Origin of the sequence: Metapseudomonas boanensis, assembly GCF_042232855.1 — a bacterium.
Taxonomy (GTDB): domain Bacteria; phylum Pseudomonadota; class Gammaproteobacteria; order Pseudomonadales; family Pseudomonadaceae; genus Metapseudomonas; species Metapseudomonas boanensis.
Map to the genome: position 1 here is coordinate 4,602,453 of NZ_CP113889.1, position 113,823 is coordinate 4,716,275.

The following is a 113,823-nucleotide window of genomic DNA, read 5'->3' on the forward strand; positions in this document are numbered from 1 at the left end:
TGCAACAATGCTTGTACTTCCGGCGATTCTTGAGCGATGGCCAAAGGGACGGTAAGGGAGAATGCCAACGGCGCAACGACAAAACGACAAAGTGGTCGCATGGCGAACATCCTTGTGATTGGTTTGATGAGCCCTGCCTCGGTCAATAACCGCCTTGGCGCAGGGACCTGAGCTGTTCCAGACAATTGGTCATGTTCACGTTGCGGGTGTTGTCGCGCAGCGCCACATTCAGCTCGGCAAGATTGCGTACCGTATTCAATGAGCCACCGATGTTGGCGTGCTGCGCCACGCCTCCACCGCCGATCTGTTGGGTGCTGATGCCCTGGCCGTTCGCTGCCTGCAGGGCTATCTGCAGCCCTCCATTGGCAGTACTGACCTGCACCGCACCTGCGGAGTTGCTGAAACTTTCGGAGCCAGTAAATGCCTGCCCCACCGGGGTTGCCTGTAAAGCGCCTCCGGTACTGACGCTGACGTTGACGTCGTTCAGTCCGTTATTGAAATCCCCTGCAGTGCGTACGCTCTGGACGATGCCTTGCACTGTGTTCAGACCCGCACCGCCGATGACCTGGCCCGTCCCGGCGGTGACCACGCCACCTGCCCCGGCCTGGTTGATCATGTTGACCGTCAACGACGGCTGCGACTGGCCACTTGCGACATTGAGTGCCACCTGCGCACCCACGATCTGGCCAGAGCCGTTCTGCCACGACGAACTCATCACGACACCGAAGCTGATAATGCGGTCTGGCAAAACGTAGCGCCCGCGTAGCTGCGCCAGTTCGGCGTCGCTAAGCTCGACAGGATCGAACAGGCTTCCTGCTGTCACAGGAAGGCTCGCGAGCATCAAGGTGGCCATCCACCAGGATTTTCTGTTCATGATCATCTCCCGGAGTTGCAGCTCTCTGGCGAGCGCCTAGAAAAAGTCGCTCTGGATGAAGCCGAACTCCATCAGCTCCGCATCCTTGACAGGGCGAAAGCCATCGATTCGCTGTTTGGCGGTCAACTGCTCAGGTGGCGATAGCAGCTTATTGTTCCGGTTGTAGCCGGGCCCTATCAGGGCGAAAACGATGCCATTCCAGCCCTTGGCGAACTCATCGAGCGGCATCTTCTTGTGGCCCAACACGGGATCGCCCACATAGGCCGAGCCCTTGAACACCCGCTGCAGCACGACAAAGTGTTTGTAGCCGCGCACGTCCAGCAACACGATGCTCGGCACCTTGAGGCTTTCCAGCTTGTCTGCGGTGATGCGGTAACCCCGCGCGCGCAGCCCCAGCGTTTCGGCATAGCGCTTCATGTCGAGCATGGAAAAGCCCTGGGTTCGAACCGTCTCCGCGTTGGCATTGGCCAGCATGCCCTTGATCACATCCTCTTCCTGGAGGTTCCAACCGTAGGCAGCATTGAGCACCGTGCCCAGGGCAGCGGCTCCGCAGCTGAAGTCGGTTTGCTGTTCGAGCAGGTTAAGGAACCGACGCTCGCGCATGCTCACCACCTGCTTGTATGCAATGGCGCCATTGGGCAGCGCAGCGAAGCGGATCTCGGCGGCATGGCCCACCATCGGAAATGGGGCCAGAAAACAGGCCAGCAAAAGCATCAGGGATATCCGACGCATGGGGCCTCCGACTCGATAATGGATGGCGGCCGGGACGCACCCGGCCCCACCCTTCAGCAAGTTGCCGTTACCGTGCGATGCACGCGTTGCAGCCTGCGGCGATCGCCAGGCTGTTGCTCTGCTGGTTACCACCGCCAGCAGCAATGTTGACGCCAACGTTACCCGACACGTCGTTCAAGGACCCTTGCAGGGTGGCGTTGTTGACCACTGGCGTCTGCGGCTTGTCGTGGTGAGGCGGCCACCAGCCAAAACCACTGGCGACAGTGGTCATTTCCGGGCCGACCTCGTAGACATCACCCACTTTGTTGTCGGTGTAGTTGTTATTGGATTCCTGCGAGACATTGACGTCGGCGCTGGCGGTAAAGGCTTTTTCCGAAGAGGCGACGGCCATGTCGTTCTTCTGCTGGTTGAAGTTGCCGGCTGCGACGTTGATGCCTACGTTGCCCTGGGTACCGTTGGCCGAGTCGACGACGGTAGCGTTGTTCTGGGTGGCATCGTTGTACAAGTCGTTGTCATGCGCCTTCTGGGTAACCTCGATACTGGCGTTGGCTTCAAGGCCAGCACCGTGACCGAATACGAAGAAGGCATCAGCGGTAGCGATGGCCGCGGCGTTGGCCTGTTGGTTGTTGTCGCCTGCCACAACGTTGGCGCCGATGTTGCCAGTGGCGTTGTCCAACGAACCCTCGATGGTCGCCGTGTTCTTGGTGGCCTCGTTATCAACGTCGTTGTAGTAGTTTTCCTGGGTGTCCTTGACCGTTGCCGAGGCGCCATCGTGATGGCGATACCCCTCGGCCATGACGCCAGTGGAGAGCGCGACTGCCATGGCGATTGCCAGGGGTTTGAGGATCATTTCAACTTTCATGGTGAAATCTCCTTGCGGATTAGTGTTAAGCGCTTGTGGTGCTCCAGGGTCATTCCACGACCCTTATGCTCAGGTTGTTGGCAGTTCTATTGCCAACCCCGGCACTCTGGTTCAGCTGCACGACGCCACGACTGCCGGCAAATGCGTAGTCATCGATTTCAACGACGCGCTCGCCATGCTCAGACGCAGCTGCTCCTGAGACTGATGTCCGGGCGGCGGTCTGCGATAGAACGCTGTCGTCCAGACTTTCCGGTGCAGCGCCTACCGAGATGCTGAGAGCGTTGCTGTGCTGGTTTGCCGCACCGGCGCTTTGATTGATTCCCAGGACGCCACTTCCCTGGCTGAAGGACGGCCCTGTGATTCGTGCACTGGCGTCAACGCTGGTGGCAGGAGTGGTCGCCTGGCCGAGCGACTGCTGTACCCGCGTCGTCGCGTCCGTCCCATGGCCAACGCTGATTGCGCGACTGTTCGCTTGCTGGTGATTGAAACCAGTCGCCTGGTTGAGGCTGAAGTTGCCGTTGTATCCCTGCCCGCTGTTGCGTACATCCGCACCAGCTTGGGTGTGCTGCTGATCGGCCAGCAGCAAAGGGCTGGCGATCAACGCCAGGACTCCTATCAGCAGGCGCATGTCATCGCCCTCCCAGGGACTGCAACGGGCGCAGCCCCTGCTGGATGCTTTGATTGACCTGGCTTGAGATGGAACGACCAGCACCGCCACCTGTGTGGGTTGCGCCGACGCCGGGGAGAGACTGATGCCCCGGATTGCCGCTCATGGCAGGATTGTTGACGACCTGTGCCTGGATGGTCCGGTCCGGCAGCGCCATGCCAGTGGAAACATTGGCGAAATCGCCATCGGTCATCTCAACTGTGGTGGAACTGGTGATGGCTCCCGGATTCACCACCCGCGGATTGGGATCCGGCACCAGCGGCGCGCGAGTTGCCGTGCGGGATTGAACATCACGCTGGATGATGACATCGCCATCAGCAGCCAAAGAGGTCTGGAACGGAACAGCAAACACAAGCAGCAACGCAAAACGCACGGTGCCGGCAGTAAAGACTGAATAGTCCATGACGCATCGCTCCTGAAAGCTGCTGCTTCCAGCAGCGGCAATCAAGTGGGGCACAGCCCATGCCATTTCAGTACTTATCTATACAAAACAATCGCTTATGCAAAATATTTAAAGCTATCCCGACAGGCTCTGTAAGCGAGGCGAGACAACCCGCGTAGGTTATCCGCTGCCTGGCAGGCTGACAGTCCTTGCGCGCCAAGGGGCGCAAGGGCTACCGACAGATTGTTTCTGAGCCGAGACAGCCTGCCAGCATCCGTCGAAACTGTTTCATGGCCGCAACAGGTATCCCGTTCATCCATCAACCATTTTTAATGGTCCGTGCCCAGACCAATGCATCGACTCAGCACTGTTCGGATTCATCTCCACAGAGGAAGGTCTTGGCTTCGACGCCGACAAAACGGTTCTAGGAGTTGTGGCCGGCAATCCAATCACCCCGGGGAGAGCAGTTCGAACAGGCCCACTTTCAGCAAGTTCGGCACGGCTGCTTCCAGATCGCGTGCCACCTCACCGCGCTCACACTGGTCTTGGCGGGCACGTTCTGCAGCATGGCAGCTGCAATGCCGGTCTGGGCCTTGCTGCGATCTTTCAGGGCGACAGCCGGCAATGACTCGCCTGCTGCAGAGATCTTGCTGTTGATATGGAAGAGACCAGGGTGCTGGCCGGGGATCGTGATGGCGGGCTCGTTGCTGGATGAATACGCCACCTCGGCACCCCCTTCATGCGGGGGCGCCAGTTAGTCAAACAAGGGCTGGAGCTGCGCTGAGGGCTAGGCGGTCTTTGCCTGAAACAACTCACGCCCCTGATCCAGGCTCTGGTCCACCAGCCATTTACCATGGGCAATAGAAGCCCGCTGGGCGTTTTCCAGCTCAGACAGGAAGGCAAGCTTGAGCGGCAACGAGATACGCCGCGTGGTGCGGCCGTCCGGGCCGGTGATATGACAGCCGCCCGCCCAGGGTGTGGGAATGCCGGGATGCTCAACGATATCGGTGGTAATGGTGTAGTTGCGGTGGACGCACTGCAGGGTGCTCATGGGGTCTACCTCTTTGTTGAAAGGCCTGCCTCGGATGCTTCTACGCGTGAAACTTCCTGAGAGCCTGGCGCAGCTTTTCCAACTGAAGGTCGGCACACGCCTCCTCTTCCTTCCTCTCCGGATATAGCACAGGGGGTGCGGCGGCCGATGACAACCGACGAAAGGCCATTCCACATTTGAAAACTGCGTCCGGGTTCAGCAGTAGGTTGCGCCATGCACATCCAGTACGGATGCTTTCAAGAAGTGATTTCCATGCGGCGCCAACATCTGGTGGGCAGGGCGCACCCTGCGGACCAAGCCATGCTCCGGAATGAACGACACCCTGCGTTATCGGCAGGGTGTCGTTTGGGAAGCGCGTGCTGCGGGTTCAGTCTTTAGCTGCGATCACGCCAGATCGTCTTCACGTTGAGGAACTCGCGCAGGCCGAAGTGTGACAGCTCGCGACCGTAGCCGCTCTTTTTCACGCCACCGATTGGCACGCGCGGGTCGGAGGCAGTGAACCCGTTGATGAAGACCGCGCCGCTGACAATACGCCGCGCCAGGCGCTGGGCCTTCTCAGCGTCAGTGCTCCACAGTGCGCCGCCGAGGCCGAACTCACTGTCGTTAGCCAGCTCGATGGCGTGGTCCGCATCGCGGGCTACGATCAGGGAGGCCACCGGGCCGAAGATTTCCTGGCGGAACGAGGTCATCTCTGGGGTTACGTCCGTGAGAACGGTCGGTGCGTAGTAGTTGCCGGCTCCTTCGAGCTTCTCGCCGCCGATCAGCAGGCGAGCGCCCTGCTCCAGGGTCGCCTGAACCTGACCGTCCAGCTCGTCGCGCAGATCGAAGCGCGCCATGGGGCCAACGTAAGTTTCCGGGTCTTGTGGGTCGCCGATCTTCAGCGCCTTGACGGCCTCGACGAAGCGTGCGGTGAAGGCCTCGGCGATCGGTGCCTCGAGGATGATCCGCTTGGCGGCGATGCATATCTGTCCGGCGTTCTGGAAGCGGCTGGTGACAGCAGCTTTGACCGCCTCATCCAGGTTGGCGTCAGCCAGCACGATGAACGGATCGGAACCACCCAGTTCCAGCACGCACTTCTTCAGCGCGGCGCCCGCCTGTGCGGCAATGGCGGCACCAGCGCCCACGCTGCCGGTGACCGCAACCATGGCGATACGCGAATCCGCGATGGCCTTGGAGGCCAGGTCCGGAGTCACGTTGATCACTTCGAATGTGCCTTCCGGCAGGCCGCTCTGCGCCCAGGCGTCGGCCAGCAGATGAGCGCAGCCCATGACGTTCGGCGCGTGCTTGAGCACGTAGCCGTTACCGCCGAACAGGATCGGCACCGCACCGCGCATGACCTGCCACATCGGGAAGTTCCACGGCATCACAGCCAGCACCGGGCCGAGCGGCTCATAGATGACCCAAGCCTTGTCTTCCTCGACCAGGGTTGCTTCGTCGGCCAGCATTGCCGGGCCATGCTCGGCGTACCACTCGCACAGCCGAGCGCACTTCTCAATCTCGCCGCGGGACTGGCTGATGGGCATGCCCATCTCACTGGCGGTCATCCGTGCCATGGTTTCAGCATTGGCGCGCAGAGTCGCCGCCATGCGCAGCAGGACCTCTACACGAGCCGCTACCGGCGCCTTGCTCCATTGCTGAAAGCCACGCTGGGCGCTGGCCAGACTGGCCTCGAGAGCGGCGGCGTCCTGGAAGGGGTACCGGGCAAGCTCCTCGCCAGTGGCGGGGTTGATGGAGATAGCTGCAGGCTGGGTCATGGTGTCCTCGGTGCACGGTTCTTGTTCATTCGTGCAGCGACACTAAGGTAGACCTGGATTCACGTAAAACGAATAATCGAGAAAGAATTCTTCACAAAAACAGAACAGCTCTATTTTACCGCGCCACCTGCACAGGAGCGGGAGGATCAGGCACTCGCGTCAGTGGCCAGCTCCCGTATTCCAGCGTGCGAGCTGCCGGTGGCTCCGTGGTTACGACATAAACCCGTCGCTCATCGCCGTGATGCAAGAGCAGGCACTGCAACGCCTTGCCGTCTTCGACCACGAACCATCTGGCTTCGCCGTCACGGGTCAACTCCATGAAACGCACCACCGGCGACAGTACAGGGGTCGGCGCATAGGCGCTCCAGGCTTCCTCCATCTGGCTGCCCTCTACCACCCAGCCGGTGGCCGGCAATTGCCCTCTTTCCTCACTCCTGCGCCCCCAGGGAATCCAGACCACCCCGCGCGTCGGATCATGGATAGGAAGGGCAGCGTCCAGATCCGGGTAACTGACCCGTTGCCTGGAGCCTGCACTGGTGTAGAGCCCGCTGATCTCCACTGCGCGACACATGGCTGCCTCCGCCTGCTGAATCACGACCATTCCCCGCCGCGCGTGCGCGCGCCCAGCAGCCTGAGTGTCGTAAGGGACGCAGAAGAATCAAGCAGACCTCCCACCGTCCGGGACAGGAGGGCCAAGGGCGCGACGAAACGCCTGGTGAAAATTTGCTGCCGCGCTGTAACAGGCACAAGGCAACCGAGTCATTAATTCCGAGGGCGCCGGTCCCGGGCTCGACCAACGGCCGTGACTACACTGGGAACACCCATCACATTGCAGCCTCTGGAAACACGCCGGTTCTCTGATACCACCCACGCACCCCGAAACGGAGATGACCACAATGAAAACCACCAATACCGTTACCGCCGCTACCCTAGCCCTTGCACTGGGCACCGCTATCAGCCTCTCCATGGCCCCTTTGAGCGCCCAGGCCGCCGACAACGAAAAATGTTTCGGCGTGGCCATGAAAGGCAAGAACGACTGCGCCGCCGGCCCCGGCACCAGCTGCGCCGGTACCTCCAAGGTCGATTATCAGGGCAACTCGTGGAAGTACGTCCCGGCCGGGACCTGCGAGAAAACCGCATCGCCGAGCTCGCCCACCGGCTATGGCCAACTCAAGGCCTTCAAAGAGAAGACTGCCGGCTAATCGAACGGGCCAGGAGCGCTGACGAATGAGCGTCATTCACTCACGCGCTGGCCTCGCCAGCGCTCCCGCTCGCCACGCTGTGCTGCCGGCGCGAGCGGGCATCGGACTCAAGTCCCAGCACTATCGGGACATCGTCGAGGGTCAGCCAGACGTTGGCTTCTTCGAAATCCACGCCGAGAACTACATGGTCGACGGCGGCCCGTACCATCATTACCTGGGGTTGATTCGCGAGAACTATCCACTCTCTATCCATGGCGTTGGGCTGTCGATCGGCGCAGAACAAGCATTGGATGAGGCACACCTCGACCGACTCGCCGCACTGATCGAGCGTTACCAGCCGGAGTCCTTCTCCGAGCACCTCGCCTGGTCCAGCCACGGAGAGTGGTTCCTCAACGACCTGCTGCCACTGCCTTACGATCAGACAAGCCTGGTGCGAGTCTGCGAGCACATAGACCAGGTCCAGACGCGACTGAAACGCCCGATGCTGCTGGAGAATCCAGCGACCTATGTAGAGTTCGCCAGCTCCACCTTGAATGAGGCCCAGTTCATCCACGAGGTGGTCCGACGCACGGGCTGCGGCCTGTTGCTGGATCTCAACAATGCCTACATCAGCTGCACCAACCACAATCGTGACCTGGGCGCCTATCTCGCCGCCCTGCCCCTAGATGCGGTCGGTGAAGTGCACCTGGCAGGCTTCGCCGAAGATCGCGACAGCGCCGGTGACCGTTTGCTCATCGATACCCACGGTACCCCAGTGGACAACGCGGTCTGGGCACTCTACCGCGATACCCTGGACGCGCTCGGTCCCTTGCCGACCTTGCTTGAGCGCGACAACGACATCCCGCCCTTCGGAGCACTCCTCGCCGAAGCGGCGCAAGCCGAGCGGCTCATCCATCAGTGCTGTCGGATGCGCATGGAGGTGACCCCATGAGCAGCCAAGCGGTGTTCGTCGCTGCCCTCCTCGACCCCGACCTGCCCTGCCCTGATGACCTCAAGTGCTGGAATGGCTCGGCAGTGGAAGGCCGCTTCGCCGTCTACCGCAACAACGTCATGCACTCGCTGGTGGAGGCGTTGGCCGACACCTTTCCTGTGGTCCGGGAGCTGGTCGGCGATGACTTTTTCCGTGCCATTGCCCAGCACCATGTGCGTACCGCACCGCCACAGAGTCGCATTCTGATCCGCTACGGAGACACCTTCCCAGAATTCGTCGCCGGCTTTCCGCCAGTCTCCGGCCTGCCTTATCTGGCTGACGTGGCGCGCCTGGAGCTGTTGCGTGTGCGCGCCTACCACGCCGCAGACCTGCCGCCCCTGGATATGCAGGCACTGGTACCGGCATTGGCTGACCCGGCTCAGCTGCCCGGCATGACCTTCCGGCTCCACCCTTCGGTGTCAGTGCTGGAGTCGCCCTTCGCCATCGTCTCGCTCTGGGCCGCGCATCAGGGATTACTGGATATCGGCACGGTTGACCCGCTGCTGCCGGAGTCTGCGCTGGTGCTGCGCAATGGCCTGGACGTGGAGGTGAACCAGTTGTCTCCCAGCGCTTCGGCCTTCATCCGGCACCTGCAGTCCGGAGACAGTTTCGAAACGGCTGCCCAAGCCGCATTCGATCTTGATCCGACCTTCGACCTTGGCGCCCTGCTGGGGCAACTCTTGCAGGCCGGCGCCATCACCCACTTCGCGCAAACCTCAGGGAGGCACCCAGAATGATCGACACACTCCATGTCCGGCAAGCCGCTCTCCCGGTACGTCTGATCGCCCAGTTCATCGAACTGTGCAAGCGAGTGCCCTACAGCCTGGTGGCCTTCGTCGCACGCTTCTCCGTCGCCGCCGTGTTCTGGAAGTCTGGCCAGACCAAGATCGAGGGCCTGGCCATCGACCTGGTCTCCGGTACCTTGGAGCTGGGCGTGCCGCACTTATCGGCATCGGCCATCCCGCTGTTCACCGACGAATACAAAGTGCCTCTTCTGTCCCCGGAAGTGGCGGCCTATGCCGCTGCATTCGGCGAGCATTTCTTCCCTATCCTCATCCTGCTGGGCCTCGCCACCCGTTTCTCTGCCCTGGCGCTGCTGGGCATGACGCTGGTGATCCAGATATTCGTCTACCCCGACGCCTATCCCATCCACGGTGTGTGGGCCGCCAGCCTGCTCCTGCTGATCGCCCAGGGGCCGGGAGTCCTGTCCATCGACCACCTGATAGCCCGGCATAACCGGAGCTGAACCTGGCACAGAACCTACCACGGGGGACGTCAGCCGTTTCGTTGGCGCTGAGCCTGCGCAGGCCAACCTTGCTGGCCTGGCGACTTCAGGGCCCTTCCCGGACTGAAGTCCAGGCTAGTGCTGCAAGGGTCAACCCGTACGGATCGCACAAACGGCGCTTGTCGCCCCTCCGCCACCGGCAATCCGAGGCACCTAATGGAGGACATCGTCGTCTCTGGCAGGCTCCTGCGCATCGCCTAGGCTTGGACAGGCAGCCTGGATGAGTTCTACAGGTTGGGGAACGGAGCAGCACGACAAGGGACTGGGCGAAAAGAGGCGGCATTGTTTTCCATGACCCGGAATGATTCTGCCTCGTTCTTCATGCAGTTCTTATTGATCAAAGGAGTGCACTCATGGAGCAGCAGATCCCCGTTCACGCCAGCCCCAGCAAGAAATTGCGCGGGGTCAATCTGGGCGGCTGGCTGGTTTTGGAGAAGTGGATGACTCCCAGCCTGTTCGAAGGATTGCAGGCCGTCGATGAAACCACCTGGTGCGTCGAGATGGGCGCGCGGGCCACGGAACGGCTGCAGAAACACTGGAACAGTTTTATCAATCGCGACGACTTCGTCTGGCTGCACGAGCGTGGCATCAATGCCGTGCGCATTCCACTCGGCCATTGGATCTTCGGCCCGGATTATCCCTATCATCGTAGCTACGGGGAAAACCGGTACCCCTTTGTAGAGGGCGGGCTCGAGGTACTCGACCGGGCATTTGCCTGGGCGGAAGAGCTCCAGTTGAAGATCGTCCTGGATCTGCACGCCGCCCCCGGCTGCCAGAACGGATTCGATAATGGCGGAATCAAGGATGTCTGCGAATGGCACACCGATGCGCAATACCGCGAGCACTCGCTGAGCGTGCTGGAGCGCCTGGCCGAGCGGTACCACGGCGAGCCCAGCCTGCATGCCATCGAGGTGCTCAACGAGCCACGCTGGGATGTGCCGACCGAGTACCTGAAAAGCTACAACCTCGACGCCTACCAGCGCATTCGCCGGTACTGCAAGGCCGAGCAGGTCAGTGTTGTCTTCCATGACGGCTTCCGCCCCTTCGAGCATTACCTAGGTTTCATGCAGGCACCGGAATTCGCCAATGTGGTCTTCGACATCCATCGCTACCAGTGCTTCGAGCGCTGTGACATCGACAGCGATATCTACACCCACCTGCACAAGGCCAGCGGGCAATGGAAAACCGAAGCCGATGCAATCATCCAGCAAATGGGGATGCCGGCGTATTGCGGCGAGTGGAGCCTGGGGCTTGATCTGAAAGTGGTCTCGCTCTGGGCCGAAGGGCCGTTCAATCACGCTCTGGAGAGCATGGACAACTTCCAGAAGGACGTCGCCTATCGTGGTTATGCCGCGGCCCAGTTGCTGACGTTCGAAAAATACCTGGGCTGGTTCTTCTGGAGTTATAAAACCGAAACCACACCTGCCTGGTGTTTTCGCGAATGTGTCCAGCGCGGCTGGCTGCCCTCAGTTTTCTCCTAGCGCGCGGAGCGGAGTGCCGTAACTGCTGAACTGCTCCTGCGGCAGGTGATTGAGCAGGAGCTTGCGTTGGTAGTGCCGCTCGTGGCCGGCATGGAAACTGATGGCCAGCAGCGTCGAATCGGGCAGTTCTCGGTGCAGCATGTCCATCAGGTATTCCTCGCCCTTGGGCTCGAAGGCACTGGTCGCCTCCTCGATGAACACCCAGGACGGCCGCTGCAGGAAAAGCCGCGCAATGCCCAGCCGCTGCTGCGCGCGCAGCGGCAGTACGCTTTGCCAGTTATCGACCTCTTCCAGGCGTGCTGCCAGCCAACCAACCCCGGCGCATTCCAGGGCATGCTGCATGGCACTGGCCGGGAAGGTGCCTGCTGGCTGTGGATAGCTCAGCGCTGCCGTCAAGCTGCCAAGCGGCAGGAAGGGCCGCTGCGGCAGGAAGCAAATCCCAGGTCCGGCAGGTAGCCAGACCTCGCCATGCCCCCACGGCCACAAGCCAGCGACCACTTTGAACAGGCCGATGGTGACCGCCGGATCACCAGAAATCAGCACTCGCTCGCCACGCTGGATCGCCACGTTGAGGCCCTGGATCAGGATCTTCCCGTCAGGATTGGAGATGCACAAGTCGCGCAGTACCAGTTCCGACTGGTTCGATTGCGCCAGGCTGATGCGATGGTCTTGCGGCTCGGCAGCCTGCTCTTCAAGCCGCTGCAGGTCGCTGTAGAGGCTCATCACCCGGTCTGCCGACGCCCGGCAACGCGCGAGCTCGGCCAGGTTATCGATCGGCCACGAGAGCGCGGAGGTCAGTTGGTGGAATGCTTGCGCGGCCTGCATCAGCACCCCCAGCGTAATGCTGGCGGCAATGTACTGTGGTGCCATGACCAGGATCGGGAACACTGGCAGCAGCACACCATAGCCCGAAGAAAACGATACGATTCCCAGGTAAGCGCGAGTCTGGCGATACCAGCGACGGCCCAGTTCGGCGAAAGAGGTCGCCGAACTCTTCCGCTCGATCTCTTCGCCCTGCATCAACGCAATCGCCTCGGAGCTTTCCCGCGCATGGGCAAGCCCGAAGCGGAAATTCGCCTCCGCTGTTTGGAGTTTGTTGGTCGCCTTGACCAACGGACGCCCGAGCAACATGCCGAACAGCGTGCCGGCTCCAGCGTAGGCAAACGCCAGGATGACCATGTAACCCGGAACCATCAAGGCGGTGCCGGGCACGTTGACGCTGCCGGTAACCCTCAGCAGGATGTCGACAAAGCTGCCAAAAATCAGCAGCGAGTAGACCAGCGAGTGGGTCAAGGAAATCGTGCTTTCGGTAACGACGTGGATATCTTCGGCAATACGGCCATCCGGGTTGTCATGCTCGCCCTCGGTGAGCTGCAACTGATAGTGATGCCCGTGCGTCATCCATCGGTCCAGGACCTTTGCCGTCAGCCACTTGCGCCAATCCAGTTGCAACCAGCGCTTGACCTGCATATGCAGCGCCGTAACGCCCATGGTCAGCAGGAGTATCACCACGAAGGTGGCGATCTGCACCATCAAGCGGCTCAGTGACTTCGCTTCCAGGGCATCGAAGAGCGCACGGTTCCAGTAATTCATCCAGATCACCAGGCCGACTTGAGCCAGGGTGAGCAGCAGCAAAGCCAGGGTGAAACCGCGCGCCTTCCACTTCTGTGCAGAGTTCCAGTACGGCATGACCAGGCGCAGGAACTGCCACCGCGATCTCGACGGTTGCCGAGTGTCTGCCCGCCAAGCCATTTATTCGCAACCCCGCGCAGCCAACGGGTGTAGCCGCTCATTCATAAGCCCAAGCGGCGCGGCAGAACCATTCGGCAGACGTGCGGTGGCGGGGCACCCATGGCCTTCAGAAATTTGCAGGTCGACTCGGCGCCCGCCCTCAGCGCAGGGGTCTCCCCAAAACTGGCGGGCATGCGCACCCGCACAATCTACCGGCAGAAAAATCATCAAACCCCCTGCTGCTCAAGGCCGAAACCTCTGGTTGCTCAGCGTACTCCGGGGAGTGCGTTGCCTACCCTGCGAAACTCTTCGTGTTCGGCCAGGGAATTGTCGCAGGGTGCAGCCGCGGTGTATGTGCGAACGTTGGCCGGTAATAGTGTTTTCGGCTCGTTGAGCCCAGCGCAACGCTGCACCCGGTAAAATTCATTCAAGCACACAGAACCTGAACGGCACCGATTATCCGGACCGTCGAGCACGCTCGGCCGACAGAGGAACCTGCGGGCGGGCGATCGGTGAACCACACAAGGTTATTCAACTGGATCGCGAAGGTGAGCGCCTGCTTGTGGAAGCAGGCGAATTGCATGGGATCTTCAGGTCCCCAGGAGCATCCCGATTTTCGACGAGACGCAAGAGGGCTTCACCAACCCGCACAGAGGTGTCTTGCCTCCACATGCCTCTGCCAAGCTGCCGTGCACCGCACTTCAGCCAGCCTTGCCCAGCATCTGGCTGAGCACGGCGCGCAACTTGCCAGGCTTCACCGGCTTGTTCAGCAGCGGCACGCCGAGCTGTTGCAGCTCGCGTCGGCACTGGTCACTGCGATCGGCTGTGATGATCACCGCCGGCACGGGGCGATTGAAAATCTCGCGTATTTCCTGGATCACCTCGCAACCGGTCACGTCATGGTCCAGGTGGTAGTCGGCCACGATCAGATCGGGCGCCTGCCCTCCCAGCATCGCCAAGGCGTCACCCAGGTCGGGCGCAGCCACCACCTCGCAGCCCCACTGGCCAAGCAGTGCCGACATGCTGTTGAGGATGCTCGACTCGTTGTCCACTACCAGCAGCCGTTGTCCGGGCAGCGGATCGCCTGTCACCGGGCGCGGCTCGACGTTCTGGCATGCCACCGGCGCAGCATCTGCCAGGGGTACCTCGATACTGAACACCGAGCCACGGCCGAGCTGCGAGCGGACCTGCACCGGGTAATCGAGCATGCTGGCGATGCGGTCGACGATGGCCAACCCGAGGCCCACGCCCTTGCGCTCAGCGGCCCGGCCAACGTTGAGCTGGTTGAACTCAAGGAAAATCGCCTGCAGCTGATCCTCGGGGATACCGCGCCCGCTGTCCCAGACCTCCAGCCTTAAACGGTCGCCCACTCGACGGCAACCAAGCAGTACACGGCCGCGCTCGGTGTAGCGGCAGGCGTTGCTGAGGAGGTTGCGCAGGATGCGGGTCAGCAGCCGGAAGTCGGTAGTGATACTGAGGCGCGGCACGCGCACGCGCAGTTCCAGGCCGGCCGCCTCGGCCACACTCTGGAACTCCGAGGCCAGCGGACCCAGCACCTCGTCGAGGTGATAGACATCGAGGTCCGGCTTGATCGCGCTCTGGTCCAGCTTGGAGATGTCCAGCAGGTCGGTGAGCAGGTCCTCGGCGCCTTCCAACGCCTGGTGGGTGCGCTCGACCAGCAGCTGCTCCGAAGGTGGCAATTGCCGCTCGCGAAGGGTCGATACCAACAGGCGCGCTGCATTCAGCGGTTGCAGCAGGTCATGGCTAGCGGCAGCCAGGTATTTGTCCTTGCTCAGGTTGGCCGCTTCGGCGGCGTCCCGCGCCTCGCTCAGCTGCTCGTTCAAGGCCTGCAACTCGCGGGTGCGGTCCAGGACGCGCTGCTCCAGTTCGTCATTGAGCGTCTGTAGGCGCTGCTGGGCGAGGATGCGCTCGGTGATGTCGGCAACGAAGCCTTCCACCAGACCTTCTTCATCCGGCTTGAGCAGCAGGTTCATCAGCACGTCGACATGGCTGCCGTCCTTGCGCCGCAGGCGCGTCTCATAGCCGAACAGGCCGTTGCCTCGTTGCAGTTCGCGGCGAATGCGAGCCAGCTCCGCCGCACCGCCGACGAAAAGATCGGTGGCCAGGTCTGTCAGCGGCCACAGGCAATCCTGCGGAGAGTCGTAGCCGAGCATGCGCGCCAGGGCCGGGTTGGCGGCGCGCATGCCCTCCTGCAGGCTGGCCTGGAAGATGCCGTGCACGGCGTGCTCGAACAGCCATTTGTAGCGATTGCGCTCGGTTTCCAGCTCTTCCAGCCGCGCCAGCAACTCGGGATAGTGGCTTTTGCGTGCCGAGTGGGAGCCCAGTCCAAGGAGCCCGGCCAGCGCCTGACGCTGCTCGTCAGAGGGCCTCGGCATACACCACCTCGACATCCCGCAGGCTGGATTCGCGCGGGTTGGTGAGGATGCAGGGGTCATCCATCGCATGCCGCGACAGGAAGGGAATGTCGGAGGTGCCGACGCCATGCAAGCCGAGGGTTTCGTGGAAACCGACGGCATGCTTGAGGGTCACCAGGTGTTCCACCAGACGTTGGCGCACCTGGTTCTGGTTCAGTCCCCGGCAGTCGATGCCGAAGGTTTCGGCGATGACCTTGAACCGCTCCGGCGCAGCGCTGTAGTTGAACGCCACCACGTGCTCCACCAGCACGGCGTTGCACAGCCCATGAGGCAGATCGAGGAAGCCGCCGAGGCTGTGGGACATGGCATGCACCGCACCGAGGATGGCGTTGGAGAACGCCAGGCCGGCCTGCATGCTGCCGAGCATGATCTTCTCGCGCAGGGCAATGTCCTGGGGGTTGGCGATCATCGCCACCAGGTTGCCGTTGATCAGACGCATGGCTTCCAGCGCATGGGGATCGGTCAGCGGGCCATGGCCGGTGGAGACGAAGGCCTCGATCGCATGCACCAGGGCGTCGATGCCGGTGCACGCCGAGAGGAACGGATCCATGCTGAGGGTGGTTTCCGGGTCGATCAGCGAAACGTCGGGCACCACGGCCTTGCTGACGATGGAAAACTTCATCCGTTCCTGCTGGTTGGAGATGATGACGAACTGCGACACATCGGCCGAGGTGCCAGCAGTGGTGGGAATCAGGATCAGTGGCGGGCTGGGCACGGTCAGGGTATCCACGCCCTCGAACTCGAGAATGCTGCGGCCGTGGGCAACGACGATACCAATACCCTTGGCGCAGTCCATGGGGCTTCCGCCGCCCACGGCGACTATGACGTTGCAGCCCATGCTGCGGTAGAACTCGGCGCCCTGCATGACCTCCTCCACGCGGGGGTTGGGTGATACCTGGGTGTAGAGGCAGTAATCGATGCCTTGGGCCTGGAGGCTGGCCTCCACATCCGCAACCCAGCCGGCAGCCTGCACGCCAGGGTCAGACACCACCAGCACCTTGCGGGCGCCAAAGGTGCTGGCGTAGTTACCAACGTTATGCCGACAGCCGGCACCGAAAATGATCTCGGGAGAAACGAACTTGCGAAGCTGGCTGATATCGTGACGCATCAAACGGCTCTTTTTTGTAGTTATGGGGCGAGTAGGAACCAGCCTACTGCATTCGTGGGCCTTTTCAATCAGACGTTTGGCGGCGTCCCTGCATCACCTTGCCGGATTTGTTCGCGAGCAAGCTCGCTCCTACGGGCGACGGTGTTGCTTTGTAGAAGCCAGCTTGCTGGCGAAGGCGGGAAGTTTCGCGAGCAAGAACTCGGCGTCCCCCTTGCTCATACACGGCCTACTAGAGAAGCGCCTGGTAAAACCTCAGCTCCTCCTGCAGGGCATGAGCCAGGTTGACGGCCTGGCGGAATCCGTGACGCTCCTCTGGATAAAGATGGACCTCAACCTGGCGGCCCTCTGCCTTCAACGCCGCGACCATCGCGTCTGTCTGCTCCGGCACCACGATGGCATCCCGCCCTCCCTGGAAGAAAATCACCGGCGCGTTGATTTCCGTCGCTCGCGCCACCGGCGTGCGTTGCCGATAGCGCTCTGCATCGCACACAGGATCGCCGATCAACCAATCCAGATAATCCGCCTCGAACTTGTGGGTCTTCTCGCGTAACACCAGCGGATCGCTGACTCCGTAATAGCTGGCGCCGCCCCGGAACGGCGTGTTGCCCAGCAAGGCCATGAGCGTGGTGAAACCACCCGCGCTGGCACCCCGGATGAATGCCCGCTGCGGGTCCGCCCGCCCCTGCGCGGCCAGGTGCGTTACCAGCGCGCAGGCATCCTCCACATCCAGTACGCCCCAGGCACCTTTCAGTCGTTGCCGGTAAGCCCGGCCATACCCCGTGCTGCCCCGATAGTCGAGGTCGGCCACCGCGAAGCCGCGCTGGGTCCAGAACTGGATGCGCGGATCGAAAGCCGGCTGGCTAGCAGAGGTAGGCCCGCCGTGACAGAACACCAGCAGCGGCGGCCGTTGACCGATCGTTTCCGGGCAATCGGCATTGGTGGGCGGATAGAAGAAGCAGTGGGCAATCTCCCCTGTCCCGGTTTCGAACTGCATCGGTTCTGGCCAAGCGATGTCGGCGGCCGGCAGGCCCGCTCCACTGCCAGCCAAGACTCGCAATGCGCCGCTGGCGCGGTCGATGGCCAGCACGGCGCCGGCACGGTCGGGCGCAGCGGCAATGCAATAGACATAATGATGATCTGCTGCCAGTTGGCGAAAGAGGCTGTAGCCGGCCGCAAAACGTCGCCCGTTTGAAAGGCCGAGATGCCCCTCACCCTGCGCAATCCAGGTGGACAAGCAGCCCTCCTCCAACGGCAGGTAGCTGCAACTGCCCAACTGCCAGCGTACCGGGGCGTGGTCGGCAGCCAGCGCCGGCCTCGGTCGCAGCCGCTTGCGCTCCAGCCGCCAGGGTTGCCACCAGCCGTTGCGGTCACTCAGGCAATAGAGTCGGCTCTGAGCGTCGAATTGCGGTTGTTGCAGGGATTCCTCGCCCTGAGCTCCGGCGACGATCTGGCAGGGCCCCCAGCCATTACCCTGGTGTTCACGCAAGCAAAGCCGGGTAGCAGTCCAGGGCAGTTCGGGCCGACTCCATTCGATCCAGGCCAGGCACTGGCCATCGGGGCTGATGCAAGGCGCAGCATAGAAATCGGCGCCCTCCGCTGATACCTCGCGGGATCCATCCGTCAGGCCGATCACCACCAGGCGGTGCGTGCCACCCTCCTCCTCGACAGCCAGCAACGCCCTGGCCTGCGGCCAGTAGCGCAGGTCGCCATAGCGACGGCCCTCGCTCGCCGTCAGCCGTCTGGGCTGGCCGAGCAGGGGCTGGACATACAGCTGCTGGTCCGATTCGTTGACGAACACCGCACCATCGCCCGTCAGGCAGAAAGCACCTCCGCCGTATTCGTACACCCGGCTGCGCACGGAGTGGCCTGCAGGCGTCAAGCAACGCGCGCCACCCTCCTGCCAATACCAGAGCGTGGTACGGCCATCTGCCGGGTCGAAGCGGGTCCAGAACAGCCCCTGCTCGCCACAGCGCAGTTCGGCAAAGTCGGAACTGGCGGCCACCGCCCGCTCGGCGCTCCAGGCGCTTTCCCAGAAGCCGAAGGGACGGATTTCAGGCGCGGCAGATGATCTTCGAGGTACGCTCATTGCGGTAGGTCAGTTGGTCCAGCTCCAGCGGCGCCTGTTCGGCCTGCTCCCGCGCGGCGAGGATCTTGTGGTGATGGGGGGACTTGGCACACACCGGATCGGCATTGCTGGCATCCCCGGTAAGCATGAACGCCTGGCAACGGCAGCCACCGAAGTCACGCTCCTTCTCGTCGCAGGAACGGCACGGCTCGGGCATCCAGTCGTAGCCGCGGAAGCGGTTGAAGCCGAATGATTCGTTCCAGATATGCCCCAGGCTGTGCTCGCGCACATTGGGGAACTGCACTGGCAGCTGGCGCGCGCTGTGGCACGGCAGCGCGGTGCCGTCGGGGGTGATGTCGAGGAACAGGTTGCCCCAGCCATTCATACAGGCCTTGGGGCGCTCTTCGTAATAATCCGGGGTGACGAAGATCAGCTTGCAGGGGTGTTTCTCCGCCACCAGCCTGGCCCGGTATTCGTTGGTGATACGCTCGGCGCGTTGGAGCTGCTCGCGGGTCGGCAGCAGCCCGGCGCGGTTGAGCTCGGCCCAGCCATAGAACTGGCAGGTGGCGAGCTCGACGAAGTCGGCCTCCAGAGCCAGGCAGAGCTCGATGATGCGGTCGATCCGGTCGATGTTGTGCCGGTGGGTAACGAAGTTCAGCACCATCGGGTAGCCTGCGGCCTTGACGGCACGGGCCATGGCCAGCTTGTGCTGGAAGGCCTTGGTGGAGCCGGCCAGCAGGTTGTTCACTTCCTCGTCGGCGGCCTGGAAGCTGACCTGGATATGGTCCAGTCCTGCCTCGCTCAATGCGTCGATGCGCGCCTCGCTGAGGCCGATACCTGAGGTGATCAGGTTGGTGTAGTAACCCAGTTCGCGGGCGGCATGGACCAGCTCCTCAAGGTCGCGCCGAACCAGCGGCTCGCCACCGGAGAAACCCAGCTGCGCGGCACCGAGTTCGCGGGCCTGACGGAACACCTCGATCCACTGTGCGGTGCTGAGCTCATCTCCGTGCCGAGCGAAGTCGAGCGGGTTGGAACAGTACGGGCACTGCAAGGGGCAGCGGTAGGTCAGTTCCGCCAGCAGCCAGAGCGGCGGCCCTGGCTGTTCAGGCTTCGAGCTGCAACCAGAATTGCGCATGAGCCACCTCGATGAAAGCCAGAATGTCTTCGTTCAAGCCCGGTACATCCGGGAACTTGCGACTAAGGTCGGCGATAATCTGCGCCACCGAGCGCTCGCCATCCACCAGGCCAAGGATTTCCCCAGCGCTCTCGTTCAGCTTGACCATGCCCTCCGGGTACAGCAGCACATGGCAGCCCTGGACCGGCTCCCATTGCAGTCGAAAGCCCCGGCGCAGGATTGGAATCTGTTGTTGGTTGAAGTCGCTCACAGACGAATCCCCCGATGCCAGACCCGCTCGCGGGTCACGCTGTGGTAAGGCGGGCGCTCCAGCTCATAGGCCATGCTCATGGCGTCAAGCATGCTCCAGAGCACGTCCAGCTTGAATTGAAGGATGTCCAGCATGCGCTGCTGGGCTTCCTGGGTACGGTAATGCGCGAGGGTGATGCGCAAACCATGCTCGACATCACGACGGGCTTCCTTCAGGCGCTTGCGGAAGTACTGGTAGCCGGCCGGGTCGATCCAGGGATAGTGCTGGGGCCAGGCGTCCAGGCGCGACTGATGGATCTGCGGGGCGAACAGTTCGGTCAGCGAGCTGCTGGCGGCCTCCTGCCAGGTAGCGCGGCGGGCGAAGTTGACATAGGCATCGACGGCAAAGCGGACGCCGGGCAGCACCAGTTCCTGAGAAAGCACCTGTTCGCGGTCCAGGCCGACGGCCTCGGCCAGTCGCAACCAGGCTTCGATACCGCCCTCCTCACCCGGTGCTCCATCGTGGTCGAGGATGCGCTGTATCCACTCGCGGCGGGTGTCACGGTCCGGGCAATTGGCCAGGATCGCAGCGTCCTTCATCGGGATGCAGACCTGGTAATAGAAGCGGTTCGCCACCCAGCCCTGGATCTGCTCGCGGCTGGCGCGGCCTTCGTACATCGCCACATGGAATGGGTGGTGGATGTGGTAATAGGCGCCCTTGGCACGCAGCGCCTGCTCGAATTCGCTTGGGGTCATGGCGCGCTCAGTCATGCCGGAATCCCTCGTAGGGTGCGCAGCGCGCACCTTGATTGGTTCGTGGTGCGCACGGCGCACCCTACAAATCGATGCCCATGCCGTCCCAGGCGACTTCTATGTCGTGGCGGCCCAGTTCGGCGCGTTCGGCCGAGTCGACGTCGAGTATCGGGTTGGTGTTGTTGATGTGGATGAGTACCTTGCGCGGGCCCGGGATGGCATCCAGCACCTCGATCATGCCGCCGGGGCCACTCTGCGGCAGGTGGCCCATCTCGCTGCCGAGCTTGTCGCCGACCTCGCAGTGGCGCATCTCGTCATCGCGCCAGAGGGTGCCGTCCACCAGCAGGCAATCGGCCTTGTGCATCCAGACGCGCAGACTGTCGTCCACCTGACCGAGGCCGGGGGCGTAGAACAACGTGCCGCCGGTCTGCAGGTCCTCGACGTAAAGGCCGATGTTATCGCCCGGATGCGGATTGCCCCGGTGCGGCGAGTACGGCGGAGCACTGCTGCGCAGCGGGATGGCCGTGAAGCGCAGCCCCGCAGCAGCGGGAATGGCGAACGCCGGGCTGGCCAGGTCGATTCGCTGCCACTGGAGGCCTCCATTCCAATGTTCAAGCATGTTGAACACTGGAAAACCGGTGGTCAGGTCCTGATGGACCATGTCGGTGCACCAGACCTGGTGCGGGCAGCCTTCGCGCAGGCTGAGCAACCCGGTGACGTGGTCGATCTGACTGTCCATCAGGATGATCGCCGCGATACCGGTATCACGCGGGCGTCGCGCCGGCTGCATCGACGGGAACGCTTCCAGCTGCGCGCGGATGTCCGGCGAGGCATTGCACAGCACCCAATCCGTGCCGTTGGCGCTGATGGCAATGGAAGACTGCGTACGGGGTTGGGCGCGCACCTTGCCGCTGCGTACGCCACGGCAATTGCGGCAGTTACAATTCCACTGGGGAAAGCCCCCGCCGGCGGCCGAGCCGAGAATCTGGATGTGCATGGGAGTGGCCCTGGCGAAAGCCCCGGCTGGGCCGGGGCAAAAGGATCAGCGGTTGGCGAAGTACAGGGTGACTTCGAAACCAATACGCAGATCTGTGAAGGCGGGTTTAGTCCACATGGCGCATTCCTCTTTTTATGGCGCCGGAAGATTCCGGCAAGTTCAGTTAAGCACCTGCGAGCCGGGGGCCGAATGGTACTTTGGGATAAGGTTTGCTCGTGATTTGGTAGGGGCTGGAGCGTGGAATGAGACCGGTAGGATGTGGCGGGCGGCGTTCCGCTAGAGCGAAGCGAAACCCATCCTACGAGATGCCCACCTGATACAGCTGAAAGAAAAGAAAAACGCGGCCGAAGCCGCGTTGCGATAAGGCCCTGCCGGGCATTGGTTCTGGAGGCGCTCATTCCCGCTGACAGGACAGCATCGCGAAAGGAGTGTGGCGCCCTTACCAGCGCGCCACGGGGTCGACGATGAATCAGAAGAAGCCCAGCGGATTGATGTCGTAGCTCACCAGCAGGTTCTTGGTCTGCTGGTAGTGGTCGAGCATCATCTTGTGGGTTTCACGGCCGACGCCGGACTTCTTGTATCCGCCGAAGGCGGCGTGAGCCGGGTAGAGGTGATAGCAGTTGGTCCAGACGCGGCCGGCCTTGATGGCGCGACCCATGCGGTAGGCGCGATTGATGTCGCGCGTCCACAGACCGGCGCCCAGGCCGAACTCGGTGTCGTTGGCAATCGCCAGGGCTTCGGCTTCATCCTTGAAGGTGGTGACGCCCACTACCGGCCCGAAGATTTCCTCCTGGAACACACGCATCTTGTTGTGCCCCTTGAGCAGGGTCGGCTGGATGTAGTAGCCGGTGGCCAGGTCACCTTCCAGCTTCTCGGCTGCACCGCCGGCCAGCAGCTCGGCGCCTTCCTGCTGGGCAATTTCGAGGTAGGAGAGGATCTTCTCGAACTGCTGCTGCGAGGCTTGGGCGCCAACCATGGTCTCGGTGTCCAGCGGGTTGCCGCGTTTGATCGCTTTGACCTTCTTCATCACCTCGGCCATGAACGCCGGGTAGATGGATTCCTGCACCAGGGCGCGGGATGGGCAGGTGCACACCTCACCCTGGTTGAAGAAGGCCAGCACCAGGCCCTCGGCGGCTTTCTCGATGAAGGCCGGCTCGGCCTGCATGATGTCTTCGAAGTAGATGTTCGGGCTCTTGCCGCCCAGCTCCACGGTCGACGGGATGATGTTCTCGGCGGCGCACTTGAGGATGTGCGAGCCCACCGGAGTCGAGCCGGTGAAGGCGATCTTGGCGATACGCTTGCTGGTGGCCAGGGCCTGCCCAGCTTCTTTGCCGAAGCCCTGAACGATGTTCAGAACGCCGGGCGGCAGCAAGTCGCCGATGATTTCCGCCAGCACCATGATCGACAGCGGAGTCTGTTCTGCGGGTTTGAGCACCACACAGTTGCCGGCAGCCAGGGCCGGAGCCAGCTTCCAGGCGGCCATCAGCAGCGGGAAGTTCCACGGGATGATCTGTCCGACCACGCCCAGCGGCTCATGGAAGTGGTACGCAGCGGTGTGTTCGTTGATTTCGGCGGCACCGCCTTCCTGGGCACGGATGCAGCCAGCGAAATAGCGGAAATGGTCGGCGGCCAGCGGGATGTCGGCGTTGAGGGTTTCGCGCACGGCCTTGCCATTATCCCAGGTTTCAGTGACAGCCAGCACTTCGAGATTCTGCTCGATGCGATCGGCGATCTTCAGCAGGATGTTCGAGCGATCCTGGACCGAGGTGCGGCCCCAGGCATCGGCGGCGGCGTGGGCAGCGTCCAGCGCTTTTTCGACATCCTCGGCGCCGGATCGTGGGAACTCAGCGATCACCTCGCCGGTCACTGGCGAGGTATTGGTGAAGTACTGCCCCCCCAGCGGCGGCACGAACTCGCCACCGATGAAGTTGCCGTAACGCGGCTTGAAGGAAACGACGGCGCCCGGAGTGCCTGGTTGTGCATAGATCATGGCGTTGCTCTCTCTGGTCGGGTCCTGCCCGGGTGGGCAGGTGGTGAACCGATCTTAGTCAGCCGCCGCCGGGCACCGGTATGCGCCCATGGCACAGGAGCCCTCGTCATTTGGTAGTAGAAGCACGGCGGGCTCTGGCCCGCTGCGCTCAGGCCAGAACCTGCGCATCCTGGTGTACGCGGACCGGCGTCTTCTTCGCACTGGGCATGGAGCTGCCCTCTGGTCGATAGCCCAATCGCAGCCCGCCCCAATGCCGTCCATTGACGAAGATCGGCACCGAAAGATCATGCATCAGCTCGCCGGTGTCGCGCGTGTAGGTCTGCAGCAGCAGCGGTTGCTGATGGCTGCCGCAGCGCAGGCCGGTGCGGTCATTGAACAGACGCTTGCTACGGCTTCGTGCCATGTCCCGCTGAGGGTCGCCGGTTGGCGCCTGGCTGAAGGCCAGGTTATGGGTGGGCACGTAGCCTTCCGGGGTGCAGGTAATAGCAAACACCATGCCTTCATGGCCCTTGAGCAAAGGCTCCTGGATATCTGGCAGTACCTGGTCGGTGTAGCGGTCGAAACGCGTCCCGTACTTCTGCGGATAGGTGTTCGGGACCGGCTTGAACTGCCGGTCGAACAGGTCGTCGAGGCTGACCCGTCCGAGTCGGATGTCTTCCTCGAAGCGAGCCGAGATGCGTGCCGCACCCTCCCTCGCGAGGTCGTAGATCCGCTGGTGATAGTCGTCCAGCCCGACTTCAGCCAGCCGCTCGCTGATGGTCTCGGCCTGACCTTCCAGTTCGCTGGCGGCATTGGCCAGGCGGCGGGTCTGCTCGTCACTGACGCTGAGGTCACTGCGCATCTGGCCGACGGCTACGAAGAGGCTGGACAGCTGGTCCCGGTTGGTCAGAGCCGCGCTGGCAATCTCGGTGATCTGCCCTTCCGCAACCGCTGCGAGCCCGGCGATCTGTTCAAGTTGGAGGCCGGTGCGCTCCACCTGGCCGACACCGGCATCGAGGTCGCAGGAGAGTTGCTGGATCTGCTCCACCACCTCGGATGTCTGACGCTGAATGTCGGCAACCATCTGCCCGACTTCCTCGGTGGCGCCGGCCGTGCGCCCGGCCAGGCCGCGCACTTCATCGGCCACCACGGCAAAGCCGCGCCCGTGCTCACCCGCCCGGGCCGCTTCGATAGCCGCATTCAGGGCCAGCAAGTTGGTCTGGCTGGCGATGGACTGGATGACCTGCGCGACCCGCTGGATTTCTTCGCTGCGCTGGCTGAGGGCAGCGATCAATTCGCGGCTTGCTCGGGCCCGGGCGCTCAACTGGTGCATCAAGGCGATGGCCGCCTGCAAGACCTCACGGCCCTCTTCACTGCTGATACGGGCATCGTGGGCCGCTGCGCTGGCCTGCTGGCTGAGGTTGGAGGTGGCGGCTTCGGTAGTGATCATCACATCGGCGCTTTCAACGATGCGCTCGGCAGCGGACAGCTGCGATTGCAGGCGTTCGGCAAGACGTTCCACCGAATAGGCCACGCCAGCGGCAGACAGCGCGTTGTGGCTGGTACTGCGCGACAGGTCGCGGGTCAAGCGGGCGATATCCAGGACAGCCTCCTGGGGCTCGAGCGCCCTCCTCACCCCCTTGCCCGCGAACAGGAGCAGCCAGGGCAGCGGCAGGCACAGGGCCATGCCCAGCCAGGGCGGCAGTCCGGCCAGCGCTACCGCGCTTGCAAGCAGGAGGATCAGCAGGCTTTGGAACAGGCAGTCACGCATTGCATACCCCGTTTTTGTCATTGTTTTCGGGTATTAGGCGGCCTACGGCCATTACAGGCTATGGTTCCTTGGTCGTAGAAATCGCCACGGGCGTAGGATCGAATATCGCTTTAGCTATCCGCCATCATCGCGGCCAGGCATGGCAGCTGCGGTGGATCGATGAGGGGTGATCCTCCCTACGAAAAAGCCCGCCGCAACGCGAGGCCGCGGCGGGCTGGGTCAGCGGATCAACGCTTGGCGACGACTTCATCCTTCGGCAATTTGAAGGTCCAGAGCATGCCGCCCTGGTTCAGGTCCTTGATGCGTTTTGCCACTTCACCACCCCAGAGCGGCACCGCGCCACCCCAGCCGGAAAGGACGGAGACGTACTGTTCCCCATCCATTTCCCAGGTAATGGGCGAGCCGATCACACCGGAGCCGGTGTTGAACTCATAGAGTTTCTTGCCGGACTTGGCGTCGAAGGCCATCAGGTAACCCTCCGGGTTGCCGGTGAATACCAGGTTGCCCTTGGTAGCCAGCACCCCGCCCCACAGCGGTGCGTAGTTCTTGTACCGCCAGACTTCCTTGCCGCTCTTCGGGTCGATGGCGCGCAGCACGCCGATGTAGTCCTCGTTCAGCGGTTTGATGGTGAAGCCCGCACCAAGGTACGCCGCGCCTTTCTTGTAGGAGATGTTCTCGTTCCACATGTCCATGCCCCACTCGTTGGAGGGCACGTAGAAAAGGCCAGTGTCCTGGCTGTAAGCCATGGGCATCCAGTTCTTGCCACCGAGGAAGGACGGCGCGACAAACACCGCGCTGCCGTGCTTGCCATCAGCACCAGGCGCGCCGGGGCGCTTATCGGTGTTGTAGATCGGCCGGCCGTCCTTATCCAGGCCCTTGGCCCAGGTGACTTCATCGACGAAGGGGAAGCCACGGATGAACTTGCCGTTGGTGCGGTCCAGTACATAGAAGAAGCCGTTACGGTCGGCGGTGGCCGCCGCTTTCACCGTTTTGCCGCCATCCTTGTAGTCGAAGGACACCAGCTCGTTCACGCCGTCGAAATCCCAACCGTCATGCGGGGTGGTCTGGAAGTGCCACTTGATCGAGCCGTCGTCCGGATTCAGGGCCAAGCGCGAAGAGGAATAGAGGTTGTCGCCCAGGCGCAGGTGCGAGTTCCACGGCGAGGGGTTGCCGGTCCCGAACAGCAGCGAATCGGTATCCGGGTCATAGAAACCGCCCAGCCAAGGCGCCGCGCCGCCGGTCTTCCACAGATCGCCCGGCCAGGTCTTGCCAGCTTCGCCGCCGGAGATGCCGCTCTCGACCTTCTTGCCGTCCTTGTAGACGTAACCCATGTGCCCTTCCACGGTTGGGCGGGTCCAAAGCAGCTCGCCATTGGTGGGGTTGTAGGCCTCGATCTTGCCCACCACGCCAAACTCGCCACCCGCCACACCGGTGATCAGCTTGCCCTTGACCACCAGGGGGGCCGCAGAAATGGAATATCCGGCCTTGTAGTCAGCCACGGTCTTGCGCCAGACGACCTTGCCGGTGTCCTTGTTCAAGGCAACCAGCTTGGCGTCCAGGGTGCCGAAGATCACCAGGTCACCATAGAGGGCCACACCGCGGTTGATGACGTCGCAACAGGGCATGATGCCGTCAGGCAGGCGCGCGTCGTACTGCCAGAGTTTGCGCCCCGTACGTGCGTCTACCGCGAACACCCGCGAATAGGAGCCGGTCACGTACATCACACCGTCCTTGACCAGCGGCTGGGCCTGCTGGCCACGCTGTTTCTCACCGCCGAAGGACAAGGTCCAGACCGGGCGCAGTTCCTTGACGTTGTCGCTGTTCAGCGTGTCCAGGGTGCTGTAGCGCTGACCCTGCAGCCCCAGGCCATTGGTCACCACCTGGTCAGTGGACTTGGCATCGCCAAGGATGTCTTCGTCGGTGACACCGGCCAGAGCGGTCATGCTGGCCAGCGCCATGGCGACGCACAGCAGGGTCCTGGCGAAAGGCTGGTTAGGTGTGGCGTGCTTCATTGCGGCTACCTCTGCGGGCTTGTTGTTGTGACCCGGGAAAATTTCCCGGTCTGCCGCAAATTCTTGGTTCCCCTCCCTATTGCAACAATTGAACGCAGTGCTGATTTTTCTAGTCCGTTGGTAGCAATACCCTCATGTCCAGGGCCAGGTAGCAACCCGTTCCGCCCCCAGCAACATCATCAGGAACAACCAGACGCAGGCGCCCAGCAGAGGCCACCGAAGACGACGTCGAACCGTTCTCGTTCCGTTGCGAAGGTGACGGGAAGACGCTCCGCATGGGTCGCGGGCTCGAGCGGTTCTCATGTCCATCTCACCTGGAGTTGTCGTTCATGCCGTTGACCAGCTCAGGTACGTGAATGACATGCACCTGAGATGAGCGTAGCCCCACCTCCTGTCGCTTCACGTGGCACTCAGCCGCCATTTGCAGCCGGCTGGCAGCACCGTCAGCAGGAAGGTGCCGCCGCGGTCGGGCTAGAAGGAAAAATCGACCTTGGTCCACAGGGTGCGGCCGGGCTCATTGATGGCAATCGGGTCGGCCGGGAAGCCGAAGCCGGCGTCGCCCGCCCGGTTCAGGTGCTCCGCGTAATCCTTGTCGAAGAGGTTATCGAGGCCAGCGCTGAGTTTGAGGCTCCGACTGACCCGGTAGGCGCCGTTAAGCGAGAACACCCCGAAGCCTGCGCTGTTGCCGAAGTCCTGACCCACCACGTTGCCCTTGCCCTCGGCAACACGGTTCTGTGCTGCTACCACGCGCCACAGGGCGCCTGCACTCCAGTCGCTCTGCTCGTAAGTCAGACCGAAGCGGGCTTCCAGAGGCGGCATTTGTGGCAGCGCCTCGTCATCCGAACTGTTCTTGCCCCAGGCGTAGGCCAAGGTGGCATCGGCTTTCCAGTTGCGGTCGATCGAGTAGGCCAATCCCAACTCACCGCCCATGATGCGGGCATCGATGTTCTCCGCCCGCGAGGCTGCGCCCATCATGCTCGGCGTGTAGGTGAAAAGGATGTAATCCCGTACCTGTCCGACATAGCCGGAGGCCCAGGCCTCCAGCCCGGCATCTGCATACTGGATGCCGAAGTCGAGCTGGGTGGTCTTCTCCGGTTCGACGCCCTCGAAGGCATTCAGCGAGCCTGCCGGCCCCTGGCTTGGCGAGAAAAGCTCCCAGTAGTCGGGGAAGCGCTGCGTGTGTCCCATGCCGGCATAGAGAGTGGTCGGTCTATCCGCCAGGTCATGTTCGTAACGCATGAATCCGCTGGGCAGCGTCTCTGCGCGGGTGTCGTCGGCGGTCGGGTTGGGCATCCCCATCTTGCCCAGGGTCTGGCGAAAATCCCGAGCTGAAGACCGGTCCAGCCTCGCCCCTGTGATCGCCCGATTACGCTCGGCGATGTACCAAGTGGCTTCAGCGAAGGCTCCATAGTTGTGCGCAATGGAGTCCTTGCTCCAAGGGAACTGGTCAGCATCGGTAAAGGCTCTGCTCATCATGTCGACGCGCGAGCTGCGTTTGCGGTGCTCGCTGCGCAATGCGTCGACACCGGCCACCAGTTCCACGTCCGTCCATTTCAGCGTGGCGGAGACGCGCCCACCCACGGTGCGGCGATCGACGTTGGAGGCCATCGGCATGGACATCACGCTGCTCGGGTCTGGATCGCGCAGGCTGAAGTTGTCCATCACGTGGTCGGCGTAGTTGTAGTAAAGCTGCGCTTCTACCTTATCCAACACCTCGCCCAGGTTGTTTCGCTCGAAACGCAGGCCCAGGCTTTCACGCAGGAACTGCGAGCCATCCATGCTGCGCCCGGCATAGCGAGCCTCGCCATCACCTTTACCGGCGCTAAGTTCGACCAGGGTGTCGGCATCAGGTGTCCAGCCCAAGGCCACGTCGCCATTCCACTTGTTCCAGCGAGACGGCACGGTATCGCCATTGCCGTCCTCGTAGTCGTCCGACTGGGCGTGGTTACCAACCATGCGCAGATAGCCCTGCTCGCTGCCGACGGCACCATCCAGCACCTTGTCGAAACGACCGCTGGAGCCTGCCAACAGGCTGCCATTGAGGCGGCTGCCCAACTCACCGAAGCGCTCGGGCTCACGCTCGAACAGCACCGTACCCGCCGAGGCGCCCGGCCCCCAGAGCACAGTCTGCGGCCCCTTGATGACGGTAAGTTTGTCGTAGGTCTCCGGGGATATGTAGGAGCTGGGCGAATCCATTCGGCCAGGGCAGGCGCCAAGCATCAGCCCGCCGTTGGTGCGGATATTCAGCCGCGAGCCGAACATGCCCCGCAGCACCGGGTCGCCATTGGTGCCGCCATTGCGGATGACAGCGAAGCCGGGAATGGTCTTCAGGTAGTCGGCCGCATCACTGGCCGGTACGGGCTGGCGCGCATCCTTGGGGTCAGTAACCACGGTCAGCGGAGAACTCTGCTGCTCGGCTGTTATGACAATGGGCTCGATTTCAGCGGGCGGGGTTGCGCTGGCGAGGGCTTCGCCAGCCGAATCGGCGGCGAAAGCAGGCAGGCTGAGCGCGAGCAGCATGGCAGCGCCCCGCGTGTAGGTAGATTTTCGGTTCATCTTGCAGGTTCCTTGAGCATGATCCGTCGGCCCACTGAGCCGCCATCGGGCGCCTGGTCGTCAGACCGGACGCATCACGGCAATGGCGGTGTCCTGGGGCGAATTGAACGAGGTGCATCAGCCCGCGACAGGTGCGGGACGAGCCGGATCAAGCCTGGGGAGAAGCTCGAGGATTGGCGGAAGGCCAGTGATAGCGCGGCGGCGCCTTGCAGCGGGCCTCGCGGGCGGAGGGTCGTGACCGCTCGGGCCGAAGGAGCCAAGCCAGGCCGAAGAGTACAGCGATGCTGAGCGTGATGGACGCACAGAGTGGACAACTGAACGTGCCGGACCAACCGTTGCCAACTGCGCCGCCGCTGTCATCCATGGCAGGCCCGCTATCGGGGCCAGAGGCGCAGAACTCGCCACCGATGCCGCTCAGCTGCAGGCCCATCATCTGCCCGTGGTGGAGGCCACATGCGAACAGATTGAACAGGACGCAGGCATACTGCATCCAGGCAATCAGCGAGCGGTCTTGGCGGGCGAATTTCATGGGCGGCGACTCTAGCACCGGGCCTTCGGGGACGGGAGATGGCCAGACGTGGTCGATTGCCGCAGGCCAAGAAGGGAGCTAACCGGCCGATAACCGCACATTTGCCAGGGTTCAGCAGTGTTTTCCGATTGACTGTATTAACTGGTTCGTACATTTTAACATTACTGATCGTGCCCGTTCTGCGGGCCCTAATAAGAAACGGAGAACCTCTGGATGACCCGCACTGTCCTGGTGCTCAACGGCCCGAACCTGAATCTGCTCGGTACCCGCGAACCGGCTACCTACGGCCATGAAACCCTCGCCGATATCGCCGCCTTGTGCAGCCGCACCGGCGCCGAACTGGGCTTTGAGACGGACTTCCGCCAGACCAACCATGAAGGCGAACTGATCGACTGGATTCACCAGGCGCGCGGTCGCATCAATGGCATCGTGATCAACCCTGCTGCCTGGACCCACACCTCCGTCGCTATCCGCGACGCCCTGGTAGCCAGTGAGCTGCCAGTGATCGAAGTCCACCTCTCCAACGTGCACAAGCGCGAAGAGTTCCGCCACCACTCGTTCGTGTCCGCCATCGCGGTCGGCGTGATCTGCGGCCTTGGCAGCCATGGTTATCGCCTGGCGCTGCAGCATTTCAACCAACTGTTCAGCCAGGAGTGAAACCATGAGCCAATCCCGCTCCCCAAGCGTTCTCGCCGGCCTCATCGGTGCCGGCATCCAGGCATCGCGCACCCCTGCCCTGCATGAGCATGAAGGCGACGCCCAAGGCATGCGCTATCTCTATCGACTGATCGACCTGGATGCGCTGAAGCTCGACGCCAGCGCCCTCCCCGACCTGCTGACGGGCGCCGAACGCATGGGCTTCACCGGGCTCAACATCACCTTCCCCTGCAAGCAGGCGATCATCCCACTGCTTGATGAACTTTCGCCGGAGGCGCGAGGCATCGGCGCCGTGAACACCGTGCTGCTGAAGGACGGCAAGCGTATCGGCCACAACACCGACTGCCTGGGCTTTGCCGAGGGCTTGCGTCGCGGCCTGCCAGATGTCGCCCGTCGCCAGGTCGTGCAGATGGGTGCCGGTGGTGCGGGTTCCGCCGTGGCTCACGCGCTGCTGGCCGAGGGTGTCGAGCGCCTGACCCTGTTCGAAGTGGACGCCAGCCGCGGCCAAGCGCTGGTCGATAACCTGAACGAGCACTTCGGTGCCGGCCGCGCCATGCTCGGCAGCCACCTGGAAAGTGCAATGGCCGAGGCCGACGGACTGGTCAACACCACGCCAATCGGCATGGCCAAGCTTCCGGGCACCCCTGTACCGGCAGAGCTGCTGCGGCCTGAGTTGTGGGTGGCGGAGATTGTCTACTTCCCGCTGGAAACCCAACTCCTGCACGACGCCCGCGCGATCGGCTGCCGCACCCTGGATGGCAGCACAATGGCCGTATTCCAGGCGGTGAAAGCCTTCGAGCTGTTCAGCGGTACCAGTGCAGATGCGCCGCGCATGATGGCGCATTTCGCCAGCATGAATGGCTGAAGGCGTCCCGCCCGAGTAGGTTGGGCCGCGCGGCGATCCGCTGAGCTCCGCGAAGCCCAACCTTGTATCTACCGACTCAAGCCCTACCCGCTTCGCTTTTCCTGTGTAAGCGAATTCATTCGCGATGCAGGCCTGTCCCTTTCCCCCTCAATCCAGCACCGGCTTCAACAGCGCTTGAGCCTCGTACAGCGGAGTCAGGTAACGCTGGCGCATTTCTTCACCGCTCATCCGTGAAGCATGGGTAGTAATGGTGAGGGTCGCCTTGAGTTCACCCTTGCGGTTCTTCAGCGGCACACCGAGCACGCACATGCCCACTTCGTATTCCTGATCGACGACGGCGTAGCCCTGAGTGGTGACCTTGCGCAGTTCCTCCTCCAGCTCCGCGACGCCGGTGCGGGTGAAGGGCGTCAGCGGGCGCAACTCCACCCGAGCGAAGTAGGCGTCCAGCTGCGCCTCATCGAAATCCGCCAACCAGATGCGCCCGCTGGCGGTGCAGTACATGGGCATGCGCGAGCCGGGGCGGATGGAAAGCGAGGCGATATGGCTGTAGCGGCTACGGACGATATGCACGATGTCGTCACCATCGCGTAGCCCCACCGACACGTGTTCCTGCGTGGTCCGTGCCACCTGCTCGACTATCGGCCGCAGCATTCGCGGTAGCTGCGCCGAGTCCACATAGGCTTGGCCGATGCGCAAGGCCTTGGCTGTCAGCCAGTATTGACGCCCATCGGTTTCGGCGAAGCCCTCGTGCACCAGGGTCAGCAGGAAGCGTCGGACGGCACTCTGGGTCAGGCCGGACATCGTGGCTGCCTGGGGCACGCTGAGGCGCGGGTAGTCCTCGCTGAACAGTTGCATCAACGTCAGGCCTTTCTGCAACCCCGCGATCAAGTCTCGCTGGTGAATCACCGGCGTCTTCATTCCCCACTCCTCTGGATACTCGGCTTATTTCGCCGAAGAGTGCGATTATCGCAGTCAGACTGCGATTAACAAGCAAAACACCTTTCAGCTTCATTGTTGGTGCCTTGGGCCGCTGGCAATACTGCCGGCACAACAATACGCCTCAGGAGATCGACATGATCCGTGGTTCGACCGAACTGGTAGCCATCATCGGCAGCCCCATCGCTCAGGTGAAATCGCCGGCCAACTTCAATACCTGGTTCGAGCAGAACGGCCAGGAACTGGCGATGGTCGCCATCGATATGGCCGAGTCAGGGCTGGCTGCCTTCATCGACGCCCTGCGCGGCTGGCGTAACCTCCGCGGCTGCGTGGTGACTGTGCCCTATAAGCAGGTGCTGGCCGAACGCCTCGACGGCCTCAGCCCGCGCGCCGCAGCACTGCGTTCGGTGAACGTGATCCGCCGCGAGGCCGATGGTCGCCTTCTGGGCGACAACGTCGATGGTGAAGGTTTCCTCAAGGCCGCTCGCGCCCATGGTTTCCAGCCGGCCGAAAAGCGCGCCCTGGTGGTCGGTTCCGGCGGCGTTGGGGCGGCCATCGCCTATGCCCTCTGCGAATCCGGCGTGCGCCAGTTGGTGATCGCCGATCTCGACAAGCCCCGCGCCGAAGCCCTCGCCAAGCTGCTACGCGCCGCCTTCCCGCAACTGAATATCGGCAACCAGTATGCCAACCTGTCGGTTTTCGACCTGGTGGTGAACGCCACCCCGGTGGGCATGGGCGGCAGCGGTGAACTGCCCCTTGCCGGCCAGCTGCTGGAAACCCTGAACCCGTCCGCACTAGTAGCCGACGTGGTAACCAACCCGGTCATCACCCCCTTCCTCGAAATCGCCCGCGAACTCGGCTGCAGAATCCAGACCGGTCCGGAGATGGCCCGCGCGCAGATGGGCAATCTCGGTCACTTCATGGGCGTGATGCCACTGGACGTCTGAGGAGAGCTACCGTGAATACAACCGCCCAATTTCCCCGTGGTGTAGTCGTGGCGGAAGCCTACGACCTGATCGTCCTCGGCAGCGGCGCCGCCGGTTTCACCGCGGCCGCCACCGCCGCCTGCAAGGGTCTCAAGGTATTGATCGTGGAGAAGGCCGCCACGTTCGGTGGCACCTCGGCCATTTCCGGCGGCGCCGCCTGGATCTTCGATAGCGACCAGGCCCGCGCCGCTGGCATCCAGGACAGCCCGCAGGCCATCCGCACCTATCTGCGCAAGACCATAGGCTCCGCCTTCAACCCCGAGCTGGTCGAAGCCTTCATTCAGCGCGGCCGCGAAGCGCTGCACTTTCTCGAACAGAACACCGAGCTGGCCTATGCCCTGCGCCCCTTCTCACCGGACTACTACCCATTGGAAGAAGGCGCTACCGACCGTGGCCGCGCCCTGGAAGTGGTCGAGTACGACGGCCGTCTCCTGGGAGCCCGATTCAAGGACCTGCGCCGGCCGCCGGAGGGCATGCTGCTGTTCGGCGGGATGATGGTGAATCGCGTCGATATCCAGCATTTCCTCAGTTTCCGTCGATCTCCACGATCCCTCTGGCATTGCCTGAAGCTGCTGGCCCGCTATGGGCTGGACCGGCTCAGCCACGAACGCGGCACGCGCCTGACGGTGGGCAATGCACTGATCGCCAGGCTGGCCACCACCGCCTTCGCCAAGGGGGCCGAACTCTGGCTGAACAGCAGCGCCGAGTCGCTGGTCCTCGACCAAGGGCGCGTCCGTGGTGTGCGAGTGCGTTGCAACGGCCAACTGCTGGAACTGCATGCCCGCGGCGGCGTGGTCTGCGCCATGGGCGGCTTCGCTGCCGGTGCCCAGGCGGCTGACTATCGGCCGGACACCGGCAGCGAGCACTGGACGATGTCCCCCGAGACCAACGACGGCGTCGCTCTGGCCCTGGGTGAAACGGTGAATGCGGCAACCGGCAATGGCTTGGCGGCCAATTTCTTCTGGGCCCCGGTGTCCGTGCTTCCCCGCCTCGGCAACGAGCTGGAGCGTTTTCCGCACTTGGTCACCGACCGTGCCAAGCCGGGGATCATTGCCGTGAACCGGGCGGGACGGCGCTTCACCAACGAGGCAGACTCCTACCACAGTTTCGTCCAGGCCATGCAGCGACCCGGCAATGCGCCCTGCTGGCTGATCGGTGATGCCGAGGCGCTGGGGCGCTATGGCATGGGCCTGGCGCGACCGAGCCCGGTCGACAATCGCGCGCTGGAACGGGCCGGTTACCTGCACCGCGCCGACACTCCGGAGCAACTGGCCCGCGCCATAGGCGTGGACCCACAAGGCCTGGTCGCCACACTTGCACACCACAACGAGGACGCCCGCGCCGGTGTCGACAGTCAGTTCGGCAAGGGCGCCACCAGCTACAACCAGTCCCTGGGCGACCCGCACCACCAGCCCAACCCGTGCCTGGCACCCCTGACCAAGGCGCCCTGGTACGCCATCCGCTTGCACACCGGCGACCTCGGTTCAGCCCGCGGCCTGGTGACCGACGCCAATGCCAATGTCCTCGACCGGCAGGGTGCGCCCATCGCCGGCCTCTATGCCGCCGGCAATGACATGAACTCGATCATGGGCGGCACCTATCCCGGTCCCGGCATCACCATCGGCCCGGGCCTGACCTTCGGCTATCTCGCCGCCACCCATGTTGCCGAACGCCTGCAATCCAACCACTGAGGAAACACCATGTACTACGAGCTGCGTACCTACACCATCAAGCCCACCAAACTTGCCGATTGGCTGGCCCTCTACCGCAGTCATTGCCTGGAGTTGCAGACCGAGCGCCTGGGCAAGCTGGTGGGCTTCTTCACCACCGAGTTCGGCGAGGCCAACCAAGTAGTACACATCTGGGCCTATGAAAGCCTGGACGAGCGCATGGCGCGGCGCACCGCCATGGCCGCCGATCCGCGCTGGGCGGAATTCGGCCGGCTGAACAAGGAGCTGGATGCGGTGGTGCATTTGGAATCCCGGCTGATGCGCCCCACCGGCTTCTCCCCGCTGCAATGAGGGGCGCAACCGGACACCAGTGCGATGTGCTGGTAATTGGTTCCGGGGCCGCAGGCCTGGCGGCGGCAGTGACCGCCGCCCATCTGGGCTTGAAGGTTCTGGTTGCGGAGAAGGCCAGTCAGTTCGGCGGGACCAGCGCCTGGTCCGGCGGCTGGCTGTGGATTCCACGCAATCCACTGGCCATGGCAGAAGGCCTGGAGGATTCGGCCGAGGCGGTGGAACGCTACCTGTGCGCCGAACTGGGCACCAACCAGCTGGACGAACGCCTGTACGCCTTCCTCCGCCACGGGCCGGAAATGGTGGAGTTCTTCCAGCGCTACACCCACGTGCAGTTCTACTCCGGCAGCCGCATGCCGGACATGCACGACTCGCCCGGTGCTGCACGCGGCGGGCGCTCCCTCTGCGCCCAGCCGTTCGACGGTCGCCAGCTCGGCCCATGGTTACAAGCCCTGCGCCCGCCACTGGACCTGATCAGTCTCGGCGGCATGGGCATTGCCGGCGGCGCCGATCTGGCGCACTTCTTCAATGCCAGCCGCTCACCGCGCTCGGCCTGGTACGTCGCCGGGCGTTTGCTGCGTCACTGGCGCGACCTCCTCTTGCACGGCCGCGGTCTGCATCTGGTCAATGGCAACGCACTGGTGGCGCGGCTCCTTCGTAGCGCCCTGGACCTGGGCGTGAGCCTGGAGGCCAACGCGCCGGCCCTGGGCCTGCTACGCGAGGGCGACCGGGTGGTGGGTGCCGAGCTGCAACTGAATGGCCAGCGGGTGCAGGTCCGGGCGGACCGGGGCGTGGTCCTGGCCTGCGGCGGTTTTCCCCATGATCGTGGGCGGATCGACCAGATGTTCGAGCACCAGAACCATCTTTCCGCCGCGCCCTCGACCAACAGCGGTGAAGGCCTGCGCCTGGGCGAAAAGGTTGGCGCCCAGGTCGTCACCGAGATTTCCAGCCCTGCCGCCTGGGCCCCGGTATCTCGGGTGCCGCGCGCGGATGGCAGCCATAGCGGCTTCCCGCACCTGATGGATCGCGCAAAGCCCGGCTTTATTGCGGTCCTGCGCAACGGCAAGCGCTTCACCAATGAGGCCGATTCCTATCACGACTTCATGAACGCTCTGTTCCGTGCCACCTTGGCCGGCGAGGAGCCTGCCGCCTGGCTGATCTGCGACCACCCTGCGCAGCGCCGCTATGGCATCGGCTGGGCCAGGCCCTTCCCCTTCCCTACCGCCAACTATGTGCGCAAAGGTTATCTATTCAGATCGGCGACACTCGCAGGGTTGGCGGCACTATGCGGATTGGATGCGCAGCAACTGGAAGCCACGGTCGCCGAATTCAATCGGCATGCACGCAACGGCGAAGATCCGCACTTCCAGCGGGGTGCCTCGACCTACAACAAGGCCCAGGGCGAGCCGCTGCACGGCCCGAACCCATCCCTGGGTGCCTTGGCGAGAGGCCCGTTCTATGCGGTGAAGCTGGTGCCCGGAAGCCTCGGGACGTTCGCAGGGTTGCGTACCGATGCCTCGGCACGGGCGTTGGACGCGGACGGAGATGTCATCCACGGGCTGTACGCAGTGGGTAACGACATGGCCAGCGTGATGGCTGGCCACTACCCCAGCGGCGGTATCACCCTGGGGCCGGGCATGACCTTCGGCTACCTTGCCGGCCAGGCGCTGGCGGCGGAAGCCGTCGGGACCAGCGATGACGAAGCAACGACTCGCAGATCATCGCCTTGCGGCGCGGCCTGACCTGTTCGACAGCCAATTTGCAGAGAACCTCACCGTCGAAATCAGACCATGCCGACAGGCCTGCTCTGTCCGACGGGCTGATGTTGGAAGATCACGCCTCATCGATCCACCTCGTCCGCAAGGCTGGGTGATTGATCGCGACGTTGCAGCCAGGCGGCGGCCAACCCGCTGAGACAAATGATCGCGATCCCCACCACCGTCGTCTGCTCCGGCGTGTGGGAAAAGATCACGAACCCCAGCAAACCCGCAAAGACGATCTGGCAATAGCCGAAAGGCGCCAGCAAGGCTGGTGCCGCCTGGCGAAATGCCTGGGTGAGAAACAGATGCGCCGACATCCCCAAGCCGCCCAGCCCCACCAGCAACAAACCATGGCTGAAGCTCGGCACCTGCCAGAAGAACGGCACCAGGGCAGACATCACCAGCGTGTTGCACAACCCGGCGAAGAAGTTGCTGGTGGTCGGACTATCGTGCTCTGCGACCATCCGGGTGAGTAGCTGATAGAAGCAGAATCCGGTGGCCGAGCCCAAGGGCAGGAGCACCGCTGGAGTGAAAAGCTCACCGCCCGGTCGAACGATCACCATCACCCCGGCAAATCCCAACACCACCGCCACCCACTGCCCCAGCGTGACGCGCTCCTTGAGCAGGGGCAAGGACAGCGCGGTGACCAGCACCGGAGCGAGGAAATTCACCGCTGTCGCCTCGGCCAGAGGGATGAACATCAGTCCGGCGGTGAACAGTAGGCTCGTACTCAGCAGGCTCAATGCGCGGAGAACCTGGAACACCGGCCGACGGGTGCGCAGCACGCGCAGCCCTGATTGCGGCAGGAAGATCCCCGCCATCAGCAGGGTATGGACCAGATAGCGGGCCCAGACCACCAGGACCACCGGGTAGAAGCCGCAAAGGTACTTCGACAGGGCGTCGTGCCCGGCAAAGAGGAAGGTAGCCAGAACAACCAGCAGGATTCCCCGCAGTGGCTGATTGACTCCGGACAGGGGCGTGCTGGCAGTGCTCATTTATTTCTCATGGAAAGGGCGCCGCAGCCGCCTGCCGCGCCTGAGACGGAGAGGTCAACCCAGCGCCAGCAACGCGCGGGCCTTGGCGAGCGCCATGTCAGCGCGCTGCTGTGCACTGACGCCCTGCTCCAGCAACTGGCGGGTCGGTATTTCCAGGCTCAGCGGGATAGTCGCCGGCAAGACACTCAGCAGACCCTGCAGGTCGCAATCGCCATCACCCGGGAAGCGCCGCTCGTTACGCGCCTGACGGAGGATTTCCTCCATGCTGTCCGGCCGGGGACCCGCCACATCGCAGAGCTGGGCGTAGCGCATGCGTGCCGGCGGTACCTTGGCCAGGTCCTCCAGGCGCGAGGCAGAACGATTGAAATGGAAGGCATCCACCAGCACGCAACCATTGGCCCGGCCAGCGTTCTCGACGATCCGCCGGGCCTGGATCAGGTCGCGTGCATCGGTCCAGGGCATGAACTCCAGATGCGGATGCAGGCCATACTGGTCCGCCAGGTCACAGAGCGCGGCGAAGTTGTCGGTCATACGGGCCTCGTTGGCATCGTTGCCAGCCACCAGCAGTTCGCTGGCGCCGAACTCCGCGCCTACGGCCAGGATCGCTTCGAAGTCGTCGACTCGGGTCTCTGCTTTAAGGCGAAGAATTTCGACATCGAGCACCTTCAAACCGGTATCTCGAAGGCGCTCCAGGGTCTGACGGCACAGCGTGGCATCCGCGACCAGCGGGAAGTGGTGCTCCTCCGGCGTCGCGGGTACCAGGCGCAGTCCGACATGGCTGTAGCCGGCACGGGCGGCCACCTCCACCATCTGTGGGGGCGACAGTTCAAGTACGGTCAGGGCCGCCAGGGAAAAAATACGTTCGTTCATGTTCTTCACTGTGTCTGGGGGCAGGATCAGAGGGTTTCTGGCGTGCAGGCACGACCGGTTTCCGCGGCCTGGCGAATGGCCTCGACCAGCGCCAGGGTGCGCCCTGCGTCGGCGGCATCGACCAGCGGGCGAGCCTCACCACGGGCGATGCGGATGAAGTGTTCCAGCTGCCGATCGAGCGCCTCGGCCGGTACGTATGCGAGTTGCTCGCTGATCAGGGGCTGGTGCCAACCGGCAACTGCCTCAGCGTAGCGCCAGTGTTTGAGCTGGGGGATGCTCAAGGCACCGCGAGTGCCCGCCAGCAGGTAGCAAGGCTGGTCCGGCTGGCGCGGGTAGACCGGGTTTTCGCCAGACGTCAGCTCCCAGCTCCAGGGCGCGGCCACCGCATCGGAGCCGGTCAGGCTGCCGAGGGCACCGTTCTCGAACTCCAGCAACACCGCGGTGCTGTCTTCATTGGCAAACCCACGAACCCGATTCCGTGTGATGGCCTGGACCTGCGCCACCTCGCCGCACAGGTGACGCAGCAGGTCGAGGTCATGGATGAGGTTGGTGAGCAGCATTCCCGCGCCCGGCTCACGGCGCCAAAGAACGTCGAAATAGCTGTCCGGCTTCTGCAGCTGCCACATCCCCGTGACCGAGGTCAGCTGCCCAAGCACGCCGCTCGCCAGTAGCTCGTGAGCACTGGCGATCAGCGGGTTATGGCGGCGATGATGGCCCACCAACACCGGTACGCCGTACCCGGCGGATGCGGCGACCAGCTCGCGAACCTCGTCCAGATGTACACCCACCGGTTTCTCCATCAACACTGGCACTCCGGCCGCGATGCAGTCGAGCGCCGTGCTCACATGCAGGTTGTTGGGATTGGCGACTATCACCGCCTGCGGGCTCACCTGACCGAGCATTCGCCGGTGATTGTCGAAGTACGGCACTCCGCAGCCAGCAGCAAACGCTGCAGCCTGCGGGCTTGGATCGGCGACAGCGCAAAGCCGTGCATCCGGCAGTTTGCTCAAGCGCTGGAAATGCTGGCGGCCCATGACGCCAGCGCCTATGAGCGCGATCTGAAGCGGTGAGTTCACGGAGGTTTTCCTCTTGTGCTTGTCGAAGCATCCGAATCAGAGTGGAACTCTGTTCCGGTTTCTATTTTCGCACTATTTAGAACTCGGTTCCATTTTATCGCAAGTGGAAAACGTATCCTGCACGCCCAGCGGTCAATCCGCAGTGCAGTCAGTGAAAGGGGTATCGATCAGCCGGGCGCTGGAAAGCCCAATGGAGGGAGCGTGCTTCTGCAGGCGCGAGTGGAGTCGCGTCTGCAGCGCTATTGTGAACGGCGCCTATTGCGCCGTCAGGCGAAGATCTCCGAGGCCTGGGAGGCACCCGAGAGTTCGTTGGCAGCGTCGAGCAGTTGCGGTGCCAGGTCGTGGATACGCGACTCGGGTAGGCGGGCGCTGGGGCCGGCCACGCTCAGCACGCCGATCACATGGCCATCCAGCGGATGGCGCACCACCGCGGCCAGCGCGGAAGTCCCCACGGCCGAGCTTTCCATCACCCAGGCATAACCGTGTTCGCGCGCCAGGCGCAGCCGCTCCAGCAACTCGATATTGGAGCGCGGCGCATTGGGGCCGAACTGCGTCAGGTCGGCAATGCCCTGACGCTCGACCAGTGCCAGCGCCTCCGCGTCGCTCATGCTGGCCAGCCAGGCGTGCCCGGAGGCGGTGCAGAACAACGGAGCATCACGGCCCATATCTGGGTCGTAGCGCAGGCCGGAGCGCGCACCCTGGGACTTGGCGATCCAGGTCTGACGGTCGCCATCAATGACTCCCAGGCGCACCAGTTCACCGGTTTCCTGGGCCAGGCGATCGAGGATCGGCTGGACGATGTCCGCCCCGCTGCTGGCCAGGTACTGGAAGGCCATGGCCACCAGTTTGGTGGACAACTGATAGCGGCTGTTCTCCGGGTTCTGGCGCACATAACCCAGGCGAATCAGCTCGGCAAGCATGCGATGGGTCGCGCTTTTGGGAATGCTCAATTCATCCGAGAGGCTCTGCATCGGCAGGCCCCTGGGATCGCTGGTGAGGCTTTCCAGCAGGCTCAGCGCCCGCTCGATCTGACTTCCGGCCATGGTTGGGTCTCTGAAAGGTTTTGCCGATTCTAAAAGACAAGCACTCAAGGGCGAAACCTGGAACCGCCAGGATCGATGAACGCGACACGCTTACAGGATGCACTGCACTCACCAATACCGATGCCTTTGGTGATGATTTGCGCCAGCCGGCACCAACGCCTCGTGCGTGAAGCACTCCCAACGGTACGTGGGCCGAGGATCGAATTTCTTCCCGGCCAACAATGTACTAACCAGTTCGTTTGCGTTCGATCAGCGAACAAAACCGCGATTATCGAATTGAACCTTCACCCTCCAGCTTTCACTATCTGGTCACCCCGTAGCCCTGCCGCAACCAGCCTGCGACTTCATTTCCAGGGCTACGGGAACTACCCATAAGTACAAAAAAGGTCCAATCCCATGTCCCAGCCAATCGTCACTCCGCCTCGCATACGCCCCAGCGCCAGTCTTCAGTCCCTCATCGCGTTGCAATAGCACCCAGCCGGCACCGCTGATCGCCGGCCCCTTCGCCCTGATTCGTCGATTCGCCGCCTGCGCGAAGGGCCCGCCACGTCCCTGAGAACAACAAGCAAAGAGGCAAACCGTACATGTCATTCCCACGCCCCGACTGCCGTCCTTCGACTCTCGTTCGCGCCAGTCTTGCCCTGGCCATCGCCGCCAGTGCCCTGCACGTCCAGGCCGAAGAAGCGGGATTCATCGAGGACGCCACGGCAACCCTGAACCTGCGCAACTTCTACATGAACCGCAACTTCGTCAACGACGCTAACCAGAGCAAGGCCGAAGAATGGACGCAGAGTTTCATCCTCGACGCCCGTTCCGGCTTCACTCAGGGCACGGTCGGTTTCGGCGTCGACGTACTGGGAATGCTCGCGGTGAAGCTCGATGGTGGCAAAGGCACCAAGGGCACCCAACTGCTACCGGTGCATGACGATGGCCGCCCCGCGGACGACTTCGGCCGCCTCGGCCTAGCAGGCAAGATGCGCATCTCGCAAACCGAGTTGAAAGCTGGCGAGTGGATGCCAGTGCTGCCGATCCTGCGCTCGGACGACGGCCGCTCGCTGCCGCAAACCTTCGAGGGTGCGCAGGTCACCTCCAGGGAAATCGACGGTCTGACCCTCTACGGCGGCCAGTTCCGCGGCAACAGCCCGCGCAACGATGCCAGCATGGAAGACATGTCAATGAACGGCCGGGCCTCGTTCACCTCCGACCGTTTCAACTTCGTCGGTGGCGAATACGCCTTCAACGACAACCGCACCCTGGTCGGCCTTTGGAATGCCCAGCTGAAAGACATCTACGAGCAACAGTTCGTCCAACTGATTCACAGCCAGCCAGTCGGTGACTGGACCCTGGGCGCTACGCTCGGTTACTTCACCGGCAAGGAAGACGGTAGCGCCAAGGCGGGAGACTTGGACAACCAGACCTGGTCCGGTCTGTTCTCCGCCAAGTATGGCGCCAACACCTTCTATGTCGGCCTGCAGAAGGTCGACGGTGACGATGCGTGGATGCGCGTAAACGGCACCAGCGGTGGCACTCTGGCAAACGACAGCTATAACTCCAGCTACGACAACGCTGGCGAGCGCTCATGGCAACTGCGTCATGACTTCAACTTCGCTGGCGCCGGTATCCCCGGCCTGACTTTGATGAACCGCTATATCCATGGCGACAACGTGCACGTCGGTGCCGTGGACGATGGCAGGGAATGGGGACGAGAAAGCGAGTTGGCCTACGTGGTGCAGTCCGGCGCCTTCAAGAGCCTGGGGATCAAATGGCGCAACTCCAGCATGCGCCGCGACTGGGGCAACACCAACAGCTTCGACGAAAACCGCCTGATCATCTCCTATCCGCTCTCGCTGCTCTGATCCGTTGGTGATTGTTTAGCCTCTCTGGCCCGCCATCTGGCGGGCTTTTTTAACCATTTCCCTCATGTGAGGCCTCGGGCGGCATAGGCAACCAGAGCAGGTCGCGTCCGTCTGATCGTCCGCTGAGGCTAGCCGACGCAACCACATCGGTAGTCAGCTCGCGACTCAGCATCGACATTTTCGCTCCAACCCACTAGCGTCGTGCTATCGACCCCTCAAGCGGCGGTTGCCAATGCCGACAGATGCCGAAGCCCTTGCCTTGATCGACGCAGCGTTCGCCGACGCGCCACGCCCGGTGCATTTCACCAACTACCGGCACTGCTGCGAATGCGCCGAGCACGATGAATTGCTGCGCAGCCGTGACCGCTCCACTCTGCAGCACTCCGATGTCGGTAACGCCGGTTGGGACCCGATCTGCTTCTGCTCCCCGGAAGGCATCGCCTACTTCATGCCGACGCTGGTGCGTTTCGCCCTGGCGCAGCCCAACGACCAGTTGGACTGGTACGGCTGGCAATTGCTGTTTCATCTCTATCAGGGCGGCGCCTACAACACCTTCCTGAACGCATGTTCTGCGCCACAACGCCAGGCCATCGCCGCCCTCCTCGCCCACCTGATCGATACGCGGGCTGACCTGCTCGAACTGGAAGCCGACGATATCCTCCGGGCGTATCAACTCTGGTCCGTCGCTTAGCGCACGCATCCGTGGGCATGGCACACGTCGTTTCGGGCTCGGCCGAGAGGCGTCCTCTACTATGTAAATAGACAAGCCACCCTGGGTGCGATCTGCGCCGGAGCAACGCCATGGGGATATCCCCTGACAAGCATCGCTTCAACGGTCGTTTGCTCATGCTCGGTTTCGGCGGCATGGGCCAAGGCGTCTTGCCATTGCTGTTGCGCCATATCGATCTACGTCCCGACCAGATCCTGGTCATCACTCCGGATGCTTCGAACCAAGCTGCGGCAAAGGCACAGGGCCTTGAGCTGCTGGAGACAGCCCTGACCCCCGACAACTATCGCGCAGTGCTGGAGCCTGAACTGCATCCAGGCGACTTTCTGCTGAATCTGTCTGTCAACGTCTCGAGCCTGGCGCTCATCAGGCTGTGCCACGCGCGAGGGGTGCTTTACCTGGATACCTGCATCGAACCCTGGGGCGGTGGCTATGTCGACACCCGATTGAGTGTCGCCCAGCGCTCCAACTATGCCTTGCGAGAATCCATCCTGGCGCTGCGCCTGGAACTCGGCCCAGGTCCGACGGCGACTGTCACCCACGGCGCCAATCCCGGTCTGGTTTCGCATCTGCTCAAGCAGGCGCTGGTGAACCTGGCGAAAGATTCGGAGCTTGGGGCGGCAACCCCAGAATCCCGTGAAGGCTGGGCCAACCTGGCGCAACAGCTTAACGTTCGTTGTATCCACATTGCTGAACGAGACACGCAGATTGCTGCCACACCGAAGGTCTTGGGCGAGTTCGTCAATACTTGGTCCGTCCCCGGTCTGATCAGCGAGGCCTGCCAACCGGCGGAACTCGGCTGGGGCAGCCATGAGACTCACTTGCCTGAAGATGCTCGCCGCCATGGATTCGGCTGCCAGGCGGCTATCTACCTGGAGCGGCCAGGCGGTGCGACCCGCGTGCACAGCTGGACGCCACTGTGCGGACCTCAACAGGCTTTCCTGATTTCCCATGGTGAGTCGATATCCATCGCCGACTACTTGACTCTGGGCGATCCTCTCCGACCGAAGTACCGTCCGACCGTCCTGTATGCGTACCATCCCTGCGACCTCGCCGTGTTGTCGATGCACGAACTCGCCGGGCGCCATTGGCAACCGCAGGAGGTGCAACGCTTGCTGGTCGACGAGCTTGTCAGCGGTACAGATGCCTTGGGCGTATTGCTTCTGGGGCCTGTACGCGGTGCCTACTGGTACGGGTCGCAATTGTCCCTGGAGCAGACCCGTGCGCTGTGCATTCGCAATAACGCAACCAGCTTGCAGGTTGCGGCATCCGTGATGGCAGCCGTGATCTGGACCCTGCAGAACCCAGACTGCGGGATCCTCGAACCCGACGAAATCCCGTTTGCGCCAATCCTCCAGCTTTGCCGCCCCTATCTCGGTGAGCTGGGCGGCACCTACAGTGACTGGACGCCGCTCAAGGGGCGCGTGCCCCTCTTCAACGAAGCGCTGGAGCCCGGCGCCCCCTGGCAATTCAATAATTTTCGCGCTTTCTAGGAATCCTGCTGTCGATGCCAGAGACCAACGCCAGTCGAAGTCAGCTCACACTGATCTGCATCGTCCTTCTGGTCGTGTGGATCTGGGCCGCCATCGCACCGCTGAGCCGGGAAGATTGGCTCCTCGAAAACCTGCTGGTATTTGCTATCGCTGCCTTGCTGCTGGCAACCTTTCGATGGTTCATCTTCTCCATGGCTTCTTACTGGTTGCTTGCGGTGTTCCTGGCGATGCACCTCTATGGCTCCCACTACACCTACGCGGAAACGCCCTTTGGCTTCTGGTTGCAAGAGATTCTAGGAACAAGCCGAAATCACTACGACCGTATCGTCCACTTCTCATTCGGTCTCTTGCTGGTCTACCCGCTCCGCGAACTCATCGAGCGACTCGCAAGACCAGCGGGCAAATGGCTGGGGTTGTTGAGCCTCACGTTCGTCATGGCGTTGAGTAGCCTCTACGAGCAGATGGAGATGCTGGCAGCCATGGTCGTTGCGCCGGATCTGGGTACAGCTTTCCTAGGCACACAGGGCGACCAATGGGATGCCCAGAAAGACTCCGGGCTAGCCATGCTGGGAGCCGTTATCACACTCCTGGCGGCCAGGCTCGTAGGCGACAATCGGACATGAGCCCTCTCGAATCAACGCCCACCTGCGCGTCTGGCCAGCACCTGCGTCGCTCCCTGGGCCTTGCGAGTAAACCAGAGCACGCGGCTCACACCCCGCGTGATCGCCACGTAAGCCAGGCGCAGGCTCTCGTCCTGCATGGCCTGGTCGTAACTGTTGCGAAAGAAGCCTGAGTGGGCATAGAGCGCGTTGCGCAGCGGGTGTTTTTCCGGCGGGGCGCAATCGTCGACGATGATCGCCACCTCCGCTTGCAGGCCTTTGGCGCGGTGAATGGTGTAGGCCTTCACCGGTAGCTGCTTGTCCAACTGGGACTGGATAGCTTGCAGCGGCTCGTTGCGCCGACTCAACACCAGCACGGCGTTGCGGTCGGCCAGGTTGCGAGTGGCAACGTGCTCACACTGTGCCTTGATCTCCGCCACCAGCTCCGGCAACCGGGCTTTCACGTCGAAGTTCTGCTTCAAGACCACACCATGGTCGCCCGGCTGCATCGGCTTCGATGCCTTGCTGGCTTTCGGCTGCTTGAACTCGACACCGTCCAGCACCGCTTCGCCGTCGCGGATCACTGGCTCGATGGAGCGGTAGTTGGTTTGCAGCATCAATACCGCGCTTTTCTTCAGCCGGCCCTTGCCTGGGAAATACGTGTCGAACTCCATGAACAATTCCGGCGAACTGCCGCGCCAGCCATAGATCGACTGCCAGTCATCGCCGATCGCCATCAGGCTGATTGCCTGCCCTTGTTGGCCCAGGGCGCGATGCACGGCTTGGAGGAACTGCACGATCTGCGGGGAGATGTCCTGGAACTCGTCGATCAGCAGGTGGCTGAACGGCGCCAGTGCATCAGTCGGCACAGCCTTGCCGCCATCACTCAGTGACTGGGTGAGTCTCTGGAACGCCGCATTGAAGGTCATCAGTCCCTGCGCGTGCAACCCGGATTCAAAGTGCTTCCAGAACAGCAGCAGCGCCTCGATGAAATGTCGCTCCACGGCCGAACAAGACAGCGCACTGGCTTTTAGCTGGTCAAGCCGCAGGCCAATGCTCTCCATGAAACCCGCCTGGACGTGGAACGCCTCGAACAGCGGCATCGGCGTCAACTCCCCAGCCAGCTTGAAGCCGTCCAGCGGTGCCTTCGGAACCTTGGCGCGCTTGCCCTCGGTATCAACTGCCGGGAAGGGCGGCAGCCCCAGCAAAGCGTGTACATGCTCGCGGAAGTCCGCGTCCTGGGCATAGCAATTCTGATAGGCCTGCTTCAGTAGACGCTGCTGGGCCGGACGCAGGCGACCTGACGCCAGCGGGTTGTCCAGCTCACTTTTGCTGGTGGCCGGCTCGTCCAGCTGTTCGAACCATGACGGGTTGCCCAGTACCTGCTTGGCCAGGACGCCCATGGCCGAATGGAAGGTACGCACGCATTGTTTCGCCTGGTTGGCATCGAACGGGTACTGCCAGAACCCAAGCACCTTGAGCAGCTGCTCACGCAGCTGCGCGCAGGATGCATTGGTAAACGAGATGATCGTCAGACGGCCCGGGTCGATGCCCATATGGCACAGCATGAACACCACACGCAGCACCAGCGTCGTGGACTTGCCCGATCCGGCGCCGGCGAAGATCCGCGTGACCGGATGGCGCCCCAGGATCATCGCCCACTGCTCATCCGACGGCGCGCTGATCACGCCTGCGTCTACCGCCTGCGCAACCCGCTCGCGCATGGCGCTGACCTGCTGTGGGTCAACCGCCAGCAGGGAGGGACCGTAGAATCCCGAATCGGCCGCCGGGCCTGGCTTGGCCCGCGGCTTGCTCGCTTTCACGGAACCACTCGCCTTGGCCTTGCCAGTCCTGGCTGATCCCTTCTTTGCTCGCCCAGAAGGCTTCTTCACCGGCTGGGCCGCTTCGCGCTCGGCGCGCAAATAGGCCGTGGTCCGGGGAAAGTAACGCGCCAACGCCCCCGATAGGAGCAACTTGTAGCGTTTGACGGTCGACAGCATCCCGCGATTCCCGCTTAGGCCAATCCATAGGTCGTTGAATGATAAGTGCTTTCTGCCGCCTCCGGGTAACCGCTGGGCGCACGATGCACCTGGCGCTGTCTCCCGATCAAATGCTTCACACCATAGCGTTGAGTGCAAACTCTTCCGCAAGGTGGCCGATCAAGGTTCGCACCGAGGCCAACAAGCCGCGACGAGAACACGGCATGCACGATCCCGGTCCTTGGCACCCAGCCAGACAGTGCATTGATTATGAGGATTTCCACTCCGAAGCCTTCACGCGCAAGGGCAGCACCCTGGAAATGATTCAGCTCTGCGTGAAAACGAAGCGCTCAATTCACAACGCTGATTCCCAGCCATGCACTAAGCTCGACATGGCATTTATCCAAGCAAGGAGAAACACCATGGCTACCCCTTACAAACGCCTCGACAAGAACCAGGCCGCCGTTCTGCTGGTCGACCACCAGGCGGGCCTGCTGTCCCTGGTACGCGACATCGAACCAGACAGGTTCAAGAACAACGTGCTGGCCCTGGGCGACCTGGCCAAGTACTTCAACCTGCCGACCATCCTCACCACCAGCTTCGAGAACGGTCCCAACGGCCCGCTGGTACCCGAACTGAAAGAGCAGTTTCCCGAGGCGCCCTACATCGCCCGCCCAGGCCAGATCAACGCCTGGGATAACGAAGACTTCGTCAAGGCGGTGAAAGCCACCGGCAAGAAGCAGCTGATCATCGCCGGCGTCGTGACTGAGGTCTGCGTGGCCTTCCCGGCCCTCTCGGCCATCGAGGAAGGCTTCGACGTGTTCGTCGTCACCGACGCATCGGGCACCTTCAACGAAGTTACGCGTCACTCGGCCTGGGACCGCATGTCGGCTGCCGGCGCCCAGTTGATGACCTGGTTCGGTGTCGCCTGCGAGCTGCACCGTGACTGGCGCAACGACATCGAAGGCCTCGGCACGCTGTTCTCCAACCACATCCCGGACTACCGCAACCTGATCACCAGCTACACCACCCTCACCTCCGGCAAGTAAGCCAGGTAATGCCCCTGGGGGGGGAGCGAGCTTGCTCGCTTCAGAGGTAGATCGTTGGGATCAGCGGCGGTCCGATTCGCTTAGCTCAGCCCGACCTGCACGCATAAAAAAAACCGGAGCCAATGGCTCCGGTTTCTTTAACCACGCTCGATCAGTCGAGAACGTCATGCAGCACTTCATAGATGATCCCGGTCGCCACGGCGACCAGGATCAGGTCGGTACCCGCCTGCATCCAATCATAGCCTTCGTAGTGCGGCAGCCGACCCAGAAGCCGACCATCGAGTTTCTTGGCAATTCCAGGAGGCAGCGGCTTGCCGCGAGCGAGGTTCTTCTGGATGCCCGGAGGCAACGGACTGGCAGGACTCCAATAGTTGCGATTGTCGCCAAGAATGACACGGATGCCGCCGATATCGATCTGCGGGTCATGGTAGCGGTTCCCGCCGGAGTAACTTTGGCCAGACGAGCCAGCGTCAGCTTTTCCCTTACCGCCGCTATTGCCTTGCTGTGCCTGCTTTGCGTGTGGGTTGCCCTTGCCATTGCTGGGGTCTGCCAGCAGTGCTGGCGAACCTGCAAGCAGGGCAACGCTGGTCAGTACTGCAATCACTGAACGAGTCTTAGGCATATCTTCCAGTCCTGTTGATTGAGATATCCATAAAGCCTTGAAGCGCCTTTGGGAAAACGTTTCCGTCCGCCCTAATGTGGAGGAACGATAGAAATGATAGTTCCTGAACGAACCCATTTACCCTCTGCGCATCACACTTGACGGATGCTACCGGGATTTCGGTCAACCCAGCACTCTTGAAAGATGCACTTCCGTTGGGTCTTTCGCCGCCGCTATCTACACCGACATGGAGTCCCGCGCCACGGTACTCACCTATGGCAACGACCAGCCCGTCGCCATTGCCCGGCCGGCTGCCAGCGACAGCAGTACGGTAGCGATGGCAAGGCTAGCACTGAGTTTGCACCTGCCCTCCCACTATCGACAGCTCCTTGAACCCCTCGCCGTCACGCAGGACGAACAACGCATCCATCCCCCGCCGCTGCGCCAGCTTCGACCCGGCCTCCACTCCCAACACCATCAATGCCGTCGCCCAGGCGTCTGCGAGCATGCAACGGGACTCGACGACCGATACCGCGGCCAGTTCGCCAGACAGTGGCATCTGCCGGGCTGGGTCCATGGTGTGCGCGTAGTGTGTATTGGCCACCTCCACCCAGTGGCGGTAATCCCCCGAGGTGGCGATGGCGGCATTGGTCAGCTCCATCACACCCATCACCTCGCGAACTCCGCGGAGGGGCTTCTCGATGGCAACGGCCCAGGCCTGGCCATCGGGCTTCAGGCCTCGGGCCCGCATTTCACCATCGATGCCGACCAGATAGCGGGTGACACCGAAGCGTTCCAGACAACAAGCCAGCTCATCCACGCCAAAGCCTTTGGCAATACCTGAAAGGTCGAGAGCAACGGGCTCGACCTTGCGCACCCGCGCGGTCGACGGGTCGATTTCCAGCACCTCGCTTGCGGGCTTACGTTGCTGCATCCGCAGTGCGTTGGCACGTTGTTCATCAAGTTGCTTGGCAGGGCCGAAGCCCCAGGCGCTGACCAGGTCTCCAACCCCTATGTCGAATGCGCCGCCTGACTCGCGGCTGACCAGCAATGCCGTGTGCAAAACCTGAAAGAGTTCCCTGGGAACCGCTTGCCATTGCCCTACCGGCGAAGCATTCAGCCGACACAGATCAGAATCGGCCTTCCACGTGGACATTTGTTGGTCCACCCGGTCGACCGCGTTGAACAGCCCTGTATTGACCGCCTGTTCATCCAGCCCTGGCGGGGCGAAGAAGACCGCGCTGTATAGCGTCCCCATTGTGGCGCCATTGAGGCTGTAGCGCTGTAGTGCAGGAGGGAGCATCGGCATCTCAGTAGACATCTTCACGGTAGCGCCCCTCGGCCTTGAGCTTGAGTACGTTCAGGTTGAGCGGTGCCAGCACCTCGTCCAGGGCCTGCATGACGCTCTTTGCCATATCCCGGCTGCCGCAGACCAGCACCTGCGCACCCCGCTCTATCAGCCTGCGCATATCGTTAGCGTCTTCGATGATTCTGTCCTGCACGTAGCGGCGCTCGCTCACACGGGAGAAAGCCGCCTGCAGCCGGGTCAGTCGCTGGTCGGCCAGGTACCGACCCAGCTCCGATTCGTAGAGGAAGTCCGAGTCCGGATTGCGCCCGCCCCAGTAGAGGTGCATGGGCCGCCTGGCCGTGTTGTTGCGGATGAATCCAGCCAGCGGCCCGATGCCGGTCCCCGCGCCGATGAGGATGGTCGCTGGCCTGCCCGGTGCCGGACGGAAGTCCGGGTTGGGCTGAATGAATGCCTCTATGGTGCCGCCCAAGGGCAAGTCATGGAGGTAGTTCGAGCACAGGCCTGCCTGCTGCTTTCGGACACAGATTTCCAGCACGCCGTCCGCCGTACCGCTCGCCAGTGAATAGAAGCGAGGCACCGAACTTCCTGGCGGCAGGATCCCCACCAGATCGCCCGCATCGAACTCGGGCAACTTGCTGGCTGCAGCAGGCTTGAAGCGCAGGATGCAGGTCGGCGCCTGGACCTGCTCGCCATACACCTCGCGCTGCATCAGCTGCAGGCTGTGGGTCGGAGGGCAATGTGGTGCGTGCAGCAGCGTCAGCTCATGGCCCAGCTTGTCGCCCAAAGCCTTACCCCAACGCGCAAAATCCTGGATCGACTGCCGATCGACCGTGTCCATTGCCAGTAAAGGCCGCAAGCCGCGTGCAAGGAGCGCCTCGTCGACGTCCTTGGCAAATTGACAGAAGCGCGGGAAGCTCCGGTCGCCAAACCCCAGCACCGCGAACCCTTGGTGCGGGTTGAGGCGACTGGACGCCAGCTTCTCAAGGAAAAGTTTGGCGCAAGCGGGCGCAGCGCCGTCGCCGTAGGTCGAAGTCAGGATGAGCAGGCGCTCGGCGCGACGATATTCGTTAGCCAGGCTGTTCATCGGCGCAATGTGAACGCACCAGCCGGCTTGCACCAGCGCCTCATGCAGTGTTTTGGCAAAGCCCCAGGTGGTGTTGCTTTCGCTGCCGACCAGGATCACCGTGTCGGCGGTCTGGCCTGCACTGTTGCTGGCGATGCGGGGCATGGCACGGCGGCGTTTCCACCAGATCAGGCCGCCGGTGATGCTCATCACCGGGACGCCCAGCGCACTGGCGCCAAGCAACAGGCCCAGCCACCAGAGCCCTGCACCGGTATGCAGTTGGTAAACGACCTCATAAAGGCGACGGACCCTGTCGTGCTCGCGGAAAGACAGCAACTGCCCGGTGGCCTGGTCGATGTAGCCATCGCCGTTGGCAGTGTGTAGCGAATAGACGTCTGTCGGGTCTTCCGGGTCTGGATAGACCAGTTCACGCAGATCGCTCAGCTGAACGGCCTGCAAAGCGGGTAGCGAAGCAACCGGGGCAGCGGGTCCGCCCGTGACTTGTGTCGGAAACTCCGGCTCGTTCTGCATGCCATCGGGCAGTAGTCCGAAAGTCACAGCGGACAGGTAGAGTCCGGTCAGCGACGACAACAGCAGGCCGGGTATGGCTAGGCGACCGGCCTCCGCATGCCAGCGCTGGGTCCAAGGGCCACGCATTGGCCCCGCCAGGTAACGCCAGCCTCCTACGCGCTTCGCCAGCAGGAACATTCCAGAGATCGACAGCACCAGCATCACCCCTGCCATCAGCCCGACGATCACCCGGCCGGGCGTGCCCGCCAACAGGGAGCGGTGCAGATCCTTCGCCCCTTGCATGAGCGTCGACGGCTCCGCGTCACCTGTTACCTTTCCGCTCTGCGGATCGATACGCACAACTCCTGTCCGGCCATCCTGGCGGTAAGACACGATCACGGCGCCTGACGGGGTCCGTTCGAGCTGCTCGACGCCTGGGTAGAACTGGTCGACACGTGCCGCCAGTTCGGCAATGCTCAGGGATTGCTCGGTCTGTGGGCTGGTCTGGAGTCTGCCCACGACGGGTTCGACTGACAGCACAACCCCGGTCAGGGCCAGGACCATGACCAGTAGCGCTGCAACCAAGCCGGGAAGCGAATGGATCTGGCGAAGCATGATCCTTCTCCTGCAGATAGAACGATTACATGTCGTAAGTGAAGGATTCGACGTAACCCTGGCCCGCGGTGGGCTTGCCCGCACCGGTGGTGGTAAGCGGCACAGTGACGTCAGCGCGGTTGTCACGTTTGTCTTCGACCGCGCTATCGATGCGGATCTGGTAACCGGCATCGATCAGGGCGTCAGCGAGTTCAACCGATACTTTGAGTGTTTCTCCGCTGCCGACGCTGGCACCACTGATGCCGTCGAACTCTGCAGGCTTCATCCCGCTACCACGCGCCCAGTCACGCAGATGCTTGTAGTACTTGGCCTTCTTCCCGGAGACCCAGAGGGTGCGTTGGTATTGGCCCTGTGCATCGGTCAGGTAGATCGCTAGATATGCCTCGTTTCCAGCGTATTCCTTCAACTTGGTCGTCAAGGTGACTTCACGCGCTTGGGCAAATGCGGGGAGCACGATGGTGCCGGCCAGGCACAGGGATGCCACTAGTCTTTTCATCAGGAAGTCCTCGTCGGAATCGATATGAGTTCAAGCTACGCGACCAGGCTTAAAAGAAACTGAATGAACAAAACCAGCGACCTAATAATTCCTTAAGGTTTCTGTATTAGGAAAATCTAAAAAAGTCAGACGGCGCTTCATTTCTTTCACGCCCCGCAATATAAATAAGCAGAACCAATCCACAGCCGTAGTGTGCGCTCTGCGCACCTCGCACTTGCTATGCCAGGCTTCCAACCTTGGCGTGGGCTCAACACGGGTGCGCATGACACCCCTACCCTTCGGCACTAATCCGATATCCGAATGACTATCAGCAAGTTTCGGGACCGATCATCAAATAACCCCGGATCACCGCAGCCACTTACTCAAACATTAATTGGCACTTCGTTGGACGAAGGACTTTCGTCAGTTTGCGAGTCCCGATTTTCGGTATCGGCATCCACGCCTAAAATGGAATCAAAAGTGCAGATAAGAATTCGTGGTCTTTCATCGACAACGATTGGCATTGGCGACTAGGTGCCGCAACTGCTCGCAGCTTGAGTCGATTCAGCCCATCGGCGGAAGCCGACGCTTGACCGGAGTCTTCTTGACGATGGCGGTGTTGGTTTCCGCGAAACCGTTGATCCGGTCCAGCAGGTTATCCAACTGCTCCATGTCCCGAACACACAGGCGGGCGATGAAGCAGTCGTCGCCCGTCACCTTGTCGCACTCGGTAAATTCGGGAATCGCCTGGATCTGCCGCTCGACCTCCTGCAGTTGGCCAGGCAAGGGGCGGATGCGGACGATGGCCTGGAACTGATAGCCGAAGGCCTTGGGATCGACCTCGACCGTGTACCCCCTCAGCACACCCCGCTCTTCGAGCTTGCGCAGCCGTTCCGCGACGCTGGGCGACGAAAGGCCGCTGATTTGAGCGAGCGCCTTGAGCGACCGCCTGGAATCTTCCATCAGTGCAGAAATCAGCAACTGGTCGATCTCGTCAGTCATACGAGCCTCGTTAGGCAATATGAGAAAACTGTCTTGATCATAAAGGTAAAACGAGGTTTTCGCCTTCGTCAGACAATGGAGATGGTGCTGTTTGGCTTGTCATACTCTGGCCCAAGCAGAGGAGCCAAACCATGAACAATTCGATACATCGCGGGTCGCTGGAAATGGTCGCAGCCATGCTGATCAGCGGGACCATCGGCTGGCTGGTACTGGTGTCTGGCCAGTCGGTGCTGGATGTGGTGTTCTGGCGCTGCGTATTCGGCGCAGCCACTTTGCTGGTCGTCTGCGCGTTGCTGGGTTTTCTGCGACCCGGGATCCTGACCCGCGAAACCTTCATACTCGCGGTGCTCAGTGGCGTCGCAATCGTCGGTAACTGGGTGTTGCTGTTCGCTTCATACTCGCGAGCCTCGATCTCCATCGGCACCGCCGTCTACAACGTCCAGCCCTTCATGCTGGTTGGCCTGGCCGCCCTCTTCCTCGGTGAGAAGATCACCGCACAGAAGCTGTTCTGGCTCAGCGTGTCGTTCGGCGGGATGCTGGCGATCGTCAGCGCCCACGGCGAGCAGGGCCAAGGCGGCGACAACTATCTCGCCGGCATCGCCCTCGCGCTCGGCGCAGCCCTGCTCTATGCCTTTGCGGCCCTCATCGTCAAGCGCCTGAACGGCACACCACCGCATCTGATCGCATTGATCCAGGTGTGCACTGGCGTCCTGTTCCTGGCGCCGATGGCGAACCTGTCCAGCTTGCCGCAGCAGACGGAGGCCTGGGCCAGCCTCGTCACGCTGGGAGTCGTCCACACGGGCGTGATGTACGTGCTGCTGTACGGCGCCATTCAGAGACTGCCAACCGCACTGACCGGCGCCCTTTCGTTCATCTATCCGATAGCCGCGATCTTCGTCGACTGGCTGGCCTTCAATCACCAGCTCAGCTCGCTGCAATGGCTGGGTGTAGGCGCGATCCTGCTGGCCGCAGCGGGCATGCAACAAGGATGGGGGATCAGCAGCTTTCGCCGCGTTGCAGTCCGCTGAACGGCCAGGCGCTAGCGAGCGGATGCAGACTGTGACGCAGCACTTCGCATTGTGCTGGCCACGCGCCTCTGGATCTCGTAGGCCGGGGCCTCGACCTCGTTGTAGTCACGGGTATAGCGAACGGCAAAGTCGCGAACCCCCCACTGGAGGTATTGCTGCACGTGCTTCAGCTCGTGGGCCCAGAGGGCGACATTGTTCAGCGCATCGTCCTCATTTCGGAAAACGATGATGTCCACAAGCGTCACCGCATTCACATCGGGGTTCTGCAGCATGGTGTTGGCAGCGTTCATCTCCACATCATCACCCACCTTGTAGAAGGCGGAGTCCAACACCTGGATGTCGTAGTAGGGCTCGAGCTGGGCGCGGATATTCAGCGGAATCCGCTGAATATTGCCCAGGGCCGCTGTGTTGCGGGATCGCACAAGCCAGCCCTCCAGCCCGGATGCCGCCATCTGGCCCATGCTCTCGGCAAGAGGCCCGATTTCCTCCTGGGTGCCGGGTGCGCAAAAGCAGGCGACCACACACACCTTGTACTGCCCTGCCGGGCAGGCTGTAGCAGCGACGGACAGCGAACTCCATGAAGCCAGGAGCAGCGCGGAAAAGCTGAAGAAGCGGCGCAACGAAACGGCAGGCATTGGTACTCCCAGAGGCCATGGTAATCAGCGGGCGACAATGTGGGCATCGGCCGGCCCTTTGTCCAACCTCGCGTTGGACCGTTCCGACGGACGTTCGTTACCCCAAGGGCGGCAGCTTTTTTCGGTGGCGGCCACGCTGCAAGCGTGAACCAATAAAACGAAGCCCAGCTCAAAGCACAACCACCGGCCAAGCGTTTACACGAACGGAAGGCCCGGACAGCGGTCAAAATGCAGAAATAACACGAAAAATATTTTCTAAGCCATTGAATTGACAGCATACAGCCTGTCCGAATAGCCATATTTTCCCTGGCCGTAGTCGGTTCTTTTCTTTATCCTCCGCAACCTTTTCACCGGCCCTGGAGACGAACATGCTCGACACTACCCTTGAACAACTGGAACAACTTGTTAGCGAACTGCTGCAGCAAAACCAGTCGCTGACCGATGAAAATGCGCAGATCCGCGTGGAACTGAACAAAGCGCGTGAAGAGAACGACACTTTGCAACTCTCCCTGCTGGAACAGGAAGAGAAACAGAACGCTGCTGCTGACCGCCTGCAGGCCCTGGTTCGTCGCGTCAGTGAAACCCGCGCCAGCGCATGAGCAACGACAGCGTCCGCGTACTGCGCATACTGGGGCGCGAGTACAACATCAAGGCTCCAGCCGGCGAGGAGCAGGTGCTGCAGGACGCAGCGGCGGTGCTGCAGGCTGAGATTGCCGCCAACAAGAAAAAATTTCCCTACGTCACCGCCAATGAACTCGTCGTGCTCTCCGCGCTCAACCTCTGCGCGCGCCAGATCAGCCCACGAGACAAGCTCCATGCTCCTGCGGACGTAGCGCAGCGCATCGCCGTGCTCAACCAGCGCATTCGCGAGCGCCTGGATTCTCAGGGGTCCTGACCCCAACGCGAGACTTTACGCCAGTTCGTGGAAGGGCCACCCGCACCGAAGATCAGGCTGCACGCCGACAACGCCCTTTCCTGCAAGCAGGAAAGGGTCGGGAGCGCCAGGGGCTTCTTACCTATGTGGTTATTTCAAAGGGCCGTGTTACGCACAAATTGGCTAACGTAGCCGACCGGTGACCTCGCAGCCGTGCTGGCTATCGGCCAGACTGCAGCGTTGAGCGAGCACGACCTGCTCCCTTGCGTTCCCCTCAGAAGAAACGCTCCCCAAACACTTCTTAAGAACCCTCCGGTTTTCGGAGCGTTTGGCGCTGTTTCTTGGCCGGTAAAAACGCATGGAGCACGGCGCCGAGAGAAGGTGGCAGTTCCTTCGCCTTCAGGCATCAGGGGTAGGTGGCGACTCGGCCCTCTCAAATTAGTGCGGTGAACAAACAGCGCTTGCGCTGTGGGAGCGACTTTTGCGGTTGCATGAGCGATCAGAGGCACTTCTGTGATCATCACCGCCTGCTCGACTGGAGTATTGAACGTCGGGTAATGCGGACGAATATCGATGTCGGCTGTTGCGTGCATGGTTCAAGCACAAGCGCTTCCTGTGACTGACGGTCAGAGCGGCACGGGTTGAAAACAGATGCGCCCAACCAGCCGCAGAGACAGACGCCAGGAGTACGTGGCCCATGTCCGTCTGAAAACCGAATTCGCGCACGGTAGGACAACCATGCATACCATCCGCAACACCTTGGTGGTGGTAGATCCGCAGCAGCCTGAAGAGTTGCTGCTCAATAAAGCCAGAATGATCGCTACCGCCACCCGCTCACACCTTCACTTGCTGGCCTGCGATAAACGACTGGACCTCTCCGACCATCTGAACCATATGCAAGGCGCCCTGGCAAAGGAGGGTTTTAGCGTCAGCGTCCAGCAGGAGTGCAACCACAGTCCGTACAAGGCCATCATCAACGCCCAGCAGTCAGAAGGCTGTGGCCTGGTGATGAAGCAACACCGGCCGGACAATGCGCTGACGAAATCCCTCCTCACCCCGGAAGACTGGAAGCTGCTGCGTTACTGCCCCAGTCCGGTACTCATCGTGAAAACCCCCAGACCCTGGACCGGCAACAGCATTCTTACCGCTGTGGATGTGGGCAATGACGATATCGAGCACCGGGTCTTGCATGCCGGCATCGTCAGCCACGGTTACGACATCGCGGAAATGGCAGACGGCACCCTGCACATGATGAGCGCCCACCCCTATCCGATGCTCTCGGCCCATGACCCGATCTTCCAGCTCAAGGAAAGCATCCAGGATTTCTATCACGAGCAATGCAAAGCCTTGCAGCACGAATTCAATATCAACGACGAACATCTGCACATCGAGGAAGGCGCAGCCGACGTACTCATCCCGCAGATTGCGCACCGGCTCAACGCCGCGCTTACGGTAATAGGAAACGTTGCGCGAACCGGCCTTGCGGGCGCATTGATCGGCAATACTGCCGAGATGATCCTCGACACACTTGAGAGCGACGTCCTGGTGCTCAAACCAGACGACATCATCACCCACCTCGAAGAGCTCGCCGCCCCCTCACTCGACCCGCCGGAGCTCGAGGCATTGGCGTCGTGGCCGTACAACCACCATAACCATCGGTTGTAGGTATGTCGCTGCCGGGCTGTCGGAACGCGTCTGGCATGGACAATCTGGCACGGAAGCCTGGAGTTATCAGGACTGGGGAGCCGAACAACACGCATCCTCCAGGGCGGCGACTGCCCGGTTATACGCCCTGGACGTTTGAGCGAGGCAACCCGGCGAGTCGAATACAGCCTAGAACACGCCATAATTAAAAAGTGTCCTTGTATTTTTCTACCCAGCCCCTACCTGACTTATCAGGAGGTGGGGATTCATGAGCATCGTCCGTCCAGCAGCAGTAGCAGGTACGTTCTATCCGGCCGATCCCGAGCAACTTGCACGAGACGTCCGCCAACTGTTGTCCGCTGTCGCCCCAGCTCCAGCCGCACCGGGCCTAAAGGCCCTAATCGTGCCGCATGCTGGCTACATCTATTCCGGTGCAGTTGCCGCGCAGGCCTATGCCCGTCTGAAACCGCTGGCCTCTCGCGTCGAGCGCGTGGTGTTGTTGGGGCCGGTCCATCGGGTTCCCGTGCGTGGCCTGGCCCTCCCCCAGGCCAACGCATTCTCGACCCCGCTGGGCCAGGTTCAGTTGGATGCCGAAGCCATGGCGGTCCTGGCTGACCTGCCGAAAGTCGTCATCAGCGCCGAAGCCCATGCACTCGAGCATTCGCTCGAAGTGCAACTGCCGTTCCTGCAGTCGGTGCTGGGCGAATTCCGGTTGGTGCCGCTGGCCGTGGGCTCAGCCACCCCCGCAGAGGTTGCGCAAGTGCTAGCACGGGTGTGGGGTGGCGATGAAACACTGATCGTCATCAGCTCCGACCTATCGCATTTTCTGCCCTATACCGTTGCCCAGAAGATGGATAGCGAAACGATACGGGAGATCCTGGCCGAACGCCCGGCGCTCAACCATGAGCAGGCGTGCGGCGCGACGCCGATCAATGGTCTGCTGGCATTCGCGGCACGTCAGGGACTCCGCGCCGAACTACTCGGCCAGTGCAACTCCGGCGATACCGCTGGCGACAAATTCCGTGTGGTGGGCTACGCGTCCGTTGCCTTCTATCAAACCAGTAAAGCCGTCCAGGATGCAGATGACGCGGGCAAGACACTGCTCAATGTCGCGCGCGACGCCATCTCTCAGCACCTGGGCGGCCCGGGAAGAACGCCCCCTGATCAGCGATGGCTGCATGAACCTGGTGCCAGCTTCGTCACCCTTACCCACCAAGGCAGACTTCGCGGCTGCATCGGCACTATCGAGGCGCATCGACGCCTGATCGAGGATGTGCAGGAAAACGCCATCGCCGCCGCCACCCGCGACCCGCGGTTCGACGCCCTGACCCGCGACGAACTGGTCAAGACCCGCATCGAGGTATCGTTGCTGTCAGCCACTGAGGTTCTGGCATTCACCAGCGAACGGCAGGCCCTTGAACAGCTGCGCCCAGGCGTCGACGGCATCATCCTGGAGTACGGACGGGCCCGCGGTACCTTCCTGCCGCAGGTCTGGGACAGCCTGCCGCAGCCGAACGAATTCCTGGCAATGCTCAAACGCAAGGCAGGATTGCCTGCTGACTTCTGGCACACGGATATCCGGCTGGCGCGCTACACAGTCAACAAATGGCAGGAGGTGGGTGATGAGTGACCTGTCGGGGCATTACCCCGGTCGCTGGTGGCACAGCTTGCCCGATGGCCGTATTCAATGCGATTTGTGCCCCCGTGACTGCAAGCTGCGCGACGGGCAACGCGGGGCCTGCTTCGTGCGCATGCGCGAAGGCGAGCAGATGGTCCTGACCACCTACGGGCGCTCATCCGGCTTCTGCATCGACCCGATCGAGAAAAAGCCTCTCAACCATTTCTATCCCGGCTCATCGGTGCTGTCCTTCGGCACCGCAGGCTGCAACCTTGCCTGCAAGTTCTGCCAGAACTGGGATATCAGCAAATCCCGCGACATGGATCGCCTGATGGATCAGGCCAGCCCGGAGCAGATCGCCCTGGCAGCGGAACGTTCCGGCTGCGCCAGCGTGGCGTTCACCTACAACGATCCGGTGATATTCGCCGAATACGCCATCGATACGGCGCAGGCCTGCCATGAGCACGGCATTCGAACGGTAGCGGTGACCTCGGGCTACATACATGCCGAGCCCCGGCGCGAGTTCTACGCAGTCATGGATGCGGCGAACGTCGACCTCAAGGCCTTTACCGACGACTTCTACTTCAAACTCACCGGCGCGCACCTGCAGCCAGTGCTGGATACGCTGGTCTATCTGCATCATGAAACCGATGTCTGGACGGAAATCACTACCCTTCTGATTCCGGGCTACAACGATTCGAAAGCCGAAATCGAGGCGCTGTGCAATTGGGTACGCAACGAACTGGGACCGGATGTGCCCATCCACTTCACCGCCTTCCACCCCGATTTCAAGCTGCTTGACGCGCCACCGACCCCACCGGCGACTCTGACGCTTGCCCGACAGATCGCACGCGCGCACGGCTTGCGCTACGCATACACAGGCAATGTGCATGACGCCGAAGGCGGCACAACGTTCTGCCCAAACTGCGGCGAGGCTCTGATCAAGCGCGACTGGCACCGCATCCTGGACTATCAGGTGACGGACGACGGGCACTGTTCACATTGCAACACGCCGATTGCCGGGCGCTTTGGCCATTACAGCGGTGCGTTTGGCCAGCGCAGGATTCCGGTACGGCTCAATCCTGCCCATTGAGCCGGCCAGCACAGTCGATGGCTGGCCCTCCGGTCAGATCACCAACAGGTCCATGAAACGGTTGACCGGAGTAGCCACCAGCGCAGCCTGATCGCTGCATAGCGCGAATATCTGCGCGCAGCGCTGCGGAGGGAAACGCGTGGCGAGGTTACTCTTGAACTTCTCTTCCAGAAGAGGAAGGCCTTCCATGCGGCGGCGGCGGTGACCAATCGGGTATTCGACCGCGACCTGCGGGGTCGAACTGCCGTCCTTGAAGACCACCTGCACCGCGTTGGCGATGGAGCGTTTGTCGGGCTCCAGGTACTCGCGGGTGTAACGCTCGTCCTCGACGACCTCCATCTTCGCGCGTAGCTCATCGATGATCGGGTGAGCCTGGTGGAAGTCGTCTTCGTAGTGCTCGGCGACGAGGTTGCCGAAGGCCAGCGCCACAGCGGTCATGTACTGGATGCAGTGGTCGCGGTCGGCGGCGTTGGCCAGCAGGCCGACCTTGGAAATGATGCGGATCGCGGACTCTTGTGTGGTGATGATGATTTTGTCGATTTCCTGCAGACGGCCCCGGACCTGCGGATGCAGGGTGACTGCGGCTTCACAGGCCGTCTGGCCGTGGAACTCGGCCGGGAAGCTGATCTTGAACAGGATGTTTTCCATCACGTAAGTACCGAAGCCCTGTGGAAAGCTGAAACGGCGCTGATCCTCGGGCTTGGTGGCCAGGTCCTTGTTGGTGTGACTGAACAGCACATCATAGAAACCCCATTGCGCGGCGGTCAGTGCGGCAGGAATACCCATCTCGCCGCGAATCGCGATATCGGCGAGGCGCACCCCACGACTGGAGGCGTCGCCAGCCGCCCAGGACTTGCGCGAACCGGCATTCGGCGCATGGCGGTAGGTGCGCAGCGCCTGGCCATCGACGAAAGCGTGGGAGATGGCCGACCGCACCTGCTCGCGGGTGGCTCCCATCAACTTGGCGCATACCGCGGAGGAAGCCAGCTTGACCAGAAACACGTGGTCCAGGCCAACGCGGTTGAATGAGTTCTCCAGTGCGAAAATTCCCTGGATCTCATGGGCCATGATCATGGCTTCCAGCACTTGGCCCATGGTCAGAGGCGCATCGCCCCGGGTCAGTCGCTGCTGCGAGAGGTGATCGGTCACGGCGAGGATGCCGCCGAGGTTGTCGGATGGGTGGCCCCACTCGGCCGCCAACCAGGTGTCGTTGAAATCCAGCCAGCGGATCATGGCACCGATGTCCCAGGCCGCCTTGACCGGGTCCAGGCAAAAGCGGGTACCCGGTACGCGCGAGCCGTTCGGCACCAGGGTACCCTCGACCAGCGGGCCGAGAAGCTTGGTGCACTCTGGAAAACGCAGTGCCAACAGGCCGCAGCCAAGCGTATCCATCAGGCAATAGCGAGCCGTGCTCAGTGCATTTTCGGACTTGATCCTGTAGTCCAGGACATAGTCGGCGATGTCCTGGATCACCTTGTCATAATCGGGTCGGTCGTTCAGGTCGACATTGGCGCTCATGGCGGTTGCCTCGCCGGTGGGAGCCGACAGGCTGTCTGTCAGCAGCACTACTGAGCTCAGTGTATTCCCCGCGTATCGGCGTTCCGGGATATTCCGACGAGGAATTCTCATACCAGGTTCAGCGTTCGCAGTCCTGATGAGAGGACGGACTGCGCGCACGGACGTGCCATCTGCATTTTTTACGGATTTTTTACGACCTGCGCCCACGAAGATATGGATACTTTCCAGCGCACAGTTGACGTGGCCGGAACTTGGCGTACCCCTCCTGTGCACCTGCAAGTTCGTGCCACCGGCTGCACTGACAACCCGCACCAGAAACTCTCCGATCCGTCGAAAGCCCCTCATGGAACGCACCGGGCACGGAGCCTTGCGCCGAAACTCGCAGCATGGCTGCGATAGCCGGCGGGCGACTTCCGATGACGGATGCCCAAGAGGTCTTGATTGATGAGTGATAACCCAGCTGCACTGGAGCGGACCTCCCACGCTCCGGCCTCTTCATTTGGGCTGCTGGTGGCAGCGGCAGGTGTCGTTTACGGGGACATCGGCACCAGCCCGCTTTACACACTCAAAGAAGTTTTCTCCGGCCACTATGGCGTACAGGTCAACCACGCCGGGGTGCTGGGCATCCTGTCGCTAATCCTGTGGTCGCTGTTGTGGGTCGTCTCGCTGAAGTATGTCCTGTTCATGCTGCGGGCTGACAACGGTGGCGAGGGTGGGGTCATGGCACTGACCGCCCTGGCGCGCCGCGCCACCGCTGCCTATCCGCGGCTTAGCACTGCCCTGGTGTTTCTCGGGCTGTTCGGCACTGCGTTGTTCTATGGCGACAGCATGATCACCCCGGCCATCTCCGTCCTTTCCGCCGTGGAAGGCCTGGACGTCGCCCTGCCCGGTCTGGGTCATTGGGTGGTGCCAGTGACCGTGGTCCTGCTGATCGGTCTGTTCCTGATCCAGAAGCACGGCACCGCGCGGATCGGGATTTTGTTCGGCCCCGTCATGGTGCTCTGGTTCGTGGTGCTTGGCGCACTCGGAGTCCACGGGATCGCGCAACGCCCTGAGGTACTCCAGGCCATCAACCCTTGGTGGGCGGCCAATTTCTTCATCGAGCACCCTGGGATCGGCATCACCATTCTCGGGGCCGTGGTGTTGGCCCTGACAGGCGCCGAAGCACTTTACGCCGACATGGGGCACTTTGGTCGCAAGCCCATTGCGCACGCCTGGTTCGCGCTGGTCCTGCCCGGCCTGGTGCTGAACTATTTCGGCCAGGGTGCCCTCTTGTTGGCCGCCCCTGACGCGGCCCGCAACCCTTTCTATCTGCTCGCGCCGTCCTGGGCCTTGCTGCCGATGATCATGCTAGCCACCCTGGCGACCATCATTGCCTCTCAGGCGGTCATTTCGGGAGCGTTTTCGCTCAGTCAGCAGGCAATCCAGCTCGGCTACATACCGCGCATGCTGGTCCAGCACACCTCTAGCGCATCGCAGGGACAAATCTACATCGGCGTGGTGAACTGGGCGCTGATGACCTGCGTCGTCTTGCTGGTGATTGGCTTCGGTTCGTCAGGGGCCCTGGCGGCCGCTTATGGCGTTGCAGTCACCACGACCATGCTGATCGACACACTGCTGGTGTCAGCGGTGATGCTGCTGCTATGGAATGCACCCCGCTGGCTGGCGGTCCCTGTGCTGATTGGATTCTTCGTGGTCGATGGACTCTTCGTCAGCGCCAACCTGCCGAAGATCTTCCAAGGCGGTGCTTTCCCCGTGATCGCCGGCTCCGTGCTCTTCGTCCTGATGACCACCTGGAAGCGCGGTAAACAGGCCCTGTTTGAACGCCTGGATGAAACCGCTCTCCCCCTCGATATTTTCCTGGGAAGCATCCGTATCCAGCCGCCTCATCGGGTTTCTGGAACCGCAGTGTTCCTGAGCGCGCGCCCCGATGCGGTGCCCCATGCACTGCTGCACAACTTGCTGCACAACCAGGTGTTGCATGAGCAGGTTGTCATGCTGACCGTGCTGACCGAAGACACCCCCCGAGTCGATCCAAAGCACCGCTCCGAAGTGACCGGCTATGGCGATGGGTTCTATAGGGTATTGCTGCACTTCGGCTTCATGGATGAGCCTGACGTCCCGGCAGCGCTCAAGCTGTGCCAGGGTGGTGGGCTCGACTTCGCCCCCATGCGTACCACCTATTTCCTGAGCAGAGAGACCGTCATTCCAATCAAACGCTTTGGCATGGCACGCTGGCGCGAAGGGCTGTTCGCCTTCCTCCAGAAGAACGCGAACAGCAGCATGAGCTACTTCCAGTTGCCTGTGAATCGCGTGATCGAGTTGGGCACCCAAGTCGAGATCTGACCAGAGCGCCAACGGCCATTTCGGCAGACGGGAACTCGTCGACAGCCCTCCGGCACCTGGTGCGTCATCCGCGACATGGTCAACCCATCACTTGGCCTGCCATGCCATGCCAGGGTACCGCCTTGCCTTGCTGGAGGCCCAAAGGCCACCCACAATCAGATGGCCTCTCTCGAGAACTGGCCTCCATGTACCAGAACCTTGCTGTACTCGCCGCCTTTCTCCTGACCTACAGCATCTTCGCGGGGCGCTTCGAGTCGCGGCTGCTCAACGGCCCGTTGATGTTCATGCTCGCCGGCCTGGTGCTGAGCGCTACGGGTCTACTGCAATCGAACATCAATCGTGAAGGCCTGAAGGCCCTGGCCGAACTGACTCTGGCAATCGTGCTGTTCAGTGACGCAACCAATGCCAATCTCAAGGTACTGAAGGCCCACGAAGGGATTCCCCTGCGCTTGCTGCTGATCGGCCTGCCATTGACCATCGTAGGTGGATGGCTCGTGGGGTTGTGGTTGTTTCCGCAGATACCCCTGCTGGAACTGGCGGTTCTCGCTGTCATCCTGGCCCCCACGGATGCGGCCCTTGGCAAGGCGGTGGTCAGTAATCCGGCAGTGGCAGAGCCCGTCCGTGAAAGCCTTAACGTGGAGAGTGGCCTGAACGATGGCATCTGCGTACCGGTACTGCTGATGTTCCTCGCTTTGTTGATCGAGGCCCACGACCAGGCGCCCTGGGTGCTTGCAGTCGAACTGGTTGTCGAAGAGCTGGGCATTGGCGCCCTGGTCGGCATCGCATTCACCTACGCCACCTGGCAGTTGCACAGGGTCTCAAGCGCACACCAATGGCAGATGCCCATGTGGTCGCAGTTGACCTTGCCCGGTCTTGCCGTGCTGTGCTTCGCCACCGCGCAGACCATCGGTGGCAGCGGTTTCATAGCCGCGTTCGTAGGAGGTCTGCTCGCCGGCCACCTCTATGGTGAACAGAAGCATCTGCTGCTCCAGGCGAGCGAAGAATTCGCCAACCTGCTGTCAGTGCTCACCTGGGTCGCATTCGGAGCATTGGTGATACCCAAGGCCTGGAGCAGCTTCACCCTCGAGATCTGGCTTTACGCATTGCTCAGCCTCACGGTCATCCGCATCCTTCCGGTGCTGATCAGTCTGCTGGGAACACGCTTCGACACCGAAACCCGAATGTTCATAGGCTGGTTCGGTCCACGGGGCCTGGCCACCATCGTCTTCACGGTGATGATCATGGACGTGCCGATGGAGGCCACCAATACACTGGTGGCCACTGCCATCTGCACGGTGTTCTTGAGCGTGCTGCTGCATGGATTGACAGCCAACCCCTGGGTAGCCCGACTGGGTAACAAAATGCAGCAGACCTAAACCTGACCGCATTCGATATAACGACTCGAGCATCGCTTGGAACCAAATTGAAGGGACCGGGCGATGGGCTGCCTTGTTCCCCTTCCAACCGCAGCCATACTGCATCTTCTAATAGGCAGAAGCATGCAGCGCCTTGCCTTGCAGGGCCGTAGCCAAACGCCCTGCGCACGCCTGTATCAAAGGAGTACCCGAGTTGAACCGCCCCAGCGGGCATGACCTGCAGTCCGTTCTGCTGAAGTCAACGAGGTAAAAAAAGGCCAGCCCGCCCCTATGCTCGATGCAACAAGGAGATGGCCATGCGTTCGATAAAGAGGATTCTTCTAGCCGTGCCGTCAGTTCCAGAAAGCCCCGCCCTCCTACGCGGCGAACAACTGGCGGCAAAGTTGGGCGCCACGCTCAATCTGCTGGTCTGCGACGCGCGAGACGACCAGGGTGAGTTTCTCGACCAGCAACTTGCCCGCCTGCGTCTACTGGGTATTCCCGCGTTGGGAGAACGAGCCAATGTCGATCCCGAGCACGCCTCCAGCGCTATCCTCGCTGCCTGTCAGGTGCAGGAGTACGACCTGATCATCAAGCAGCATCAACCGGCATCAGGCTTGAAACAGCTGCTCGTGCCGCCGGATGACTGGCAATTGGTCCGCCTGTCGCCTGCTCCCTTGCTGTTGGTCAGGAGCAGAAGTTCCTGGGAAGGCAGCTCGGTCCTGGCCGCCATGGATGTCGAACATCATGATCCTGCGCACCTGGCGCTGCAGGGTAACGTCATGGGCCACGCCAGCGACCTGTGCGAACTCTTCGGCGCATCCCTGCATGTCGTCAGCGCCTACTCGCCCACCCTACTCCCTGCGGCCGACCCAAGCGTCGCTCCCGACCAATCCGTCGCCAGGCACTGCCACGACCAGTGCCAATGGTTCCAGAACGAGTACGAGGTGCCGGAGCACCGCCTGCATATCGGCGAAGGACCGGCCAAAGCCCTGATTCCGCAAATCGCCAGACAACTGGATGCCACACTGGTCGTGTTGGGCACTGTCGCCCGTCATGGGATTTCGGGCGCGCTGCTCGGCAATACGGCCGAAGCCGTTCTAGACCATCTGGACGGCGACGTGCTGGTCCTCAAACCGAACATGGCTCACACACAACACGCTGAACCAACGGGCCACCGGGCCGCCTGAAACATCTGCCCCGTAACAGTCCACGCTCAGGCAGCGTGGACTTTACGCGGGCTCGCAAAGCGAACTGAAAGCCAACCGACGATTAAATCAGAACAACTCCTCGACACCCGTCCTATCATTTTGGGAGCTGTCTCAGTTGGCTGCCATCACCGTGCGCCCGGCTATTCGATCCGCGTTCTCTTTCCCGAGGAGAAGCGAAATGTGCGTGATCCATCGCTACAGCATGATCTTGCTTGCCTTGTTGGCCCTCCCCGCTCACTCGGAGGACCAGGCGCCCACTAATCAGCAGGCCGCTGGCGTGGCAGCAGTACCCGCAACGGCCGCACCGGCTCAAGCGGTGTTTCGCGCAGAAGAACTGGATCAGATGCTCGCACCCTTGGCTCTTTACCCGGACTCGTTGCTGGCTCAGGTATTGATGGCATCAACCTACCCGGGGAACGTCGCGGATGCCGTGGACTGGTCCAAGGCGCATCCGAATGTCAGCGGCGACGACGCTGTGCGCCAGGTCGCGAACCAGCCGTGGGACCCGAGCGTGCAGTCGCTGGTGGCCTTCCCGGCGGTGCTGGCAACCATGGGCCAGGACCCCGCCTGGGTTCAGCGAGTAGGCGACGCCTTTCTCGCGCAACCCAACGACGTGATGGACTCAGTGCAGCGCCTGCGTCGACAAGCGCAAGCAGCCGGGAACCTGGAATCCAACGAGCAGCAGAAGGTCATCGTTCAACCGGCAGCGCCAAGTTCCTCGACCACCGTCGTCCAGCAGGCTGCTCCACCTCAGACCATCATCATCGAACCGGCCGACCCGCAGGTCGTCTACGTGCCCAGCTACAACCCGAATGTGGTCTACGGCAGTTGGCCGAGCCCGTCCTACCCGCCTGCCTATTACCCGCCACCACCTGGCTACTACCTGGGCAGCGCGCTTGCCGCCGGCCTGGCCTTCGGTGCTGGTGTGGCGATCATCGATTCGCTGTGGGGCGACTGTGACTGGGGGGGCGGCGACATCGACATCGACGTCAACCGCTATAACAACATCAACTCAAACCGCAAGATCAACGCCAACCAGAACACCTGGCGCCACAACGCAGTCAACCGCGACGGCGTGCCGTATCGCGATAATGCCAGCCGCCAGAAATATGGCCGCCAACTGGATGGTGCCCAACAGCGCGATGCCCTCCGCGGGCGTGACCCGGCACGTACCGCTGATCGCGAGCGTGCGCGCCAGAGCCTGACCCAGCGCGGCTTCGAGGCACCAGCCGCCAGCAATCGCCAGGCCCGCGAGCGCGCCCAGACCGCGAGCCGAGACCTGCGTCAGGAGCAGCGGGCACAACCCCGCGCCCAGGCTGGAGACCGCGACCTGCGTAAGGACCAGCAGGCGCGTCCACGCGCCACTAGCAATACGCAGGCTCGCCAGAAGGCCCGCAATCAGCACGCAAGTACACAAGGCCCGCGTAATAACGCCTTCTCCGGTACGCGGTCGCCGTCACAGTCGCGTGCGCAAGCCAGCCGCGGAAAAACAAGCTACTCCGCCGCCAGCAGGCCAAAAGCCAGCCAGGGCCGGACGGTACAGCGGCCCTCACATGCACCGTCCCGCGGTGGCGCCCGTCGGCGCTGAAAGGAGACTAGCCATGAGTGCTGTTATTCGCGTTTTCCTGGCTTCTATCCTGGCGGCTCTCGCCTACAGTGCCAGTGCACAGCAAGCGTATCCGACCCCGGGCGCCGCCGCTGCTGCCCTGGTCACCGCGCTCGGCACCAAGGAGGGGGATGCCAAACGCTTGGCAACCCTGCTCGGCGACGACTGGAATACCTACATCCCGGTCGGAAGCGTCGACCGTCAGGATGTCGATGCCTTCCTTGCCCTGTACCGCGAAAAACGGACGATCCAGACCGATGCATCAGGCCGTGCACATCTCGTGGTCGGCAATACGCCCTGGACCTTTCCACTGCCGATCATCCAGGACAAGGACGGTTGGAGATTCGATGCCAAGGCGGGCAGTGAAGAGATCCGAGTGCGCCGCATCGGTCGCAACGAAATCGGCTCGATGCAGGCGCTACTGGCCTACCACGATGCACAGATGGACTACGCCGATATCGACCGCGATGGCGATGGTGTGCTCGAGTACGCACAAAAGATCATCAGCACCGACGGCCAATATGATGGACTCTATTGGGACGAGAAGCCGGGCATCGAAGAGAGTCCGCTCGGCCCGCTCTTCGGTGACACCGAACGAGGTGACGACTGGCAGGGCTATCACTACCGCATCCTCACCGCTCAGGGCCCCTCGGCACCAGGCGGCGCCTATGACTACAAGATTGGGGAGAACATGACTCGCGGCTTTGCCATGATTGCATGGCCGGCCAAGTATGGTGATAGCGGTGTGATGAGTTTCATGATCAGCCATGACGGTCAGGTGTTCGAGAAGGACCTGGGGCCTGACGGAGAGAAACTGGCCAAGGCCCTCCCCCGCTTCGACCCTGACAGCAGTTGGGACGAAACGAAGGTACCGGGAGCGCCCTGAACTCGCGCCTTGCCTGTGCCACCGGAACCAGGCTGTCTGGCCAAGCTTCAGTCGCAGCCAGCGGCGCCTCGGGGGTTCAGGCCCGCTTGCAGGTAGAAATGCCCAGTAACGAGTAGGCAGGGCACGAGCGGAAAATACCGGTAGCCAGGGAAACCAGACCGATCCAGCCCCAGAGACCGATCACACCGCTCAGGCTAAGAGCGATCAGGATAAGGCCGCCGCCGATGCGCAGGCTGCGGTCTATGGTACCTACGTTCACTGTCATGATGACCTCCAGGTCAATTGCTGCGCTGACGCTCCAGCGCGGTGAACAGCAACATGCCGGCCAGCATCGCCAGGACAAATAGCAGCGCTTGCCAATGTCCGGTAAACAGGATGGTCAGCGCTGGCCCTGGACAGACACCGGCGATCCCCCACCCCACACCGAACAGAAGGCTGCCTCCGACAAGGCGCCGATCTACCTCGCGCTTAGTCGGCAGTTGCATCGGCTCATCCAGCCAAGAGCGTGGCATGCGCTTAGCCAGAGTAAACCCTGGCAGTGCGACAGCGATCGCTCCGCCCATCACCAAGGCCAGGGACGGGTCCCAGGCACCCGCGAGGTCCAGGAAAGCCAATACCTTTGCCGGATTGGCCATGCCCGCGAGCAGCAAGCCCACGCCAAAAATCAAACCGGCAACGAATGCAGTCAGTTTGCCCATGCTCAACCTCCGAACACATGACGCAGAACAAAAACCGTAGCGAAGCCGGCAGCCATGAAGCTCAGGGTTGCTGCCAATGATCGGGGTGACAGGCGTGCCAGGCCGCAGACACCATGCCCGCTGGTGCAACCAGAGCCATAACGGGTGCCCACGCCCACCAGCAGGCCGGCAATGATCACGCCGAACCAGCCGGTATCGAAGCGCACCTCAGGCAACTGGCCAAAAGCCAGCCACAGCAGCGGTGCCACCAACAGGCCAAGCAGAAACAGGGCCTTTTCCGCATAGCCGTCACTGCCACGCTGCAGCAAGCCGCCGAGCAAGCCGCTGATGCCTGCGATGCGGCCGTTGGCAAGGATGAACAGGCTGGCCGAAAGCCCGATCAGCACGCCGCCACCCAAGGCGCTCCAAGGCGTGAACGCGTTCCAGTCGATGGTCATGGATGTCTCCGGTGCAGGCTGTGCGCAGACTCGTGCAATGCATCGCACGTTATCTGCGTCTTGAGTCGTGGAATCCAGGCCAATCATATACCCCCAGGAGTATAGTTTCATCATCAATTTCGACGACTGGACATCAACGATGCCATGCGGGGCCGCCCAGCTTCGGCAGGCAGCCCGCGACGAACGAGTCAGGGGAAGGAGATGGCGCGAGATCCGGCGTTGCGCCGGGCTGCTGATAGAAGAAGTTACCTGTGGCGTTGCTCAGGTGTACTTGGTGAAGATCGCCCGAACCCGCTCGAGGGTTTCGGTGGCGTCCTGCTCCGGGTCCAGCACGGCCTCTTCGAGCAGGCAGACGAGCATCTGTTGGTAGGCACGGTCGAGCGCCTTGCGCGATGCGCTGAATTGCTGAGCGACCGCCTCGCAGTCATCGCCCCGGCGAATCATCGCCTGCAGGCCGCGAATCTGCCCTTCCACGCGGGCCAGGCGCTTGAGCATGGCGTCCTGGTGCGCCGCTACGACTTCGTTGGTCATTCGGTACCTCTGGCATCCGGACTGGCTACTGGGGGGAGTATCATCCTACTCCGGCGCCGAGCCGCCTGCACCTCGCGCACAGACGCGAACCGGCGGCCCGGACTCAAGAGCGTTGGGGCTGGCTCAGCCGCAGGTGAACTGCTTGATGGTGCCGGTATCGTCTACGTCGATGTTCAGGCGGCGGGAGTTGTAATCCATGGTCATCGGGTCATGCGGGCGTAGCACCCGTGCCATCTCGGCGCCGGACTGGCGCTTGGCCTGCTCGACCATAGCGACACTGGCCTGCTTGCCTACCAGCGCAGCAAGCACCGTCGAGTCACAGGTGCCACCGGGCACATGCGCGGTCGAGTCGGAGGCCTCGCTGGCAGGAGCCTCGGCCTTGGGTTCGGCAGCCTTTTCAGTCGAGCTGCAGCCGGCCAGGAGCAGGCCGATCAGGGCGAAACTGAGGGAAATTTGCTTGGAAAACATACAGCGATCCTCTGATGAACGAATGTCCTTGCATGTGCCTGCAACGGGGCTCCCGCTGCCGCAGGGCTCCTCCCTGTCAGCGCATGGTCGTCGGTGCATTCTATCCTCTGCTTTTGACTGCGGTCAGGTCACTGCGGCCTAATGCACGCCCTGCAAGCCACCAACATTCGTCATGTCGAACTCAACCAACGTCCGCGCCAGCACCCTGCACCTGCCCAAGGGCAACTGGTCGACCGTGCTCGACTGCCTGTGCGCGCACTTCTCCGCCATCCCGCGCGAGACCTGGCTGGAGCGCATGGCCCGTGGGCGCGTAACGGACGGCGATGGCAACGCCCTGGGACCCCACCATGCCTACCGCGTCGGGCTGCGGGTGCACTACTTCCGCGAAGTGAAGGATGAAAGGCCGATCCCCTTCCAGGAGCAGATCCTGCATGCCGATGAACACCTGGTGGTAGCAGACAAGCCGCATTTCCTGCCAGTGATGCCAGCCGGCGAATATGTCGAGCAGACCCTCCAGGCCCGGCTCTGCAAGCGCCTGGGCAATCCGAACCTGGTGCCGTTGCACCGCATCGACCGGCACACCGCCGGGCTGGTGCTTTTCTCGGCTGATCCATCGAGTCGGGGCCAATACCAGGCACTGTTCCGCGAACGGCAGATGCACAAGCGCTACGAGGCCATCGCCCCCGCCCTGCCCGACCTCGAATTTCCGCTGCTACGCGAAACTCGCATGGACGCCGGCGAGCCCTTCTTTCGCATGCAGGAAGTGACGGGCGCGCCCAATAGCTGCACACGCATGGAGGTCATCGAACACAATGGTGACCTCTGGCGCTATGCCCTCTACCCCATCACCGGCAAGAAGCACCAATTGCGCGTGCACCTGGCGGCCCTCGGCGCCCCCATCTGCAATGACGGCTTCTACCCGACGCTAACCGATGAAGGCGAGGTGGACGATTATGACCGCCCCCTCAAGCTGCTTGCCCATAGTCTCGCCTTCGACGATCCGATCAGCGGAAAGCCCCGCATTTTCGAAAGTGGCCTGAAGCTGGACTGGTAAGGCCAACCCTCTTCGGGTCGTAATGCATTTGACGGTTTTGATTTCGGTCGTAATATTACGATCATAATTAATGCCTCCAACGATCCTTCTGGAAGCCGCGCGACAGTCCACTAGGCTTTCCCATTCCACTCAAGTCTTCTGACCGAGGTACCAGACCATGAGCACATATGACGTAGCGGTGATAGGCGGCGGGCCTGGCGGTTACAACGCGGCGATCAAGGCGGGCCAGTTGGGGCTCAAGGTGGCCTGCGTTGAAGGCCGGGAAACCCTGGGTGGCACCTGCCTCAATGTGGGCTGCATGCCGTCCAAGGCGCTGCTGCATGCCTCCGAGCTATTCGAGGCGGCTGCGGGCAAGGAGTTCGCGACCCTCGGAATCCAGGTCCAACCCAAGCTCGACCTGGTGCAGATGATGGCGCAGAAGGCTGAAAGCGTTGCCGCCCTGACCAAGGGCATCGAGTTTCTCTTCCGCAAGAACAAGGTTGAATGGATCAAGGGCTGGGGCCGCATCGAAGGCCCAGGCCGGGTGGTTGTGACTGATCGCGACGGCCAGCAGCAGCACCTGAGCGCCAAGGACATTGTCATCGCCACCGGCTCGGAGCCTGCGCCGCTACCCGGCGTCCAGATCGACAACCAGCGCATCCTCGACTCCACGGGCGCCCTGTCGCTTCCAGTGGTACCCAAGCATTTGGTGGTCATTGGTGCCGGGGTGATCGGCCTGGAGTTGGGCTCGGTCTGGCGGCGCCTGGGAGCCCAGGTCACGGTCGTGGAGTATCTGGGCCGCATCTGCCCAGGGCTAGACGACGAAGTCGCCAAGACCCTGCAGCGCTCCCTCACCAAGCAAGGCATGAATTTCAAGCTCAGCTCCAAGGTCACCCAGGCGCTCGCCAGCCCGGTAGGTGTTGAACTCAGCATCGAGCCTGCTGCCGGTGGACTGGCCGAGACCCTCAAGGCCGACTATGTGCTGGTCGCCATCGGCCGGCGCCCCTTCACTGAAGGCCTGGGCCTGGAAAACGTCGGGTTGATCCCCGATGCGCGCGGCATGCTGGCCAACGAGCGCCACCAGACCAGCACGCCCAGCGTCTGGGTGATCGGCGACGTCACCTCCGGCCCCATGCTGGCGCACAAGGCGGAGGACGAAGGCGTCGTCTGCATCGAGCGGATTGCCGGGCACGCTGCTGAAGTGAACTACAACACCATCCCGAATGTGATCTACACCCGTCCGGAGGTGGCCACTGTCGGCAAGACCGAGGAGCAGTTAAAGGCCGAAGGTCGCGCCTACCGCGTGGGCAAATTCCCCTTCATGGCCAATAGCCGGGCCAAGATCAACCATGAGACGGAAGGGTTCGTGAAGGTCCTGGCGGACGAGCGCACCGACGAGATCCTGGGTGTGCACATGGTCGGTCCGAACGTCAGCGAAATGATCGGCGAATATTGCGTGGCCATGGAATTCTCGGCCTCGGCCGAGGACATCACGCTGGTCTGCCATCCCCACCCCACCCGCTCCGAGGCACTGCGCCAAGCTGCCATGGATGTCCATGGCGCAGCGATGCAAGCCTGAAGCGTCGAGCAGAAGGGGGCAACGCAGCCCCCTTTCCTTTCAGAATGCCAGGGCGCGTTCCAGAAGTTCCCCACGCGGGTCTCCATCTCGGCTGACCAGCGCATAGTTGTAACCGTCTCGTGACCAGTAACGCGCCTCCAGACCGCCCTCGCTGCGCTGGCCGCTTGCCATCCGAGCATAGAGTGCGCCCGGCGCACGCAGGTAGAGACTGACCCGTTGCCCTTGCTGGTCCTCGAACAGCAGCAAAGCGGCCGCGCCTTGCTCGGTCACCAGCCAACGCCCGCCAACCGGCGTGAAGCCGTAGGGTTGCAGGTCAGGAATCCGCGCGGCATGGCTGAAACGCTGATCCAGCCACGCCTGCAACTCCCCGGGCTGACGCGCTTGCACATCCACCGAATCACCCTGAGCGAACAATCGGTGTGCCTGCAAGGCGTCCTGCATCGGCGGGTTGGCTGCCAGCAGTATCTGTTCTCGGGCCTGCCAGCCCCCCACCCCGCCCAGCCCAAGAGCCAATAGGAACGACGCAGCCAGCGCCAGACGCCGCCGCTGGCGCGCACGCAGCGACGCGCGCACCACCGTCGGATCCAGACGCGCGGGAGGCGGCAACCCATTCAGGTTGGCCAGCGCTGCCCGCAGTTGCTGGGCATCGCGGCGCCACCCTTCGACCTGCGCGGCGACCTCGGGATTGGTTGTGAGGTACGCCTCCACTAACGCGTGCTGATCAGCGCTGAGTTGACCGTCAAGATAGGCGTGCAGATCGTCTTCGCTGGGATGGAATGCGTTCATTTGAGTACCCGTAGCTGAAGCGTGGTGGTTTCGCCTTCGGCCAGTTCACGCAGCGCCTTGCGCGCGCGGGATAGCCGGGACATCACCGTACCGATCGGAATGTCGAGCGCCTCGGCGGCCTCCTTGTAGCTCAGGCCCTCCACGCTGACCAACAGCAGGAGCGCGCGTTGGTCGGTCGGAAGATGGGCGAAGGCCTCCAGCGTGGCGTGGGTGACCACCAGATCCTCGGTGGAGATTGTCTCCTCCGCTACCGGCGCGGCACCAAAGAACTCCAGCAGCCGTGCATAGCGCAGGGCACGACGCTGACCGTCGATGAACTGCCGATAAAGGATGGAGAACAGCCAGGCACGCAGGTCACCCTCGCGCTTGCTGCCCCACTTCGACAGCGCCCGCTCGACCGTTGCCTGGACCAGGTCGTCCGCAGTGGCGGAGTTACGCGTCAGCCAGAGGGCAAAACGCCTCAGGCGCTGTAACAACTCTCGCAGTTGTGCGTCATCAATCATGTTCATAGTCGATCGTGTCGACCGCTTTGGCGGCCACTCTTACCTGGGAAGCAACAGGGAGACGCACGGCTGGGGATTTTATTCCACGACAGCGGGAATAAATCTCCTAGAGCCTCGTCTCACCAGCTCATGGACAGGGGAACATATCCCAGGAGTTTGGCATGAACACCGCAAAACCTTCGCGGATCAACCAGGCAGCAGCACTCGCGCTGATTAGCCTCGCCGTCGGCGGGCTGGCAGCCGGATTTGCCTATGCAGCTGGGTGGATCGGACCTGCGCGCCTCACGCCGCAGAACATCATCGACGCCTTCGAAGCGAACGCCGGCAGCTACCCTGGCTATCGGAAGAACCATGCCAAGGGCATCTGCATCGTTGGCCATTTCGAGAGCAACGGCGAGGCCTCCCGCCTTTCCCGCGCCAGCGTGTTTGCCAAGGGACAGGTTCCAGTCACCGGACGTTTTTCCATCGGTGGTAGCAACCCCTATGCCCCGGATGCTGCAGTGACGACCCGCAGCATGGCATTACTGTTCCAGTTGCCCGGAGGCGAACAGTGGCGCACTGCGATGAACACCCCACCGCTGCTCCCCGTAGCCACGCCGGAGGCCTTTTTTGAACAGGTACTCGCCTCTCGGCCGGACCCGGCCACCGGCAAGCCCGACCCCGCCAAGCTGCAGGCATTCTTCGCCGCTCACCCGGAATCCGCCGCCTTCAGGAAGTGGGCCGAATCGAGCAAACCGAGCAACAGCTTTGCCAACATCCCTTACCACGGCGTCAATGCATTCCGCCTGGTGGAGCCCGATGGCACGGGCCACTTCGTACGCTGGTCGGTGCAGCCGCAGGCGCCGTTCGAGCCCCTGGGTGAAGCTGGCAAGGATCCAGACTTCCTCGCCCACGACCTGCAACAACGCCTGCAACAAGGACCGTTGCGCTGGAAACTGCTGCTGACCCTGGCCGAACCAGGCGACCCGACTGCCGACCCAACCCAGCAGTGGCCGGCTTCGCGTCGCCAGGTCGACGCCGGCACCTTGGTGATCGAGCAGGCCGAACTCCAGGCTGACGGCGCTTGCCGCGATATCAACTTCGACCCACTGGTGCTGCCTGCCGGAATCGAGGCATCGGACGATCCGATACTCAGCGCCCGTTCGGCCGCCTACGCCGTGTCCTTCAATCGCCGCACCCGGGAAGGTGCACCCGTCAACCATCAGGGAGAACAGCCATGAAAAGCCCCGTCACTCACTTCAGCCGTACGCTGCGTGTGTTGCACTGGCTGATGGCTATCTTGCTGCTGGCCATGCTGTTCATCGGCGTCAGCATGGTGGTTACCCTGTCCGAGCGCCACAGCTGGTTGGTGGCCATCCACAAACCTCTGGGCATTTTCCTGCTGCTGTTGGTATTGATTCGCTTGGCGGTTCGCCTGGTTCAGGCCACACCGTCTTTGCCCCTTGAGATGCCCGCCTGGCAGAAACGGGCCGCACAGCTGTCCCACCTGCTGCTCTACATCCTGATGACCACGCTGCCGCTGGTGGGCTGGGCCATGCAATCGGCCGGCGGCTACCCCATCGTGCTTCACGATACCCTGCTGCTGCCGCCTATCGCCTCACAGGACGTCCAGCTCTATGCCTTGCTGCGCCTGGCCCACACTGTACTGGCGTACCTGTTGTTCGTTGGCATCCTGCTGCACCTGACGGCGGCCTTGGTCCACGCACTCATCCGCAAGGATGGTGTGCTTTCCAGCATGACCACCGGCAGGGGCATCCGCTCGGTGCCCGATGGCCAGTAGGCGCGGGTTAGCCCGCAACACCACCTCTCCTCAAGGAGAAACCTTCATGAAAAGCTTGATAATCGCCCTGACACTGAGCCTCGCCGCCAACGGTGCCCTGGCAGGCTCAATGAATCAGGAAGCACAGCCGCCCGTCACGCAGTACACCTACGGCATGCACCTGGACATCGCCCGCGTCGTGGAAATGACCGACCTGTCCACCTTCTGCGGCATCATGCCGGCACGGATGACCTACGAAGACAGCCAGATGCAGCGCAACACCATCGAGTATCTGGTCTGGGGCACCGGCTGCAAGAACGACTATTAAGTGCAGGTTGAGTAGCCCGGACTTCAATCCCGGGATGGCACGGAAACTCCCGGACTGAAGTCCGGGCTACATAGTTGCGGCAAAAAGCGAAGCTCAAGGTTGTTGCAAGGGACCGTTGGGCTTCGCGTCGCTCTGCCCAAACTCCGGCAGTGCCTGCAGTTGGGCTCAGAGCCAGCCTTTCCACTTGAACCAGGCGTACGGCAGGATCGCCGAGACCACCATCAGGCCAACAGCCACCGGATAACCGAACGCCCAGTCCAGCTCCGGCATGATCCGGAAGTTCATGCCATAGACCGTGCCCACCAAGGTCGGCGGCAGGAACAGGACCGCGGCAATGGAAAACACCTTGATGATGCTGTTCTGCTCGATATCGATCAGTCCCAGGGTCGCACTGAGCAGGAAAGCGATTTCATCGAACATCTTCGCCACGTAGTCCACCAGCGAGCGAATGTCGCGCTCAATGGAACGTGAGCGCTCGAGGCCTGGGTCACTGAGCCAAAGGCTCGCCCACTGGTTGGAGTAGTCCAGCACCCGCCCCATGCTCATCAGGCTTTCGCGCAACTTGGAAAGCGCCGAGTTGTGCCGACCCAGTCGTTTGACCACCGTCTGCAAGTCAGTGCGGCCCGGCTTGCGTGCGGACGCTGCGCTGCGATCGTCGCTGAACACCGCCTCGGACATTTCATCCAGATCGCGCTGCATCAATTCGAGCATGTCGGCCATGTGATCGACCACGCTGCCGCACAGCGAAATGAAGATCTGCTCGCTGGAGCCATGGCTTTCCGGCTCGCGAAGGAACTTGTCTTCCAGGTACTCGAAGAACGGCAGGTTGGCATAACGCACCGTCACCAGATGATCGGCCGCTACCACGAACATCACATCACTGGATATCGGTCGCTGCTGGCGAATGCCACTGACCAGCGTGGCGGTCAGGTAGAGCGCACCTCCGTGCTGATAGAGCCGCGAGGTTTCCTCGATCTCGACGATGGCTTCACGGCCTGGAATCTCAACACCGAGTGCCTGACCGATGAAGGCCGCCTCCTCGGGCTCTGGGTCCATCAGGTCGATCCACAAGGTTCCGGGCGGAATCGCCGTGCCCGTCTGGCCAGAGGTTGCGTGCAGAGCGCCGTCGGTCTGCGCGTAGTAGTGGATCATCCGAAAAGGCCCCCAGAGCGATGGAGAAACAGTAAAGCATGCGAGCATGTCGGAGACGCCACGTCAGGATGCCGGGGCACGTCGGCGGCAATTGGACTAGTTTGATTCCAAGCCACTGCAAACGCACCTGACCATGCGCAAGTACCCCGTAGCACCGGGTGAGGCCGTGCCCTGGTTCACCAGTAGCACACCCAGCCGTGAGCATTTCACCTTCGACACCATCGCCGGGCGCTATATCGTCCTGTGCTTTCTTGGTTCGGCCGCAGATCCAACCGCAACACACGTGCTTGCGGATCTCCTTACCCACCGGGAAATTTTTGATGATTCCAACGTCTGCTTCTTCGGCGTAACCGCCGACCCGCAGGATCGTGAACAGAACCGCGTGCGCAACTTGCTGCCAGGCATCCGCTTCTTCTGGGATTTCGACCGTTCGATCTGCAGCCTCTATGGCGCTCTTCAAGAGAGTGGCGCGATCCGCCAGATGACCTACCTGCTGGACCCGAGATTACGCGTGATTGCCGTACTGCCGATCGTGGGAAGTGGTGAAGGCCATGTCGATGCCTTGCTGGCCCTGCTGCAGGCGCAGCCGCCGATAGCACCTGCCACGGCGGTGAGCGGACATGCTCCGGTGCTGGTGGTGCCGCGAATCTTCGAGCCGGACCTGTGTCAGGCATTGATCGACTACTACGAGGAACACGGAGGAACGGATTCCGGCTTCATGGTCGAACGCCAGGGCAAGACCGTGGAACTGCTGCAACACGATCACAAGCGCCGGCGTGATCGCACGGTCGAGGACGAAGCCTTGCGCAAGCGCTGCATCGCGCACATCACTCGGCGCCTGCTGCCCGAAGTGCAAAAAGCCTTCCAGTTCCAGGCAACCCGCATGGAACGATACCTGGTGTCCTGCTACGACGCTGAGGAAGGCGGCCACTTTCGTCCCCATCGGGACAACACCACCAAAGGCACCGCGCACCGGCGTTTTGCCGTGTCGTTGTTTCTCAACAGCGGTGACTACGACGGCGGCAGTCTGCGTTTCCCGGAATTCGGGCAAGGCACCTACAGTGCACCTCGCGGTGGTGCCGTGGTGTTCTCTTGCTCGCTGCTGCACGAGGCGACGCCGGTCACCGCCGGTCGCCGCTATATGTTCCTGCCGTTCCTCTACGACGAAGCCGGACGTCGAATCCGAGAGCAGAATCTGCCTTACCTGGCAGAGGACGGCGAGGTAGCCGAGCGCTGAACGCGCGACTGATTTATCATGCCGCGCCCCTGCTTACGGATGATTGGAAACATGCACCACGACACCTTGTTCGCCGCCTTGCAAACTGCCGACATGCTGGAAATCGACGGGTTGCACGCCTGGGAGTTCACGCTTGAACCGACCCAACTGGCGGCACTGGAAGCCGGCCAACCGGGTGATGGCGGAGCACCTTTCCTACGCGTGGAATGCATGGATGGTCGCACCCGCCGCGAATGGCGCTTCAGCCTCGCAGCCGTCCAGGCCGCAAGCTTCGACGCGGCCAACGTTTGCTGGACCCTTGACGACCCCCAGGGCAGCCATACCCTGCGTTGCCTGGATGCGTTCATCGGCAGCGACGACGATGGGGCAGAAGAGTAAACGCCAGAACGGGCTGCTCGCGGTGGGCGGACTCAATCGCACCCACAGCCCAACCGGACACCTGACGGGCGACAATGTCACTCAGGTCAGGACATTGCGGATAAAACGTACCAGGCTATCGGTCTGGTTGGCGTAGGTATATGGCTGGTCGCTGGCGAACACCAGGAAATCACCCGCGGGTATCTGGTTCTCGAGGTCGCCGCGACGAACGCTCAGGATGCCCTCGATGACGTAGACCATTTCCTGCCACCCTTGCGCATCGGGCTCGGCGACATGCGCCTCGCCCGGCTCAAGGGACCAGCTCCAGAGCTCCACCTCGTGTCGCGCGGTGGCGCTGGCCAGCAACGTAGCGCGGCTGCCTGGCTTCTGTCCGACCCAGGCCACCGCATTGATCCGTGAGCGATCCGGCCGGTCCGGCCGCTGGACCAGGTCAGGGAAAAACACACCCAAGGCCGCAGCGATGCGATCCAGGGTCGCCAGGCTGACGTTCACGTCACCGCCTTCGATGCCCACCAGCATCCTTCGGCTGACGCCTGCGGCGCTGGCAAGCGCCTCCTGGCTCAGGCCAGCGGCGCGACGCAGGCGGCGCACGTTCTCGGAAACGTGTTCGAGCACATTGGGGCGATCATCAGATTTGGGCAACATATTGCTCACACCCTGTTTTTTGCGCACTATGTTGCACATAATCAGGTGGAATGCGCCACCCCTTTCACTGCCTCGCCGGATCCGTCCAATGACCTCGCTGTCGCGTCGCCTTGCATCAAGTCTGCTTCCCGTTTCCGTCCTGATGGTCGCCATGGCGTCCGTCCAGAGTGGCGCGTCCCTGGCCAAGAGCCTGTTCCCGATAATCGGTGCCCAAGGCACCACTACCCTGCGCCTGGTCTTTGCCGCGCTGATCCTGCTGGTGGTGCTGCAGCCCTGGCGCGCCCGCCTCAATGCCGGCTCGCTGCGCACGATCATCATCTACGGTATGGCGCTGGGTGGCATGAACCTGATGTTCTACATGTCGCTGCGCACCATTCCGCTGGGCATTGCCGTGGCCCTAGAATTCACCGGTCCGCTCGCGGTGGCACTGTTCGCCTCCCGTCGGCCGATCGACTTCGTCTGGATCGCCCTGGCGGTGCTCGGCTTGTGGCTTCTCCTGCCGCTCGGCCAGACCAGCGACCACCTCGATCACACTGGCATTGCCTATGCGCTGGGGGCCGGGGTCTGCTGGGCGCTCTACATCCTCTTCGGCCAGCGCGCAGGCGCCGACCACGGGATGCAAGGCGCCGCTCTGGGCGTCATGGTCGCTGCCCTATTCATCGCACCCATTGGCATTGTGCATGCCGGCAGTGCGCTGCTTGCTCCAGAACTGCTGCCAGTGGCCCTGGGCGTTGCACTCCTTTCAACGGCCATTCCATACAGCCTGGAAATGATCGCCCTGACCCGCTTGCCAGCGCAGACTTTCGGTACCCTGATGAGCATCGAGCCCGCCTTCGGTGCCCTGTCCGGATTGCTGTTCCTTGGCGAAACGCTGGCGGCCAGCCAGTGGTTCGCCATCTGCTGCATCATCCTCGCCTCGATCGGCTGTACCGCGACGGCCACCCCGCGCCAGCAAGTTCAGCCTCTGGTACCGGCGGACTGAAGGTCCGTCAGGCGTTTCCTGCGAATCACCGCTTGCAGAACAGGGGTGATTCTCAGCAGGCTATAGCGATCCGGCCAATGCTTAACAGGTAACCCACATGAACAGACTCCCCTATGTCGCGACCGGCTGCCGCCCAGTCAACTGGCAACTCGACCAGATCGTCACCGAACTGCGTGAGGCTCGTGCCCAGTGGCGTAGCAAGAACGGCCGGTTGCAGGATCGCGGCGGCCGCGAACTGCCTTCGCGCACCACCGTTGGGCAGATCATCGAGGCCTTGGGGGGCGCCCTCTTCCCCATGCGACTCGGCCCGGCTGACCTGCGTGAGGAAAGCGAAGATTTCTACGTCGGCCACACACTGGACATGGCGCTAAACGCCCTTGCCGGTGAAGTGCGCCGTGAGTTGAGCTACGCAGCGCGGCAGAACGGGGCTAGCGGTGAAGACATCGCCAGCCAGGCCATCGAGATCGTCAAGGGCTTCGCTGCCACCCTTCCCAAGCTGCGGGTCCTGCTGGATACCGACGTGCTGGCCGCCTTCCAGGGCGACCCCGCCGCACGTAGCGTGGACGAAGTACTGATCTGCTACCCCGGCGTGCACGCGGTCATCCACCACCGCCTGGCGCATTACTTCTACAAGGCCGGTCTGCCGCTGCTGGCGCGGATGATCGCCGAGATCGCCCACTCCGCTACCGGCATCGACATCCACCCCGGTGCCCAGATCGGCAAGAGCTTCTTCATCGACCATGGCACCGGCGTTGTCATCGGTGAGACAGCCATCATTGGCGAGCGCGTACGCATTTATCAGGCCGTCACCCTCGGCGCCAAGCGCTTCCCGGCGGATGAGGAAGGCAATCTGCAGAAAGGCCAGCCGCGTCACCCGATCGTTGAGGATGACGTGGTGATCTACGCTGGCGCCACCATCCTGGGTCGCATCACCATCGGCAAGGGCTCCACTATCGGCGGCAACGTCTGGCTGACCCGCAGCGTGCCACCGGGCAGCAACATCACCCAAGCCAACCTGCAGAATGAGCAAGGGGTTTGAGGGCCGCGCTATAACAAAAAAAAAGGGAGGCCACTGGCCTCCCTTCTTCATTCACGTCACCGCTGCTCAGAGCGCAGCGATCGCTGCCGCGTAATCGGGCTCGTCAGCGATTTCTGCCACCAACTCGCTGTACAGCACTTTGTCGTTCTCATCCAGCACCACCACGGCACGGGCCGCAATGCCTGCCAGCGGGCCGTTGGCGATGGCCACGCCGTAATCCTTGAGGAAGTTCTGGCCGCGCATGGTCGACAGGTTCACCACATTTTCCAGGCCTTCAGCACCACAGAAACGCTTCTGCGCGAACGGCAGGTCAGCGGAAATGCACAGCACGAGGGTATTGGGCAGCTTGCTGGCTTCGGCGTTGAACTTGCGCACTGAGGTGGCGCAAGTCGGGGTGTCGACGCTCGGGAAGATGTTCAGCACCTTGCGTTTGCCGCTCAGGCTGGCCAGGGTCACGTCAGACAGGTCGCCGCCGACCAGGCTGAACGCCGGGGCTTGCTGGCCCTTCTGCGGCAGTTGGCCTTCGACGTTGATCGGATTGCCCTTCAGGGTTACTTGAGCCATTGCATGAGTCCTTGTTTCAGGTGGGGTTGTACGAAAACGCAAAGTTAAGCATGGGCCACGGAAAATGTCCTGACTTTTGAGTCAGGGGTTTCGGTATTCTTGTAAAGCATGATCAGTTTCAGTCCGAGGCCCGTCAGCGAAGCCCGGCATGCGGCTGGAATCAAAAATCCCGCTTGTAGAACAAGTCCAACGAGCTGGCCAGGCCACTGGCCGCCTCCAGGTAAAGGCGCTTGGTGAGCTCGTAACGCACCGCGACCACGCTGGTGGGCTCCAGCACGCCAAGGCCATAGCGAAAGCTCAGGCGGTCGGTAATCTGCCCGATGGCACCGTCGTCATCAACCATCAGATCCTTGAGGCCAAGTCGCTCGGCAAGTTCGCTGGTCAGCGGCGCGCTGCCCGACAGGCCCAGGGCCAGAGCCGCCTGGCCAACGGCATTTCCATCGCCACCAGCATTCAGCGGTCGTCCGAGAATCAGGTAGGACAGTGCCTGCTCCTGGCTCATGGCCGGGTTGGAGAAAACCTCCGTGCTGGGCTCGTCAGCACGACCGTTGAGGCGCAGCCCTGCCGTTACGTCGCCCACCGTGCGCACCGCTTCCACATCCAGGTAAGGCTGGTCGAGTGGTCCGGCAAACAGCAGACGCGCGCGGCGCAGTTCGAGGCGCTGACCGTAGGCACGATAGCGACCGTTCTTCAGTACCAGCTCGCCACGCCCCACCAGATTGTCGCCTACCTCCAGATGCCCCTGGAGGTCTGCGGTGAGGCCGAAGCCGGAAAAGCGCAAGCGCTCCTGGCCGACTTCGACGTCCACATCCATCGCCAGTTTCAATCCGCTCGGTTCGGGCTGGTCTTCCCCGACGATGCGGGCATCCGGTGAAACCTTCACCGCCTGAGGCGACAGCTCACGGATGCTGATCTTGCCCTTGGGCACCAACACTTTGCCGCTCACGGCCAAGCGCTCGCCCGCCAGGCCAACGCGCAGGTCCGGCTCCACTTCCAGATTGGCGTAGGGCTCGACGACCAGCGGCAAGCGCGAGCCGCGCAGAGTGAGATCAACATCCAGCCCTTGGGCCCACGCCAAGCTGCCGGAAAGACTGCCCTGCCCTTGCTCGCCGCTGCGCCATTGACCAGTGAGCTCAAGGCTTTCGCCAGCGATACCTGCGTCCAGTTCCAGATTGTCGAAACTCAGCGGCAGGTCACCGCCGCCAATCCGGCCATTGCGCAAATTGAGATTGCCCAGCACATAGGGTGACAGCAAGGTACCGCCGAGGCTACCTGCACCCTGCAGGCGCCCTTCCAGCTGTTCCACCTTGGGTACGAACGGACGTATTACCGCCAGATCCAGCCCTTCAAGACGGAACTGGCCAGACAACGACTTGTTCGCCGGGCGCGGATCGACGCGGGTATCCAATTGCAGTTGGCCGAGCCCATCGCCCAGGAAGCTCAGCTGGCTGTCGATCCGCTGCGGCCGTAGTGTGCTATCGAGCAACAGGCGCTGGTACGGAAAATCCACCCAGCGATCTTCCTCCTTCAGGCGCAGCACACCGCTACCAGCATCCAGGCGGATATGCCCGTTGGGGCCGCTGGCCGGCAGGTCGAGTTTCACATCTGCGTCGAGCTCACCCTGCCAGGAAAAATCCTCCGGCAGCCAACGTGCCAGGCTGGCCAGCGGGAATTCCCGGAGGCGGTAATCCAGTTTGGGCTCCGGCATCAGTCGTTGCTCGCCACCGCACAAACTCGCAGCACCGAAGCGCCAACAGTGGGCAGCGAAGTTGAGGCGGCCATCGGCCTGGCGCTGGATCCTGGCAGGAGCCTCAAGACGCCAATCCTGGCCCCCGGCCTGGACCTCGCCACGCGCCAATCGGCCCGACCAGACTTGCCCATCCAGCTTGCCGTCGAGCGCCAGCAGCAGATCCAGCAAAGGCCCCTTGAGCTGGAGCTCCAGTCGCTGGCGCTGGCGATCACCGGAGCCCTTGGCCGTCAGCGCGCCAAACTCATTGGCGCCGGACGCCAGGCCATCCGCCTGGAGCATCAGGTCGCCCCGCTGGGCACGGTCCAGTTTCGCGTCCACCTTCAGCGTATCCAGGCGGTTGCCTGCCTGACCCAGGCGTGCACCAGTGAGCGTCAGCTGTCCTTCCGGGGCCTGCAGCGTGCCGGCCAAGTCGAGCCGGCCCTGCAAACGACCAAAAAGCTTGGGCCAGAGTTGGCCGAGTCGGTTGAGCGCAAGATCGATCCGGCCAGTCAGCTTCTGGTCCAGCTGGGCCTGGCCTTCAACCTTGTTATCGCCTAGACGCACCTGCAGCCCGCTGAGTGCCCAACGCTCGCCGGCCCCGTTGGCCTTGGCCTGAAACAATGCAGGTTGGCCACGTAGCTGGCCGTTCAGGTCAAGGTCGGCGTTGAGCTCCAGGCGGCCGTCGCGCCAAACGCCTTTGGACTGGAGCTTGCCAGCCAAGCGACCGGGCAACGCCCCAATCCAGTAAGCCGGGTCCAGATCGCTGAGCGCCAGCTGGCTGTCCCAGCCGATGCCCTGGGCAAATTCGATCCGTGTCTTACCTTGCGCCCGGCCCTTGCCGGCCTGAAGCAGCAGGTCATCCAGGGAGACGCTGGCCAGGTCGCCGGCCACCGGACTGCTCAGGCTGAAGTCACCCGCGGGTCCCGTGAGCTGGCCATCGAACCGGCCTTGATAGCGGCGCTCGGCATAGTGCATCTCGGCATCCAGCTGATGGAGCTCCACCGGTGGTGGCTGTTCCTGCGGGAACAGTCGTTGCCACGGGAAGTCTCGCCATTGCAATCGGCTATCGATGGCCAGGGCTTGTTGCCAGTCGACTCGCCCGATCAACTCCAGGCGCTGCTCCGGCGCGGTCGCCAGACGCAATTGGCGGATATCGGCCCCTTTGGCATTCACGCGCGCGCCGAGGTCCAACGCCACGTCGCCTCCCTCCCCCGGCAGATTGGCTTTGCCCAGAACCTCGTACCCCTGATTCAGATCGCCATGGGCCGTCAGCTCCAAATGGTTCAGGGTGAGTGTGGCGGGCAGCTCGGCGCCGGCTTTGAATCCGTCTGCCATCAGGCGCGCGCTGGCCGGGAGCCCGTCAACCAGTGGCTGCAGTTCACCCTCCAGCTTTCCTGCCAGATAGCCGCTGCTGTCGGCGCGCAGCATCAGACGTTCCTGCAGTTTGCCTTCGATATCCAGCGCAAGGCGCCAAGGCTGATCATCCGGAGCGGGCAGCTCAAGCGTGCCCTGCAACTTCAGCGGCCAGCCAACCTCCGGTTGCAGGGAGCCTTGCAGCTCGAGCGCCACGTCATCGCGATGCAGGCTGAGACGCTCGACCAGCAAGCCTTCGGCCCGCCAACGGGCAACCAGCTGGAGATCCTGGAATTGATCGCTGCCATCCATGACGAAGCGGCCAATCCGCACCTGATCCACCTGGATGGCCAACGGCAGGCGCAACGCCGGGAGACTGACCGGGCCCGTGTCGTCGGACTGAGTTGCCGGCAGCCTCAAGTCGATGCGCTCGCTCGCCAGCTCCCTCACACACAGCGTGCCGCGCAGCAGGCAGGCGGGCGACCAGTCCAAGGCTGGCGACTGCAGCGACAGCACGGTATCGCCCTGCGCCCAGACGGCTCGCTCGGCGCTCCAGCGCCCTGCCAGCCGCCCCTCGAAGCCCTGCACGTCGAGGCCGGGTACCTGGCCAAGCAACCAACGCCCTCCTGCAGCGCTGAAAAGGAGAACTGCCAGCAGACCCAGAAGCCCAACCAACAAGGCAGCGAGGCCCAGCAGCCCGCGCTTCAGCCCCCGCGTCATAGTTCAGGCCCCATGGAGAAGTGGATGCGATAGCCGCCGGGATCATCCAGGGCCTTGGCCAGGTCGAGGCGGATCGGACCGACCGGCGACACCCAGCGCACGCCAACGCCGGCTCCGGTTTTCATGGCGGCGTTGAGCGAGTCCATCGCATTGCCACGATCGACGAAGGCCGCAAGACGCCAGCGCTCGGCAATCGGGTACTGATATTCGGCACTGCCGACCAGCAAGTAGCGTCCGCCGACCTTGTTGCCCTCGTGATCCTCAGGCGACAGTGTCTGGTAGTCATAGCCACGCACACTCTGGTCACCACCGGCGAAGAAGCGCAGCGACGGCGGGATGGCGTCGAAGTCGGTCGTCGCGATGCCGCCGGCCTGCGCCCGGCCGAGCAAGCGGTGGCCACCGGGCAAGGTGTAAAGGCCCTTGGCCATGGCGCTGGCATAGGTGAAATCGGCGTCAGAGAGGATGCCCTCTTTCGCCCCGCGCACATCAAATTGCAACGAGTAGCCCCGACTGGGGTCGAGCTTGGCATCACTGCGCGTGACCCCAAAACTGATCCCCGGCATCAAGAAGCTGCTGCGTCCATCGTCGCTGCCGTCACCAAAGTCGAAGTTTTCCTGTTCCCAGCGCAACGAGACGATCCGCTGCCAATCATTTGGCAACTTCGACTGCCATTGAGTGCCCAGCGTAAAGCGACGACTCCTCACATCAACCAGGTCCTCCCGCTGCAAGCCGGTGGTGAAGCGCAAACTGTCGGTCAACGGCGGGTCCAGCGGAATCTGGTACCAGGCGCCGACGCTTTGCCGCACGCCGGAAGCTTCTGTCTCCGCGCCCAGGCTGTGGCCTTGGGGGTTGACCCAGTGGCGTGTCCAATTGGCACGCGCACGGGGTCCGACGTCGGTCGAAACGCCAACGCCCAAACCAACCGTGCGCGGCATGACCGCCTTGAGGCGCACGCTCACGGGAATCAGGCGGCCGCCGCCCTGCGTCGGGCTGGCATCCACGCGCACTTCTTCGAAATAGCCGCTGGCCTGGAGATTCTGGCTGAGCTTGGCGACCTGGTCCGAGTCGTAGGGGGTATTCGCCGGAAAGGGAACCAACCGCGCGAGCAGGTCCGGATCGAAGGGCGTATCACCCTGGAAGCTGACGGCACCGAGGCTGTAGCGCGGACCGCTGTCGTAGATCAGTTCGATATCGGCATAGCCGGCACGCGGGTCGATATCAAGACGCTGGGAACGGAAACGACCCGCGAAAAAACCAAAGCGCAGGGCCTGGTTCTGAATGAGCTTCTTGGCATCCTCGTAGGCGTCATGTTCGAGCCGCGCGTCCGGCTTCAGGCGTTTGCTTTTGGGCACACGGAACGCCTTCAGCGTTGAAGCCTCGCCCTCCACACGCACGACGACATTACGCAACCGCACGGGCTCACCAGGCACCACGGTCAAGCGCAGCGTAGGCGCCTTGCCCTCGGCCACCCGGCTGTCGATCTCGGCCTGGTAATAACCCAGCGCCTGGGCGGCCATACGCGCCTGCTCCTCGGCAGCACGGCGGAACCGTCGCAAGGCATTCTCGTCACGATCACCAAGGTCGCCGATAAAGGCCTCGATATTGGCCTTCAGCGCCGCATTGGCAGGGTCGACTTTCACTTCGAGTGTGGCTTTCGCCAACACCAGCGTGCTCGTGCACAGCAGGCTGAGCAATACCAGCCCGCGCAATCCATGGCAGAAATTCATTCGCGAAATGCTATCACGGGACGCCGAAGCGTCCCTAGTTGTAGCAATCAGCCATTGGCCTCCATCAGAGGACGCGGGTTGGGATGGAAGAACACGTGCTCGACCACCGAGCCCAGGGCCACCTCCCCCACCTCCTCATATCCCTGGCGTTTGTAGAACTCCAGGTAACGCGGGTTGCCGGTGTCCAGCACTACCCCCTGCGAGCCAGAATCTTCGGCGCACCAGTTGTGTAACGCCTCCAGCAGTTTTTCCCCCAGGTGGCGCCCCTGGAACTCCGGATGGATGCCAATCAGCGGCAGCACGTGGTAAGGCCCCGGAGGCAGGCAGGCAAGCACTGCTTCGTGATAGTCGAGGTAGCGGCGGGTGCAGCGAAAGCCCGTACTCAACAACATTCGCAAGCGCCAACCCCAGCTCTCGGTGATATCCAAGCGACGTTGTGGCGGTGCAATCAGCGCGATGCCTACCAGGCGCTCCTCGATCAACAGGCCAATGGCCGGCAGCTCTTCGCTGAAGTGCTGTTGAACAAGCTCCCGGACGGTCGCCCGCACGCGCTGGTCATACCCGGGGCGCTCAGCCTCGAGCAGGTAGGCGAAGGTCGGCTCATGGCGGTAAGCGTGATACAGCAGGGAGCGCGCTTCGCGGCTGTAGCCGCCATCCAACATGCGCAGTTCGACTGGTGCGGTAGGAATGTATCCAGGCATTAGTGGCACCTCTTTAGTCGTTCTTTATTTATCGGGCCAAGGGCCAAATTAGCACCGCCCTGGAAGACTGGCCAGAAACTGGCCGCACTGACGCCTATCGGCTAGCATCCGCCTTTTCACAGGATGCGCTGAGATGAAAATCGTTTCTTTCAATATCAATGGCCTGCGTGCGCGGCCGCACCAGTTGGAGGCGTTGATTGCCAAGCACCAGCCGGACGTGATCGGCCTGCAGGAAACCAAGGTCGCCGACGAACAGTTTCCGGAAGCGGAGATCCGCCAGCTCGGTTATCACGTGCATTACCACGGACAGAAAGGCCATTACGGCGTTGCCCTGCTTTCCCGCCAGGAGCCCCTGGAACTGCACAAAGGCTTCCCGGATGACCCGGAAGATGCGCAGCGACGCTTCATCTATGGCACCTTCGCCGACGCTCAGGGCAATCCAATCACGGTCATGAACGGTTACTTCCCGCAGGGCGAAAACCGTGAGCATCCGGTGAAGTTCCCGGCCAAGCAGCGGTTCTATGCCGACCTGCAGACACTTCTGGAAAACGGCTTCCAGCCCGGCCAACCACTGGTGGTGATGGGGGATATCAATATCTCGCCCGAGGATAGCGACATCGGCATCGGTGAAGAGAACCGCAAGCGCTGGCTGAAAACCGGCAAGTGTTCCTTTCTTCCGGAGGAGCGCGAATGGCTTGCGCGCCTCAAAGGCTGGGGTCTGATCGACAGTTACCGCCACCTCAACCCCGACGTGAATGATCGCTTCAGCTGGTTCGATTACCGCAGCCGAGGTTTCGAGGATAATCCCAAACGCGGCCTGCGAATCGATGTAATCCTGGCCAGCAGCCCGCTGCAGTCGCGGATCAAGGATGCCGGTATCGATTACGATCTGCGCGGCATGGAAAAACCATCCGATCACGCGCCAATCTGGTTGGAGCTGGCCTGACCGCAGGCCAGATTGCTGAGTTTGCCACCAGCAAACTCAGCAGCGACTCAGTCCGGACTGAAGCCCCGGATATCATCGCTCAACATTTGAGTTGAAGCGCAACGCACCCCCTCTGCGAAATGGCCAAGGCCCCTGGCGACCCGGTCACTCTTCCTCGAACAGCGCCTTGATTCGTCCAGACTTCTCAGCGGCCACCAGGGCTGCATAGTCTTTCGCATTCTGGTCCGCGTAAGCCATGGCAAACTCTCCAAGGGCCTTGTCGAAAGCATCCGACTTGCCCAGATAACCGCTGATCAGCGCTGAATCACCGGATTTGGCATGGGCGCGAGCCAAGGTGCGGCCGCACAACTCGGCATAAAGCATCGTTTGTTCAGCCGATGCACCTTCAACAGGGACGGACATCTTCATGTCCCGTAACTGACGGACAAAGAAACATCGGCCTTCCCGGCCGTGGGTCCACCCCAGAAAGATGTCGCTGGAAGACTGCATCAGCCGCTGCCCTGTGACGACACGTTGGCCGTGGTTTTCATAGATGCTCTTGCCGGCATATGGCTCCAGCACCGAGGGACAAGCCTCTTTGATCTGCAGGAGCAGCGGGTGATTCTCTGCCGAGAAGAACAGACCAACGAAACAACGAGTACCAACACTGCCTATCCCGACGGCCTTGACGGCAATGTCTTCGAGACGGTAACGATCAATCAGCGTGCGGCGTTCGTCTGGCAAGGAGAGTCGATAGGCCTCCAGCGCCTCGTGTACGACTTGATCGAAGCCCTTTTCAGCGAGATGAAAAAATACTGGCGGCTGATTGATCAAGCGTCGTCTCCCACCAACCTCGCCACTGATTGTGGGGTACAGGTAATCGCCGACGCGCTGCCTGGCTTTGGCCATCATTTGCTCCCGAAACTTCCTGATCTTGGCACTGGGGGCCATATCGAGAATGGTTTCGGAATCCAGCCGGTCGTACCAGACTTCCAGCGGGCTCATCTTCGAACACGCGCGCAGGCGCTCGCGGTAGGCGCGAACACATTCAGTTGCCGCAGCCTGGGCAACTTTCTCGGCGAGCTCGTTGTCCCGTGCAGCTACAGCAAAACTGACGGCAAGGCGTTTTATGTCCCACTCCCAGGGAGCCGGAAGCGTTTCGTCAAAATCGTTGATGTCGAAGATCAGGTTGCGCTCAGGAGTCGCGAACAGTCCGAAGTTCAACAGATGACAATCGCCGCAGGCCTGCACGACTATTCCTGTGTTCGGCGTAGTGGCCAGGTCATAAGCCATCAGGCCCGCCGAGCCGCGCAAGAAAGTGAATGGGCTGCGCAACATGCGTCCGTAACGAACCGGTACCAATTCGGGCAATCGATACCGGTTGGACTCCTCCAGGACGGCCACCGGATCACGGTGCTTGCGCGGAAGCTTCCACAGCGCATGGCTCGAGCGTGGCACGATCTCGCGCAAGCGTTCGCCCTTACTGATGCGTTCTTCGCGCGAGTAAAAGACCGGCTCGAACCGCTCCGATTCGGCTTGTTTCTTTGAATGCTTTGCAGACTTTTTCGTAGTGGAAGACATGCCCTCTCCTTCACCTGAGTCAATCGGATTCTCGACCCGCCGACACTATCGAGTTGCAACTTGATCAGGCATCAAAGCAAGAGTAGCAGCCGTTATCTGCAGCACTGGGGCCCCAGCATGGGCGATGGTAGAGACCGTCTGAGGAGCAGAGATAAAAAGCCCATCCGAAGATGGGCCCTTTCTTTCTGCGCTGGTCTCGTTGCCTCAGGCCTCTTTCACCAACTGCGTCGCACCTACCCGCATGATGGTCTCGATCGCCAGCTCCAGGGTCGGCTCCGAGTCATAGAGATGACTGACGCTAATCGTTTCCTTGTTGGCCGCGCGCAGATGGAAGTACGACTTGCCGCCCGAATCCATTCGGCGCTGATAGCGCTCCTGGTGAACGCAGTTATCCCTGAACAGGGCAATCGCCTCTTCCGCAGCCGTGCGGTCCGGATACAGCCCGCTATCCAGCAGGGTCTGCGCGTCGGCCGCCTTGAGCCGAACCCGCCACGTGCCGCCGCTGTTCTTTCTCAGTTCGAACCAACCACTCATCACAACACTCCTTACACCTTTCAGGAAATGCGCATCAGCGCCAGCTGAAAGCCGTGAAAAATGCGGGCTTTCAGCAGCGGGCTACCCTAGCCGCTCCAGAAATTTCCACATGCAGGACAAGGCTTATACGGCTGTAGGAAACGCCTAAACGCCCCCAAAAGAACACTTCAAGGGTAATTCCCGCTTCAGGCAACGGCCTGTCACATCTCCGTCACCGCTCTGACTTAATCTCGCGGCTCTTTCCATTCCCTCCTAGAAGGTGCTCTCCAATGCCCCGCTCCCTGACCGTCAGCGAAAAGGATTTGTGGAGTCGTACGCTCAGTCTCCTGCTGCTCGGTTTCTTCTGCTGCGCCTTTCCCTGGTCGGTATTTGCCGCCCTTCCGTTGCACAACGAATCAACGCCGGTATTGCGCATTCAGGGCTCCAACACCATCGGTGCCAAGTTGGCGCCAGCTTTGGTCAGGGGACTGATGGAACAGCAGGGGCTGCCGGCAATCCAGCAACTTCCGGGAGACCGCGAAAATGAAGTCATCGTCGTGGGCAAGAGCGCCGATGGCCGCCAAGCGCGGATTGCACTGGCTGCTCACGGCTCGTCCACGGGCTTTATCGCGCTGAAGGACGGCAGCGCCGACCTGGCCGCCTCATCGCGGCCGATCAAGGACGCCGAAGTCACCGAACTGGCCGGTTTTGGCGACCTGCGCAGTCACTCGGCCGAACAGGTGATCGCCATTGATGGCTTGGCGATCATCCTGCATCCGGAAAATCCGCTGCGCTCGCTGAGCACCGATCAGCTGGCGGCTATCTTTGCCGGTGAAGTGAAGACTTGGGAGGAGCTGGGTGGTCACGGCGGATCCATTCGCCTCTACGCCCGGGATGACCAGTCCGGCACCTACGACACCTTCAAGGAGCTGGTGCTCGCGCGCTATGGCAAGAGCCTGGCCAGCGCCGCCTCGCGGTTCGAGTCCAATGACAAGCTCGCTGCCGCCGTCAGCGATGATCCGCAAGGCATCGGCTTCGTCGGCCTGGCGTCCATCGGCCGGGCTCGGACGGTAGCCATTGCCGACGGCGAGTCCCAGGCCATGTTCCCAAGCACCAGCTTGATCGCCACCGAAGACTATCCGCTGTCGCGTCGGCTCTTCTTCTACATCAAACCCGGCCAGAGCAACCCCTGGGCCGAGGCCCTGGTGCAGTTCGCGCAAAGCCCCCGCGGCCAGGCAATCGTGGCGCAGACCGGGTTCGTCGACCAACAGGTTCAGGCGATAAAGGTCGAGGCACGCGACAGCATGCCCGCCGCTTATCGCGACCTTGCCGACGGCGCCCAGAGGCTTTCGGTGAACTTCCGCTTCCAGGAAGGCAGCGCAGCGCTCGACACCAAGGCCATGCGCGATGTGGAGCGGGTGCTGGGCTATCTGCAACAGGCAGGCAAGATGGATCGCCGAGTCGTGCTGGTGGGGTTCGGTGATCCCAAGGCCGATCCGCATCGGGCCGACCTGCTGTCGAAGCTGCGCGCGATGGCATTGCGCCGTGAGTTGGCCAAGGGTGGCGTCAGGTTCCGCGAGGTCATCGGCCTTGGCGACGAGCTGCCCGTAGCCGCCAACAGCGCAGACGAAGGGCGGATCAAGAACCGCCGCGTGGAAGTCTGGGTGTACTGAATCCACGTCGCTTGGCCACTCACCCTCTCTCCCAGTGGGAGCGAGGGTGGAGCCACTTTCAGAACAAAGGTCGAAACGGCTGGTCAGGCGGCTCGTCCTTCTTCTTGCAAGGCTCCAGGACCCTGCAGACAGCAGGGATCTGATGGCGGCGGCAGGATAATTCTGACTAGCATTAAATATCACCTGAGAATAAGTCGCACACCTGAAGTGACTCACAAAGGCAAAGCCTTGTTACAAGCCGCCTGTTTTCCCGATCACGGGCCATGTTTAGGCTTTGCACATGTGACACCGGGCCCCTCTGACGGCTGCCAGCCGCCATGTCGGAGTCACTGTTGACCAGTCAACTACGACAGTAAGGAGGGGCTCATGGCAGCTCTATATGCTTTTCTCACCGCCGATTTCCTCGGCACCGCCACTTGGCTGTGGCTGGCTTTCCTCGGTATCGTCCTTGCCCTGCTGATCTTCGATCTCGGTGTGCTGCATCGTGACCAGCACGAAATCGAGATGCGCGAGAGCCTGCTGCTGTACGGTGGCTACTTCAGCGTGGGTGTGCTTTTCGGTGTCTGGGTCTGGTTCGAACTCGGCGCGCAAAGTGCCCTGGAGTTCTACACCGGCTTCCTGGTCGAACAGTCGCTGTCGATGGACAACGTGTTCGTCATGGCGATGATCTTCGGCTTCTTCGCCATCCCCCGCCGTTATCAGCACCGTGTGCTGTTCTGGGGGATCATCGGCGTGGTGGTGCTGCGCGCCATCATGATCGGCCTGGGCAGCGCCCTGGTGAAGGAGTTCGACTGGATCCTCTACGTCTTCGGTGCCTTCCTGCTGCTCACCGGCGTGAAGATGCTCTTTGCCCGCCAGGAGACTCACCCGGACCTGGCCAATAACCCCGTGCTGAAGTTCATCCGCCGCCATATCCGGGTCACCGATGACCTGCACGGCGCGCACTTCTTCGTGCGCCAGAAGCCTGCCGGGCAGAACAAGGCGCTGCTCTATGCCACCCCGCTGTTCCTGGCACTGGTGTTGATCGAACTGGCCGACCTGGTGTTCGCGGTGGACAGCGTCCCGGCCATTTTCGCCATCACCCAGGACCCATTCATCGTCTACACCTCGAACATCTTCGCCATCCTCGGCCTGCGTGCCCTGTATTTCGCCCTGGCGGCATTGATGCACCGATTCGTGTATTTGAAGTACGCCCTGGCCTTGGTACTGATCTTCATCGGCGGCAAGATTTTCCTGCACGGTTTCATTGGCAAGATTCCCCCGCTGCTATCGCTTGGCGTAACCTTCGGCCTCCTGGCGGGCGGTGTGTTGTTGTCCCTGTTCAAGACACGGGACCACCAGCCCGAGGCGACGAGAGAGTGAGGAACGATGAAAGAGGTGCGGATTGACGCCATCGAGAAGAATGGCCAGGTATTCTGGCAAGTGCGTCTGGGGCAGCGCGGCCTGACCTTTCGGGAAGAACTGGCCGCGCGCGCCTTTGCCGCGCAACTGCACTTGCGAATGGGGTGGTTGCGCAACCAGTTGGCAGAGCCTCCGATGTGAGCTGGATGACGGGCCGTTTGCAGGATGGTTGAGCAACGGGCCGCGAACGATGGATGTCGCTGCGTGTTCAATCCATCCTACGGTCTGGATGAGCCGCCGAATCCAACGTAGGGGCGGATTCATTCGCCAAGCTGGCCAAAGGGCCTGGGCGATATCGAGCGTCCCCGCCCTGCCCCTTCCCCCATGGCAGACAGTTAAAAAACAAGGCCCGCATCAGCAGGCCTTGTTCCCTTCGTCGCGGTCGATCAGTGACCGCTGGTACGCAGCATCTCCTTCGACACGTACTTGCCAACCTCGTACTTGCCGATTGCTGCGCGGTGCACTTCGTCCGGGCCATCGGCCAGGCGCAAGGTGCGTTGCATGGCATACATGTACGCGAGCGGGAAGTCGTTGGATACACCCGCACCACCGTGGATCTGGATGGCCCTGTCGATTACCCGCAAGGCGACGTTGGGGGCCACCACCTTGATCTGGGCGATCTCGCTCTTCGCCACCTTGTTGCCTGCGGTATCCATCATGTACGCCGCCTTCAGGGTCAGCAGGCGAGCCATGTCGATCTCCATCCGCGAGTCGGCGATCTTGTCGATGTTGCCCCCCAGCCGTGCCAACGGCTTGCCGAAGGCAGTGCGGCTCACGGCGCGTTTGCACATCAACTCCAGTGCACGCTCGGCCATGCCGATCGAGCGCATGCAGTGGTGGATACGGCCTGGGCCGAGGCGACCCTGGGCGATCTCGAAGCCACGACCTTCGCCAAGCAACACATTCTCGAAGGGCACACGCACGTTCTCGAACTCCACCTCGGCGTGGCCGTGGGGCGCGTCGTCATAACCGAACACCGGCAGCGGGCGCAGCACCTTCACCCCGGGGGTGTCGATCGGCACGAGAATCATCGAATGCTGCTGGTGGCGCGGCGCATCCGGGTTGGACAGGCCCATGAAGATGAGGATCTTGCAGCGCGGGTCACAGGCGCCCGAGGTCCACCACTTGCGGCCGTTGATGACCCACTCGTCGCCCTGGCGCACAGCGCGGGCTTCCATGTTGGTCGCGTCCGACGAGGCTACGCCCGGCTCGGTCATGGCGAAGGCCGAGCGGATCTCGCCGCGCAGTAGCGGTTCCAGCCATTGTTTCTTGTGAGCCTCGCTGCCGTAGCGCACCAGCACTTCCATGTTGCCGGTATCCGGCGCGGAGCAGTTGAATGGCTCCGGGCCCAGCAAGGAGCGGCCCATGATCTCGGCCAGCGGCGCGTATTCCATGTTGGTGAGACCCGCGCCGTATTCCGACTCCGGCAGGAAGAGGTTCCACAAACCTTCAGCCTTGGCCTTGGCCTTGAGCTCTTCCATGATCGCGGTGGGCTGCCAGCGGTCGCCCTCGGCGACTTGCTGTTCAAATACCGGCTCGGCCGGGTAGACATAGGCATCCATGAATGCGGTGACGCGTTCACGCAGTTCCTGGACCTTCGGGGAATAGGCGAAATCCATGCGAGCTTACCTTCTGAAAAATGATGTGGAACGACGGGTGAGGTCTGGAAATAATGCTAGAACAGGGCGTAAGATTTACCTAGCCTATTATCCGCATGTATGAACATTCATCACCGATATATGTCCCGTCGATAAGAACAAGGTAAGGAGTACGCTCGGCATGAATCTGAACAAGGTAGACCTCAATCTCTTCATCGTCTTCGACGCCATTTACACCGAGGCCAACCTGACCCGCGCCGGGCAGATCGTCGGCATCACCCAGCCCGCTGTCTCCAACGCCCTTGCCCGCCTGCGGGAAACCTTCAACGATCCACTCTTCGTCCGCACCGCCCAGGGCATGGTGCCCACGCCTATGGCCCAGAACATCATCGGCCCGGTGCGCAATGCGCTCCAATTGCTGCGTGTTTCAGTACAGGAAAGCCGCACCTTCAATCCGGCGCAGGCGAACAAGACCTACCGCATCAGCATGACCGACCTGACCGAAACGGTGATTCTCCCACCCCTGTTCCAGCGCCTGCGGCGCCTCGCACCGACCGTGCAGATCGAAAGTTTTCTGGCCAAACGTCGGGAAACCACCAAGGAACTGGCCGCCGGCCGCCTGGATTTCGCCGTCGATGCACCGCTCAACACCGACCCCCAGGTGCGCCACGTGAAGCTGATGGAAGACCGCTACGTCTGTGCGATGCGTCGTGGCCACCCGTTGGCCAAGGAGAAGATCACGCTGGATGAGTACCTGTCGCTGTCGCACATTCACATTTCCAGCCGGCGCAGTGGTCTGGGCTACATCGACCTGTCACTGGGCAAGATGGGCATCCAGCGTAAGGTGACCCTGCGCTCGCAGCACTACCTCATGGCCTCCACCGTGCTGCACGGCACTGATATGGCGATCACCGTGCCCGAGCGCTTCGCCCGACGCCATGACCTGCACTACGTGGACCTGCCGGTGCACGACGTGCCCTCCCTGGAAACCCACCTCTACTGGCACGAAAGCACCGACCAGGACCCGGCCAACCGCTGGATGCGCGAACAGATCATCGAGATTTGCCAGCAGGTGACGGCGCAGGAGCAGAAAACCGAGCGAGGCTGAAGCCCCTCGGGGCTGCTTTTCCTGTGGGTGCGAATTCATTCGCAAAGGGCTGCGCCAGCAGCCCCTAGGAACTTGATCTGGCAGCCCAGCGGGCTACTTTGCGAATCAATGCGCCCCCACAATGACTGCGCGGGCTTGCGCGTTACTGCTTCCCAAACACCGGTTTGCGTTTCTCGATGAAAGCGCCCATGCCTTCCTTCTGGTCCGGTGTGGCGAACACCGCTTGGAATAGCCGGCGTTCGAAGCGCAAACCCTCGCCGAGGGAGCCTTCGTCGACGCGGTTTACGCATTCCTTGAGCAGCAGCACCGCCGTGCGCGACTGGGCAGCGATCTGACGGGCGCTCTGCATCGCTGCATCAAGCAGCTCCGGCAGCGGTACCACCCGCGCCACTACACCACACCGCTCGGCTTCAGCGGCATCCATGCTGCGCCCGGTCAGGATCATCTCCATGGCCTTGGCGCGCCCGGCAAGCCGGGTCAGGCGCTGGGTGCCACCGGAACCGGGAATCACCCCCAGTTTCACCTCCGGCAAGCCGAAGCGCGCGTTGTCGGCAGCGATGATGAAGTCGCACATCAACGCCAGCTCGAAGCCACCGCCGAGAGCATGCCCGGCAACCGCGGCGATGATCGGCTTGCGTCGCTCGGCTACGCGGTCCCAGCGGCCGAGAAAGTCGTCGAGGTACGTGCCGGGGAAGCACAGCTCGGCCATTTCCTTAACATCGGCGCCCGCCGCAAAAGCCTTGGCCGATCCGGTGATGAGCACGCAGCCGATGTGGGCATCGCGCTCGAAAGCGTCGAGTACCTGGTTGAGTTCATCGATCAACGCGGTGTTGATGGCATTCAGCGCTTCGGGACGGTTCAGGGTGACCAGGCCGACGCCGTCGGCCTGGTCCACCAGCAGAGTTTCGTAAGGCATGGGGAACTCCTGGATGAAATTGGAGGCCGGACCTCTGGCCCGGTTGGCGAGTTTATTGGCGCTGTCGGCGTTAGCTGTTGCTAGCGATCAACCATGGAACTGAGAGCCCGTAGGAGCGAGCTTGCTCGCGAAAAAGGTCCGGTTCGCGAGCAAGGACTCGGCGTCTCCCTCGCTCCTACAAGGGATGCATCCAGTTGCAGCACATAACCGCCATAGAGCCAATTCATTCGCCAAGGGCTGCAGCGCAGCCCCCACAAGGTCAAAGGTTGCGTGCAATCACCAGGCGCTGCACATCGCTGGTGCCTTCATAGATCTGGCACACGCGCACGTCGCGGTAGATCCGCTCCACTGGGAAGTCCTTCAAGTAGCCGTAACCGCCCAGGGTCTGGATGGCTGCCGAGCACACTTTCTCGGCCATCTCCGAGGCGAACAACTTGGCCATGGATGCCTCCGTCAGGCACGGCATGCCGGCTTCGCGCAGGGCGGCCGCGTGATGGACCATCTGCCGTGCCACGGCAATCTGGGTGGCCATGTCGGCGAGGCGGAAGGCTACCGCCTGGTGCTCGATGATCGGCTTGCCGAAGGTCTGCCGCTCATGGGCATAGTCACGTGCCGCTTCGAACGCCGCACGGGCCATGCCCACCGACTGCGCGGCGATGCCGATGCGACCGCCCTCCAGGTTGGACAGTGCAATGCGATAGCCCTCACCTTCTGCACCCAGGCGCAGGGAGGCCGGGATGCGCACCTCGTCCAGCTGGATCTGACAGGTATCCGAAGCATGCTGGCCGAGCTTGTCCTCCACCCGAACCACCTGGTAACCGGGAGTATCGGTAGGCACGATGAAGGCGCTGATGCCCTTCTTGCCAGCCTGCGGATCGGTGACGGCGAAGACGATTACCATGCCGGCGTGGCTACCGGAAGTGATGAACTGCTTGCTGCCATTCAGGACGTAGAAATCACCATCTCGACGCGCGCGGGTGCGCAGGTCGCTGGCGTCCGAGCCGGCCTGGGGCTCGGTGAGGGCAAAAGCGCCGAGCATCGCGCCTTCGGCCAGCGGGCGCAGGAAGCGCCGCTTCTGCTCGTCGCTGCCGAACTTGAGGATGGGCATGCAACCCACCGAGTTGTGCACGCTCATGATGGTGGAGCAGGCACCGTCACCGGCGGCGATCTCTTCCAGCGCCATGGCGTAAGCCAGGTGACCGGTTGCAGCGCCGCCCCACTCTTCCGGAACCAGCATGCCGAGAAAGCCCAGTTGGGCCATTTCGCGCAGGGCCTCGGCGGGGAAACGGTGTTCACGGTCCCAATCAGCAGCGAAAGGTCTCAGTCGTTCCTGGGCGAATTGCCGGGCGACGTCGCGGATCTGGATATCCTCTTCAGACGGAATCATCACACCCTCCTTCAGCTCATGCGCTCGATGGCCACGGCCGTAGCCTCGCCACCGCCAATACAGACCGCGGCCATACCGCGTTTCAGGTCATGCTGCTGCAGCGCATTGAGCAGCGTCACCAGAATGCGTGCGCCCGAGGCGCCGATCGGATGGCCCAGTGCGCAGGCGCCACCGTAGACGTTGAGGCGATCGTGGGAGATGTCCAGATCGCGCATGGCCACCATGGGCACCACGGCGAAGGCTTCGTTGATCTCGAACAGATCGACGTCATCCAGCGACCAGCCGGTGCGTGCCAGCAGGCGCTGGATCGAGCCCACCGGAGCAGTCGTAAAGAGGTTCGGCGCCTGGGCGTAGGACGCATGCCCGGCGATGCGCGCCAGCGGAGTCAGACCGCGCCTTTCCGCTTCCGACAGGCGCATCAGCAGCAGCGAGGCGGCGCCATCGGAAATCGAACTGGCGTTGGCGGCTGTCACGGTGCCGCCGTCGCGGAAGGCCGGCTTCAGCGTCGGGATCTTTTCCAGGCGCGCCTTGGGCGGCTGCTCATCGCTGGCAATCGTGCGCACATCGCGCCCGACCTTCGCCTCCACGGCAACGATCTCGGCATTGAAGTGCCCGTCGGCCATGGCCTTTTGCGCACGGGTCAGCGAGGCGATGGCGAAGGCGTCCTGTTGCTCACGGGTAAAGCCGTAGGCCTGGGCGCAATCCTCGGCAAAGGTGCCCATCAGGCGGCCTTTGTCGTAGGCGTCCTCCAGTCCGTCAAGGAACATGTGGTCGATCACCTTGCCGTGCCCCATGCGATAGCCCGAGCGGGCGCGCTCCAGCAGGTAAGGCGCGTTGGACATGCTCTCCATGCCGCCCGCCAGCACCACGTCGGCGCTACCGGTATGGAGCAGGTCATGGGCGAGCATCACGGCCTTCATGCCGGAGCCGCACATCTTGTTCACCGTGGAGCAGACCACGCCTTGATCCAGCCCAGCCCCGAGCGCGGCCTGGCGAGCCGGCGCCTGGCCCTGGCCGGCTTGCAGCACGCACCCCATGATCACTTCGTCCACGGCATCAGCTGCCAGCTTGGCGCGCTCCAGCGCGGCACGGTTGGCCGCAGCGCCCAACTGGGCCGCCGTGACATCCTTGAAGTCACCGAGGAAGCCGCCCATGGGCGTACGCACGGCGCTGACGATTACGATCGGATCGGGTTTCATGTTCATTTCTCGGTTCCTCGTTTGGTAGCCCGGACGAAATCCGGGTCGCCCTTGCGCTGCGATCCCCGGAATGAAGTCCGGGCTACGTTCAACTGCAGCTCGTGCTTACTTGGCGGCCATGCGCAGCGCGCCATCCAGGCGGATGACCTCGCCGTTGAGCATGGCATTCTCGATGATGTGACGGGCCAGCGCCGCGTACTCGCCCGGGCGCCCCAGACGCGGCGGGAATGGCACATTGGCAGCCAGGGAGTCCTGAACCTCCTGCGGCATGCCAGCCATCATCGGCGTCTCGAAGATGCCGGGGGCAATGCACATCACGCGGATGCCCGAGCGCGCCAGGTCGCGGGCCACCGGCAGGGTCATCGCAGCGACGCCACCCTTGGATGCCGAATAGGCGGCCTGCCCCATCTGTCCATCGAACGCAGCGACTGAAGCGGTGTTGATGATCACCCCGCGCTCACCGCCTTCGTTCGGCTGGCCCTGGGCCATGGCCTCGGCAGCCAGGCGCAGCATGTTGAAACTGCCGATCAGGTTGACTTCGATCACCCGGCGGAAGCTTTCCAGGCCATGGGCGCCATTGCGACCGAGCACTTTCTCGGCCGGCGCGATACCAGCACAGTTCACCAGCCCGTGGAGGCCGCCGAAGGCTTCCAGTGCTGCGGCCACAGCATTACGGGCGTCGTCTTCACGGGTGATGTCGGCCTTGACGAAACGGGCGTTGGTGCCCAGTTCCTCGGCACGGGCGGCGCCGGCTTCGTCGTTGATGTCCACCATCACCACCTTGCCGCCCTGCCCAATCAACTCGCGGGCCGTGGCCAAGCCAAGTCCGGAGCTGCCGCCGGTCACCAGGAATACGGAATTTTCGATACGCACGTTGTTCTCTCCTCGAATCAGTGAGCGGCGGCCGCCTGGGCCTTCGCGACTTCCTGGTTACGCAGCAGGAATCGCTGGATCTTGCCGCTCGGGGTCTTGGGTAGTTCCGCGACGAATTCGATTTCACGCGGATATGAATGGGCGGACAGGCGCTTGCGCACGTATTGCTGCAGTTCGTCGGCCAGGGCAGCGTCGCCGGTATATCCGGCATGCAGCACGACGAAGGCCTTGACCAGTTCGGTGCGCTCCGGGTCGGGCTTGCCGATCACTGCGGCCTCGATCACCGCAGGATGCTCGATCAGTGCGCTCTCCACATCGAAGGGGCCGACGCGGTAACCGGAGGTGGTGATCACATCATCGGAACGGCCAACGAAACTGATGCTGCCGTCTTCGTTCAACTCAACGGTATCGCCGCTCAGGTAGTAGTCGCCGACAAAGGATTTGGTAGGCATGCCCAGGTAGCCAGGGAACCAGAACAGCGGTGAGCGCGGGCGGTCCAGTGCGAGGATGCCGGGCTGGCCTGGTGGCAGTTCGTGGTTCTGCTCATCGAGTACCACCACACGGTGGCCGGGCATCGCGAAGCCGGCGGCACCCAGGCGCACCGGATGAGCCAATGCGTGGTGATTGCACAGCACCATGCCCAGCTCGGTCTGCCCGTAATGATCATGGATGGTGCAGCCCAGGCCGTCGGCGAACCAGCGGATCACTTCCGGCGTCAGTGGCTCGCCGGCACTGCTGACAACACGCAGGCAGCCCTTGATCTGGCGTTCCACTTCATCACGTGCGGCCAGGAGCAGACGGTAAGCAGTGGGCGAGCCGGCCAGGTTGGTGATGCCGTACTGGCGGATGATGCGGCAGGTGCTTTCCACCGTGAATCCGCCTTCGTAGAAGGTCGTGGCATGCCCCAGGGCCAGCGGGCCGGTGACGGCATAGTACAAGCCATAAGCCCAGCCCGGATCGGCCAGGTTCCAGAAATTGTCGTCGGGGCGCAGGTCCACAGCATCACGCATGTAGGTGACGAAGGCGACGATCGCCTTGAGCGGCACAGTGAGCGGTTTGGCCAGGCCCGTGGTGCCAGAGGTGAACATCATCAGGAAGGGGTCTTCGGCCGTGCGAAGCACCGGCTCGAACTCGGCCGACTGCTGCTCCAGAACATGCCAGAAGCCCGCTTCGCCGTCCCCTACGGTCAACACCGGCGGCGCACCTTCCACTTCATCGAGCTTGGGCCGGTTGGTCTGGTCGGTAACCACCAGTTTGGCGCCGGAACCCTGGACCCGGTGCTCGATGGCCTTGGGCCCGAAAGCGGTGAACAATGGCTGGTAGATCGCGCCCAAACGCCAGGTGCCAAGGATGGTGATCAGCAGCTCCGGGGTACGCGGCAACAGGCCCGCCACGCAATCGCCAGGGCGGACTCCCTGAGCGTGGAGGAGGTTGGCAAAACGGGCAGACGCCTCCTTGAGCTGGGCGAAGGTCCAGGTCGCCTGCTGGCCCTCGCGGCCTTCCCAGTAGAGGGCAACGCGCCCCGATTCGGCATGGCGGTCACAGCATTCGACGCAGGCATTCAAAGCGTCGAGGGAACCGGCCAGTGTGCTGGCGGCGGCGCTTGCGTAATCGAACTCGCGGGCAGCGGTAAGGTAATCGCGCATGGGGTGGCTCCCGGTTTGTTTTTGTTGGAGTACCGGGATGTTCGCGCTGCTTCGAGGTGGCGGCAATGTCGAAAGACGTCGAACTGGCTGAGCGGTTTTGACAAGTTGCTCTCGCGGACCGCCCTCTCCCCAACCCTCTCCCAGAGCGAGAGGGGGCTATCCGCGCAGGTTGTATTGGGCAGAGCAACGCGAAGCCCAACGGGCGCCGGATGGCTCCTGAATGACCGCTGGTTGGTGATCACGCCGAGTCGGGATGAATCAACGAGCGGTACTGGCCCGGCGTGGAGCCCGTCCACTTCTTGAACGCCTTGTAGAAGGCACTCGTATCGGCAAAGCCCAGTTCGAAGGCCAGGTCGCTGAAGTTGACCTCGCCCGCGTCAAGGCGAGCGATAGCCAAGTCGCGCCGGACCTGGTCCTTGAGTCCCTGGTAGGACTGTCCTTCCAGCGAAAGCTTGCGCCGCAGCGTAGAGGGCGCCATGTAGAAATGGCTCGACAGCGCCTCCACATCGGGCCAGCGTTCCGGCTTCACGCTACGCAGGTAGGCCTTGATGCGCGCAGCCAGGCTTTGCGGGTCGCGGTAGCGCACTAGGATATTGGCCGGGGCGCCGGCGAGGAAGCGTTTGAGGTCGCGCTCGCTGCGTCGCACCGGAATCTCCAGGCAGTCGGCATTGAACAGCAGCCGGCTCTGCAGGCGGGAAAAGCGCAGGTTCGTGCTGAACATGACCCGGTAATCCTCGATGTAACCGGGCGCCTCGCAGCGTAGGTCAACACCCAGGATGGGAATCCGCCTGCCGGCCAGCCAACACAATAGACCGTGAACCATCAGCCAGAAGGTGAAGTAGGCGAAGGCCCGGCCCTGATTGCCGGATGGTTCGTCCAGGGCAATTTCCGCCAGCCCGCCCCGATGCACCAGGTGCGGATGCAGGTCGTCGAAGACCAGATCAAAGAACTCCAGGATGCGTTTCAACGCCTCGCCAACGGTGGGTTCTTTCAGAGCGACGCGAGTCATGTAGGCAAAGCTGCCGGATTTCATCCGACGCGCGTTCATGCCGAAGAACTCATCGTCCATCGCGTGGGCGATCAACCGCCAAAGCTGCGCATAGAGCTGGGAAGACACTCGCGCATAGGGTTTGCCCAACAACTCGGCGCCAATGCCGGCTTGGTCGAGCAGCCCTGATGCGTCCAAGCCCCGCAGGCGCAGTACCAGCAGGGCTTCGTTGACCAGGTGCACGGAGATGGTGCCTTTCTCGGCAGAAGAGCCTGTCATGGTCTCCCTTGGGGATATAGGTTTCCGATCGGGGGCACATTCTAGATGCTTTGCCTGTGGGGGCGAATTCATTCGCGATGCAGGACGCAGTCCTGCACTTCCGACTCCCATGGGGCAGCTCCGCTGCCCTCAGCGACTGAAGTCACCCCACAAGGGCGAGCGCGCCCCCTGCCCGGTCGCCTCTACCGAATGGCCATCACCTTGTCCTGCGGCGGCATCAGTTCCTCGATGCTGATCTCGCGCATGCGGAACTTCTGGATCTTGCCGGTCACCGTCATCGGGAACGCTTCCACGAAGCGGAAATAGCGCGGCACCTTGAAGTGCGCGATGCGCTCCTTGGCCCAGGCACGCAGCTCGTCTTCTGAGGCGCTGTGGCCGGGGTGGAACTTGACCCATGCGACTATTTCTTCACCGTACTTGCTATCCGGAATGCCGATGACCTGCACATCGGCCACCGCTGGATGAGTGAAGAAGAACTCCTCCAGTTCACGCGGATACACGTTCTCTCCACCGCGAATGATCATGTCCTTGCTGCGACCGACGATGCAGACGTAGCCATTCTCGTCCATCGAAGCGAGGTCGCCGGTATGCATCCAGCGGCCCGGATCAATGGAATCCATGGTCGCCTGCGGGTTGTTCCAGTAGCCCAGCATCACACTGTAGCCACGGGTGCAGAGTTCGCCGATCTGGCCGCGCGGCACGATCTTTCCATCGGCGTCGACGATCTTGCTTTCCAGGTGCGGCTGGGTGCGGCCGACGGTGGTCACGCGCAACTCCAGCTCGTCTTCCGGGCCGGTCTGCAACGACACCGGACTGGTCTCGGTCATGCCGTAGGCGATCTGCACCTCGCTCATGTGCATCTCGCTGATCACCCGGCGCATCACCTCGATCGGGCAGGTGGCTCCGGCCATGATTCCGGTGCGCAGGCTCGACAGGTCGAACTCGGCGCGTTGCGGATGATCCAGCTCAGCGATGAACATGGTGGGAACGCCGTACAGAGCAGTGGCCTTTTCTTCCGCCACCGCACGCAGGGTGGTCAGCGAGTCAAAGGCATCGCCCGGATAGATCATGGTCGAGCCGTGGGTCACGCAGCCCAGGTTGCCCATCACCATGCCGAAACAGTGGTAGAGCGGCACTGGGATCACCAGGCGATCCTGCTCGGTAAGGCCCAGGCTCTCACCGACCATGTAGCCGTTGTTGAGGATGTTGTAGTGGCTGAGGGTGGCGCCCTTGGGGAAGCCCGTGGTGCCGGAGGTGTACTGAATGTTGATCGGGTCGTCAAACTGCAGGCTGGCCTGGCGTTCGACCAAGGCATCCCTACTCACCTCCCCGGCCCGCTGCTGCATCTCGGGCCAGGCAAGAAAACCTTTCGGCGGCGTGGCGCTCAGGCTGACTACGCCGCGCAGTTCCGGCAGGCGCTCGCAGGCCAGTTCACCCGGCTTCGCCTCGGCCAGTTCAGGCACCAGGCCCAGCAACATGGCGTGGTAATCGGAAGTCTTGAAGGCATCCGCGCAGATCACCCAGCGGCAGCCGGACTGCTTCAGCGCGTACTCCAGTTCGTTGCTGCGATAAGCCGGGTTGATGTTGACGAGGATGGCACCGATCTTGGCACTGGCGAACTGGGTGATGCACCACTCGGCGCAATTCGGTGCCCAGATACCCAGACGATCGCCGCTTTTCAGGCCCAGGGCCAGCAGCGCGCGGGCGTGGCGCTCAACCGCCTCGGCCAGTTCGGACCAGGTCAAGCGCTGACCCTGGTGGCGCACCACCAGCGCTTCGCGCTCGGGGAACTTGGCTACCGTGGCGTCGAACGCCGCGCCTATGGTCATGGCGAGCAGGGCTTTGTCCTGCCGCCCCCGGGTGTAGCTCTGGTGATTCATGGCTTTCCCTTCTTGTCGTTGTACTGGGATCGACTCAGAACAGCTGGCTCCCGCCTTTTGCAGGAGCCCAGGTACGTATTCGGTTTTATTTACCTTTACGTAAACGTAAAGGTAAATAAAGCCTGTTTTCCTGTCTAGTGACCCATTGGTCGGATGCGGGTTCAGGCGTCGGGCGGCCGATGGTCAGTTCCTCAGGCAGGGGCCCGCCGAATTCCCTGAGCCCCTTTACCTGTGGGCGCATTCATTCGCTGAGCAGGTCGCCGTCCTGCCATCAGACCCGATGGGGGCAGCTGCGCTGCCCTCAGCGACTGAAGCCGCCCCCACAAGAGGGCCCACAAGGCCCCTTCCCTAGCGAATGAACACCTGCGTCGTGGTGATCGACATATCACCACCCGGCAGTTTGATGTTCTTCACCTTCTCCAGGCTGTCCGGATCGAACACCGCGATGTCGTTGAAGGTGCCCGCCAGGTAGAGCTTGCTACCTTGGGTGTTGAAGGCGATGCAGTAGTACGAATGGTCCAGGTTGGCGGCTTTCAGCAGCTTTTGCTCCTTGATGTCGTACTTGGCCAGACGGTTAAGCACACCGAACATCTGGTTCGGGTCCTTCGGCGAGCGCAGGCCAGTGAAGTACAACTCGGTCAGGGGCGCGAAGTCCTGGACGGTGGTCTTGCCAGTCTTCAGGTCGATGCTGACGTAGCCATAGATGAAGTCGGCGGTGGCCAGGTCCTGCTTGTCGTCCTTGAACTTGGCCGTGGTGTAGAGCATGGAGAACTCGTGGTAAGTGGTCTGGTGCGGCCAGAAGTACAGCACGTCCGGGGCGCTGTAGTTCGGGCGCTGCCAGTTGCGGCCAGGCACCGCTACTTCATACTTACCGGTCTTCACATCCATTTTGTAGATGTCGGGCCCTGCGACGTAGAGGGTGCCATCATCTGCGGCGCGCATGAGGTAGATCTGCCGCGGCATCGGGAAACTGCGTACCGGCTTGGCATCCAGGCCGCCGTCGGTCTTGTAGACCTCCAGGCGCGGCTGCTTGACCACATAGTGGTCGCTCATCAACTGCGTCGGATTGACGGTGGTGTAGAGCTCCTTGCCGTCCGGACTCAGGGCGAAGGAGAACATGGAGCGCACCTTCTCCCCCGGGTTCTGCGACAGCTTGGCGTGGAACACTGTCTTGCAGTTGTCCAGATCGACACCGTACAGGTCGCCGAAGTGGTTATTCAGGAGAAACGCCGTCTTGCGGTCCGGCGCCATCATGGCGGTGCCGGGGCCGAAGGCGTCCGGCAGGCGGCAGGTCTTGTAGACGCTATCGTTGGCCAGGTCGACCACATGCAGGTTGTTCGGGTAATTGGTGGCGATCATGTATTCGTGACCGGCCTTGAGGGCCGGGCCGGAATCGGTGGAGGCCCAGGTTTGAGCCCCCAGTACGAGGCCGGCGAAGGCGGTCGCCAGGCTCGCGATGGTTTTGAGTTTCATAGCGGTTTCCCTCTTGTTCTTGTCGCCGGTCATTTGTCTTTCGGGAATACGGTGCCGAGGTTGCGCCAATCCTCTTGCGAGTTCGTCGCCTGGGCGTTCCAGTCTTGGTAGGTGCTCATCATGTCGGGCACCTGGGCCGGCCACCAGCACGGGTCGGAGCAACCGTACAGGTCGGCCTCCATCGGCTGGCACAGCGAGGCGACGCCGCCAAATGCGTCGACCTCCCAGCCTGGGTCGGTGGTGGCAGTGCAGCCCGCCACGGCACTCATGGCTATGACTTCTTCGATGCGATCTTCGGCTGCGGCTTTATCGAGCATTTGCGCTTTGTTGTTGAGCGGCTTCAGATGTTTCATGTCAGTGCGCCTTCCGCGGAGTGATGTAGCGGCTGATGAAGGCCGGGTTGACGGCCATGATCCGGCTGTAGACCTCGATGCCGAAGTCCACCCAGTCACGCATCAGTTCGCAGTAGTGATAAGTCGGGTGAGTCGGGTCGCCGTAGCGGGCGTAGCTCTCGTGGTAGCAGCCACCAGAGCACAGGTTGCGGATACGGCAGGTGTCGCAGCCGGTACCCGAGCGATCCAGGCGCTGGGAGAGGAAGTCGTTCAGCTCCGCTTGCTTCACGCCGCTGTGCACGTTGCCGAAGGTCGGCAGGCTGGAGCCGGTGAAGCGGTGGCAGAGGTTCAGCTCGCCCTTGTGGTCCACCGCCAGCATCTTCAGCCCGGCGCCGCACGGTAGGGCCTTCTTGTGGCCTTCGTGGATGTCGGTGATCAGCTGGTGCAGGTTGGAGAAGCCGATGTTGCGGTGCTCCAGAGCCGCTTCCAGGTAACGCCGGCCGAGCTTCTTCATGTTGGCAAAGACTTCGATCAGCTCCTCGCTGGACAGGTTGAAGCTGCTGATGTCGCCGGAGGTCACCGGGGCGAAACCGACTTCGGCAAAACCCAGTTCGTTGAACAGGTGATCCCAGATGGTTTCCACGTCGGTGACGCCGGTGGTCAGGGTGACCCGCGCCCCCACAGGGCGACTGTTGTAGCGTGACAGCAGCATCTCGGCCTTGCGCCGCACCACGTCATAGGTGCCTTGCCCGCCCACGGTGATGCGGTTGCGATCATGTACCGTTTTCGGCCCGTCGATGCTCACCGAGAGTCCGAAGCGGTGAGCGTTGAGGTAGTCGATGATCTCTTCGGTGAGCAGCGTGGCGTTGGTGGTCATGATGAACTCCACCTGTTTGCCCGCTTCCGCGAAACGCCGCTCGCAATAATCGACCATGTGCTCGATCAGCGGGCGATTGGACAGCGGCTCGCCACCGAAGAAAACCACGCTGTAGCGTTCTTCGTGAGGCGACTCCTTGAGCAGCATCTCCACCGAGGCTTCGGCGGTTTCCGCGCCCATCTTCTTGCCGGCGGAAGGCTTGTCCAGGTCTTCCTTGTAGCAGTATGTGCAGCTCAGGTTGCAGCCGGTGTTGACGTTTAGCACCACGGTGTTGAGCGCCGTGCGGTCAACCTTGCTGATGCCGATTTCCGGCGTCAGCGGCGAGCCATCGCTGACCACTTCCAGCGCGATCAGCTCGCGCAGGGTTTCATTCACTTCCCGCCCGGCGAACCGCCCAGCCAGGCGTTGCACCAGATCTTCGGACGAGCAGCCCTGCTGGCGCAGCGCATCGATGATGCCGCCGGTGATTTCGTCGGTGGCGAACAGCGAGCTGCTCGGAATGTGGAAAAGCATGCGGTCGGCATCGACCCGCACTTCGTGCAGGTTGCGTTCGACCAGATTCAAGATTGCGCCCATGGCGACCTCCCGGAATTTTACCCAATCGTCGTTGCGAATCCGGGCGGGGTATGCCCGCCCGTGCCTTGGCCGTTTACGGCAGCGGCGGGTTGTTCCAGCGCTGTACGGTGACGATCAGGTGACCTTCGCCTTTCTGACCACCCTCTTCCAGCTGCGCGATCACCTTCAGGTTGCCCGCGTTATTGGTCATCATCTTGCGTTCCGGGTTGGGGCCCGCGCCGCCCGGCACGAACACGCCATCAGCCTGCATCTTGCCGGCGAACTTCACGTCCTCGTCTTCCTTGGCGCGCTCGTCGAAGGGCTCGACCGACCACTTCGCCGGCAGGTAGCCGATCCGGTAGGCCTTGCCGGCAGCATCCTTGCCCCAGGCCTCGGCCTCGAAACGGCCTTGCACCTTGGGCGTCGAGCCGCCGTTCTCGCCTATGCGGGCGATGGAGAACTCGGGCACCACCTTGACCTCGGAGATGCTGTCGTAGACAGCAAGATCAACGCCTTTGAGCTGCCCCAGCGCCACGGCGCGGGTACCAGCGGCGGCATTGGCGGCGGCCTTGACCCGGACGCGCACACGCTCCGGTGTCTGCTCCAGCACCTTGACCACCTCGACCCCTGGCCCGAAATCCGGCTTGCCGGCAAGGCCGCTGCCTACCAGGGTCAGTTCAGCTTCGCTGCCGGCCTTGATATAAGCCGGCTGGACGGCCAGCAGCTTGGCGTTGTCTTCCTTCGCGGCAACGAAGTCCAGGCCGCGCTCGTCGTGCTCGGCCTCGAACATTCGGCCGCGCATCTCGCCATTCAGGGCACTGAAGACCTGGCGCAGGTTCGTGTCGCCGATCTTCACGTTGCCGCGCCATTCGAAGCCGTTGTAAAGAATTGCCGAACCGCTGCCCTCGAACGGTGTGCCATCAGCGTACTGACCCTTGACGATGACGCTGAAGGTGTCGCCCTTATCGGCCTTAACCGTCATCACACCCCGCACATCACCCTTGGCCAGCATGTGACCACTGAAGCTCCACTGGCCCGGCAGCTCAGCGGCCGTGGGACGAGACTTCTGCCAGTCGGCCCAGGCCTTGCTCTCCATCGGGAAACGCTTGGCCAGGTCCGGTACGGTTTCCTTGAGGGCGATTTCCAGCCAGTCGCGATCGCGCGACTGCGCCTGGTATTCGAGGGACGGCCACTGGCCAAGGTGGAAGTTGACCAGGTGCTCCCATTCCTTCGCCGGGCGACGCTGCAGGGCAACGCGGGCGCCGGAGTGGCAACGGCCGCACATCTGGCTCAGGTGATCGTCGAATTTCTCGACGGTGTTCAGGCGACGCTCCATGGCGTAGCGCACGCCTTCGGTTTCGCTCGGTGCCAAACCTTGCTTGTCAGCCAGATACTTGACCAGGGTGCGGCGGTCATCGTCGCT

Annotated in this window: 104 protein-coding genes (2 of these 104 running past the window's edge); 41 read left to right on the forward strand and 63 right to left on the reverse strand. The window is 62.3% G+C overall.

Annotated elements, in window-relative coordinates; translation table 11 throughout:
• The 9 genes from OXH74_RS21510 to OXH74_RS21550 form a co-directional block, all read right to left on the reverse strand.
• Positions 1–101, reverse strand: partial view of a hypothetical protein gene (locus tag OXH74_RS21510; RefSeq protein ID WP_375738772.1) — the 5' end (the start) only. It extends 1,153 nt beyond the left edge of the window; the window shows 101 of its 1,254 coding nt (coding positions 1–101); the start codon lies at positions 99–101; its stop codon lies off the left edge, out of view.
• A gap of 41 nt (positions 102–142) precedes the next feature.
• The gene (locus OXH74_RS21515; protein ID WP_375738773.1) at positions 143–874 is read right to left on the reverse strand and encodes a hypothetical protein; all 732 of its coding nucleotides are present in this window, start codon (positions 872–874) and stop codon (positions 143–145) included.
• Between the two features lie 36 nt (positions 875–910).
• A complete protein-coding gene (locus OXH74_RS21520) occupies positions 911–1,606 on the reverse strand; it encodes a C39 family peptidase (protein ID WP_215380023.1) in 696 nt (231 codons plus the stop codon).
• Between the two features lie 67 nt (positions 1,607–1,673).
• Positions 1,674–2,468: a heme utilization protein gene (locus tag OXH74_RS21525; RefSeq protein WP_375738774.1), complete on the reverse strand. Its 795-nt coding sequence runs from the start codon at positions 2,466–2,468 to the stop codon at positions 1,674–1,676.
• 49 nt (positions 2,469–2,517) lie between these two features.
• Complete coding sequence (locus tag OXH74_RS21530; protein WP_375738775.1) at positions 2,518–3,096, reverse strand: adhesin; 579 nt, start codon at positions 3,094–3,096, stop codon at positions 2,518–2,520.
• Between the two features lies 1 nt (position 3,097).
• Positions 3,098–3,538 (reverse strand): hypothetical protein, encoded by a 441-nt coding sequence (locus OXH74_RS21535; RefSeq protein WP_251702209.1) that lies wholly within the window; start codon positions 3,536–3,538, stop codon positions 3,098–3,100.
• A gap of 766 nt (positions 3,539–4,304) precedes the next feature.
• Positions 4,305–4,568, reverse strand: a complete 264-nt coding sequence (locus tag OXH74_RS21540; RefSeq protein WP_215380030.1) for a hypothetical protein — start codon at positions 4,566–4,568, stop codon at positions 4,305–4,307.
• 374 nt (positions 4,569–4,942) lie between these two features.
• The gene (locus OXH74_RS21545) at positions 4,943–6,322 is read right to left on the reverse strand and encodes an aldehyde dehydrogenase family protein (protein ID WP_375738776.1); all 1,380 of its coding nucleotides are present in this window, start codon (positions 6,320–6,322) and stop codon (positions 4,943–4,945) included.
• Positions 6,323–6,437: 115 nt separating this feature from the next.
• Entirely contained in the window at positions 6,438–6,893 is a 456-nt protein-coding gene (locus OXH74_RS21550; protein WP_375738777.1) for a hypothetical protein, read from the reverse strand.
• A gap of 325 nt (positions 6,894–7,218) precedes the next feature.
• Between OXH74_RS21550 and OXH74_RS21555 the strand changes: the two genes are divergently transcribed.
• The 5 genes from OXH74_RS21555 (at position 7,219) to OXH74_RS21575 (ending at position 11,260) form a co-directional block, all read left to right on the forward strand.
• Complete coding sequence (locus OXH74_RS21555) at positions 7,219–7,524, forward strand: DUF2282 domain-containing protein (RefSeq protein ID WP_375738778.1); 306 nt, start codon at positions 7,219–7,221, stop codon at positions 7,522–7,524.
• 25 nt (positions 7,525–7,549) lie between these two features.
• On the forward strand, positions 7,550–8,455 hold the full coding sequence (locus OXH74_RS21560) for a DUF692 domain-containing protein (RefSeq protein WP_375738779.1): 906 nt from the start codon (positions 7,550–7,552) through the stop codon (positions 8,453–8,455).
• Positions 8,452–9,231, forward strand: coding sequence for a DUF2063 domain-containing protein (locus OXH74_RS21565; protein WP_375738780.1), 780 nt, complete (start codon positions 8,452–8,454; stop codon positions 9,229–9,231). Before OXH74_RS21560 ends, OXH74_RS21565 begins: the two co-directional genes overlap by 4 nt.
• Positions 9,228–9,740, forward strand: a complete 513-nt coding sequence (locus OXH74_RS21570; RefSeq protein WP_375738781.1) for a DoxX family protein — start codon at positions 9,228–9,230, stop codon at positions 9,738–9,740. The genes OXH74_RS21565 and OXH74_RS21570 overlap by 4 nt, the downstream gene beginning before the upstream one ends.
• Positions 9,741–10,132: 392 nt before the next feature.
• A complete protein-coding gene (locus OXH74_RS21575) occupies positions 10,133–11,260 on the forward strand; it encodes a glycoside hydrolase family 5 protein (RefSeq protein WP_375738782.1) in 1,128 nt (375 codons plus the stop codon).
• Here the strand turns inward: OXH74_RS21575 and OXH74_RS21580 are convergent.
• The 14 genes from OXH74_RS21580 to OXH74_RS21645 form a co-directional block, all read right to left on the reverse strand.
• Positions 11,246–12,949 (reverse strand): ABC transporter ATP-binding protein/permease, encoded by a 1,704-nt coding sequence (locus tag OXH74_RS21580; RefSeq protein WP_375738783.1) that lies wholly within the window; start codon positions 12,947–12,949, stop codon positions 11,246–11,248. The genes OXH74_RS21575 and OXH74_RS21580 overlap by 15 nt on opposite strands.
• Positions 12,950–13,692: 743 nt before the next feature.
• On the reverse strand, positions 13,693–15,387 hold the full coding sequence (locus tag OXH74_RS21585) for a NahK/ErcS family hybrid sensor histidine kinase/response regulator (protein ID WP_375738784.1): 1,695 nt from the start codon (positions 15,385–15,387) through the stop codon (positions 13,693–13,695).
• Positions 15,371–16,534: an alcohol dehydrogenase-like regulatory protein ErcA gene (gene ercA / locus OXH74_RS21590; RefSeq protein ID WP_375738785.1), complete on the reverse strand. Its 1,164-nt coding sequence runs from the start codon at positions 16,532–16,534 to the stop codon at positions 15,371–15,373. The genes OXH74_RS21585 and ercA overlap by 17 nt, the downstream gene beginning before the upstream one ends.
• Before the next feature lie 229 nt (positions 16,535–16,763).
• On the reverse strand, positions 16,764–18,620 hold the full coding sequence (locus OXH74_RS21595) for a prolyl oligopeptidase family serine peptidase (protein WP_375738786.1): 1,857 nt from the start codon (positions 18,618–18,620) through the stop codon (positions 16,764–16,766).
• On the reverse strand, positions 18,586–19,734 hold the full coding sequence (gene pqqE, locus OXH74_RS21600; RefSeq protein ID WP_375738787.1) for a pyrroloquinoline quinone biosynthesis protein PqqE: 1,149 nt from the start codon (positions 19,732–19,734) through the stop codon (positions 18,586–18,588). Before pqqE ends, OXH74_RS21595 begins: the two co-directional genes overlap by 35 nt.
• Positions 19,703–19,984 carry a pyrroloquinoline quinone biosynthesis peptide chaperone PqqD gene (pqqD, locus tag OXH74_RS21605; RefSeq protein WP_215380064.1) on the reverse strand — a complete coding sequence of 94 codons (282 nt, stop codon included), beginning with the start codon at positions 19,982–19,984 and terminating at the stop codon, positions 19,703–19,705. Before pqqD ends, pqqE begins: the two co-directional genes overlap by 32 nt.
• Complete coding sequence (pqqC, locus tag OXH74_RS21610; protein ID WP_375738788.1) at positions 19,981–20,733, reverse strand: pyrroloquinoline-quinone synthase PqqC; 753 nt, start codon at positions 20,731–20,733, stop codon at positions 19,981–19,983. The genes pqqD and pqqC overlap by 4 nt, the downstream gene beginning before the upstream one ends.
• 64 nt (positions 20,734–20,797) lie before the next feature.
• Positions 20,798–21,712: a pyrroloquinoline quinone biosynthesis protein PqqB gene (gene pqqB / locus OXH74_RS21615; protein WP_375738789.1), complete on the reverse strand. Its 915-nt coding sequence runs from the start codon at positions 21,710–21,712 to the stop codon at positions 20,798–20,800.
• Positions 21,713–21,757: 45 nt separating this feature from the next.
• Positions 21,758–21,829: a pyrroloquinoline quinone precursor peptide PqqA gene (gene pqqA, locus OXH74_RS21620; protein WP_072432761.1), complete on the reverse strand. Its 72-nt coding sequence runs from the start codon at positions 21,827–21,829 to the stop codon at positions 21,758–21,760.
• Between the two features lie 352 nt (positions 21,830–22,181).
• Positions 22,182–23,702, reverse strand: coding sequence for an aldehyde dehydrogenase family protein (locus OXH74_RS21625; protein ID WP_375738790.1), 1,521 nt, complete (start codon positions 23,700–23,702; stop codon positions 22,182–22,184).
• A 148-nt stretch (positions 23,703–23,850) separates the two neighbouring features.
• Entirely contained in the window at positions 23,851–25,473 is a 1,623-nt protein-coding gene (locus OXH74_RS21630; protein ID WP_375738791.1) for a methyl-accepting chemotaxis protein, read from the reverse strand.
• 206 nt (positions 25,474–25,679) lie between these two features.
• Positions 25,680–27,464 carry a methanol/ethanol family PQQ-dependent dehydrogenase gene (locus OXH74_RS21635; RefSeq protein ID WP_375738792.1) on the reverse strand — a complete coding sequence of 595 codons (1,785 nt, stop codon included), beginning with the start codon at positions 27,462–27,464 and terminating at the stop codon, positions 25,680–25,682.
• A 471-nt stretch (positions 27,465–27,935) separates the two neighbouring features.
• Entirely contained in the window at positions 27,936–30,020 is a 2,085-nt protein-coding gene (locus OXH74_RS21640; RefSeq protein WP_375738793.1) for a TonB-dependent copper receptor, read from the reverse strand.
• A 148-nt stretch (positions 30,021–30,168) separates the two neighbouring features.
• The gene (locus OXH74_RS21645; protein ID WP_375738794.1) at positions 30,169–30,549 is read right to left on the reverse strand and encodes a DUF2946 domain-containing protein; all 381 of its coding nucleotides are present in this window, start codon (positions 30,547–30,549) and stop codon (positions 30,169–30,171) included.
• A gap of 213 nt (positions 30,550–30,762) precedes the next feature.
• On the opposite strand from OXH74_RS21645, the gene aroQ reads away from it, so the two are divergent.
• The gene (gene aroQ / locus OXH74_RS21650) at positions 30,763–31,206 is read left to right on the forward strand and encodes a type II 3-dehydroquinate dehydratase (RefSeq protein ID WP_375738795.1); all 444 of its coding nucleotides are present in this window, start codon (positions 30,763–30,765) and stop codon (positions 31,204–31,206) included.
• Between the two features lie 4 nt (positions 31,207–31,210).
• Positions 31,211–32,071 (forward strand): shikimate dehydrogenase, encoded by an 861-nt coding sequence (locus tag OXH74_RS21655; protein WP_375738796.1) that lies wholly within the window; start codon positions 31,211–31,213, stop codon positions 32,069–32,071.
• Positions 32,072–32,218: 147 nt separating this feature from the next.
• On the opposite strand, the gene OXH74_RS21660 is transcribed toward OXH74_RS21655, so the two are convergent.
• Entirely contained in the window at positions 32,219–32,989 is a 771-nt protein-coding gene (locus OXH74_RS21660) for an IclR family transcriptional regulator C-terminal domain-containing protein (protein WP_375738797.1), read from the reverse strand.
• A 155-nt stretch (positions 32,990–33,144) separates the two neighbouring features.
• Here OXH74_RS21660 and OXH74_RS21665 point away from each other — a divergent pair, with 155 nt between their 5' ends.
• From OXH74_RS21665 to OXH74_RS21680, 4 genes are read left to right on the forward strand one after another with little or no spacing between them, the layout of a single operon-like run.
• Positions 33,145–33,954 carry a shikimate dehydrogenase family protein gene (locus OXH74_RS21665; RefSeq protein WP_375738798.1) on the forward strand — a complete coding sequence of 270 codons (810 nt, stop codon included), beginning with the start codon at positions 33,145–33,147 and terminating at the stop codon, positions 33,952–33,954.
• An 11-nt stretch (positions 33,955–33,965) separates the two neighbouring features.
• Positions 33,966–35,684: an FAD-dependent oxidoreductase gene (locus OXH74_RS21670; protein ID WP_375738799.1), complete on the forward strand. Its 1,719-nt coding sequence runs from the start codon at positions 33,966–33,968 to the stop codon at positions 35,682–35,684.
• Positions 35,685–35,693: 9 nt separating this feature from the next.
• Positions 35,694–36,014 carry an NIPSNAP family protein gene (locus OXH74_RS21675; RefSeq protein WP_375738800.1) on the forward strand — a complete coding sequence of 107 codons (321 nt, stop codon included), beginning with the start codon at positions 35,694–35,696 and terminating at the stop codon, positions 36,012–36,014.
• The gene (locus OXH74_RS21680; RefSeq protein WP_375738801.1) at positions 36,011–37,753 is read left to right on the forward strand and encodes an FAD-dependent oxidoreductase; all 1,743 of its coding nucleotides are present in this window, start codon (positions 36,011–36,013) and stop codon (positions 37,751–37,753) included. The genes OXH74_RS21675 and OXH74_RS21680 overlap by 4 nt, the downstream gene beginning before the upstream one ends.
• Before the next feature lie 98 nt (positions 37,754–37,851).
• On the opposite strand, the gene OXH74_RS21685 is transcribed toward OXH74_RS21680, so the two are convergent.
• The 4 genes from OXH74_RS21685 to OXH74_RS21700 form a co-directional block, all read right to left on the reverse strand.
• On the reverse strand, positions 37,852–38,766 hold the full coding sequence (locus OXH74_RS21685; protein ID WP_375738802.1) for a DMT family transporter: 915 nt from the start codon (positions 38,764–38,766) through the stop codon (positions 37,852–37,854).
• Between the two features lie 54 nt (positions 38,767–38,820).
• Complete coding sequence (locus OXH74_RS21690; protein WP_375738803.1) at positions 38,821–39,636, reverse strand: sugar phosphate isomerase/epimerase family protein; 816 nt, start codon at positions 39,634–39,636, stop codon at positions 38,821–38,823.
• Between the two features lie 26 nt (positions 39,637–39,662).
• Complete coding sequence (locus tag OXH74_RS21695; RefSeq protein ID WP_375738804.1) at positions 39,663–40,712, reverse strand: Gfo/Idh/MocA family protein; 1,050 nt, start codon at positions 40,710–40,712, stop codon at positions 39,663–39,665.
• A gap of 266 nt (positions 40,713–40,978) precedes the next feature.
• On the reverse strand, positions 40,979–41,755 hold the full coding sequence (locus OXH74_RS21700) for an IclR family transcriptional regulator (protein ID WP_375738805.1): 777 nt from the start codon (positions 41,753–41,755) through the stop codon (positions 40,979–40,981).
• Between the two features lie 584 nt (positions 41,756–42,339).
• Between OXH74_RS21700 and OXH74_RS21705 the strand changes: the two genes are divergently transcribed.
• The 4 genes from OXH74_RS21705 to OXH74_RS21720 all read left to right on the forward strand — a co-directional run bounded on the left by OXH74_RS21705 (position 42,340) and on the right by OXH74_RS21720 (position 46,454).
• Positions 42,340–43,611 (forward strand): OprD family porin, encoded by a 1,272-nt coding sequence (locus tag OXH74_RS21705; protein ID WP_375738806.1) that lies wholly within the window; start codon positions 42,340–42,342, stop codon positions 43,609–43,611.
• A 232-nt stretch (positions 43,612–43,843) separates the two neighbouring features.
• Positions 43,844–44,302 carry a hypothetical protein gene (locus OXH74_RS21710; protein WP_375738807.1) on the forward strand — a complete coding sequence of 153 codons (459 nt, stop codon included), beginning with the start codon at positions 43,844–43,846 and terminating at the stop codon, positions 44,300–44,302.
• 110 nt (positions 44,303–44,412) lie between these two features.
• Entirely contained in the window at positions 44,413–45,831 is a 1,419-nt protein-coding gene (locus OXH74_RS21715) for a homospermidine synthase (protein ID WP_375738808.1), read from the forward strand.
• A gap of 14 nt (positions 45,832–45,845) precedes the next feature.
• Positions 45,846–46,454: a DUF2238 domain-containing protein gene (locus OXH74_RS21720; protein ID WP_375738809.1), complete on the forward strand. Its 609-nt coding sequence runs from the start codon at positions 45,846–45,848 to the stop codon at positions 46,452–46,454.
• 11 nt (positions 46,455–46,465) lie between these two features.
• Here the strand turns inward: OXH74_RS21720 and OXH74_RS21725 are convergent, their stop codons facing one another.
• Entirely contained in the window at positions 46,466–48,430 is a 1,965-nt protein-coding gene (locus OXH74_RS21725) for a UvrD-helicase domain-containing protein (RefSeq protein WP_375738810.1), read from the reverse strand.
• Between the two features lie 401 nt (positions 48,431–48,831).
• Between OXH74_RS21725 and ycaC the strand changes: the two genes are divergently transcribed.
• Positions 48,832–49,458, forward strand: coding sequence for an isochorismate family cysteine hydrolase YcaC (ycaC, locus tag OXH74_RS21730; protein WP_375738811.1), 627 nt, complete (start codon positions 48,832–48,834; stop codon positions 49,456–49,458).
• Between the two features lie 151 nt (positions 49,459–49,609).
• Here the strand turns inward: ycaC and OXH74_RS21735 are convergent, their stop codons facing one another.
• The 5 genes from OXH74_RS21735 to OXH74_RS21755 all read right to left on the reverse strand — a co-directional run bounded on the left by OXH74_RS21735 (position 49,610) and on the right by OXH74_RS21755 (position 55,033).
• A complete protein-coding gene (locus OXH74_RS21735; RefSeq protein ID WP_375738812.1) occupies positions 49,610–50,080 on the reverse strand; it encodes an anti-virulence regulator CigR family protein in 471 nt (156 codons plus the stop codon).
• Positions 50,081–50,405: 325 nt separating this feature from the next.
• On the reverse strand, positions 50,406–51,380 hold the full coding sequence (locus OXH74_RS21740; protein WP_375741662.1) for an FAD:protein FMN transferase: 975 nt from the start codon (positions 51,378–51,380) through the stop codon (positions 50,406–50,408).
• Positions 51,370–53,556 carry a PepSY domain-containing protein gene (locus OXH74_RS21745; RefSeq protein WP_375738813.1) on the reverse strand — a complete coding sequence of 729 codons (2,187 nt, stop codon included), beginning with the start codon at positions 53,554–53,556 and terminating at the stop codon, positions 51,370–51,372. The genes OXH74_RS21740 and OXH74_RS21745 overlap by 11 nt, the downstream gene beginning before the upstream one ends.
• A gap of 25 nt (positions 53,557–53,581) precedes the next feature.
• A complete protein-coding gene (locus OXH74_RS21750) occupies positions 53,582–54,052 on the reverse strand; it encodes a DUF2271 domain-containing protein (protein WP_375738814.1) in 471 nt (156 codons plus the stop codon).
• Positions 54,053–54,595: 543 nt separating this feature from the next.
• Positions 54,596–55,033: an Lrp/AsnC family transcriptional regulator gene (locus OXH74_RS21755; RefSeq protein ID WP_215380433.1), complete on the reverse strand. Its 438-nt coding sequence runs from the start codon at positions 55,031–55,033 to the stop codon at positions 54,596–54,598.
• A 131-nt stretch (positions 55,034–55,164) separates the two neighbouring features.
• On the opposite strand from OXH74_RS21755, the gene OXH74_RS21760 reads away from it, so the two are divergent.
• A complete protein-coding gene (locus OXH74_RS21760; RefSeq protein WP_375738815.1) occupies positions 55,165–56,061 on the forward strand; it encodes a DMT family transporter in 897 nt (298 codons plus the stop codon).
• Positions 56,062–56,072: 11 nt separating this feature from the next.
• Here OXH74_RS21760 and OXH74_RS21765 read toward each other — a convergent pair whose 3' ends face one another.
• Positions 56,073–56,696, reverse strand: coding sequence for a DUF4157 domain-containing protein (locus OXH74_RS21765; RefSeq protein WP_251702228.1), 624 nt, complete (start codon positions 56,694–56,696; stop codon positions 56,073–56,075).
• Positions 56,697–57,064: 368 nt separating this feature from the next.
• Between OXH74_RS21765 and OXH74_RS21770 the strand changes: the two genes are divergently transcribed.
• The 5 genes from OXH74_RS21770 (at position 57,065) to amrS (ending at position 61,925) form a co-directional block, all read left to right on the forward strand.
• Entirely contained in the window at positions 57,065–57,295 is a 231-nt protein-coding gene (locus OXH74_RS21770) for a hypothetical protein (RefSeq protein WP_215380437.1), read from the forward strand.
• A complete protein-coding gene (locus tag OXH74_RS21775; protein WP_375738816.1) occupies positions 57,292–57,591 on the forward strand; it encodes a cell division protein ZapA in 300 nt (99 codons plus the stop codon). Before OXH74_RS21770 ends, OXH74_RS21775 begins: the two co-directional genes overlap by 4 nt.
• 717 nt (positions 57,592–58,308) lie before the next feature.
• Positions 58,309–59,235: a universal stress protein gene (locus OXH74_RS21780; RefSeq protein ID WP_375738817.1), complete on the forward strand. Its 927-nt coding sequence runs from the start codon at positions 58,309–58,311 to the stop codon at positions 59,233–59,235.
• 247 nt (positions 59,236–59,482) lie between these two features.
• Positions 59,483–60,844: an AmmeMemoRadiSam system protein B gene (amrB, locus tag OXH74_RS21785; RefSeq protein ID WP_375738818.1), complete on the forward strand. Its 1,362-nt coding sequence runs from the start codon at positions 59,483–59,485 to the stop codon at positions 60,842–60,844.
• Complete coding sequence (gene amrS, locus OXH74_RS21790) at positions 60,837–61,925, forward strand: AmmeMemoRadiSam system radical SAM enzyme (protein WP_375738819.1); 1,089 nt, start codon at positions 60,837–60,839, stop codon at positions 61,923–61,925. Before amrB ends, amrS begins: the two co-directional genes overlap by 8 nt.
• Before the next feature lie 33 nt (positions 61,926–61,958).
• Here amrS and prpD read toward each other — a convergent pair whose 3' ends face one another.
• Positions 61,959–63,443, reverse strand: a complete 1,485-nt coding sequence (gene prpD, locus OXH74_RS21795) for a 2-methylcitrate dehydratase (RefSeq protein ID WP_375741663.1) — start codon at positions 63,441–63,443, stop codon at positions 61,959–61,961.
• A 444-nt stretch (positions 63,444–63,887) separates the two neighbouring features.
• Between prpD and OXH74_RS21800 the strand changes: the two genes are divergently transcribed.
• The 5 genes from OXH74_RS21800 (at position 63,888) to OXH74_RS21820 (ending at position 70,847) form a co-directional block, all read left to right on the forward strand.
• Complete coding sequence (locus OXH74_RS21800; RefSeq protein WP_375738820.1) at positions 63,888–65,789, forward strand: potassium transporter Kup; 1,902 nt, start codon at positions 63,888–63,890, stop codon at positions 65,787–65,789.
• Positions 65,790–65,974: 185 nt separating this feature from the next.
• The gene (locus OXH74_RS21805; protein ID WP_375738821.1) at positions 65,975–67,165 is read left to right on the forward strand and encodes a cation:proton antiporter; all 1,191 of its coding nucleotides are present in this window, start codon (positions 65,975–65,977) and stop codon (positions 67,163–67,165) included.
• A gap of 296 nt (positions 67,166–67,461) precedes the next feature.
• On the forward strand, positions 67,462–68,334 hold the full coding sequence (locus OXH74_RS21810; protein WP_375738822.1) for a universal stress protein: 873 nt from the start codon (positions 67,462–67,464) through the stop codon (positions 68,332–68,334).
• A 199-nt stretch (positions 68,335–68,533) separates the two neighbouring features.
• The gene (locus OXH74_RS21815) at positions 68,534–69,943 is read left to right on the forward strand and encodes a DUF3300 domain-containing protein (protein WP_375738823.1); all 1,410 of its coding nucleotides are present in this window, start codon (positions 68,534–68,536) and stop codon (positions 69,941–69,943) included.
• A 13-nt stretch (positions 69,944–69,956) separates the two neighbouring features.
• Positions 69,957–70,847 carry a DUF2950 domain-containing protein gene (locus OXH74_RS21820; RefSeq protein WP_375738824.1) on the forward strand — a complete coding sequence of 297 codons (891 nt, stop codon included), beginning with the start codon at positions 69,957–69,959 and terminating at the stop codon, positions 70,845–70,847.
• A gap of 76 nt (positions 70,848–70,923) precedes the next feature.
• On the opposite strand, the gene OXH74_RS21825 is transcribed toward OXH74_RS21820, so the two are convergent.
• The 5 genes from OXH74_RS21825 to OXH74_RS21845 all read right to left on the reverse strand — a co-directional run bounded on the left by OXH74_RS21825 (position 70,924) and on the right by OXH74_RS21845 (position 72,981).
• Positions 70,924–71,112: a DUF2892 domain-containing protein gene (locus OXH74_RS21825; protein ID WP_375738825.1), complete on the reverse strand. Its 189-nt coding sequence runs from the start codon at positions 71,110–71,112 to the stop codon at positions 70,924–70,926.
• 13 nt (positions 71,113–71,125) lie between these two features.
• The gene (locus OXH74_RS21830) at positions 71,126–71,545 is read right to left on the reverse strand and encodes a DUF6691 family protein (protein ID WP_375738826.1); all 420 of its coding nucleotides are present in this window, start codon (positions 71,543–71,545) and stop codon (positions 71,126–71,128) included.
• A 2-nt stretch (positions 71,546–71,547) separates the two neighbouring features.
• Complete coding sequence (locus OXH74_RS21835; RefSeq protein ID WP_375738827.1) at positions 71,548–71,982, reverse strand: YeeE/YedE family protein; 435 nt, start codon at positions 71,980–71,982, stop codon at positions 71,548–71,550.
• Positions 71,983–72,243: 261 nt separating this feature from the next.
• Positions 72,244–72,513 (reverse strand): metal-sensing transcriptional repressor, encoded by a 270-nt coding sequence (locus OXH74_RS21840; RefSeq protein WP_215380471.1) that lies wholly within the window; start codon positions 72,511–72,513, stop codon positions 72,244–72,246.
• Positions 72,514–72,636: 123 nt separating this feature from the next.
• Positions 72,637–72,981, reverse strand: coding sequence for an I78 family peptidase inhibitor (locus OXH74_RS21845; protein ID WP_375738828.1), 345 nt, complete (start codon positions 72,979–72,981; stop codon positions 72,637–72,639).
• A gap of 172 nt (positions 72,982–73,153) precedes the next feature.
• On the opposite strand from OXH74_RS21845, the gene OXH74_RS21850 reads away from it, so the two are divergent.
• Both OXH74_RS21850 and lpdA read left to right on the forward strand, forming a co-directional pair.
• Positions 73,154–74,035, forward strand: coding sequence for an RluA family pseudouridine synthase (locus tag OXH74_RS21850; RefSeq protein WP_375738829.1), 882 nt, complete (start codon positions 73,154–73,156; stop codon positions 74,033–74,035).
• A gap of 157 nt (positions 74,036–74,192) precedes the next feature.
• Positions 74,193–75,593: a dihydrolipoyl dehydrogenase gene (gene lpdA, locus OXH74_RS21855; RefSeq protein ID WP_375738830.1), complete on the forward strand. Its 1,401-nt coding sequence runs from the start codon at positions 74,193–74,195 to the stop codon at positions 75,591–75,593.
• A 39-nt stretch (positions 75,594–75,632) separates the two neighbouring features.
• Here the strand turns inward: lpdA and OXH74_RS21860 are convergent, their stop codons facing one another.
• The gene (locus OXH74_RS21860; protein ID WP_375738831.1) at positions 75,633–76,379 is read right to left on the reverse strand and encodes an anti-sigma factor family protein; all 747 of its coding nucleotides are present in this window, start codon (positions 76,377–76,379) and stop codon (positions 75,633–75,635) included.
• Positions 76,376–76,888, reverse strand: a complete 513-nt coding sequence (locus OXH74_RS21865; RefSeq protein WP_375738832.1) for a sigma-70 family RNA polymerase sigma factor — start codon at positions 76,886–76,888, stop codon at positions 76,376–76,378. Before OXH74_RS21865 ends, OXH74_RS21860 begins: the two co-directional genes overlap by 4 nt.
• A 155-nt stretch (positions 76,889–77,043) precedes the next feature.
• Between OXH74_RS21865 and OXH74_RS21870 the strand changes: the two genes are divergently transcribed.
• From OXH74_RS21870 to OXH74_RS21880, 3 genes are read left to right on the forward strand one after another with little or no spacing between them, the layout of a single operon-like run.
• Positions 77,044–78,102 carry a catalase family peroxidase gene (locus OXH74_RS21870; RefSeq protein ID WP_375738833.1) on the forward strand — a complete coding sequence of 353 codons (1,059 nt, stop codon included), beginning with the start codon at positions 77,044–77,046 and terminating at the stop codon, positions 78,100–78,102.
• Entirely contained in the window at positions 78,099–78,662 is a 564-nt protein-coding gene (locus OXH74_RS21875) for a cytochrome b (RefSeq protein ID WP_375738834.1), read from the forward strand. The genes OXH74_RS21870 and OXH74_RS21875 overlap by 4 nt, the downstream gene beginning before the upstream one ends.
• Before the next feature lie 46 nt (positions 78,663–78,708).
• A complete protein-coding gene (locus OXH74_RS21880; RefSeq protein WP_375738835.1) occupies positions 78,709–78,969 on the forward strand; it encodes a DUF2790 domain-containing protein in 261 nt (86 codons plus the stop codon).
• A gap of 165 nt (positions 78,970–79,134) precedes the next feature.
• Here OXH74_RS21880 and OXH74_RS21885 read toward each other — a convergent pair whose 3' ends face one another.
• Positions 79,135–80,121, reverse strand: coding sequence for a magnesium transporter CorA family protein (locus tag OXH74_RS21885; RefSeq protein WP_375738836.1), 987 nt, complete (start codon positions 80,119–80,121; stop codon positions 79,135–79,137).
• Between the two features lie 133 nt (positions 80,122–80,254).
• Between OXH74_RS21885 and OXH74_RS21890 the strand changes: the two genes are divergently transcribed.
• Together OXH74_RS21890 and OXH74_RS21895 are read left to right on the forward strand one after the other, a co-directional pair.
• Positions 80,255–81,358, forward strand: a complete 1,104-nt coding sequence (locus OXH74_RS21890) for a 2OG-Fe(II) oxygenase (protein WP_375738837.1) — start codon at positions 80,255–80,257, stop codon at positions 81,356–81,358.
• A 51-nt stretch (positions 81,359–81,409) separates the two neighbouring features.
• Positions 81,410–81,736 carry a DUF5629 family protein gene (locus tag OXH74_RS21895; protein ID WP_375738838.1) on the forward strand — a complete coding sequence of 109 codons (327 nt, stop codon included), beginning with the start codon at positions 81,410–81,412 and terminating at the stop codon, positions 81,734–81,736.
• Positions 81,737–81,817: 81 nt separating this feature from the next.
• On the opposite strand, the gene OXH74_RS21900 is transcribed toward OXH74_RS21895, so the two are convergent.
• Positions 81,818–82,420 (reverse strand): helix-turn-helix domain-containing protein, encoded by a 603-nt coding sequence (locus tag OXH74_RS21900; RefSeq protein WP_375738839.1) that lies wholly within the window; start codon positions 82,418–82,420, stop codon positions 81,818–81,820.
• 49 nt (positions 82,421–82,469) lie between these two features.
• On the opposite strand from OXH74_RS21900, the gene rhtA reads away from it, so the two are divergent.
• Both rhtA and epsC read left to right on the forward strand, forming a co-directional pair.
• Positions 82,470–83,363 carry a threonine/homoserine exporter RhtA gene (gene rhtA, locus OXH74_RS21905; protein ID WP_375738840.1) on the forward strand — a complete coding sequence of 298 codons (894 nt, stop codon included), beginning with the start codon at positions 82,470–82,472 and terminating at the stop codon, positions 83,361–83,363.
• Between the two features lie 97 nt (positions 83,364–83,460).
• Entirely contained in the window at positions 83,461–84,402 is a 942-nt protein-coding gene (epsC, locus tag OXH74_RS21910) for a serine O-acetyltransferase EpsC (RefSeq protein WP_375738841.1), read from the forward strand.
• Positions 84,403–84,468: 66 nt separating this feature from the next.
• Here epsC and tpx read toward each other — a convergent pair whose 3' ends face one another.
• From tpx to OXH74_RS21930, 4 genes are all read right to left on the reverse strand, one after another.
• Positions 84,469–84,966: a thiol peroxidase gene (tpx, locus tag OXH74_RS21915; protein ID WP_375738842.1), complete on the reverse strand. Its 498-nt coding sequence runs from the start codon at positions 84,964–84,966 to the stop codon at positions 84,469–84,471.
• A gap of 160 nt (positions 84,967–85,126) precedes the next feature.
• Positions 85,127–88,768, reverse strand: a complete 3,642-nt coding sequence (locus OXH74_RS21920) for a translocation/assembly module TamB domain-containing protein (protein WP_375738843.1) — start codon at positions 88,766–88,768, stop codon at positions 85,127–85,129.
• Positions 88,765–90,495, reverse strand: a complete 1,731-nt coding sequence (locus tag OXH74_RS21925) for an autotransporter assembly complex family protein (protein WP_375738844.1) — start codon at positions 90,493–90,495, stop codon at positions 88,765–88,767. The genes OXH74_RS21920 and OXH74_RS21925 overlap by 4 nt, the downstream gene beginning before the upstream one ends.
• A gap of 47 nt (positions 90,496–90,542) precedes the next feature.
• A complete protein-coding gene (locus OXH74_RS21930) occupies positions 90,543–91,196 on the reverse strand; it encodes a GNAT family N-acetyltransferase (protein WP_375738845.1) in 654 nt (217 codons plus the stop codon).
• A 133-nt stretch (positions 91,197–91,329) separates the two neighbouring features.
• Here OXH74_RS21930 and xthA point away from each other — a divergent pair, with 133 nt between their 5' ends.
• A complete protein-coding gene (xthA, locus tag OXH74_RS21935) occupies positions 91,330–92,142 on the forward strand; it encodes an exodeoxyribonuclease III (RefSeq protein ID WP_375738846.1) in 813 nt (270 codons plus the stop codon).
• 144 nt (positions 92,143–92,286) lie between these two features.
• Here the strand turns inward: xthA and OXH74_RS21940 are convergent, their stop codons facing one another.
• Together OXH74_RS21940 and OXH74_RS21945 are read right to left on the reverse strand one after the other, a co-directional pair.
• Positions 92,287–93,702 carry a DUF2252 domain-containing protein gene (locus OXH74_RS21940; protein WP_375738847.1) on the reverse strand — a complete coding sequence of 472 codons (1,416 nt, stop codon included), beginning with the start codon at positions 93,700–93,702 and terminating at the stop codon, positions 92,287–92,289.
• A gap of 204 nt (positions 93,703–93,906) precedes the next feature.
• On the reverse strand, positions 93,907–94,236 hold the full coding sequence (locus tag OXH74_RS21945; protein WP_375738848.1) for a YegP family protein: 330 nt from the start codon (positions 94,234–94,236) through the stop codon (positions 93,907–93,909).
• 269 nt (positions 94,237–94,505) lie between these two features.
• On the opposite strand from OXH74_RS21945, the gene OXH74_RS21950 reads away from it, so the two are divergent.
• The 3 genes from OXH74_RS21950 (at position 94,506) to OXH74_RS21960 (ending at position 97,430) form a co-directional block, all read left to right on the forward strand.
• Positions 94,506–95,888: a substrate-binding domain-containing protein gene (locus OXH74_RS21950; protein ID WP_375738849.1), complete on the forward strand. Its 1,383-nt coding sequence runs from the start codon at positions 94,506–94,508 to the stop codon at positions 95,886–95,888.
• A gap of 366 nt (positions 95,889–96,254) precedes the next feature.
• Complete coding sequence (locus tag OXH74_RS21955; RefSeq protein WP_375738850.1) at positions 96,255–97,250, forward strand: TerC family protein; 996 nt, start codon at positions 96,255–96,257, stop codon at positions 97,248–97,250.
• 6 nt (positions 97,251–97,256) lie between these two features.
• On the forward strand, positions 97,257–97,430 hold the full coding sequence (locus OXH74_RS21960; RefSeq protein ID WP_375738851.1) for a hypothetical protein: 174 nt from the start codon (positions 97,257–97,259) through the stop codon (positions 97,428–97,430).
• Positions 97,431–97,675: 245 nt separating this feature from the next.
• Here the strand turns inward: OXH74_RS21960 and OXH74_RS21965 are convergent, their stop codons facing one another.
• On the reverse strand, positions 97,676–98,908 hold the full coding sequence (locus OXH74_RS21965) for an acyl-CoA dehydrogenase (RefSeq protein WP_375738852.1): 1,233 nt from the start codon (positions 98,906–98,908) through the stop codon (positions 97,676–97,678).
• Positions 98,909–99,068: 160 nt separating this feature from the next.
• Between OXH74_RS21965 and OXH74_RS21970 the strand changes: the two genes are divergently transcribed.
• Positions 99,069–99,995, forward strand: coding sequence for a LysR family transcriptional regulator (locus OXH74_RS21970; RefSeq protein ID WP_375738853.1), 927 nt, complete (start codon positions 99,069–99,071; stop codon positions 99,993–99,995).
• Between the two features lie 142 nt (positions 99,996–100,137).
• Here the strand turns inward: OXH74_RS21970 and OXH74_RS21975 are convergent, their stop codons facing one another.
• From OXH74_RS21975 to peaA, 11 genes are all read right to left on the reverse strand, one after another.
• Entirely contained in the window at positions 100,138–100,911 is a 774-nt protein-coding gene (locus OXH74_RS21975) for an enoyl-CoA hydratase-related protein (RefSeq protein WP_375738854.1), read from the reverse strand.
• Positions 100,912–101,170: 259 nt separating this feature from the next.
• Positions 101,171–102,298 (reverse strand): acyl-CoA dehydrogenase family protein, encoded by a 1,128-nt coding sequence (locus tag OXH74_RS21980; RefSeq protein ID WP_375738855.1) that lies wholly within the window; start codon positions 102,296–102,298, stop codon positions 101,171–101,173.
• A gap of 11 nt (positions 102,299–102,309) precedes the next feature.
• Positions 102,310–103,497: an acetyl-CoA C-acyltransferase gene (locus tag OXH74_RS21985; RefSeq protein WP_375741664.1), complete on the reverse strand. Its 1,188-nt coding sequence runs from the start codon at positions 103,495–103,497 to the stop codon at positions 102,310–102,312.
• Between the two features lie 105 nt (positions 103,498–103,602).
• On the reverse strand, positions 103,603–104,370 hold the full coding sequence (locus OXH74_RS21990; protein WP_375738856.1) for a 3-hydroxyacyl-CoA dehydrogenase: 768 nt from the start codon (positions 104,368–104,370) through the stop codon (positions 103,603–103,605).
• 17 nt (positions 104,371–104,387) lie between these two features.
• Positions 104,388–106,016 (reverse strand): acyl-CoA synthetase, encoded by a 1,629-nt coding sequence (locus OXH74_RS21995; RefSeq protein ID WP_375738857.1) that lies wholly within the window; start codon positions 106,014–106,016, stop codon positions 104,388–104,390.
• 238 nt (positions 106,017–106,254) lie between these two features.
• Positions 106,255–107,283 carry an AraC family transcriptional regulator gene (locus OXH74_RS22000; RefSeq protein WP_375738858.1) on the reverse strand — a complete coding sequence of 343 codons (1,029 nt, stop codon included), beginning with the start codon at positions 107,281–107,283 and terminating at the stop codon, positions 106,255–106,257.
• 182 nt (positions 107,284–107,465) lie between these two features.
• The gene (locus tag OXH74_RS22005; RefSeq protein WP_375738859.1) at positions 107,466–109,163 is read right to left on the reverse strand and encodes an AMP-binding protein; all 1,698 of its coding nucleotides are present in this window, start codon (positions 109,161–109,163) and stop codon (positions 107,466–107,468) included.
• A gap of 348 nt (positions 109,164–109,511) precedes the next feature.
• Positions 109,512–110,636, reverse strand: coding sequence for a quinohemoprotein amine dehydrogenase subunit beta (gene peaD / locus OXH74_RS22010; RefSeq protein WP_251702220.1), 1,125 nt, complete (start codon positions 110,634–110,636; stop codon positions 109,512–109,514).
• A gap of 29 nt (positions 110,637–110,665) precedes the next feature.
• Positions 110,666–110,989 carry a quinohemoprotein amine dehydrogenase subunit gamma gene (qhpC, locus tag OXH74_RS22015; protein ID WP_215380192.1) on the reverse strand — a complete coding sequence of 108 codons (324 nt, stop codon included), beginning with the start codon at positions 110,987–110,989 and terminating at the stop codon, positions 110,666–110,668.
• 1 nt (position 110,990) lies between these two features.
• On the reverse strand, positions 110,991–112,421 hold the full coding sequence (gene peaB / locus OXH74_RS22020) for a quinohemoprotein amine dehydrogenase maturation protein (protein WP_375738860.1): 1,431 nt from the start codon (positions 112,419–112,421) through the stop codon (positions 110,991–110,993).
• A 73-nt stretch (positions 112,422–112,494) separates the two neighbouring features.
• Positions 112,495–113,823, reverse strand: partial view of a quinohemoprotein amine dehydrogenase subunit alpha gene (gene peaA / locus OXH74_RS22025; protein WP_375738861.1) — the 3' portion only. 189 nt of this gene lie beyond the right edge of the window; 1,329 of the gene's 1,518 nt are visible here — the last part of the coding sequence; its start codon lies off the right edge, out of view; the stop codon is at positions 112,495–112,497.

Coding starts and splice junctions, on each gene's coding strand:
- OXH74_RS21645 (WP_375738794.1), bottom strand. CDS start 30,549: ATGAAATTCGCCCGCCAAGACCGCTCGCTGATTGCCTGGATGCAGTAT.
- OXH74_RS22005 (WP_375738859.1), bottom strand. CDS start 109,163: ATGAATCACCAGAGCTACACCCGGGGGCGGCAGGACAAAGCCCTGCTC.
- OXH74_RS21940 (WP_375738847.1), bottom strand. CDS start 93,702: ATGTCTTCCACTACGAAAAAGTCTGCAAAGCATTCAAAGAAACAAGCC.
- OXH74_RS21900 (WP_375738839.1), bottom strand. CDS start 82,420: ATGTGCAACATAGTGCGCAAAAAACAGGGTGTGAGCAATATGTTGCCC.
- OXH74_RS21690 (WP_375738803.1), bottom strand. CDS start 39,636: ATGAACGAACGTATTTTTTCCCTGGCGGCCCTGACCGTACTTGAACTG.
- OXH74_RS21560 (WP_375738779.1), top strand. CDS start 7,550: ATGAGCGTCATTCACTCACGCGCTGGCCTCGCCAGCGCTCCCGCTCGC.
- aroQ (WP_375738795.1), top strand. CDS start 30,763: ATGACCCGCACTGTCCTGGTGCTCAACGGCCCGAACCTGAATCTGCTC.
- ercA (WP_375738785.1), bottom strand. CDS start 16,534: ATGCGTCACGATATCAGCCAGCTTCGCAAGTTCGTTTCTCCCGAGATC.
- OXH74_RS21570 (WP_375738781.1), top strand. CDS start 9,228: ATGATCGACACACTCCATGTCCGGCAAGCCGCTCTCCCGGTACGTCTG.
- OXH74_RS21705 (WP_375738806.1), top strand. CDS start 42,340: ATGTCATTCCCACGCCCCGACTGCCGTCCTTCGACTCTCGTTCGCGCC.
- OXH74_RS21725 (WP_375738810.1), bottom strand. CDS start 48,430: ATGCTGTCGACCGTCAAACGCTACAAGTTGCTCCTATCGGGGGCGTTG.
- OXH74_RS21885 (WP_375738836.1), bottom strand. CDS start 80,121: ATGATCCACTACTACGCGCAGACCGACGGCGCTCTGCACGCAACCTCT.
- epsC (WP_375738841.1), top strand. CDS start 83,461: ATGAACAGACTCCCCTATGTCGCGACCGGCTGCCGCCCAGTCAACTGG.
- OXH74_RS21675 (WP_375738800.1), top strand. CDS start 35,694: ATGTACTACGAGCTGCGTACCTACACCATCAAGCCCACCAAACTTGCC.
- peaB (WP_375738860.1), bottom strand. CDS start 112,421: ATGGGCGCAATCTTGAATCTGGTCGAACGCAACCTGCACGAAGTGCGG.
- OXH74_RS21555 (WP_375738778.1), top strand. CDS start 7,219: ATGAAAACCACCAATACCGTTACCGCCGCTACCCTAGCCCTTGCACTG.
- OXH74_RS21845 (WP_375738828.1), bottom strand. CDS start 72,981: ATGTTTTCCAAGCAAATTTCCCTCAGTTTCGCCCTGATCGGCCTGCTC.
- ycaC (WP_375738811.1), top strand. CDS start 48,832: ATGGCTACCCCTTACAAACGCCTCGACAAGAACCAGGCCGCCGTTCTG.
- OXH74_RS21660 (WP_375738797.1), bottom strand. CDS start 32,989: ATGAAGACGCCGGTGATTCACCAGCGAGACTTGATCGCGGGGTTGCAG.
- OXH74_RS21975 (WP_375738854.1), bottom strand. CDS start 100,911: ATGCCTTACGAAACTCTGCTGGTGGACCAGGCCGACGGCGTCGGCCTG.
- OXH74_RS21740 (WP_375741662.1), bottom strand. CDS start 51,380: ATGTCTACTGAGATGCCGATGCTCCCTCCTGCACTACAGCGCTACAGC.
- OXH74_RS21680 (WP_375738801.1), top strand. CDS start 36,011: ATGAGGGGCGCAACCGGACACCAGTGCGATGTGCTGGTAATTGGTTCC.
- tpx (WP_375738842.1), bottom strand. CDS start 84,966: ATGGCTCAAGTAACCCTGAAGGGCAATCCGATCAACGTCGAAGGCCAA.
- OXH74_RS21755 (WP_215380433.1), bottom strand. CDS start 55,033: ATGACTGACGAGATCGACCAGTTGCTGATTTCTGCACTGATGGAAGAT.
- OXH74_RS21865 (WP_375738832.1), bottom strand. CDS start 76,888: ATGAACATGATTGATGACGCACAACTGCGAGAGTTGTTACAGCGCCTG.
- amrS (WP_375738819.1), top strand. CDS start 60,837: ATGAGTGACCTGTCGGGGCATTACCCCGGTCGCTGGTGGCACAGCTTG.
- OXH74_RS21825 (WP_375738825.1), bottom strand. CDS start 71,112: ATGACAGTGAACGTAGGTACCATAGACCGCAGCCTGCGCATCGGCGGC.
- OXH74_RS21550 (WP_375738777.1), bottom strand. CDS start 6,893: ATGTGTCGCGCAGTGGAGATCAGCGGGCTCTACACCAGTGCAGGCTCC.
- OXH74_RS21630 (WP_375738791.1), bottom strand. CDS start 25,473: ATGACAAAAACGGGGTATGCAATGCGTGACTGCCTGTTCCAAAGCCTG.
- rhtA (WP_375738840.1), top strand. CDS start 82,470: ATGACCTCGCTGTCGCGTCGCCTTGCATCAAGTCTGCTTCCCGTTTCC.
- OXH74_RS21735 (WP_375738812.1), bottom strand. CDS start 50,080: ATGCCTAAGACTCGTTCAGTGATTGCAGTACTGACCAGCGTTGCCCTG.
- OXH74_RS21715 (WP_375738808.1), top strand. CDS start 44,413: ATGGGGATATCCCCTGACAAGCATCGCTTCAACGGTCGTTTGCTCATG.
- OXH74_RS21665 (WP_375738798.1), top strand. CDS start 33,145: ATGATCCGTGGTTCGACCGAACTGGTAGCCATCATCGGCAGCCCCATC.
- xthA (WP_375738846.1), top strand. CDS start 91,330: ATGAAAATCGTTTCTTTCAATATCAATGGCCTGCGTGCGCGGCCGCAC.
- OXH74_RS21880 (WP_375738835.1), top strand. CDS start 78,709: ATGAAAAGCTTGATAATCGCCCTGACACTGAGCCTCGCCGCCAACGGT.
- OXH74_RS21525 (WP_375738774.1), bottom strand. CDS start 2,468: ATGAAAGTTGAAATGATCCTCAAACCCCTGGCAATCGCCATGGCAGTC.
- amrB (WP_375738818.1), top strand. CDS start 59,483: ATGAGCATCGTCCGTCCAGCAGCAGTAGCAGGTACGTTCTATCCGGCC.
- OXH74_RS21985 (WP_375741664.1), bottom strand. CDS start 103,497: ATGAAACCCGATCCGATCGTAATCGTCAGCGCCGTGCGTACGCCCATG.
- OXH74_RS21925 (WP_375738844.1), bottom strand. CDS start 90,495: ATGAATTTCTGCCATGGATTGCGCGGGCTGGTATTGCTCAGCCTGCTG.
- OXH74_RS21770 (WP_215380437.1), top strand. CDS start 57,065: ATGCTCGACACTACCCTTGAACAACTGGAACAACTTGTTAGCGAACTG.
- OXH74_RS21540 (WP_215380030.1), bottom strand. CDS start 4,568: ATGAGCACCCTGCAGTGCGTCCACCGCAACTACACCATTACCACCGAT.
- OXH74_RS21775 (WP_375738816.1), top strand. CDS start 57,292: ATGAGCAACGACAGCGTCCGCGTACTGCGCATACTGGGGCGCGAGTAC.
- qhpC (WP_215380192.1), bottom strand. CDS start 110,989: ATGAAACATCTGAAGCCGCTCAACAACAAAGCGCAAATGCTCGATAAA.
- pqqB (WP_375738789.1), bottom strand. CDS start 21,712: ATGCACATCCAGATTCTCGGCTCGGCCGCCGGCGGGGGCTTTCCCCAG.
- prpD (WP_375741663.1), bottom strand. CDS start 63,443: ATGAGCGCCAATGTCGACCTGAACGACCGACCCGATTATGACAAGGTG.
- OXH74_RS21640 (WP_375738793.1), bottom strand. CDS start 30,020: ATGAACCGAAAATCTACCTACACGCGGGGCGCTGCCATGCTGCTCGCG.
- OXH74_RS21585 (WP_375738784.1), bottom strand. CDS start 15,387: ATGCCGAGGCCCTCTGACGAGCAGCGTCAGGCGCTGGCCGGGCTCCTT.
- OXH74_RS21930 (WP_375738845.1), bottom strand. CDS start 91,196: ATGCCTGGATACATTCCTACCGCACCAGTCGAACTGCGCATGTTGGAT.
- OXH74_RS21750 (WP_375738814.1), bottom strand. CDS start 54,052: ATGAAAAGACTAGTGGCATCCCTGTGCCTGGCCGGCACCATCGTGCTC.
- OXH74_RS21515 (WP_375738773.1), bottom strand. CDS start 874: ATGAACAGAAAATCCTGGTGGATGGCCACCTTGATGCTCGCGAGCCTT.
- OXH74_RS21960 (WP_375738851.1), top strand. CDS start 97,257: ATGAAAGAGGTGCGGATTGACGCCATCGAGAAGAATGGCCAGGTATTC.
- OXH74_RS21970 (WP_375738853.1), top strand. CDS start 99,069: ATGAATCTGAACAAGGTAGACCTCAATCTCTTCATCGTCTTCGACGCC.
- OXH74_RS21700 (WP_375738805.1), bottom strand. CDS start 41,755: ATGGCCGGAAGTCAGATCGAGCGGGCGCTGAGCCTGCTGGAAAGCCTC.
- OXH74_RS21765 (WP_251702228.1), bottom strand. CDS start 56,696: ATGCCTGCCGTTTCGTTGCGCCGCTTCTTCAGCTTTTCCGCGCTGCTC.
- OXH74_RS21535 (WP_251702209.1), bottom strand. CDS start 3,538: ATGGACTATTCAGTCTTTACTGCCGGCACCGTGCGTTTTGCGTTGCTG.
- OXH74_RS21895 (WP_375738838.1), top strand. CDS start 81,410: ATGCACCACGACACCTTGTTCGCCGCCTTGCAAACTGCCGACATGCTG.
- OXH74_RS21595 (WP_375738786.1), bottom strand. CDS start 18,620: ATGAGCGTACCTCGAAGATCATCTGCCGCGCCTGAAATCCGTCCCTTC.
- OXH74_RS21625 (WP_375738790.1), bottom strand. CDS start 23,702: ATGATCTATGCACAACCAGGCACTCCGGGCGCCGTCGTTTCCTTCAAG.
- OXH74_RS21870 (WP_375738833.1), top strand. CDS start 77,044: ATGAACACCGCAAAACCTTCGCGGATCAACCAGGCAGCAGCACTCGCG.
- lpdA (WP_375738830.1), top strand. CDS start 74,193: ATGAGCACATATGACGTAGCGGTGATAGGCGGCGGGCCTGGCGGTTAC.
- OXH74_RS21800 (WP_375738820.1), top strand. CDS start 63,888: ATGAGTGATAACCCAGCTGCACTGGAGCGGACCTCCCACGCTCCGGCC.
- OXH74_RS21980 (WP_375738855.1), bottom strand. CDS start 102,298: ATGATTCCGTCTGAAGAGGATATCCAGATCCGCGACGTCGCCCGGCAA.
- OXH74_RS21760 (WP_375738815.1), top strand. CDS start 55,165: ATGAACAATTCGATACATCGCGGGTCGCTGGAAATGGTCGCAGCCATG.
- OXH74_RS21840 (WP_215380471.1), bottom strand. CDS start 72,513: ATGACCAACGAAGTCGTAGCGGCGCACCAGGACGCCATGCTCAAGCGC.
- OXH74_RS21580 (WP_375738783.1), bottom strand. CDS start 12,949: ATGCCGTACTGGAACTCTGCACAGAAGTGGAAGGCGCGCGGTTTCACC.
- OXH74_RS21655 (WP_375738796.1), top strand. CDS start 31,211: ATGAGCCAATCCCGCTCCCCAAGCGTTCTCGCCGGCCTCATCGGTGCC.
- pqqE (WP_375738787.1), bottom strand. CDS start 19,734: ATGCGCAATTCTGGTTGCAGCTCGAAGCCTGAACAGCCAGGGCCGCCG.
- OXH74_RS22000 (WP_375738858.1), bottom strand. CDS start 107,283: ATGACAGGCTCTTCTGCCGAGAAAGGCACCATCTCCGTGCACCTGGTC.
- OXH74_RS21945 (WP_375738848.1), bottom strand. CDS start 94,236: ATGAGTGGTTGGTTCGAACTGAGAAAGAACAGCGGCGGCACGTGGCGG.
- OXH74_RS21685 (WP_375738802.1), bottom strand. CDS start 38,766: ATGAGCACTGCCAGCACGCCCCTGTCCGGAGTCAATCAGCCACTGCGG.
- OXH74_RS21875 (WP_375738834.1), top strand. CDS start 78,099: ATGAAAAGCCCCGTCACTCACTTCAGCCGTACGCTGCGTGTGTTGCAC.
- OXH74_RS21575 (WP_375738782.1), top strand. CDS start 10,133: ATGGAGCAGCAGATCCCCGTTCACGCCAGCCCCAGCAAGAAATTGCGC.
- peaD (WP_251702220.1), bottom strand. CDS start 110,636: ATGAAACTCAAAACCATCGCGAGCCTGGCGACCGCCTTCGCCGGCCTC.
- OXH74_RS21815 (WP_375738823.1), top strand. CDS start 68,534: ATGTGCGTGATCCATCGCTACAGCATGATCTTGCTTGCCTTGTTGGCC.
- OXH74_RS21830 (WP_375738826.1), bottom strand. CDS start 71,545: ATGGGCAAACTGACTGCATTCGTTGCCGGTTTGATTTTTGGCGTGGGC.
- OXH74_RS21835 (WP_375738827.1), bottom strand. CDS start 71,982: ATGACCATCGACTGGAACGCGTTCACGCCTTGGAGCGCCTTGGGTGGC.
- OXH74_RS21710 (WP_375738807.1), top strand. CDS start 43,844: ATGCCGACAGATGCCGAAGCCCTTGCCTTGATCGACGCAGCGTTCGCC.
- OXH74_RS21565 (WP_375738780.1), top strand. CDS start 8,452: ATGAGCAGCCAAGCGGTGTTCGTCGCTGCCCTCCTCGACCCCGACCTG.
- OXH74_RS21860 (WP_375738831.1), bottom strand. CDS start 76,379: ATGAACGCATTCCATCCCAGCGAAGACGATCTGCACGCCTATCTTGAC.
- OXH74_RS21805 (WP_375738821.1), top strand. CDS start 65,975: ATGTACCAGAACCTTGCTGTACTCGCCGCCTTTCTCCTGACCTACAGC.
- OXH74_RS21890 (WP_375738837.1), top strand. CDS start 80,255: ATGCGCAAGTACCCCGTAGCACCGGGTGAGGCCGTGCCCTGGTTCACC.
- OXH74_RS21720 (WP_375738809.1), top strand. CDS start 45,846: ATGCCAGAGACCAACGCCAGTCGAAGTCAGCTCACACTGATCTGCATC.
- OXH74_RS21850 (WP_375738829.1), top strand. CDS start 73,154: ATGTCGAACTCAACCAACGTCCGCGCCAGCACCCTGCACCTGCCCAAG.
- OXH74_RS21745 (WP_375738813.1), bottom strand. CDS start 53,556: ATGCTTCGCCAGATCCATTCGCTTCCCGGCTTGGTTGCAGCGCTACTG.
- OXH74_RS21965 (WP_375738852.1), bottom strand. CDS start 98,908: ATGGATTTCGCCTATTCCCCGAAGGTCCAGGAACTGCGTGAACGCGTC.
- OXH74_RS21950 (WP_375738849.1), top strand. CDS start 94,506: ATGCCCCGCTCCCTGACCGTCAGCGAAAAGGATTTGTGGAGTCGTACG.
- OXH74_RS21520 (WP_215380023.1), bottom strand. CDS start 1,606: ATGCGTCGGATATCCCTGATGCTTTTGCTGGCCTGTTTTCTGGCCCCA.
- OXH74_RS21920 (WP_375738843.1), bottom strand. CDS start 88,768: ATGACGCGGGGGCTGAAGCGCGGGCTGCTGGGCCTCGCTGCCTTGTTG.
- OXH74_RS21820 (WP_375738824.1), top strand. CDS start 69,957: ATGAGTGCTGTTATTCGCGTTTTCCTGGCTTCTATCCTGGCGGCTCTC.
- OXH74_RS21545 (WP_375738776.1), bottom strand. CDS start 6,322: ATGACCCAGCCTGCAGCTATCTCCATCAACCCCGCCACTGGCGAGGAG.
- OXH74_RS21995 (WP_375738857.1), bottom strand. CDS start 106,016: ATGCGCGATTACCTTACCGCTGCCCGCGAGTTCGATTACGCAAGCGCC.
- OXH74_RS21955 (WP_375738850.1), top strand. CDS start 96,255: ATGGCAGCTCTATATGCTTTTCTCACCGCCGATTTCCTCGGCACCGCC.
- OXH74_RS21530 (WP_375738775.1), bottom strand. CDS start 3,096: ATGCGCCTGCTGATAGGAGTCCTGGCGTTGATCGCCAGCCCTTTGCTG.
- OXH74_RS21635 (WP_375738792.1), bottom strand. CDS start 27,464: ATGAAGCACGCCACACCTAACCAGCCTTTCGCCAGGACCCTGCTGTGC.
- pqqC (WP_375738788.1), bottom strand. CDS start 20,733: ATGACTGAGCGCGCCATGACCCCAAGCGAATTCGAGCAGGCGCTGCGT.
- OXH74_RS21780 (WP_375738817.1), top strand. CDS start 58,309: ATGCATACCATCCGCAACACCTTGGTGGTGGTAGATCCGCAGCAGCCT.
- OXH74_RS21810 (WP_375738822.1), top strand. CDS start 67,462: ATGCGTTCGATAAAGAGGATTCTTCTAGCCGTGCCGTCAGTTCCAGAA.